Source organism: Rhodopseudomonas parapalustris, assembly GCF_053772255.1.
This window is the reverse complement of the sequence record NZ_JAMKBZ010000019.1, coordinates 1-115,343: the sequence shown is the minus strand read 5'-3', so window position 1 is coordinate 115,343 and position 115,343 is coordinate 1. Positions and strand designations below refer to the sequence as shown.

Genomic DNA, 115,343 nt, shown 5'->3' with positions numbered 1-115,343 from the left:
CGTTGTATTTCGGGCTCGGCGCCTACACCACCGCGCTGTTGTTCACCAAGCTCGGCGTGCTGCCATGGTTCGGCATGATCGGCGGCGGGGTCATCTCGGCAGCGATCGCGCTGGCGCTCGGCTATCCGACGTTCCGGTTGCGCGGGCATTACTTCGTCATCGCCACCATCGTCATCGCCGAGATCGGCTTCCTGTTGTTCCACAACTGGGACTGGGCCGGGGCGGCGCTCGGCATCGACATTCCGGTGCGCGGCGACAGTTGGGCCAAGTTCCAGTTCGCCCGCAGCAAGCTGCCTTATTACTATTTCGCGCTGGTGTTCTGTTGTCTGGCCTGGCTAATCACCTGGTGGCTGCAGGATTCGAAGTGGGGTTATTGGTGGCGTGCGGTCAAGGACAACCCCGAAGCGGCCGAAAGTCTCGGTGTGGTGGTGTTTAATTCGAAGATGGGCGCCGCGGCGGTGTCGGCGTTCCTGACCGCGATCGGCGGCGCGTTCTACGCGATGTTCGTATCCTACATCGATCCTGAAAGCGTGATGACCTTCCAGTTCTCGCTGCTGATGGCGCTGCCTGCGGTGCTCGGCGGCATCGGCACGCTATGGGGGCCGGTGCTCGGCGCAGCGATCCTGATTCCGCTCACTGAACTGACGCGCTCGTTTGTCGGCGGTTCCGGCCGTGGTGTCGACTTGATCCTGTATGGCAGCGTGATCGTGCTGATCTCGCTGGCGCGGCCGGAAGGTCTGCTCGGGCTGTTCTCGCGCAAGCCGGCCTCGAAGGGAGCGCCGCAATGACGACGCCTCTGCTCGAGACCCGCGGCGTCTGGCAACGCTTTGGTGGCCTGGTCGCGAATTCCGATGTCTCGATCTCGGTGCAGCGCGGCGAGATCGTCGGGCTGATCGGTCCGAACGGCGCCGGCAAATCGACGCTGTTCAACCTGATCGCCGGTGTCTTGCCGCCGACGCAGGGCTCGATCATCTTCGACGGCGAGGACGTCACCAAGCTGCCGGCGACTGCGCGCTGCGCCCGCGGCATCGGCCGCACCTTCCAGGTGGTGAAGAGCTTCGAATCGATGAGCGTGATCGACAATGTCATCGTCGGCGCGTTGATCCGCACCACGGTGATGCGCGAGGCCCGGCGCAAGGCGCACGAGGTGCTTGCGTTCTGCGGCCTCGACGCGCGCACCGATGTGTTGGCGAGCCAACTTATTCCATCGGAGAAGCGCCGGCTCGAAGTGGCGCGGGCGCTCGCCACCGAGCCGAAGCTCTTGCTGCTCGACGAAGTGCTGACCGGCCTGACGCCGACCGAGGCGGAGAAGGGCGTCGAGCTGGTGCGCCGGGTCCGCGATGCCGGTATCACCGTGCTGATGGTCGAACACGTCATGGAGATCGTGATGCCGCTGGTCGACCGCGCCATCGTGCTCGATCTCGGCAAGGTGCTCACCGAAGGTAAGCCGGCCGACGTGGTGCGCGACCCGAAAGTCATTACCGCTTACCTTGGGGATCGTCATGCTGTCGGTGCGTGAGGTCACCACCGCCTATAAGGGGCTGGTCGCGATATCGAACGTCTCGATCGAGGTCGAGAAGGGCGAGATCGTCTGCGTCGCCGGTGCCAACGGCGCGGGCAAGTCGACGCTGCTCAAATCGATCGCCGGTGCCGAGCGGATCCGCTCCGGACAGGTGCTGTTCGACGGCGAGCGGCTCGACGGCGTGGCGCAGCATCTGATCACGGCGCGCGGCGTCGCCTATGTGCCGGAGAACCGCCGGCTGTTTCCGCGCCTGTCGGTGCACGACAATCTGCGGCTCGGCAGCTATCTGTATCGCGGCAAGGCAGATCGCGAACAGCCGCTGGAGTTCGTGTTCAGCCTGTTCCCGCGGCTGCAGGAGCGGCTGGAGCAGCGCGCCGAAACGCTCTCCGGCGGCGAGCAGCAGATGCTGGCGATCGGCCGCGCGCTGATGACGCGGCCGCGGCTGTTGATGCTGGACGAGCCGTCGCAGGGTATCATGCCGAAGCTGGTGAGCGAGATCTTCCAGTCGGTGAAAAAGATCCGCGACGCAGGCATGACCGTGCTGATCGTGGAACAGCGCATGGCCGAATGCCTCGAGATCGCCGACCGTGCCTACATCCTGCAGACCGGCCGCGTGCAGATGCAGGGCGGGGCTGCCGAGCTGATGGACAACCCCGACGTCAGGAAAGCGTATCTGGGTTTGTAAGAGCTGGTTCTCACTGCCCGTGTGCCGTGGTACACTGTCTCCATGAGCGTCGAGGACATCGAGAAGGCAGTCGAGCAACTTCCGGCCGACCAGTTCGCGCGTTTTCGCGCGTGGTTCGTGGCTTTTGATGCTGCGCGTTTCGACGAGCGGATCGCGCGAGACGCGGCCGGAGGACGGCTGGACGACTTGGCGGCAGATGCCATTGCCGAACATCGGCGCGGCGGCTCGCGAGAGCTGTGAGGCATTTGCCAGCTCCCGATTTTGGACAGCCTATCGGGCGTTGCCTCAGCCCATCCGCGCTCTCGCCGACAAGAACTTTGCGTTGTTGAAGGCCGATGCCGGTCATCCATCGCTGCATTTCAAGAAAGTCGGCAATCTGTGGTCGGTGTGGGTTGGCCTCGGTTACCGGACGCTCGCTGTGCCGGTGGACGAGGGGCTGTTGTGGTTCTGGATTGGCAGCCACGCCGACTATGATGCAATGCTCCGATGATGGCAGAGCTGCATCAAGTTCGAATCCGCTGAAGTCAGGTGTCTCCCGAGGATGATCATCCGATGCCACGCTTCGCAGCCAACCTCAGCCTGATGTTCACCGAGCACGCCTTTCTGGATCGCTTCGATGCAGCGCGGGCGGCGGGATTTGATGCGGTCGAGTTTCTGTTTCCCTACGAGGTCGAGCCGGCCGCGATCGCCGAGCGGCTGCAGCGCAATCACCTGAGTCAGGCGCTGTTCAACCTGCCGCCGGGCGATTGGGCCGCGGGCGAAAAGGGATTTGCGGCGCTGCCGGACAAGTTCGACGAATTGCAGCGCAGCCTGCACACCGCGCTGCCTTATGCGCTCGCGAGCGGCGTGAAGCGGCTGCATCTGCTGGCGGGCAATGCCGACCGCCGCGACGGCGCGGCGGCGCTGGCGTTCCGCCGGTCGTTGGCGGTTGCCGCGCATTTCTTCGCGCCGCACGGCATCGACGTGATGATCGAGCCGTTGAATGGCCGCGATGCGCCCGGCTATTTCCTCGACGATGTCGATTACGCCTACGACGTCGTCCGTGAGCTCGCCATTCCCAACCTGAAGCTGCAATTCGACGTGTATCACTGCCAGATCCTGCACGGTGACGTCACCATGCGGCTTCGGAAGATGTTGCCGGTGATCGGCCACATTCAGATCGCCAGCGTGCCATCGCGGCAGGAGCCGGATGGCGAGGAGCTCAACTATCCGTTCATCTTTGCCGAACTCGATCGGCTCGGCTACGCCGGCTTCGTCGGCGCGGAATATCGGCCGCGCGGCAAGACCGAGGAAGGCCTCGGCTGGTTTGCGTCCTACAGCACCGGAACCTGAGGCCGTCGCAGCGACGTCATTTGCTGCACTGCAATCAATCTGTCGTGAGCGCTGCGTGGAATGCGGCCAACAACCGTGAACCTTGCAGTTTGCACCGTGTTCGCCGGCCGGGCGACGCTTGGCTAATTGCACGGCCTTCGGTAAATCATCACAAGGGCCTGTCCGCGCAGGCGGCCCTTCCGCAACAAGAAGAACGGGACGACCCGACGAATGATTGCGCTGGTCCGCATCGCACTGAGCCGGCCGTACACATTCGTGGTGTTGGCGCTGCTGCTGCTGATCGTCGGGCCGTTGGCCGCGCTGCGTACCCCGACCGACATCTTCCCTGAAATCCGGATCCCGGTGATCGGCGTCGTCTGGCAGTACACCGGCCTGCCGCCGGATCAGATGGCCGGGCGTATCACCACGCCGTTCCAGCGCGCGCTCACCACCACGGTGAACGATATCGAGCACATCGTGGCGAACTCCTATGGCGGGTTCGGCATCGTCAAGATCTTCTTCCAGCCTAACGTCGACATTCGCACCGCGAATGCGCAGGTCACCGCGATCTCGCAGACCATGATCAAGCAGATGCCGCCGGGAGCGACTCCGCCGCTGATCCTGAACTACTCGGCGTCCACCGTGCCGATCCTGCAGCTAGCGCTCTCGGGCGACGGGCTGACCGAGCAGAACCTTGCCGACCTCGCCATCAACCAGCTCCGCACGCCGCTGGTGACGGTTCCGGGGGCGGCGATTCCCTGGCCGTTCGGTGGCAAGCAGCGCCAGATCCAGATCGACCTCGACCCCAACGCGCTGCAGGCGCGCGGCCTGTCCGGCCAGGACGTCGCCAACGCGCTGGCCGCGCAGAACCTGATCACGCCGGTCGGCACCCAGAAGATCGGCGAGTTCGAATACGTCATCCAGCTCAACAACTCGCCGCTCAAGATTCAGGACCTCGGCAACCTGCCGATCAAGGCGGTGAACGGCGCGATGGTTTACATCCGCGACGTCGCCTCGGTGCGCGACGGCAATCCGCCGCAGACCAACATCGTGCACGTCGACGGCAACCGCTCGGTACTGATGATGGTGCTGAAGGCCGGTGCGGTGTCGACGCTCGACATCATCGCGGGCATCAAACAGAAGGTGCAGGACGTCAAGGACGCGATGCCGGCGGCCCTGAAGGTCGCTTTCGTCGGCGACCAGTCGGTGTTCGTGCGCGGCGCCGTCACCGGCGTCGCCGTCGAGGGCGTGATCGCCGCGCTGCTGACCAGCGTGATGATCCTGCTGTTTCTGGGCAGCTGGCGCTCGACCATCATTATCGCGGTGTCGATTCCGCTGTCGGTGCTCGGCGCCATCATCTGCCTCTCGGCGATCGGCGAGACGCTGAACATCATGACGCTCGGCGGCCTCGCGCTCGCGGTCGGAATCCTGGTCGACGACGCGACGGTGACGATCGAGAACATCAACTGGCATCTGGAGCAGGGCAAGGAGGTCGAGCCGGCGATCCTCGACGGCGCCAACCAGATCGTGACGCCGGCCTTCGTCTCGCTGCTGTGCATCTGCATCGTTTTCGTGCCGATGTTCTTCCTGCAGGGGGTGGCGCGTTATCTGTTCGTGCCGATGGCCGAAGCGGTGATGTTCGCGATGGTCTGGTCGTTCCTGCTGTCGCGCACGCTGGTGCCGACGATGGCCAAATATCTTCTGAAGCCGCACCTTCATCACGACAGCCTCTCCGGGCGGAAACCGTCGCGAAACCCGCTGGTGCGCTTCCAGCAGGGGTTCGAAGGCGTGTTCGCCCGGTTTCGCCACGGCTACGGCGACGTGCTGACGCTGGCGATGGGACATCGCCGGACGTTCGTCGCCGGCTTCCTGTGCGTGGTCGCGCTGTCGTTCGCGCTGGTGCCGTATCTCGGCCGCAACTTCTTTCCGTCGGTCGATTCCGGCCAGATCCTGATGCATGTCCGCACCCAGGTCGGCACCCGGATCGAAGAGACCGCGAACCAGCTCGCCGAGGTGCAGAAGGCGATTCGCAAGATCATTCCGCCGGACCAGATCGAGACGCTGACCGACAACATCGGCATGCCGATCTCGGGCATCAATCTCACCTACAACAACACCGGCGTGATCGGCACCCAGGACGCCGATATCCAGATCAAACTGAAAGGCGAGCACAGGCCGACCGAACAGTATGTGAAGATCCTGCGCGAGCAACTGCCGCGGCAGTTTCCAGGCATGACCTTCGCATTCCTGCCCGCCGACATCGTCAGCCAGATCCTGAACTTCGGCGCGCCGGCGCCGATCGACCTGCAGATCCGCGGCGCCAATCTGCCGGCGAATTTCGACTATGCCGGCAGGCTGCTGGCCAAGATCAAGCGCATCCCGGGCGTCGCCGATGCCCGGATCCAGCAGTCGCCCAACAACCCGACCTTCAACATCGACGTCGACCGCACCCGCGCCCAATATGTCGGCCTGACCGAGCGCGACGTCACCAACAGCCTCGTCGTCAATCTGGCCGGCTCGTCGCAGGTGGCGCCGACCTACTTTCTGAATCCCGAGAATGGCGTGTCGTATTCGATCGTGATGCAGACGCCGCAATATCACGTCGATTCACTGAGCAAGCTCGAGACCATTCCGATTTCGGCCGCAGGCGGCGCCGGCGCGAGCGCGCCGATCCTCGGCGGCCTCGCACAGATCAAGCGCTCCGCCGGCAACGCGGTGGTCTCGCAATACGACATCCAGCCGATCGTGCAGATCTTCGCGACCACACAGGGGCGCGATCTCGGCGCGGTGTCGGCGGATATACGCAAGCTGATCGACGAGACCAGGGCCGAGGTGCCGAAAGGCTCCTCGGTGGTGCTGCTCGGCCAGGTCGAAACCATGAACAGCGCTTTCGCAGGCCTGCTGTTCGGACTGCTCGGCGCGATCGTGCTGATCTATCTGCTGATCGTGGTCAACTTCCAGTCCTGGGCCGATCCGTTCGTGATCATCACCGCGCTGCCGGCCGCGCTTGCCGGCATCGTCTGGATGCTGTTCGCGACCGGCACCACACTGTCGGTGCCGGCGCTCACCGGCGCGATCATGTGCATGGGCGTCGCGACCGCCAACAGCGTGCTGGTGATTTCGTTCGCGCGTGAACGCTACGCGGTGCTCGGCGATCCGGTGCAGGCGGCGCTCGAATCCGGCTTCGTCAGGTTCCGTCCGGTGCTGATGACCGCGCTGGCGATGATCATTGGCATGGCGCCGATGGCGCTCGGCCTCGGCGAGGGCGGCGAGCAGAACGCGCCGCTCGGCCGCGCCGTAATCGGCGGCCTGATCTTCGCGACCTTCGCGACGCTGATGTTCGTGCCGGTGGTGTTCAGCATGGTTCACAACAAACAGTCGGCGTCCGATGACGCGACTGCTCCGGAGATGTCGCATGTCCACTGATCAACCGCCGCGCAGGTCCCGTCGCGGTCTCGGCATCGCCGGCGTGGTGATTGCCTGCGGCGCGGTCGCGATCGTGGTCACCGGCATCAGCGCTCGCGAGAAGAGCAGCGCGGAGCTGCGGGCCTGGACCGACGAGCAGGCGATCTCCAGCGTCGCCGTGACGCGGCCGGACGGCAAAGTGCCGACCACGACGCTCGACCTGCCGGGCCGGCTGGAGGCGTATTCGCGGGCGCCGATCTATGCCCGCGTGTCCGGCTATGTGAAGAGCTGGAGCGCCGACATCGGTGCCAAGGTGAAGGCCGGCGAGGTGATCGCCGAGATCGAGGCGCCGGATCTCGACCAGCAGTTGCTGCAGGCGCGCGCCGATCTTGCCAGCCAGCAGGCGAGCGCGAAGCTGTCGGAGGCGACGCTGAACCGCCGCAAGACGCTGGTAGCGTCGAACTTCGTCTCGGCGCAGGAAATCGACGAGCGCACCGCCGACCTCGCTGCCAAGAAAGCCGCGGTGAATTCCGGCCAGGCCAATGTCGAACGGCTCGAAGCGCTCGCCGGCTACAAGAAGATCTCCGCGCCATTCGACGGCGTGGTCACCGAGCGCAACACCGACGTCGGTGCGCTGATCAACGCCGGCTCGAGCTCTGGCCCAGCGATGTTCGTGGTGTCTGACATCGCCAAGCTCCGCGTCTACGTCAACGTGCCGCAGAACTACGCGCCGCTGGTGCGGATCGGCGGCAAGGCGGTGATCGCGCTGCCGGAATATCCGGGGCGCACTTTCCGGGCGACGGTGGAAGCCTCGTCGCAAGCGGTCGACGTCGCTTCCGGGACGATGCGGATTCAGCTCGGGCTCGACAATTCCAAGGGCGAACTGATGCCCGGCGGCTTCGCCAATGTGAAGCTGGCGCTGGTCCGCGATTCTGCGCCGCTGCACATCCCGGCCAGTGCGCTGATCTTCAACCGCAGTGGCCTACGGGTCGCGACCGTCGGGCCCGATGATCGGGTCCAGCTCAAGCCCGTCACCATCGCCCGCGATCTCGGCCGCGAGATCGAGCTCTCGGCCGGTCTCACCGCTGCGGACCGCATCATCATCGCGCCGCCGGACGGCATCGCCGACGGCGAGAAAGTCCGCGTCGTTGCCGACGACGCCGCCAAGGCCGGCAAGCCGACCGCGTCGGAGAACCAGGACGTCAAGGGGTAGGGCGCGCCGGCGACTGCTTTCGCGGGACCGCCCACTCACGACCTCGGCAGTCATTGCGAGGAGCCGAAGGCGACGAAGCAATCCAGGGGCTTCGTACACCGACGCCTGGATTGCTTCGCTTCGCTCGCAATGACGATGGGAGATGCTCGCTCCCTAGACGAAGCGCTTCCTAGGAGTTGGCCGCGCGCCACTCCAGCACGCCATCCGCCGCCGTGGTGATCGGTCCGCGCGTGCCGACCGGGCTGCGATCCATGTTGGTCAGGAACGCCAGCGTCGCCTGATCCTGCGCCGGCACGCGCGCCAGCGCGCGGGCGCCGTCAGCGGTGCGCAGCATCACCACGCCGTGCTGCACCTCGCCGCGCCCGTCGTAGATCACGGTGAAACTCTCGATCCTCCCGTCGCCCGACGCCTTGTCGACGAATGGCGGCACCTGGCCATACGCGGCATCGGCTCTGGCCTGCACACTGACGTTCTCGTCGAGGTGGCCCTGCGGCGGCGTGCGCGAGACGACGAGGGCGTGATGCTTGGTGACGAAGCCGCCCTGGCCGTAGAGGAGGCCGAGCTTAGCGCCGTCGCGGAGGCGGCGGACCATCGCGCAGGCGGCGTGGGTCATGTAGGTGTTGAGCGGCGCGCCGAAGAAGGTGAGGCCGCCGGTGACGGTGGGCTCGACGTCGTCACCGAGCCCCAGCGTCCGCCGCGCCATCTTCGGCACCACAGGGAAGCAGGAATACAGTTCGATCGCGTCGAAGCTGCGGCCGTCGCCGCCGACCATTGTTTTGATAGTCTCCAGCACCGCGTTCTGCGCGTGGCTTTGCGCGAACTGATCGCGCGCCAGGTAATCGCGCGGCTCCTCGGCGGAAGCGCCGCCGTGGATGTAGATCAGTCTGTCCTCGGGGATACCCGCTGCGCGCGCCTTCGCCAGCGAAGTGAGCAGCACCGCGGAGCCGAAATTGACGCTCGGATTGGCGACCATCAGCTTGGTGTAGGGCCAGGCGATCAGCCGGTTATCGGATGAAGGCGTGGTAATCTCGTTCGGAGCAAAGGCGCGTTTGATCCAGGCGTTCGGATTGCGCGCAGCCTCCGCCGCGTAACGCGACCACAGCACGCCGGATTCGTCGAGCGCTTGGCGCGGCGTCTGACCCCAATGCGCGGCGGTCGCCGCCTCGTAAAGCGGATACACCGAGATTGGACGCGCAACGCCGAGCGTCGAGGCTATCGGCTGCTGGAATGCCGCGCCGCGCTTGGGCTCGGGCGCGTCGTGAGCGAACGGCGTCCATGGCAGGTCGATCTTGGCGCGCGCCGCTTTGGTCGCGGTCGATTGCGCCTCGGCGCCGCAGACCACGGCGACCTGCGCGTCGCCGCGGGCGATGCGCAGCGCGGCTTCGTGGATGAAGCGGATCGGGCTCTCGCCGCCGACCGGCCCATAGAAGCAGTGCCGCGGCGCGACGCCGAGCCGGCTCGCCAGTTGCTCGGCCGGCGCTTGATAGCGCCAACTCAGAAAGTTGACGACGTCGAGCGAGTCAATCTGCGGCAGCAGACTCGCGGCGCTGTCGTCGCCGGCGCGTTGCACGGCGGCTTCGAGTAGCGCCAGCGGCTCCAGCCCTTGCGCGATGTCCGTCGGGTGATCGGCAACTTCGCCGACACCGGCGATGACAGGAATGCGTTCGGGCGGGAGCGTGGTCGGCATTTGTTGCTTCTTGTTGCTTGGCAGGTTGGTCGAAAGCGTCGTCAGAACGCGGTGTAGCCACCGTCGATCACGAAGGTATCGGCGGTGTGATACGACGACGCCTTGCTCATCAGATACACCGCGATGCCGCCGAAGTCTTCCGGCTCGCCGAACCGCCGCACCGGAATGCGTGGCATCACGTTGGCGACGAACTTGTCGTTGCCCATGATGCCGGCGGTCATGTCGCTCTTGATCCAGCCCGGCAGGATCGCGTTGGCGGTGACGCCGTGGCGTGCAAGCTCGACCGCGAGCGCGCGCACCAGCGCATTGATCGCCGCCTTGGTGGCCGCGTAGTGCTCGTTGCGCGCGGTGCCGAAGATCGAGGCGAGGCTCGAGGTCGCAACCAGACGGCCGAACGGATCGCCGCCGGCGGCGCGCTCGGTCATGTGCCGCGCCGCGGCCTGGAAGGCATGGAACACACCGTCGAGATTGGTGGCGAACATCGAGCGCCACTGTTCTTCGGTGCGGTCGATGAAGGCCTGCCGGCCGCCGCCGCCGATGCCCGCATTGGCGAAGCAGCCGTCGACGCGGCCGAACGCTTTCAGCGTCGCGTCCATTGCAGCCTTGACCGACGCCGGATCGGTGACGTCGCAGATCTGCGCCTCGACCTTACCGGGCATGTTCGCCATGGTGGCCAGAGCGGCCTGGTTCTTCGTCGCGTTGCGGCCCCAGATCGAGACGTTGCAGCCCGCGGTTGCCAGCGCCTGCGCCATGCCGAGGCCGATACCACCGTTGCCCCCGGTGACGACCGCGACGCGGCCGCTGAGATCGAAAATGCTCATCCAGCGTTTCCATTTTTGTCTGTCGCGCGCTACACCCTGCATGCCGGTGCGCGCGCTGTGATCGATGCAGGACGATGGACAAGCGCGTCGCAAAAATCAAATATGCTTTCACGTCGTGAAACCCTTCCACAGCGCGGAATAACCGCGAACCGATAGCGCGAGGAAACTATGCAGTTCAAACACGTCACGCTCGATTTCGACGGCGCCGTCGCGATCCTGAAGCTCGATCATCAGGAAGTGATGAACGCGGTGTCGATCGACATGCTGGGCGGCCTCGGCGAAGCGCTCGACGCGATTGAAGAGAAGCGTGCCGAGGTGCGCTGCCTGGTGATCACTGGCGCCGGTCGCGCGTTCTGCACGGGTGCCAATCTGCAGGGCCGCAACTCCGGCAACAACATGAGCCAAGGCGGCGGCAAGGGGGCCGGCGCGGCGCTGGAGACCGCGTTCCATCCGTTCCTGCGCCGGCTCCGTCGGCTGCATTGCCCGATCGTCACCTCGGTCAACGGTCCGGCCGCGGGCGCCGGCATGAGCTTCGCGCTGATGGGCGACATGATCCTGTGCGCCAAGTCCTCGTACTTCCTGCAGGCGTTCCGCCGCATCGGCCTGGTGCCGGATTGCGGCTCGACCTGGCTGCTGCCGCGTTTGGTCGGCAAGGCGCGTTCGGTCGAATTGTCGCTGCTCGGCGAGAAGCTGCCGGCCGACAAGGCGCTGGAGTGGGGCCTCGTCAACCGCGTGTACGAAGACGCAGAACTGTGGACCGAGACCATGAAGCTCGCCCACGACCTCGCCAACGGTCCGACCATCGCGTTGTCGCTGATCCGCAAGATGTATTGGGACTCGCCGGAGAACTCGTTCGAGGAGCAACTCAACCTCGAATTCGAATGCCAGCGCGTCGCCGGCTCGACCGACGACTTCAAGGAAGGCGTCGGAGCGTTCCTCGAGAAGCGTCCCGCGCAGTTCAAGGGCAAATAACAGCGGATGGCCCAAGCCGCTTTCGTGGACGCGCTCGCGCGCAGCGTTCGACGCTGGTGCGCGGGTGCGACGGGAATTCGCGCCGCCGCACAGCTCTCGGGCGGCGCGAGTCAGGAGACATGGTCGTTCGTGATCGAGCGGCCGGACGGCGACATCGCCGCGATCCTGCGTCGCTCGCCGCCGGGCTACGGCAGCGTGTCGGGTCGCGCCGCGGGACTCGATGTCGAAGCCGAACTGATGCGGCTCGCCTACGAGGCCGGCGTGCCGTCGCCGCAGGTGCTGCACGTTCTCACCGAGGCCGACGCGCTCGGTGCCGGCTTCGTGATGCGGCGCGTCGATGGCGAAACCATCCCGCGCAAGATTCTGCGCGACGACGAGTTCGCAGACGCGCGACCGAAGCTGGCGCGACAGATCGGCACGATCCTCGCCGGCCTGCACGGCATCGACAGCGCCGCGCTGCCGCCGTTGCGCACGATCAGTTCGACCGAGGAGATCGGTCTGCTACGCGACGATTATCGCAGCATGGGCTGGCCGCGCCCGGTGTTCGAGTTGGCGCTGCGCTGGCTCAGCCAGAACGATCCGGGCGTATCGAAGGCGGTCACGCTGGTGCACGGCGATTTTCGCCACGGCAATCTGATCATCGGTCCGGACGGCGTGCGCGCCGTGCTGGATTGGGAACTGGCGCATCGCGGCGATCCGATGGAGGATCTCGGCTGGATCTGCGTGAATTCCTGGCGGTTCGGCGAGATCGACAAACCGGTCGGCGGGCTCGGCTCGCGCGAAGAGATGTTCGCCGGCTACGAAGCGGCGGGCGGCACCGTCGATCCGGACCGGGTCAAGTTCTGGGAAGTGATGGGTACGCTGCGCTGGGGCATCATGTGCTGCGGCATGATGCAGCGCTTCCGTCAGGGGCCCGACCATTCGATGGAGCGCGCGATGATCGGTCGCCGCTCGTCGGAAACCGAGATCGATCTGCTGCGCCTGCTGGCGCCGCGCAGCTAATCAATCAGCGAGGCAGCGATGCAGGACGAACCGAGACCAGACGAACTGATCAAGGCGGTGGCGGATTTTCTGCGTGATCAGATTGCGCCGCAGATCTCCGGCCATGCCGCGTTCAAGCTGCGGGTCGGCATCAACGCGCTCGATCTGGTGACGCGGCAATTGGCGCTGTCGACCGACAGCGACGCCGAAGAACTCGCCAGCCTGCAAACGCTGCTCGGCAAGGACGGCTTGCTGGTTGATCTCAATTCCGAACTCGCCGAACGGATCGCCTCCGGCGCGGTCGATCTGTCGACGCCCGGCGTCAAAGATCATCTATGGCGCACCACCCTGGCCAAGCTCGCCGTCGATCAGCCGAACTACGCGAGCTATAGGCGGGAAGTGGAACAGAAGTAAGCCTCGGCTGAGCGAAGGCAACCACGGCATCGCCGCGAGCAACAACCTATCGTTCGTCATTCCGGGGCGCGCGAAGCGCGAGCCCGGAATCTATAAGCCCTGTGTCGCCGTCTGACTGACACCATTGACCTCCGCCGTGCCATTGCCGCGAATGCTGCGGTGTATGGATTCCGGGCTCGCGAGCCATGCTCGCTCCCCGGAATGACGAATGAGTGGGTTTCCTTCGTCATTGCGAGCGGAGCGAAGCAATCCAGTCGTCTTGCACTGAATTTCTGGATTGCTTCGTCGCTGCGCTTCTCGCAATGAAGACAGAGATTGCGCGGCGAACGAACTACTTCCCCAGCCAGTTCGGCGCGCGCTTTTCCGAGAACGCCTTCGGCCCCTCGATGTAGTCTTGCGACGCCACCATCGCTTTTACCGCCGGATAGTCGCGCTGCTCGGCGATCGCTTGCGGCAATGAGACTTCGAGGCCGCGACTCAGCGTCTGCTTCGAAGCGCGGATCGACATCGGCGAGTTCTTGCAGATGGTTTCGGCCCAGCGTTCGGCGGCGGCGAGCGCTTCGCCTTGCGGCACCACTTCATTGACGAAGCCGAGCTCCAGCCCCTCCCGGGCGGGAACATGGCGGGCGGTGAGGATCATGCCCATCGCGCGCTTCAGACCGATCTGGCGGGGCAGGCGGTGCAGGCCGCCAGCGAGCGCGGCGAGGCCGACCTTCGGCTCCGGCAGCGCGAACACGGCGTTCTCGGAAGCGATGATCAGGTCACATGCGAGCGCGATCTCGAAGCCGCCGCCCATTGCCACGCCGTTGACGGCGGCGATGATCGGCTTGTCGCAATCGAACCGCGAGGTGAGGCCGCCGAAGCCGCTCTCGCCCCAGCCGCGCTTGCCGCCGCTCGCTTGCCACTTCAGATCGTTGCCGGCGCAGAAGGCCTTGTCGCCGGCGCCGGTGACGATCGCCACCCATTGCTCGGGATCGGCTGCGAAGTCGTTGAACACGCCTTCGAGTTCGTAGTGCGCGTCGGTGTGCAGCGCGTTGTACACTTCGGGCCGCGACAGCGTGACGATGGTGATCGGGCCCTTGCGGGTCACGGTGGAGAATTGCAGCGCCATCGGCGTTTCCTTTTTTCGTTGGGCAGAATTGATGCGGCTGAAGCGCGCTTGACTTGTCGCGTGCGGCGCATGTTAATCACTCGCTTAACAAGATCAACAACAACACGAAGACCGTGGGAGCACGCCTTGGATTTTTCTCTGCCGCAAGATCTGGTCGCCTATCTGGCCGAACTCGATCGCTTCATCGATACCACGATCAAGCCGCTGGAACAGGCGGACGACAACATCCGCTTCTTCGATCATCGCCGCGAATGGGCGCGCACCGATTTCGAAGGCGGCGGGCTGCCGCGTCACGAGTGGGAAGAGCTGCTGCGCAAGGCGAAGAATCTCGCCGACGACGCCGGGCATCTGCGCTTCGCGATCCCGAAGCGCTACGGCGGCCAGGACGGCACGAATTTGTGGATGGCGGTGATCCGCGAGCACTTCGCCGCCAAGGGCCTCGGCCTGCACAACGATCTGCAGAACGAGCATTCGATCGTCGGCAATTTCCCGATCGTGAAGATGCTCGATCTGTACGGCCGCGACGATCAGAAGGCGATGATCGATGGCTCGATCAAGGGCAAGTATCGCATCACGTTCGGTCTCACCGAACCCGATCATGGTTCCGACGCCACCCACATGGAGACGCGCGCCGAAGAGGCGACACGCGACGGCAAGAAGGGCTGGGTGATCAACGGCGAGAAGATGTGGACGACGGGCATGCACGTCGCCACGCATTGCGCACTGTTCGCCCGCACCTCGGGCAATGACGGCGACGCCCGCGGCATCACCTGCTTCCTGGTGCCGGCCGATGCGCCCGGCGTGAAGGTCGAGGAATATCTCTGGACCTTCAACATGCCGACCGACCATCCGCGGGTGTCGTTCAAGGACGTGTTCGTCACCGAGGAAGCGCTGTTCGGCGAAGTCGGCCGCGGCCTGTCGCTGGCGCAGTGCTTTGTGCACGAGAACCGTATCCGCCAGGCGGCGAGTTCGCTCGGCGCGGCGGTGTTCTGCATCAATGAAAGCGTGAAGTACGCGCGTGAGCGCAAGCCGTTCGGCGAGGAGCTGGCGCGCAACCAGGCGATTCAGTTTCCGCTGGTCGAGCTCGCCACCCAGGCCGAGATGCTGCGCCTGTTGATCCGCAAGACGGCGTGGGAGATGGACCAGATGACCCAGGCGCAGGTCGAGCACACGCTGTCCGACAAGGTGTCGATGTGTAACTACTGGGCCAACCGGCTGTGCGGCCAGGCGGCCGATCGTGCGATCCAGGTCCACGGCGGCATCGGCTATTCGCGCCACAAGCCGTTCGAACACATCTACCGCCATCACCGCCGCTATCGCATCACCGAAGGCAGCGAGGAAATCCAGATGCGTAAGGTCGCTGGCTTCCTGTTCGGCTATATGGGCGCCAACAAGCGGTGAACTATCAGTAGGGTGGGCAAAGGCGCGGAGCGCCGTGCCCACGCGCTCCCACGCGATGCGTTGTGCGTGGCCACGCAACGCGTGGGCACGCTTCGCTTTGCCCACCCTACGGTGCTACACGTAGAACCTCTCCGTCGTCATTCCGGGGCGCGCGAAGCGCGAGCCCGGAATCCATATCCCCTAGCTTCGCCGCGTGGGCAGGTGTTCGCCATGCGGAGCCTTAACGCGACCACTGTGGTTATGGATTCCGGGTTCGCGAGCTACGCTCGCGCCCCGGAATGACCAACGGGAGGGACGTGCGCCGCGGCTTGGTGGCGCAGCGTCGCCGTCCGGTGTAGACGCCGCTTAGTTCACCTGCCGGTCCTTCCCCTCCCAATACGGGTCGCGCAGGTGCCGGCGCAGGATCTTACCTGATGCGTTGCGGGGCAGGGCCGGGATGAAGTCGATCGATTTCGGCGTCTTGAAGCCGGCGATCCGGGTGCGGGTGAAGCCGATGATGTCCTGGGCGGTGGCTTCCTTGCCGGGCTTCATCACCACCACGGCCTTCACTGCCTCGCCCCACTGATCGTCGGGCACGCCGACCACCGCGACTTCGGCGACGTCGGGGTGATCGCAGATCGCGCTCTCGACTTCGGCCGGGTAGATGTTCTCGCCGCCGGAGATGATCATGTCCTTGATGCGGTCGTGGATGTAGACGTAGCCGTCTTCGTCCATGTAGCCGGCGTCGCCGGTGCGCAGCCAGTTGTTGGTGTCGATGGTCTTCTTGGTCGCCTCCGGCAGATTCCAGTAGCCGACCATGTTTGAGCCGGAGCGGGTGGCGATCTCGCCGACCTGCCGCGGTGGCAGCGGCTTGCCGTCGTGATCGAGGATCGCGATCTCGACGCCGGGCAGCGCCTTGCCGGCGGAGCGCATCCGCTCCAGACCCTCGACGTGATCCTCCGGCGGCAGCGCCACGATGGTGCCGGTGGTCTCGGTCATGCCGTACATCTGCACGAAGCCGCATTTGAAGACCTCGATGCATTCCTTCAGGAGTGCCGCCGGAATCGGCGAGGCGCCGTACAGCATGTATTTCAGCCGCGAGAAATCGACCTCGCGGGCGCGCGGCTGCCGCACCACGAACTGCATCGCGGCCGGCACCATGAACAGCTTGGTGATGCCGGACTGTTCGAAGAAGTCGAGCACCTTGGTCGGATCGAACTCGCGCGCGATCACGCCCTTGGCGCCGTGATAGATCCCCATCATGCCCCAGCCGGAGCCGCCGATGTGAAACACCGGCATCGCCACCAGCGAGACGTCGTCAGGCGACCATCGGTTCCATTCCGGCTTATTGTCCTGACCGGCGCGGACCAGCGACAGGAAGTTGGCGTGGCTGAGCATCGCGCCCTTCGGCTTGCCGGTGGTGCCGGAGGTGTAAAGCTGGATCGCGATGTCGGACGGCGCGATCGCGACCTGCGGATCATCGCTCGACTGCGCGTCGCGCCATCTGGTGAAGTCCTGCCACTCCGGTGCGCCGCCTTCGGTGGTGATGATGTGGCGCACGCTTCCGATCTGATCCTTGAGGCCGCGGACCTGATCGACGAATTCCGGTCCGACGAACAGGATCGCCGCCTTGCAGTCCTCGACGATGTAGGCGATCTCCGGTCCGGCGAGCCGCCAGTTCACCGGCGCCATCACCGCCTTGGCTTTGATCGCGCCGGACCACAGCTCGAAATAGATGTCGCTGTTCTTGCCGAGATAGGCGATGCGCTCGTTCGGTTGCACGCCGGAGGCCTGCAGCGCGCGGGCGACCTGATTGGTGTGGCGGTCGAAATCCGCAAAGGTGCTGATGCGGCCCTCGAACTCGTAGGCGATCTCGTTGCCGCGGGTCTTGGCTTGTGCGCGGATCACGTCGGCCAGATTGGCCGGCTCGGCTGCCTCGGACATTGTCTCTCCCTGGGATCTGTTAGTTAGTTGCTTGTTTTGCGTGAAGTCTGCCGCGCTTCGGCTGCAAACACAAGCGGGGGGCAATGTCGCGGGGATGGGGGAGTTTGCCGAGCGCAAGGGGCGCGCAATATCAGGTCGACATCGCCGGCTTGTCCGGGCGATGCTCGTATTCCAGAGCGCTCGTCGTCGGCCGAGATGCTCTGGGATAATGGATCCCCCGCATGCGCGTGGGATGACGTCGGTCGGTGGTGAGAGGCGGGAAGTGAAATCTAGATCACTTCGATCTTTCCGCTCGCACGTCGTCATCCTGAGGTGCCGTCGCGTCGGCGACGGCCTCGAAGGATGGGTTCGCTCGGACTCGCGGCCGTCATCCTTCGAGGCACGCAACAGCGTGCCCCTCAGGATGACAGCCTCGCGGCATTCTAACCGCGCTGTGCGCGGTCCTTTTCGTTCTGCGCCTTGATCGAGGCCTTGGCCTGATCCCAGTCGGCGTTGCTCCAGTCGCGGAGCTGGTAGAAGTTGCCGCCCATCGCCAGCCCCTGGGCGCCGTCCATCGCGATGGTTTCGCCGCTGATCCAGTCGCACCCGCCGGAGATCAGGAAGGTCGCGAGGTTCTGCAGCTCTTCCATGGTGCCGACGCGGCCCATCGGGTTCATCTTGATGGTGCGGGCACCGGCTTCGTCGCCCGGCTTGATCCGCTTGCTCATGCCCTCGGTCGGAATTTCGCCAGGCGCAATGGTGTTGAGGCGGATGCCGTATTTGCCCCATTCGGTGGCCAGCGACATCGTCATGGCGTGAATCGCCGACTTGCTCATCGCCGACGGCACCACATAGGGGCTGCCGTTGCGCACCCAGGTGGTGGTGATCGACACCACGTTGCCGCGATGGCCACCGGCGATCCAGCGCTTGCCGACCGCGTGGGTGACGTAGAACGTGCCGTGCATCACGATATTGGCGACGGCGTCGAAGCCGCGCGGGGAAAGATCCTCACTCCGCGAGATGAAATTTCCCGCCGCGTTGTTGATCAGGTCGGTGAGCGGTCCGCCTTCGAAGATGGTTTCGACCATGTGGTCGACCGCGGCGGCGTCGCGGATGTCGACGCCGTAAGTCATCACCTTGCCGCCGTACTGATTCATCAGTTCGGTGGCGGTCTCGTCGCACACGCCCTTGCGGCGGCCGCAGATATGGACCTCGGCGCCGAGCTGCAGGAAGCGCGCGGCCATAGCCTTGCCGAGGCCGGTGCCGCCCCCGGTGACGAGGATGCGACGGCCGGCGAGAAGCTGATCTGTGAACATGAAGAAACCGCCCGGAAAAGTTGAAGGTGGTTGTTAATTAGGCGATTGACTAAATCCCGACAACGCTTTTCTGTAGCGCCGCAACGCAAAACAACAGAGGAAGTGCCCGATGAACGATCGCGTTTCGGTGACGATCACCGACGGCGTCGCCGATGTCCGGCTGGTGCGCGCCGACAAGATGAATGCGCTCGATGCCGCGATGTTCGAGGCATTGGTGAACACCACCGAGCGGCTGGCGAACGAAAAGGGCGTGCGTGCCGTGGTGCTGTCCGGGGAGGGCAAGGCGTTCTGCGCCGGCCTCGACATGGGACGTTTCGCCGCGATGAAGGAGAGCGGCGGCAACGGAATTCCGGGAGGCGAATTTCGTGATCTCACCAAGCGCACCCATGGCCAAGCCAACGCGGCGCAGCAGGCGGTGTGGGGCTGGCGGATGCTGCCGGTGCCGGTGATTGCTGCGGTGCACGGCGTCGCGTTCGGCGGCGGCTGTCAGCTCGCGCTCGGCGCCGACATCCGGCTGATGGCGCCGGATGCCAGGATGTCGATCATGGAGATCAAATGGGGCTTGGTGCCCGACATGGCCGGCACGCCGATTTTGGCGGCGCTGCTGCGCGACGACGTGTTGCGCGAGCTGACCTACACCGGCCGCATCGTCGGCGCGCAGGAAGCGGTGAGCCTCGGCCTCGCCACCAAGGTGGTCGACGATCCGTATCAGGCCGCGCTGGAGATGGCGCGCGAGATCGCCGGCAAGAATCCGGACGCGATCCGCGCCGCCAAGCGGATGATGAACACCCTCTCGGTCGATCCCGGCCCGGCGCTGCTCGCCGAAAGCGTCGAACAGCAGAAATTGATCGGATCGCCGAACCAGACCGAAGCGGTTCGCGCGAATCTGGAGAAGCGTGCACCGAACTTCACCGACGCATAGCACTACGCGGCAAATACATGACTGATCGGGGGGACGCCGCGCGCATCGCGCGGCGTCTTCACGTATAAGCCCCCGCATCGTCTCGCCATGGCGCGCACCGCTCTGCGGCCGCTGCGGCGCAACCCCGACCTCGAGAATCGGAGAGTAACTATGTCCGAGAACCAGCTTTATCACGGCATCATTTCAGGCGACCGCCGCCACAGCTTCGACGAGGTGAACGCGCGTGTCGCTATCATCGCGGGTGGCCTGCAGGCGCTCGGGGTGAAGCCCGGGGACTGCGTCTGCGTTCTGATGCGCAACGACATCGCGTTCATGGAGGCGGTGTACGGCGTGATGACGCTGGGCGCCTATGCGGTGCCGGTGAACTGGCACTTCAAGCCGGAGGAAGTCGGCTACATCATCGACGATTCCGCGACCCGGGTGCTGATCGGCCACGCCGATCTGTTGCACAGCGTCGCCTCCGCGATTCCGGCCGGCCTCACCGTGCTCAGCGTGCCGACGCCGCCGGAAGTGATCGCCAATTACAAGATCGCGCCGGACCATCTGTCGCCGCCGAACAATGCGATCGATCTCGACGGCTGGATGGCGCAGCAGAAACCGTATGACGGCCCGGTGCAGCCGCAGCCGCAGAACATGATCTACACCTCCGGCACCACCGGCCACCCCAAGGGCGTGAAGCGGTTCGCGCCGACGCCCGAGCAGGCGGCGCATGCCGAAAAGATGCGGGCGACGATCTACGGTCTGAAGCCGCAGGTGCGGGCGCTGTGCCCGGGGCCGCTGTATCACTCGGCGCCGAACTCGTTCGGCATCCGCGCCGGCCGCCTCGGCGGCGTTCTGGTGCTGATGCCGCGGTTCCACCCCGAAGAGTTCCTGGCGCTGGTGCAGGAGCACAAGATCGACACCGTGTTCATGGTGCCGACGATGTTCATCCGGCTGATGAAACTGCCCGCGGAGGTGCGCGCCAAGTACGACGTCTCGTCGTTGCGCCACGTCATTCACGCCGCCGCCCCGTGCCCGGCCGACGTCAAGCGCGCGATGATCGAGTGGTGGGGGCCGGTGATCTACGAATTCTACGGTTCGACCGAAAGCGGCGCAGTGACCTTCGCGACCTCCGAAGACGCGCTGAGCAAGCCCGGCACCGTCGGCAAGATCGCGCAAGGCGCCGAGCTGAAGTTCATCGACGACGATGGCAACGAAGTGCCGCAGGGCGAGATCGGCGAGATTTTCTCGCGGATCGCCGGCAATCCGGACTTCACCTATCACAACAAACCGGAGAAGCGCGCCGAGATCGACCGCGACGGTTTCATCACCTCCGGCGACGTCGGCTATGTCGACGGCGACGGCTATGTGTTCATCTGCGACCGCAAGCGCGACATGGTGATCTCCGGCGGCGTCAACATCTACCCGGCCGAGATCGAGGCGGCGCTGCACGCCATTCCCGGCGTGCACGATTGCGCGGTGTTCGGCATTCCGGATGCGGAATTCGGCGAGGCGCTGATGGCGATGCTCGAGCCGCAACCCGGCGTGACGCTGGACGAGAGCTTCGTCAGGTCGCAGCTCAAGCTCGCGGTCGCCGACTACAAGGTGCCCAAGCACATCAAGATCATGCCGGAACTGCCGCGCGAGGATTCCGGCAAGATCTTCAAGCGGCGCTTGCGCGATCCGTATTGGGCCAATGCTGGTCGGGTGATTTAGGTCGCCGCTCTCTTGCGGTCGGCGCCGGTCGTATCACCGGAAGGCTGGTGATCGGCGCGATTGAGCGCGGCGCGGACCATCCGCGCCAGATCGGCGCGGCGGAACGGCTTCGACAGCAACAGCACGCCGGGATCGAGCCGGCCGTGATGCACGATCGCATTCTCGGTGTAGCCCGACGTGTACAGCACCTTGACCGGCCGTAGCCGCGCGACTTCGTCGGCGAGCTCACGGCCGTTCATTCCACCCGGCATGATGATGTCGGTGAGCAGAAGGTCGAACGGCGTGCCGCGCTTCACTTCCGCGAGTGCGGAAGCTCCGTCCGCCGCCGCGACCGTACGATAGCCGAGGCCGCGGAGCTGGGCGAGCGCGAAGTTGCGCACCAGCTCGTCGTCTTCGACCAGCAGAATGGTCTCGCTGCCGCCTTCGACCGGCGCGGCCGCGGGCAGGGCGTCGGCGCCGGATTCGGCGCGCGGCAGATACAGCCTGATCGTGGTGCCGTGGCGTTCCTCGCTGTAGATCTGGATGTGGCCGTTCGACTGTTTGACGAAGCCGTATACCATGCTCAGCCCGAGGCCGGTGCCTTGGCCGACGCTTTTGGTGGTGAAGAACGGTTCGAACGCTTTCTCCAGCACCTCGGGCGCCATGCCGTCGCCGGAGTCGCTGACCGCGATCATCACGTAGCTGCCGGGTTTCACCTCGGGGTAGTGCTCGGCGTAGTCGGCATCTAGCGTCACGTTGGCGGTTTCAAACAATAGCCTGCCGCCGTCCGGCATCGCGTCGCGGGCGTTGACGGCGAGATTGAGCAGCGCCGAGGACAGTTGCGATGGATCGATCAGCGCCGGCTCGAGCTCGGGCGACAGCCGCATATCGATCGCGATGTGCTCGCCGATGGTCGGTCGCAGGAGCTGCTTGATGTTCGACACCACGGTGTTGACGTCGATGCTGCGCGGCTGCAGCGGCTGCTTGCGGGCGAAGGCGAGCAGTTGCCGGGTCAGGTCGGCGCCGCGTTCGGCGGCCTGATCGATCATCTTGGCGATGGTGACGAGGTCGGGCCGGTCGGCCAGCTCGTCGAGCAGGATCTCGGCGGTGCCGCTGATCACCGTCAGCATGTTGTTGAAGTCGTGAGCGACGCCCCCGGTGAGCTGACCGATCGCCTCGAGCTTCTGCGCCTGATGCAGTCGCCGCTCGGTCTCCTTCAATTCGGAGACGTCGGTGAACACCAGGACCGCTCCGCTGATCGCGCCATCGGCGTCGCGGATCGGCCGCGCATTGCCGGAGACCTCGACGTACTTATCGCTACCGAGGACGTGCACCACCAGCTCGAACCGGTCGACCAGCTCGCCGGTCAGGGCCCGTCGTCCGGGACGCCGAGCGATCGGGAGCGGCGTCACGCCGTCGGTCATGAACATCTCGATCGAGCGCTCCCAGTTCGACCCGGTGATGCCGGTCGACGAGGTGCGTAGCGCCATGGCGGCAGGGTTCTCGTAGATCACGCTGGCGTTGGCATCGATCAGCAGCACGGCCTCGGCCATCGCGTTGGTGATCGACTCGAAGACTTCCTTTTCGTGGCGCAGCGCGGCGGTCTTCTCGCGCGCATCCCGCATCGTTGCGGAGAATGCCTCGACCAGGACGCCGATCTCGCCGCCGGCATTGCGCGGTAGCGGGAGCGGTGCATCGCTGCCGAGGCTCGCGACTGCGCGGGTCATGTCCGACAACGGCCGCGCGAGGCTGCGGGCGAAGGTGACGGACAGCAGGATCGCCAGCAGCACGGCGAAACTGCCGCCGACCAATGTCGAGTTCGCCCAGACCAGCATCGGTCCCTGGATCATGTCGCGTTCGGCAGTCGCTTCGATCAGCGCCAGTGGCGCGGCGCCGGCGACGGTCATCGGATGGTACGCGACGCCGAACCGCTGACCATTGCGATTGCTGATCACGGCCGGAGGCCAGCGGTCGCCGTTCAGCGCCTTGCCGAGCGCTGGAAGTTCCTCCTGCATGCGGGTGGGCCGGCCGTCCGCGGAGCGGATCAGTTGGCGTCCGTCGGGGTGAAACAGGTAGTCGCCTTGCTCGTTGACGACATAGATCCTGGCCGCGGACAGCGCCGGGTCGGTCAGCCGTTCGAACGGGCGGCGGAGGTCGATCGTCGCCGCCAACACGCCGAAGCGTCGGCCTTTAACGGTAAAGACCGGGGTGGCGACGCGGATGATCGGGCGCCGGGCATGCATTGCTGTCGCCCGGTCTTCGATTTCTTCGATCTCGACCGCCGACACCAGCATCTCGCCTTCATCGGCGTTGATCCCGAGCCTGACGACGGCGGCAGCGCTTGCCACCGGTAACTCGTCCTCCGGAACAACCCGAATCGTCCCTCCCGGCTCGCGCTCGACGCGAACGATGTCGGCGCTGGGGTCGGCGAGCCCGACCAGCCGATAGCGCGCAACGTCGGGATTCCTGGAGAGCTCTTGCGACAGATGTTCCCCGAATTGCTCGCGCAATTGGGGTAAGCTCGCCTCGCCCTCAGCGTGTTTCGAGGGATCGAGGCTGAGCTGAATCAGTTCGTCAACGCCGGCGATGCGGCGGAAGCGGAGCAGATCGGCGTTGGTTCCGCTGACGAGCTGCGACAGCTCACGCGCCTGCGCGTTGGTGTTGGCGTCGAGAGCCGCCAAGGTCCGTTCGATCGCGATCGGCGCGATGTTGCGATAGCCGAGGTAGCCGACACCGACCGCAGTCAGCACCACCGTGGATACAACCAGGATCGCAAGCCTGGTGGAAAGCGTCAGCCCCTTGCGCACGTTTCAACTCCCAGCGGTTGCAATGCTACGCTGGCTTCGCGCGTACTCGCAACGATGAGATCGGATTGGTTGGGTTTTTCCTCGGATAGTTACAATTTCGTTGGTTCCTGTGCGTGGAACCGTGAATTAGTAACAGCGATGTGGGTAACCGCGTGCCAATCAGCTCGCCGATGGTGCCGACAATTCACTAAGCAGTGCGTTCTCTGCCCGACTCTGGCTGTGTTCTGTGTGCCGCAGCAGATGAAACGCGCGACGAGGCAGATCGAATCGCAGACGGTGCAGGGTCCCGGCGGCGAGCGAGGGGGCCGCGACCAGCGCCGAGATCGCGGTGGCGCAGTCGGAGCTTTCGACCGCGGCGCGGATCGCTTCGTTGGAGGGCAGTTCGAGACGCACGTCGAGATCGGACAGCGCCAGTCCGGCGCGATGCAGCGCCGCTTCGAACATCGCGCGGGTACCGGAGCCGCGCTCGCGCAGCACCCAGCGGGTGGTGGCGAGCTTGGCTGAGGTGAGACGCTGCAGCCCACGCCACGGATGGTCGCGGCCGACCACGATCACCAGCTCGTCGCCGGCCATCGGCGTGGCGCTGAGCTGCGGCTCGTCGACGTCGCCTTCGACCAGGCCGAGGTCGGCGCGGCCGTCACGCACCGCGACGGCGACCTGCTCGGTATTGGCGATCGTCAGGTGCAGCGTGATGCCGGGATAGCGCTGCTGAAATCTCAGCAACCGCTGCGGCAGCCAGTAGTTGCCGACGGTCTGGCTTGCGGCGAGGCTGAGCGAGCCGCGCTTCAATCCGGCGATGTCGTCGAGCGCCTGGGCGGCGGCGCGGGCGCGGGCGAGCACGGCGCGGGCCTCGCCAAGGAAGTCGCGCCCCGCCTGGGTGAGCACGATGCCGCGGCCGACGCGATCGAACAGTTTGACGCCGTGACGCGCTTCCAGCGCGGCGATCGCCGCGCTGGTGGCCGATTGGGTGAGGTGCAGTCCGCTCGCGGCTCGGGTCATATGTTGCTGTTCGGCAACCGCGATGAAGATGCGGAGCTGCTCCAATGTCATCCGTGCCATCCTGTGAGTTTGATCAGCGCCAGCGAGAAGCTGGCAATGAACAGCGCGGCGGTGAGGCCGAGCAAAGCGGGACGCAGGCCGCGCGCGGCGAGCTTGCGCAAGTCCGTCTCGAGTCCCATCGCCGCCAACGCCATCGACAATAGGAAGGCGGTAATCGCCACGATCCAGCTCTTGGCCTCGTGCGGGATCGCGACGAACTGATTGACTCCGATCATCGCCACGAAGCCGAGCACGAACCACGGCATCGGCGGCGTCGCGGTGTGGTCGCCAGCGGGCTGATGCCGTGCGCGGCGGCGCGCCATCATGCCAAGCCCGATCACCAGCGGCGCCAGCATCATCACCCGCGACAGCTTGGCGATGGTGCCGAATTCGCCGGCGCTCTGGCCGCCCTGGAAGCTGGCTGCAACCACCTGCGCGATCTCGTGGATCGACGCGCCGGTCCACAGCCCGAAGCCGTGGGCGTCGAGGCCGAACACCCCCTGCAGCAGCGGGTAGCCGATCATGGCGAGAGAGCCGAACACGGTGACGCAGGCCACGCCGTAGGCGACGTCCTCGTCGTCTGCGCGCGTGACGGTGTTGGTGGCGATGATCGCGGAGGCGCCGCAGATCGAAGTACCGGCAGCGATCAGTTCGGCCAGCTTGCGGTCGACGCCGAGCACGCGGCCGAACCACACCGTGAAGCTGAAGGTGGCGAGCAGCGTTGCGGCGATGATCGCCAGCCCTTCGCCGCCGACTTCGATCAGTTGCGCGGTAGTAAGCTGCAGCCCGAGCAGGATGATGGCGAAGCGCAGCACCCGGCGGAGGCTGAACTTGACGCCGGGTACCGCCCAGGACGGCGTGCCGACCGCATTGTGGGCGACAATGCCGATCAGGATCGCCAGCAGCATCGGCGAGATGCCGGGCATACCCGGAATGGCGCGCAGGCCGACCGCGGCGGCTGCGATCGCGGCGGTCACCAGCACCCCGGGCGCGATCGCGGCGAGGTGTCGCCCGAGATGGGCGGCGCGCGGGTGACGATGGTGCGGGTTGGGCTCGGCATCTGTGATCAGGGTCATGGGATCGGCTCCTTGCTTGCCGATCCATCGCGCCCGTTGATCAATCAATCAAACAGATTATTACGATAAAATCAATCAATATAATCGATTGATTGTGCGAGAGGGCGGTATCAGCGGGTGTTTGCGCTCAGGTGTCGTTCCGACGGGGAACCGCAGAGGGGCACGGCCGTTGCCCAATCACTGCGCCTGCGACGGACCGGTTGGCAGCTCGTTGACCAAGGCGCGCGATCGGCAGCCGCGATTGCCGGTTCCGTGCTACACAGGGCAGCCGGAGGGATCGACCATGACCGACCTGCAATCCGACACGCCTCGCGCGAAATGGCATTCCGGCCTCGGCGGCTTCCTGCTGCGCGACTGGCCGTATCTGCTGATGCTGCTGCTCGCAGTGGTCGGCGTCGCTTACACCAGCTTCGTGCAGGACAGCCTGTATTGGGTGATCCTGACTCCGCTGATCGGCTTGATCTGCATCGCCGCCGGCTGGCCCGAGACTGAGACCAGCGAGCATCGGGTGCGGTTGGTGCTGACCCAGATCCTGCATTGGGGCGCCGTGCTGGTCGCGATGCAGCTCATGTCGCTGCAGGTGACGCGGCAAGTCAGCGGGCTGGCCAGCGCGCTCGGCGTGCTGACCTTGCTGGCCCTTGGCACCTTCACCGCCGGGCTCCATATGCGGACCTGGAAAGTCGCCGTGGTCGGCGTGATTCTCGGCCTCAGCGTTCCGGCGATCGCCTTCCTTCAGCAATCTTCGCTGCTGATCCTGCTGATCCTCGCCCTGATCGTCGCGATCATCATCCCGTTCTTCTGGGCCAAGCGGCGGATGGAGGCGTCATCGTCGCCATTGTTCGAGCAGCCTTTCGCTCGTAGCCCCGAGCCTGCGCCTTCACCTGCGCCGGCCCCCGCTCCCGGTGTGGTCTCGCGGCCGGTGCCACAGCCGCCGCTGTATGAAACGCCGGTGTCTGCACCGATCCCAATGCCGCCGCCGCCGGCGGTGACCCCTTCGGCTGCGGAGCCGGCGGCGACACCGCCGGACAATCTGCCGCCGGCCGATCGCGAGGATCCGCCGCACGAGTCGCCGCCGGACAATGTCCGCAACATCTCGGGCGCGCGCTAACGACCCGTAGGCGGCCGCACGCGCGGTCGCCGCCATTCTTAGCCTTGCGTGCAGTGCACAAAATACTTCAGGATGCGGTGGTGTCCTGGAGGGCTGCGATGTCGTCACCCAATCCGTCCGCCGGCGTCCAGCCGGTTTCCGAGCGCCCCGATGACTCGACCACAAGCGAGGCCGAGATCCGGTTGCGCAACGACATCCGGCTGCTCGGCCGGATCCTCGGCGATACCGTGCGCGAGCAGGAAGGCCAGAGCGTGTTCGATCTGGTCGAGAACATCCGCCAGACCTCGATCCGCTTTCATCGCGATGACGACAAGACCGCGCGCGGCGAGCTCGGCGCGATCCTCGATGGTATGTCGATCCAGGATACGATGCGGATCGTTCGTGCCTTCAGCTACTTCTCGCACCTCGCCAATATCGCCGAGGACCAGAACAACATCCGCCAGATGCGCGCCGGCTCGACCGCGGGCTCGGCACCGCGCGCCGGCCTCCTCGCCAAGACGCTGGCGCACGCGCGGCAAGAGGGGATCAGCGCCGCGGAGCTGCGCAAGTTTTTCGCCAGCGCCCTGGTCAGCCCCGTGCTGACCGCGCATCCGACCGAGGTGCGCCGCAAGAGCACGATGGACCGCGAGATGCAGATTGCATCGCTGCTCGATCAGCGCGACCGCGTTCAGCTCACTGCCGACGAATGGGCCGACAACGAAGAGCGGCTGCGCCGCGCCGTCGAGACGCTGTGGAAGACCAACCTACTGCGACGGACCAAGCTGACGGTGCTGGACGAAGTCACCAACGGCCTGTCGTTCTACGACTACACTTTCCTGCGCGAAGTGCCGCGGCTGCACAGCGCGCTGGAGGACCGGCTCGCCGATGCGGCGAAGGCGGAAGGCGTCAACAGCGAGGGCGAGCTCGCCAGCTTCCTGCGGATGGGAAGCTGGATCGGCGGTGACCGCGATGGCAATCCGTTCGTCACCGCCGAGGTGCTGCACGGCACCTTGAAGCTGCAGAGCACGCGGGTGCTGCGCTATTATCTCGAGGAGCTGCACGAGCTCGGCTCGGAATTGTCACTGGCCTCGCATCTCGCCGGCACCACCGACACCGTCAAGGCGCTGGCCGAAACGTCGCCCGACACCTCGCCGCATCGCAAATACGAGCCGTATCGCCTCGCGGTGTCCGGCATCTACGCGCGGCTCGCCGCCACTGCGCTCAAGCTCGAGGTCGAAAATCTGCGCGCGCCGGTCGGCGAAGCCGAGCCGTATGCCAGCGCGCAGGAATTCAAGGCCGATCTCGACGCCATTCACCTGTCGCTCACCACCCACAATTCCGGCGTGATCGCCCGCGGCCGGCTGCGCCAGCTCCGCCGCGCGATCGACTGCTTCGGCTTCCACCTCGCCTGCCTCGATATGCGGCAGAACTCGGCGGTGCACGAGCGCACCGTCGGCGAACTGATGGACGCGGCGCGGCCCGGCACGTCCTATGCGGTGCTCGACGAGGAGGCGCGGATCGCGCTGCTGATCAGCGAGCTGCGCAGCACCCGGCCGCTGACCTCGATGTTCGTCAAATACAGCGACGAGACCGTCGGCGAACTCGCGGTGTTCCGGGAAGCTGCGAAGGCGCATGCGACGTACGGCGCGGCGGCGATCCCGCAATGCATCATCTCGATGACCAAGGGCGTCTCGGACCTCTTGGAAGTCGCGGTGCTGCTCAAGGAGGTCGGGCTGATCGATCCGTCCGGGCGCAGCGCCATCAATGTGGTGCCGCTGTTCGAGACCATCGAGGACCTGCAGGCCTGTGCCAAGATCATGGACCGGCTGCTGGCGATCCCGGAATATCGTCGGTTGGTCGACAGCCGCGGCTCGGTGCAGGAGGTGATGCTCGGCTATTCCGACAGCAACAAGGACGGCGGCTTCGTCACCTCGGGCTGGGAGCTGTACAAGGCCGAGATCGGGCTGATCGAGATCTTCGAGCGCCACGGCGTCCGCTTGCGGTTGTTCCACGGCCGCGGCGGCTCGGTCGGCCGCGGGGGTGGCCCGAGCTACGACGCCATCGTGGCGCAGCCGGGCGGCGCGGTGAATGGACAGATCCGCATCACCGAGCAGGGCGAGATCATCACCAGCAAATATTCCAACGTCGAAGTCGGCCGCAATAACCTCGAGATCCTCGCCGCCGCGACGCTGGAAGCGAGCCTGCTGCAGCCCAAGCGGGTGGCGCCGCACCGCGATTATCTTGAAGCGATGGAGCAGCTCTCGGCCTTGGCCTTCAAGGCGTACCGCGGGCTGGTGTACGAGACCGACGGCTTCGTCGATTATTTCTGGGCCTCCACTGTGATCAACGAGATCTCGACGCTGAACATTGGCAGCCGCCCGGCTTCACGCAAGAAGACCCGCGCGATCGAAGACCTGCGCGCCATCCCCTGGGTGTTCTCATGGGCGCAGTGCCGGCTGATGCTGCCGGGCTGGTACGGCTTCGGCAGCGCGGTGTCGGCCTGGGTCACCGAGCACCCGGAGAAGGGCGTCGCGTTCCTGCAGGCGATGTATCAGGACTGGCCGTTCTTCCGCACGCTGTTGTCGAACATGGACATGGTGCTGTCGAAGAGCTCGATCGGCATCGCCTCGCGCTACGCCGAGCTGGTCGAGGACGTGGACATCCGAGACCGCATCTTCGGCCGCATCCGCGCCGAATGGCATTCGTCGATCGACCATCTGCTGGCGATCATGCAGCAGGACCATTTGCTGCAGAGCAATCCGTTGCTCGAACGCTCGATCCGCCACCGCTTCCCGTATCTCGACCCCCTGAACCACGTCCAGGTCCAACTGCTGCGCGAACACCGCACTCACGATCCCGACGAGCAAGTGCTCCGCGGCGTGCAGCTGACGATCAACGGGATTTCGGCGGGGCTGCGGAATAGTGGGTGAGGGCGGGTTGCGGCCGGGAGTGGTCGATACCTATTTCAGCCGATGGAAAGGCGCGCCTGTTAGATTGGCGTCGGCGCTGAAGGTCGGGCGAGCCGCCAGGTCTGCGCCGCCAGCGGCCGGTGGACACCGGGGACGTCCCTCATGAAATGGCTCTATCTTTTGATCGCGGTCGTCGCCGAGGTCGTCGGCACGTCGGCGCTGAAGGCGTCGCAGGGGTTTACGGTGCTGCTGCCATCGGTGCTGGTCGTCCTCGGGTATGGCGCAGCATTCTACTTCTTATCGCTGACGTTGAGCAGCATACCCGTCGGTATCGCCTATGCGCTGTGGTCCGGGATCGGGATCGTGCTGATCTCGGCGGTCGGCTGGCTGTGGTTCGGGCAGGCTTTGGACGTGGCGGCGATGATCGGCATCGCTTTCATCATCGCCGGCGTCGGGATCATCAATTTCTTCTCGAACGTGTCGGCACACTAGGACAGTCGGTGTCGGCTTCAGATCGCTGAGACGAGCGCGGATAATTTTGGCATTGCGTCGGTATCTCGGCATCGCCTCACGTCGAATGGTTCGCACGCTCGCGCATCCCGATACCGCCGCCGCTGTATCCAGCTACTATTCGGTAGAAAAGTAGTTAGTCGCGTGCCGAAAATCGGAGCGCTGTTGCTTAGTTAGTAGGCAGACAGCGGGGCGGGTCAAACTTTTGTCAGGATGGTGGCCGGCGTGGCGATGGCGCTAACTGCGCGGCGACCGTGCCCGTCCATTTGCAGGCGATCGTGGCCGCGGTTCGACCATGCGAACTCGAGCGTTCGCTGCGCCATGTCGGCTCGGCTTCGTTGGCTGTAGGCCTTGGCACGCGGCGCGAGCGCAGCGGAGAAGGGGCTTCCGATGCTGTATCTCGTCACTCATTATTGGATCTGGCTGGCGGCGGCATTCGTCGTCGGCGCAGTCACGCCGCTGCTGGCGAACAAATTTGGCTGGGCGGCCGACCTCGAGAATTACTGGGTGAGCCGGGTCGGCGTGGTACTCGCGGTGGCGCTGGTGCTGGTCGCCGCGCAGCTTGCCTCGGGCAAGGCCGAGTTGTTGTTGGAAGTCGGAATTGGGCTCGTGATCGCGTATGTCGTCGGCGGGCTGGCCGGCGGTATCGCACATGGGTTGTTGCCGGTGCGGTTTGAGGGCTGGTGGGTCGGCCTGTTCGCCACCGGCCTGATCCTGGCGGTGTTCGGCATCACCACGATGCCGAAGCTGGAGCCGGATTTACGCGAGCGCGTCGCCGAGGTGGTGAAGGATGCCGGCGCCAATCCGTTGAATTTCGACGTCGCCGGGCGCGACGTGCTGCTGCCGGCCGATGTCGGCAGCGACAAGCTCCGCGCCGCGCTGAGTGAGCAGATCGCCAAAGTGCCGGGCGTGCGCCGCGTTGCCGACGTCGACGAACTGAGCGGCGCGGCGCTGGCGGCCAAGACGGTGGCGAAGCTGCAGGCAGATGCCGAAGCCAAGGCCAAGGCGGAGGCCGAGGCGACCGCGAAGGCCGCGGCCGCGAAGGAAGCCGAGGCGAAAGCTCTCGCCGCGATGGACGCCGCGCAGAGGCGCGCCGCTAAGGCCAAGGCGGACGCCGAGGCGAAGGAAGCCGCAGCCAAGGCCGCCGCGGAAGCTGCGGCCAAGGAAGCGGCCGCGAAGGAGGCTCTGGCTAAGGAAGTTGCGGCTAAGGAAGCTGAAGCGAAGGAAGCCGCTGCGAAGCAGCAGGCTGCGGCAGAGGAGGCTGCAAAGAAAGCCGCGGCCGACGATGCCGCCAAGCAAACCGCCGCCAAGCCCGCAGCCGCGCCGGCCGAGATCAAGACGGCGAGTGCCACCGGCGAGCTGCCGGTTACCACGGTGCAGGATTGTCAGGGGCGGGTGTCGTCGCTGGTCGCTGCCGAGACGATCAATTTCGAGCGTGGCAGCGCGGTGATCGACAAGGCGTCGCAGCCGCTATTGGAGAAGCTGTCGGCCGCTATCAAGCAGTGCCCGGCGGTGACCATCGAGGTCGCCGGCCACACCGACGCCGCCGGCAAGAAATCCGCCAATCTGGCGCTGTCGAAGCGCCGCGCCGAAGCCGTGGTGGACAGTCTGAGCAAGGCCGGAATCGGATCGGCGAAGCTGGTGGCGGCTGGCTACGGCTCGGCGAAACCGGTCGCCGTCAACACCACCGCCGAAGGCCGTGCGCGCAATCGGCGGATTGAATTCGTGGTGAAGTAACTTCCCCTCCCAGATGCTTCACCCGACGGAAAAGCCCGCTGCGAGGCGGGCTTTTCTGTGCTTGGAAGGTGCTGAGCCGCAGTCGAGTCATTCCGGGGCGCGAGCGCAGCTCGCGAACCCAATCCCGAGTTGGCGGCGACGGCCGGGGGCTCCACAGCTCCGGATTCCGGGTTCGCGCCTGGCGGCGCGCCCCGGAATGACGTGCTGATGTTTTAACCGACGCTTGTCGCGGAGCTGACCGAACTTACACCGGATCCCAGTTGAAGATGTCGGCGGAGCGGTCGAGCTTGTAGAACGAGCCCTTCAGCGCCGGCATGCCATGCTCGGCGAGGCTTTCGCAGGTCCAGCCGCCGTCGCGGTGCACCGAGCGGATCGGGCGCGACTGGCCCATCAGGAAGATCTCGTTCATGCGGACGGCGAAGATCTGGCCGCTGACGTCCTTGGCGGCGTCGCCGAGCAGGTAAACCGACAGCGGCGCGATCTTCTCCGGGCCCATCTGCTGCATCCGCGCGACGCGGGCCTTCTCGGCTTCGGTCTCGGTCGGGATGGTGCCGATCAGGCGGCTCCAGGCGAACGGCGACACGCAGTTGGAGCGGACGTTGAAGCGGCTCATGTCGAGCGCGATCGACTTCGACAGGCCGACGATGCCGAGCTTGGCGGCGGCGTAGTTGGCCTGGCCGAAATTGCCGATCAGCCCCGAGGTCGAGGTGAAGTGCACGAACGAGCCGCTCTCCTGCTCACGGAACAGCCGGGCGGCGGCGTGGCTGACGTAGAACGTGCCCATCAGGTGCACCTTGATGACCTGCTCGAACGCATCGATGCTCATGCGGTGGAAGATCGCATCGCGCAAGATGCCGGCGTTGTTCACCACGCCGTCGAGCTTGCCGTAGGTGTCGACCGCCTGCTTGACGATCTTGCTGGCGGGGATCGCCTCGGCGACGCTTTCGAAGTTCGCGACCGCGGTGCCGCCTTCCTTCTTGATCTCCTCGACGACCTGCTCGGCCGGGGCGGCGTCGGTGCCCGAGCCGTCGGAGGCGACGCCCGGATCGTTGACGACCACCTTGGCGCCTTCGCGCGCCGCGAGCAGTGCGATCTCGCGGCCGATGCCGCGCCCCGCGCCGGTGACGATGATGACTTTGCCGTCCAGTGCCTTGGCCATGTGATGTCCTTTTTGTTTGTTGTTCGTTGCTATCCGACGGTCATTCCGGGGCGCGCGCAGCGCGAACCCGGAATCCCGAGGTGTTCTGCTGAGCGAGATTCCGGGTTCGCTCACGTCGTGAGCGCCCCGGAATGACGCCTCGCTATTTTCGCTGCGTCATGCGCGGGCTTGACCCGCCTGCGGGGCCGAAGCCCCTTCGGCGCGGCGTAGGCCCGCGCATCCATCTTCTTCGAGGGATGGATCGCCGGGTCGAGCCCGGCGATGACGTGGTGTGTTGCGGCTTGTGCCGAACTACTTCTCGTTGGTGAAGATGATCGTGCCGGAGGCCGCGAACATGCCGCCGACGCCGTGGCAGACCGAGATCTTCGCGCCTTCGACTTGCGCCGGCGCGATGCCGCGCATTTGCCGAACGCTCTCCTGCAGCGCGTACATGCCGTACATGCCCGAGTGCATGTAGGATAGGCCGCCGCCATTGGTGTTGAGCGGCAGCTTGCCGCCGGGGCGGGTGTTGCCGTCGGCGATGAACTTGCCGGTTTCCTCATACGGCATGAAGCCGAGGTCGCCGAGGCCGAACAGCGGCAAATGTGCGAACGCGTCGTAGATCATCAGATGATCGACGTCCTTGTGGCTGATGCCGGCCTCGCGGAACGCGGTCGGGCCCGCCACCTTGAAGGCGCGCGAGGAGTTGAAGGTCTCCATCTGGCTGACCATCGGCGTTTCGACGCTCTCGCCGGTGCCGAGCACGTAGACCGGCTTGTGCGGGAAGTCCTTGGCGCGATCGGCCGAGGTCATGATCAGCGCGCCGCCGCCGTCGGTGACGAGGCAGCACTGCAGCAGCCGGAACGGATAGGCGATCATCCGCGAGTTGAGGACGTCCTCGACTGTGATCGGATCCTTCATCATCGCGCGCGGATTCTTTGCCGCCCATTCGCGCTGCGCCACCGCGACCGAGGCGATCTGCTCGTGGGTGATGCCGTGGGTCTTCATGAAGCGCAGCACCGGAATCGGGAACTGGCTCGGCGGCCCGTAGATCCCGTAGGGCGCCTCGAACTGGCCCTGCAGGCTGTCGGCGGGGATCGAGCGCGGCAGCTTGCCGATCATCGACTTGCCGCTCTCGGCGTGAGTGATCAGCACGGTCTTGCACAGCCCGGCCTCGATCGCCGCGGCGGCGTGGCGGACGTGCAGCATGAACGAGCAGCCGCCGACAGAAGTGCCGTCGACCCAGGTCGGCGTGATGCCGAGATAGTGGGCGATCTGCTGCGGCGTTTCGACCGCGGTGGCGATGCCGTCGATGTCCGACAGCTTCAGCCCGGCGTCGGCGATCGCGTTGAGCGCGGCGTCGGCGTGGAGCTGGATCTGCGACATATCGGGAATGACGCCGAGCTTGGTGGTTTCGGCGGCGCCGACGATAGCAACCTGATTGCGACGCATGGTGCTTACCCCTTCGCCGGACGGAATTGCGGAAGGGTGAGATTGTCGTCGATCTTCTGGAAGGTGACTTCCAGCTTCATGTCGAGCTCGAGCGCCTCCGGGGTCTGCGGACACTCCAGGATGTTGCTCATCATCCGCGGGCCCTCTTCGAGCTCCACGACCGCGATGGCGTAGGGCTCGGTGAAGCCGGCCGCCAGCGGGCGGTGATTGATCACGTAGGAATACAGGGTGCCATTGCCGGAGGCCTTGAACACGCTGACCTCGCGCGAGCCGCATTTCGGGCAGAACGGGCGGGGCGGGAAGTACGCGTGAGCACAGGAATCGCAGCGCTGAAGCCGCAGTTCGCCTTGCTTGGCGCCGTCCCAGTAGTGCTGGGTTTCCGGAGTGATCTTGGGACGTGCGCGTGCGGGTTCAGCCATGTCTTAGTTTTCTCCCTGAGCTGGCTCGTGGGCCCATCGGTTGTGGCGTCTTGATGCGATATCGCTCCGCCAGCGTCAACACGCGCAGGGCGCGGAGCCGTGTGCAGGATTTGTATTCCGCAAAGCGGACAATCGGCGAGGGCGAGCGATGCGCTGTGCGCGGAACGAGAGCCGCCGTCGTCGCGGATGGCAAACCGTCACTTTCCGCGCTACTGAATAAGCCGATGATCCTCATGTACGATCGAGGCGCGCCGCACAGCGTGGCCGATCGGCTCCCAGCGGAATGAACACTATGACCCGACATCCCACACTCGCCGTCCTCGCGGCTGATCTCGAAGCCGGCCGCACCACCGCCCGCAAGCTGGTGGAAGACTGTCTGGCGCGGATCGACGATTCGGCCGGCGAGGGGGCGCGGGCTTTCATCCATGTCGATCGCGACGCGGCGCTGCAGGCGGCGGATGCGATGGACAGGCTGCGCGCCGCCAACGCGGCGCCGTCGCCGTTCGCCGGCATTCCGGTTTCGATCAAGGATCTGTTCGACATCAAGGGGCAGGTGACCCGCGCCGGATCGCGCGCGCTCGATGATAATCCGCCGGCCGACAGCGATGCGCCCGCAGTGGCGCGGCTACGGCGCGCCGGCTTCGTGGTGATCGGCCGCAGCAACATGACCGAGTTCGCCTATTCGGGCATCGGCATCAATCCGCATTACGGCACGCCGAAAGCAGCCTATCGCCGCGACGTCGGCCATGTGCCGGGCGGCTCGTCGTCCGGCGCCGCGGTCTCGGTCGCGGACGGCATGGCGCATGCCGGGCTCGGCACCGACACCGGCGGCTCGTGCCGGATTCCGGCGGCATTCAACGGCATCGTCGGCTACAAGCCGTCGCAGGCCCGCGTGCCGCGCGACGGCGCGGTGCCGCTGTCGTTCTCGCTCGACTCGATCGGCCCGCTGGCGCGCAGCGTCGCCTGCTGCGCTACGCTGGACGCGATCCTGGCCGACCAGCCGGCGGTGCCGTTGAGCCCGCGGCCGCTGAAGGGGATGCGGATCGCGGTCCCCTCCACGGTGGCGCTCGATGAACTCGACGCCGCTGTGAAGGCCGCGTTCGACCGCGCGCTGACGACGCTGTCCGGTCACGGCGTGATCGTCGAGCAGATCGAGGTGCCGGAATTCAACGACGTCGCGCCGTTGAGTGCGAAAGGTGGCCTGACCGCCGCCGAGAGCTACGCCTGGCACCGCTATCTGGTCGTCGCGCAGGGCGACGTCTACGACCCGCGGGTACGCGAGCGCATCCTGCGGGGCGAGACCCAGAGCGCCGCCGACTACATCGATATCGTGACCGCACGCAAATCGCTGATCGAACGGGCCACGGCGCGGCTGGCGCCCTACGACGCGGTGGCGATGCCGACCACCGCGATCACCGCGCCGGCCATCTCCGAACTCGCCGACGACAAGGCGTTCACCAAGGCCAATCTGCTGGCCTTGCGCAACTGCACGTTGATCAACATGATCGACGGCTGTGCGATCTCGCTGCCGTGCCATCGGGACGGCGAGGCGCCGGTCGGGTTGATGCTGGCGGGTGTCAACGGCACCGATCGCGACATCTTCGAGGTCGCCGCCGGCGTCGAAGCAGTGATCCAGAGTTGATCGCGCGGTCGCGCGCGATTGCTACTTGCCCGTCATTCCGGGGCACGCGCGTGAGCGCGTGAACCCGGAATCTCGAGGTTAAAGCGACAGGTCGCAGAACAGCTCGGAGTTCCGGGTTCGCGCTATGCGCGCCCCGGAAGGACAGTGCCAGATGGCCAGGAGCCGCGACCTTACTCCTTCGCCTTCACCACGCTGAACGTGCCGTTGGCGCGGGCGCAGCGGGTGCCGTCGGCGGTGACGAAGCACTGCGCGACGCACAGCGTAGCGCCGACCTTGATCACCTCCGGCTCGATCTGCAGCCATTGTCCGATCCTCGCTGGACCGATGAAGTCGATCGCCAGCGACGCCGTCAGCAGCCGTCCGCTGCCGCCGAGCTTGAGGCCGCAGCTATAGCCCATTGCATTGTCGGCGAGTGCGGTGATCAACCCGCCATGGGCGAGGCCGCGCGAATTGGTATGGCAATCGCGAAGCCGCAGCCCGAGCATCACCGCCTCCGTCGTGGTCCTCGCATACAGCGGCTCCCACGGCGCAGTGAGGGGGCTCGATCGGGTGTGGCGGACGAAGCCCGCGGGGACGTCGTCGGAGTTCGTCGTGTCGATTGGATCTTTGTCGGTCGTCATCCTGCTCGTCGCTCGCTTCGCTGCATCGGCTACCGTTAGACCGCAGCGCCGCTTCGCCGGCAACGCCGACAAAGTTTGAAGCGAGGTTTGAGGGGGTGTTTGAAACGAGGCGACGTGACTCCATGCGCCGTCATTCCGGAGAAACCTCAGTACGGCAGCCCGACGTAGTTCTCCGCCAGTGAGGCGATCGCGGCTTTGGAATTGACCAGGTAGTCGAGTTCGGCGGTCTGGATCCGCTGCGAGAAGCCGTCATGATCGGGGAAGCGGTGGAGCTGCGAGGTCATCCACCACGAGAACCGCTCGGCCTTCCATACCCGGCGCAGTGCATTCGCCGAATAAGCGTCGATGCCGGCCTCGGATTTCTCAGCGTAGTACTCGCGCAAACTCCGCGACAGATAATACACGTCGCTGGCGGCGAGGTTCAGGCCCTTGGCGCCGGTCGGTGGCACGATGTGGGCGGCGTCGCCGGCCAGGAACAGGCGGCCGAACCGCATCGGCTCGGCGACGAACGAGCGCAGCGGCGCGATGCTCTTTTCGATCGACGGGCCGGTGACCAGCTTCGCGGCGGTCTCCGGATCGAGCCTGCTTCGGAGTTCGTCCCAGAACCGGTCGTCCCTCCATTCGGCGACGTCGTCGGTAAGCGGGCATTGCACGTAGTAGCGGCTGCGGTGCGCCGAGCGCATCGAGCACAGCGCGAAGCCTCGGTCGTGGTTGACGTAGATCAGCTCCGGCGACACCGGCGGGGTGTCGGAGAGCAGCCCGAGCCAGCCGAACGGATACACCCGCTCGAACGACTGAATCGCGTGGGCCGGTACGCTCTGCCGGCTGATGCCGTGGAAGCCGTCGCAGCCGGCGATGAAATCGCACACGATCTCTCGCGTCGTGCCGTCCTTGACGAACCGCACCTTGGGATGGGCGCCTTCGAAATCGTGCAGGCTGACGTCGGCGGCATCGTAGATCGTGGTGAGGCCGGCGCTCTTGCGCGCCTCCATCAGGTCGCGCGTGACCTCGGTCTGCCCGTACACGGTGACGCTCTTGCCGCCGGTCGCGCCCTTCAGGTCGATGTGATGCCGTTTGCCGGCGAAGGCGATCTCGAAGCCGTCGTGCACCAGCGCTTCCTGGTGCAGCCGCGCAGAAACGCCGGCCTCGTCGAGCAGGTCGACCATGCCCTGTTCCAGCACGCCGGCGCGAATCCGCGACAGCACGTAGTCCGGATCCTTGCGTTCCACGATGACGGCATCGATGCCGTATTTGTGCAGCAGCTGGCCGAGCAGCAGTCCGGACGGACCCGCGCCGATGATGGCCACTTGTGTCCGCATGGTCGTTCCCCCGATGATGTCGTCGCTTCGTTACGGGACCGTCACGGAGCCGTCTAGCTGCCGTCCGACATCTAGCAGCTATTACGCGGCGGTCACTTGCAATGATGGTTATAACCTATAACAATGCGGCCCAAAGGCCGATTGAAGCCGACCATAGGGAGTGAAGCTCGATGAGGAAAACTCTGCTCGCGCTGCTGCTTGCCGCCAGCGTGACGCCCGCGCTCGCGCAGGACAAGACGGTCAATTGGAAAGTCTCGCTGTGGGTGCCGCCGGCGCATCCGCTGGTGCCGGCCACCAAGGCATGGGCCGAGGACATCCATAAGGCTTCCGGCGGCACCATCCGCATGACCGTGTTCCCTTCCGAGCAGCTCGGCAAGGCGTTCGACCATTACGATATGGCGCGCGACGGCATCGCCGACGTCACCTACGTCAATCCCGGCTATCAGCCCGGCCGCTTCCCGATCGTCGCCGCGGGGCAGCTTCCGTTCGTGTTCAAGGACGGCAAGAAGGGCACGCTAGCGCTGAACGAGTGGTACCACAAATACGCGCCGACCGAGATGAAGGACACCAAGCTGTGCTTCGCCTTCATCCACGATCCGGGCGCGCTGCACGGCAAGAAGAAGGTGATGCTGCCGTCCGATATGAGCGGCCTGAAGGTGCGTCCGGCGCAATCGACCATCGGCGAAATGGTGAAGCTGTTCGGTGGCACCAATGTCCAGGCCTCGGCGCCCGAATCGCGCGATGCGCTGGAGCGCGGCGTTGCCGACGAGATCACCTTCCCCTGGGGCTCGGTGTTCCTGTTCGGCATCGACAAGGTGGTCAAGTATCATATGGATGTGCCGCTCTACACCACGGTGTTCACCTACAACATCGGGCTGAAGGCCTATAATGCGCTGTCGGATGCGCAGAAGAAGATCATCGACGATCACTGCACGCCGGAATGGGCCTCCAGAGTCACCGATCCATGGACCGATTTCGAGGCCAATGGACGCGTCAAAATGAAGGCGCTGAAGGATCACGAGGTCTATCCGCTGACGCCCGAGCAGCTTGCCGAATGGAAGAAGGCGACCAAACCGCTGCGCGATAGCTGGGCCGCCCAGGTCAAGAAGGCCGGCGGCGATCCAGAGGCGATCGAAGCCGACCTGCAGACCGCGCTGAAGAAGTACGACGCCGGGCTGTGAGCTGGCACGGGCTTCACCTCTCCCCGCGTGCGGGGAGAGGTCGACCGGCGGCGTAGTGCGCCGCTGGTCGGGTGAGGGGGCGTTTCCCCGCACTCGCCGCTATCCATCGTTGCAATTCCGTCACCCCCTCATCCCAACCCTCTCCCCGCAAGCGGGGAGAGGGAGCAGCAAAGCCCTCGTGATGGCCCCCTCCGACGACAAGCAGCCCGACCGGCTGCCCGGCGCGCTAACGACGCGGCGCTTCGCCAAGAACGGCATGGACCGGTTCATCGACGCGATCGAATGGATCGCGGCGTTCTTCGTCGGCATCGTCGCGCTGAACACCTTCCTGGCGGTGTTCATGCGCAAATTCTTCTCGGTGACGATCCCGGACTACTACAATTTCGGCCAGTTCATGCTCGGCGTGCTGATCTTCTGGGGCATCGCCGCCACCAGCTATCGCGGCTCGCACATCACCGTCGATCTGGTGTGGGCGGCGGCGTCGCCGCGCTGGCAGCGGATTATCGACATTTTCGCCACTTTGGTTCTGCTGTTCGTGGTCACGGTGCAGACCTACACGCTGTTCGACAAGGTGGTGACGACGCGTGCCGACCACATCGTCACCATGGACCTGCAGATCCCGATCTGGCCGTTCTATCTGGTGTCGTGGATCGGCGACGTCTCTGCCGTGCTCCTGATCGCGATTCGAACCTTCCGGCTGATCTTCCATCCGGAGCAGATGCGCGAAGTGCGCATGAAGCCGGTGGAGTAGGCCGCGATGCTGACCAACGAGACCGTGGCCGCCATCGGCTTCGTCAGCCTGTTCGTCCTGATGTTGCTGCGCGTGCCGGTCGGCATGGCGATGGGCCTCGTCGGCATCACCGGCTTCGGCTATCTCACCGGCTTCGAGCCGGCGCTGAAGCTGGTCGGCCAGACCACGATGCGGACCGTCACCGACTATTCGTTCGGCGTGATCCCGATGTTCCTGTTGATGGGCGCGTTCGTGTCGGCGTCGGGCATCAGCCGCGAGCTGTTCCGCGCCGGCAACACCATCGTCGGCCATTGGAAGGGCGGGCTCGGCATCGCCACCATCGCCGCCTGCGGCGGTTTCGCGGCGATCTCCGGTTCCTCAGTCGCCACGGCAGCAACGTTCTCGGCAGTGGCCTATCCGGAGATGCGGCGGTTCGGCTATCCGCAGTCGTTCTCGACCGGCGTGATCGCGGTCGGCGGCACGCTCGGCGCGATGCTGCCGCCGTCGACCGTGCTGGCGGTGTACGGCATCATCACTCAGCAGGACATCGGCAAGCTGTTCATCGCCGGCATCCTGCTGGGCCTGCTCGCGATCGTGATGCACATGATCACGATCTGGATCATCGGCGTGGTGCGGCCAGGCTTTCTACCGGCCGGGCCGAAGAGTTCGTGGGGCGACCGCCTTGCCGCCTTCCGCGACGTGTGGTCGCCGCTGCTATTGTTCCTGTTCGTGATTGGCGGGCTGTATGGCGGGTTCTTCATCCCGACCGAGGCCGGCGCGGTGGGCGCGGTCGGCGCGTTTCTGATCGGCATCCTGCGCGGCAAGCTCAATCGCGAGGGCATTCTGCAATCGCTGCTGCAGGCGACCCGCACGGCGGCGGCGGTGTTCACCGTGCTGATCGGTGCGCTGTGCTTCGGCTACTTCCTCACCATCACCCAGACGCCGCAATACGTCACTGAATTCCTCACCGGGCTCGGTATCGGGCCCTACGGCGTGCTGGCGCTGATCCTGCTGATGTATCTGGTGCTCGGCTGCCTGATGGACGCGATGGCGATGGTGATCCTCACCGTGCCGATCGTGTTTCCGGTGGTCACCGCGCTCGGTTTCGATCCGATCTGGTTCGGCATCATCATTGTGATGACGGTCGAGCTTGGCCTGATCCATCCGCCCGTCGGCATGAACGTGTTTGTGATCAAGAGCGTGATCAAGGATGTCAGCATGTCCACGGTGTTCGCCGGCGTGCTGCCGTTCGTCGTCACGGATTTAATCCGGCTGGTGATCCTGATCGTCTTCCCGATCATCGCGCTGTGGCTGCCGATGCGGATGATCGGTTAGGGACGGGGATACGTTCACAATCAACCTCCCGTCATTGCGAGGAACGAAGCGACGAAGCAATCCAGAAGCGCAGTGCGTGAAGCCCTGGATTGCTTTGCTGCGCTCGCAATGACGGAATAGGTGGGAGCCGATCAATGACGCCGACCCTCGAAACCAAATACGTCTTCACCATCACCGCGCGGATCGGCGAGGTGACCTCGGCCGGCGAGATCGGCACCGGCGTACGCCGGATCATTCCGATCCTCGGCGGCGAGGTGAAGGGGGAGGGGATCGCCGGCAAGGTGCTGCCGTTCGGTGCCGACTTCCAGATCATCCGGCCGAACGAACTGATCGAGCTGGAAGCCAAATACGCCTTCGAGACCGACGACGGCGCAGTGGTCTATGTCGAGAACGTCGGCCTCCGGTTCGGGCCGATCGACCTCCTGCAGAAGCTGAAGCGCGGCGAGCCAGTCGATCCCAAGCTGATTTATTTCCGCACCCGGCCGCGGTTCGAGACCGGCCACCCGAATTATCAGTGGCTGATGCAGCATCTGTTCATTGGCTCCGCCGCCCGCCACGCCGACCGCGTGGTGATCGACGTGCATCAGGTGCTGTGAGGCCTCCTTCCTAACCTCTCCCCGCAGAAGGGCGGGGAGAGGGAGCGCGCCTCGCAGGCGGCACTCGCGCCACACTCGGCAATCCCAGCTTTTATGAGCCCGGGCCCGCTCTCGTTCCGCAATGCCGATTGACGCCGGCCCCAAGTGATCGTTATAATCTATAACTATTCTGCACAGGACGTAATAAGTGCTCACAGGAAACGCTCAGGCCGCGACGCTCGCGGACTCATCGACGCTTGTCGTCGACACCGTCGGCCCTGTGCTGACGATCGGTCTCAATCGCCCGAAGAAACGCAACGCCCTCAATGACGGGCTGATGGCGGCGTTGAAGGACTGCCTCTCCGACATTCCGGACGATATCCGCGCGGTGGTGATCCATGGCGTCGGCGATCACTTCTCGGCCGGCCTCGATCTTTCCGAGCTGCGTGAGCGCGACGCCACCGAGGGGCTGGTGCATTCACAGACCTGGCACCGGGTGTTCGACAAGATCCAGTATTGCCGGGTGCCGGTGATCGCGGCGCTGAAGGGCGCGGTGATCGGTGGCGGGCTCGAGCTTGCCTGCGCGGCGCACATACGCGTCGCCGAGGCCTCGGCCTACTACGCGCTGCCGGAAGGCAGCCGCGGCATCTTCGTCGGCGGCGGCGGCTCGGTGCGGCTGCCGCGTCTGATCGGGGTGGCACGGATGGCCGACATGATGCTCACGGGCCGCGTGTACTCCGCCGCCGAAGGCGTTGTGCACGGCTTTTCGCAATACCTGATCGACAGCGGTTCGGCCTACGACAAGGCGCTGGAGCTCGGCAATCGGGTGGCGCAGAATGCGCCGCTGACCAATTTCGCGGTGCTGCAGGCGCTGCCGATGATCGCCGAGGCCAATCCGCAAACCGGCCTGTTGATGGAATCGCTGATGGCGACCGTGGCGCAGAGCGACCAGGAAGCCAAGAACCGAATTCGCGCCTTCCTCGATCACAAGACAGCCAAGGTTCGGCCGACCTGAAACGGAGCCGTGATGGACGCCATGACCGATCCCATTGCATTCGCCGCTGCCGCCGGGCGCGAGTCAGCTCATCCGCTGCGCGACATTTCGTTCGGCGAGATCGGCATCGCCACGGAGCGCAAGCCCGATGGTACGATCTATGTGCGCTCGACCACCACGCTCACCGACTATCCGGTGCGGATTACGGACCGGCTGCATCACTTTGCGGAAGCGGCGCCGGACCGGGTATTCATGGCCGAGCGCAACGGCGAGGGCGGCTGGCGCAAGATCAGCTACGCCGAGATGCTGCGCGCGGCGCAGACCATCGCCTCGGCCCTGATCACGCGCGGGCTGTCAGTCGAACGGCCGGTGATGATCCTGTCCGGCAATTCGATCGACCATGCGATCGTGATGTTCGGCGCGCTGTATGCCGGCGTCGCGATGTGTCCGGTGTCGCCGCCGTATTCTCTGGTCTCCAAGGACTACGGTAAGCTGCGCCACATCGTCGGGCTGCTGACGCCCGGCCTGATCTTCGCCGATGACATCACGGCATTCGCGCCCGCGATCCTCGCCACCGTGCCGGCCGATGTCGAACTCGCCGCGACGCGCGGCGAAGTGGCGGGCCGCAAGGTGACGTCGCTCGCTGCGCTGCTGGCGACGCCGGAGCATCCCGAGCTTGCCGCCAGGCACGAGGCGATCGGCCACGACACCATCGCCAAGTTCCTGCTGACGTCGGGCTCCACCGGCAATCCGAAGGCGGTGATCAATACCCAGCGGATGATCTGCGCCAATCAGGTGATGATCCGCGAGGCGATGGCATTTCTGAAGGAAGAGCCGCCGGTGATCGTCGACTGGCTGCCGTGGAATCACACCTTCGGTGGCAATCACAATATCGGGCTGACGCTGTTCAACGGCGGCTCGATGTATATCGACGACGGCAAGCCGACGCCGGCCGGGATCGCCGCCACGATTCGTAATCTGCGCGAGGTCGCGCCGACGGTGTATTTCAACGTTCCCAAAGGCTACGAGTCGCTGCTGCCGGTGCTGCGTGAAGACCAGCAGCTCCGCAAATTGTTCTTCAGCCGGCTGCACGCGATGTTCTTCTCCGGCGCCAGCCTCGCCGCGCATGTCTGGAGCGGGCTCGACGAGGTCGCGGTTCAGGAGACCGGCGCGCGCGTGCCGATGCTCACTGGCCTTGGCGCCACCGAGACCGCACCGTTCTTCATGTCGGTGACGCCGCAGACGTCTCGGTCGGGCCATGTCGGCCTGCCGGTGCCCGGCAACGCGGCCAAGCTGGTGCCGAACAACGGCAAGCTTGAAGTCCGCGCGAAGGGACCGAACATCACCCCCGGCTATTGGCGCGCGCCCGAGCTGACCGAGAAGGCGTTCGACGAGGAGGGCTTCTACAAGCTCAACGACGCGCTCAAGCCCGTCGATCCCAACGATCTCACCAGGGGGTTCGATTTCGACGGCCGGATCTCCGAGGACTTCAAGCTGGCGTCCGGCACCTGGGTCAGCGTCGGCCCGCTGCGTGCCAAGTTCATCGCGGCCTGCGCGCCGCTGGTGCGCGATGTGGTGATCGCAGGGCTCGACCGCCACTACGTCACCGCGCTGGCGATCCTCGATCCGGACGGCTGCAAGCTGATCAACGCCACGCTGCCGCTGGAGGATCTCGCCGGCATGGCGGGCGACCATCTGATCCGCGAAGCGTTCCGCGAGCGTTTCGCTACGTTGCTGACCCAGGCGACCGGCTCGTCGAACCGCGTCACCCGCGCGGTGCTGCTCGGCGAGCCGCTGTCGATCGACAAGGGCGAGATCACCGACAAGGGCTCGGTCAACCAGCGCGCCGTGCTGGAATATCGCGCCGGCCTGATCGCCGACCTTTACGCCGACCCGACGCCCGCGCATGTGATCGCGCTGGAGTAAAGGCATCAAGATGGCCACGACAGCCGCAACCGGCACGGCGCAACCTCTCCCCGCGTGCGGGGAGAGGTCATCCCGGTGCCGCGCAGCGGTGCCGGGGCGGGTGAGGGGGCGATTCAAACGATGACAGCGAAGTAGCAGCCCCATGTTCACCAATCGCCGCGACGTGCAGATCCAGTGGGGTGATTGCGACCCGGCGGATATTGTGTACTACCCGCGCTATTTTGCGATGTTCGACGACTCGACCTCGGCGCTGTTTGTCGCCGCCGGCTGTTCGAAGCGCGACCTGATCAAGGTCTATGGCTTGGTCGGGATTCCGATGGTCGACACCCGTGCCAAGTTCTACATCCCGTCGACCTATGGCGATGTGATCAGCATCGAAAGCCGGATCGCGCGGTTCGGGCGCTCCAGCTTCGAAGTGGTGCACAAGGTGTTCAAGGGTGATTCGATGGCGCTCGAAGGATTCGAGACGCGGGTGCTGGTCGGCCGTCATCCCGACGATCCGAGCCGGCTGAAGTCGGTCGCGGTGCCGGAGGAGGTGAAGGCGAAGTTCATGCGGGGCTGACTCGCCGCCGGTGATGCCGTAAACAGGACGACAAGATCGCGCCGAACACGGCCGATACCATAACAGTGGGAGGAGGAGAACGTGACCAAGTTCAAGATGTCCGCTGCGGCGGTCGCCGTGGCCCTTGCGTTGCCGGGGCTTTCCGGCGCTGCGCGCGCCGAAACCAACGAAATTACCATCGGTATCACCGTCACCACCACCGGCCCCGCCGCGGCGCTCGGTATTCCCGAGCGGAACGCGCTGGAATTCGTGCCAAAGGAGATCGGCGGTCATCCGCTCAAATTGATCGTGCTCGACGACGGCGGCGACCCGACGGCGGCCACCACTAACGCGCGTCGTTTCGTCACGGAGTCCAAGGCGGACGTGATCATGGGGTCGTCAGTGACGCCGCCGACGGTCGCGGTGTCCAACGTCGCCAACGAAGCCCAGGTGCCACACATCGCACTGGCGCCGCTGCCGATCACGCCGGAGCGCGCCAAGTGGTCGGTGGCGATGCCGCAGCCGATCCCGATCATGGGCAAGGTGCTGTACGAGCACATGAAGAAGCACGGCATCAAGACCGTCGGCTACATCGGTTATTCCGACTCCTATGGCGACCTGTGGTTCAACGACCTGAAGAAGCAGGGCGAGGCGATGGGGCTGAAGATCGTCGCCGAAGAGCGGTTCGCGCGTCCCGACACGTCGGTTGCGGGCCAGGTGCTGAAGCTGGTCGCCGCCAATCCGGATGCGATCCTGGTCGGTGCGTCCGGCACCGCCGCGGCGCTGCCGCAGACGTCCTTGCGTGATCGTGGCTACAAGGGGCTGATCTATCAGACCCATGGTGCGGCCTCGATGGATTTCATTCGGATCGCCGGCAAGGCGGCCGAGGGCGTGATCATGGCGTCGGGTCCGGTGATGGATCCGGAGGATCAGCCCGACAGCGCGCTGACCAAGAAGCCTGGTCTGGAACTGGTGCAGGCTTACGAGGCCAAATACGGCCCGAACAGCCGCAGCCAGTTCGCCGCGCATTCGTTCGACGCCTTCAAGGTGCTCGAGCGGGTAGTGCCGGTGGCGCTGAAGACCGCCAAGCCGGGCACGCAGGAATTCCGCGATGCGATCCGCAAGGCGCTGATCACCGAGAAGGACATCGCGGCCAGCCAGGGTGTGTACAGCTTCACCGAGACCGATCGCTACGGCCTGGATGACCGCTCGCGGATTCTGCTGACGGTCAAGGACGGCAAGTACGTGATGGTGAAATAGCCCTCGCGCCGGCGGCGTATCCGCCTGCGCCTGGCGAAGCCGGCCTCCGCGCGAGGCCGGTTTCTTTTTTGTGGGATGCGGCGGTTCCGCAGTTTTAGCCGCGCGTTAAGGCTGATAACTCGAATTGCGTCGAGTTAACGTGCTCGGCGCGGACGGTCTGGTAAAACCACCAGGATTGCAACCAAACGGCGTGGATTTTGCCACGCAGCCGGGCGGCCGGCGGTCGGAGCGATTGTGCCTCCGGTGCGGCGCGCGCCCCAACGACGTTGACAGATGCCGAACCAGATCGTCACGCGGCGCGACGCCATCCGCTATACGGCGGGCAGAGTAGCGGTCACGGCCGGCATTACGGCGGTCGTCACCATGATCTTTCTGATTTCCGACCTCGGCACCGATTGGAGCGCGACGGTCGAAGTCGGCGCGGTGGTGAAAGCCTCAATGATGGTCGCGCTCGGCGTGTCGACGACCCTGTCCGGCGCGCTGGCGTATCGGTCCGCGCAATTGATGCGGCAACTGACATCGACCCGTGCCGAGCTGATGCGGATGTCGCGCACCGATCCTTTGACTGGACTGCTCAACCGGCGTGGCTTCGACGAAGCCGCCGCGACGATGCTGGCGCAGGCGGCGTCGGCGGGCCAGCGGGTGGTGGCGCTGATGTGCGACCTCGACCGCTTCAAGGCGATCAACGATCATTACGGCCACACCGTCGGCGACCGGGTGCTGGCCGAGATCGGTGGAATCCTGCGAGAGTTCGCAGCGCCGCGCGGCATGCTGATGGCGCGCCACGGTGGCGAGGAGTTCGCCGGTCTGATGGTCGGCGTCAGCGACGCGCAGGCCAACGACTTTGCAATGACGCTGCGCCGGAGGTGCGCCATCGACGTGCCGTGCGACCACGGGCTTGTGGCGGTGACGATGAGCTTCGGTCTGGCCAGCTATGACGGCGGCGGGCTGTCGGCGCTGATGCGGCGCGCGGATCTCGCGCTGTACCGCGCCAAGGATCTCGGTCGCAATTGTGTAGTGCATCTCGACAACAGCGACGCATCTCCCGCGGCGCTGCCCGCATCGTCAGGCGGGATGGGAGAAGCCGAGATAGCTCGCGACCACCGCCTCGTTGCGGGCGACCTCTGAGGCCGGCCCGTCGAGCACGAACTCGCCGAGCTCCATCACATAGGCGCGGTCGGCGATTCCGAGTGCCGCCTTGGCGTTCTGTTCCACCAGCAGCACCGAGACGCCGGCCTCGCGCAGCTCGCCGACGATGCGGAAGATGTCGGCGACGATGATCGGGGCGAGGCCGAGGCTCGGTTCGTCGAGCATCAACAGCTTCGGCGCACCCATCAGCGCGCGGCCCATCGCCAGCATCTGCTGCTCGCCGCCGGAGAGTGTGCCGGCGAGCTGCTTGCGCCGCTCCTTGAGCCGCGGAAACAGACCGTAGACGCGCTCCTGCGATTGCGCCGCGATGTTCTTGGCGATCCGGAACGCGCCGAGTTCGAGATTGTCCTCCACCGTCATGGTGGCGAACAGTTCGCGATGCTCAGGCACTAGCGACAGCCCGGCGGCGACGCGATCCTCGATGTCGAGCCGGGCGACGTCGATGCCGTCGAAGGTGACGCGGCCCTTGAGCGGCAGCACGCCCATCGCGGCGCTGAGCAACGTGGTCTTGCCGGCGCCGTTGGCTCCGACCACGGTGACGATCTCGCGCTCGCGCACCTCGAGCGACACGTTCCGCACCGCCTCGACCTTGCCGTAGGACACCGAGACGCCGGACACCGAAAGCAGCGCGGTCATGCCAGCGCTCCGAGATAGGCTTTGATCACGTCCGGATTGGTCTTGATCGCGTCGGGCGTGCCTTCAGCGATCCTTGTGCCGAAGTCCAGCACGACGATGCGGTCGGCAAGATCCATCACGAAGCCCATGTCGTGTTCGACCAGTAGCACCGACATGCCGCTGTCCTTGAGCTGACGCAGCAGCGCGGCGAGGCGCTGCTTCTCCATGTGGCGCAGCCCGGCTGCCGGCTCGTCCAGCAGCAGAAGCTCCGGATCGGCGCACAGCGCGCGGGCGATCTCGACAATGCGCTGCTGGCCGAGCGAGAGGCTGCCTGCGAGTTGATCGATCTCGGCGCCGAGTCCGACACGTTCGATCTGGCGGGCGGCTTCCGCGAGCAGCTTGGCCTCGTCGCCGCGGTCGAACCGCAGCATGCTGGCGACCGCGCCGGAGCGACCGCGCAGGTGCGCGCCGATCGCGACGTTCTCCAGCACGGTCATGTCTGGCACCAGCTTGACGTGCTGGAAGGTGCGGGCGATGCCGAGCTTCACCACTTCCTGCGGCGGGGTGTTGTCGACCGGCTTGCCGTGTACTTCGATCCGGCCGCCGGTGGTGGTGAGGATGCCGGTGATCAGGTTGAAAGTGGTCGACTTGCCGGCGCCGTTGGGGCCGATCAGCGCCACGATCTCCGCGGCGTTGACGTCGAACGACACGTCGTTGACCGCAACCACGCCGCCGAACTGCTTTCGCGCGCGCTCGACCTTCAGCAGCGGCGCGGTCGAGGAGCCGCCGACCCGTTCACGCGCGGGTAGGCCGCCGGCCTTGCCGGTGACGGCGCGCCGGAATTTGACCGGTACCAGATTGGCGAGCCACGGCCACACACCGCCGGGTGCAAGCTGCAGCAGCACCACCAGGAGAATGCCGAACACGATGATCTCGAGCTGCCCCTGACCGCCGAACAGCAGCGGCAGATAGCCCTGCAGCACTTCCTTCAGGATGATGACGATCGCGGCGCCGAGCACGCCGCCCCAGACATAGCCTGCACCGCCGACCACGGCGATGAACAGATATTCGATGCCGGCCTGCGGCCCGAACGGCGTCGGATTCACGTTGCGCTGGAAGTGCGCGTACAGCCAGCCTGACAGGCCGGCGAGCACCGCGGCGTAGATGAAGACGAGCAGTTTGGCCCGCGCGGTCTGCACGCCGAAGGCTTCGGCAGCGACATGGCCGCGGCGCAGCGCGCGGATTGCGCGGCCGGTGCGGCTGTCGAGCAGGTTCATGGTCAGCACCGCGCTGATCAGAACCATCGCCCAGATCACGAAATAGATCGTGTCCGGATCGAACATCTCGACCGAGCCCACCGACAGCGGCGGGATCTGCGAGATGCCGTCGTTGCGGCCGAGGAAATCCAGCTTGCTGAACAGATAGTACAGCGCGATGCCCCAGGCGATGGTGCCGAGCGGCAGATAGTGACCTGAGAGGCGCACCGTCATCAGCCCGAGCAGCACCGCGGCTATGCCGGCGACGACGAGCGAGGCCGGCAGCGCCAGCCACGGCGACACGCCGTAGACGGTGCTGAGATAGGCTGTGGTGTAGGCGCCGAAGCCGCAGAACGCGGCTTGGCCGAACGAGGTCAGCCCGCCGACGCCGGTGAGCAGCACCAGGCCCATCGCCACCAGCGCGGCCAGGCCGATATTGTCCAGCAGCACGATCCAGAACGGCGGGAGGCCCGGGATCAGCGGCAGCGCCGTCATCACGGCGGCGAACAGGAGAATCGGCAACCAACGCGGCATCACGCTCAGTCCTTCTCTTCTTCGACCGCGGGGGCGGCGAGCGAACGCAGCACCAGCACCGGCAGGATCAGCGTGAAGACGATGACCTCCTTGTAGTTTGAGGCGTAGAACGAGGAGAACGACTCGACGATGCCGACCACGATCGCGGCGACGGCGGTGAGCGGATAGCTGACCAGTCCGCCGATGATCGCCGCAACGAAGCCCTTGAGGCCGATCAGGAAGCCGGTGTCGTAATAGAGCGTGGTGATCGGCACGATCAGGATGCCGGAGATCGCGCCGATCACCGAGGCGAGCAGAAACGCGATCTGGCCGGAGAGCGAAGTGCGGATGCCGACCAGCCGGGCGCCGAGCCGGTTGACCGCGGTGGCGCGCAGTGCCTTGCCGTAGCGGGTGAAGCCGAAGAACAGCCACAGCGCCGCCATCAGCGCCAGGGTGATGCCGTACACGGCCAGACTCTGCCCGGTGAACAGCAGCGGCCCGGCGCTCAGAGTTACGTCCGACAGCGGCGGGCCGCGCAGACCCTCGGCGCCGAAGAACACGAGGCCGAAGCCCTGCAGCGCCAGGTGGCAGCCGACCGACGCGATCAGCAGCACCAGCACGGATGTGTGGGCCAGCGGCTGGAATGCAATGCGATACAGAAACAATCCGATCGCGGCGACGATCAGCAGCGACAGCGCGATGTTGACCGCAACGCCGGGCTTGTGTGCCGGCAGCCACGTTGCCAGCGCCAGCACCACGGCCGGAAATGCGATGTAGATCAGCGCTGCCCGAACCACTTTGGCGAGGCGCAGCGATTTGCGGGCGCTGAACAGCTCGAAGCCGAACGCGACCAGTCCCATCGCCAGTGCAAGCTGCGCGGTGCCAGGCACGCCGCCGGCCGACAGCGTCGCGTAGGTGAGGGCGCCGAAGGTGATGAATTCGCCCTGCGGGATCAGAATGACGCGCGTCACCGCGAACACCAGCACCAGCGCCAGGCCGAGCAGTGCGTAGATCGCGCCGTTGGTGACGCCGTCCTGCAACAGGAACAGCAGAATCGTGGTGTTCACGCGAACGTCCCCTCCCACGGAGACGTCGCTGCGCCCCCCGTCCGCCGGCAGTTGTATTCTGCTCGGGCTATTTGATATGGTGCATAACAATTATCGATTATAAGCTCAAGGCCCGCGACGCGTTCGCAGACCGTTTGCCCCCTCAGGATCACGAGCCCGGCGATGACCGCATCGAAAACCGCCGCCGCCGTCAAGCCGGCACGCGCCGCGCGTAAGGAGCCGCCGGCCGAGTCCGCCGCCGAGGCCTCCGAGCTGATGATGGGCGAACTGTCGGAGCTGCTCGGCTACGCGCTGAAGCGCGCCCAGCTTCGCGTGTTCGAGGATTTTCTGCAATCGGTCGCGCCTGTCCAGCTCACCCCGGCGCAGTTCTCGGTGCTGCTGCTGCTCGACGCCAATCCGGGCCGCAACCAGACCGAGATCGCCACCACGCTCGGCATCCTGCGGCCGAACTTCGTGGCGATGCTGGACGCGCTGGAGAGCCGCGGACTGTGCCAGCGCACCCGCTCGCCGAGCGACCGCCGCTCGCACATCCTGGTGCTGACCGACAAGGGCCGCGCAACGCTGGCGCGCGCCAAGAAGCTGGTGGCCACCCGGCACGAGGCCAGGCTCACCGAACTGCTCGGCCGCGACAACAGCGCTGCGCTGCTGGCGATGCTCGCCAAGATCGCGCGAGAGTTCTGAGAGCGCACAGGGCGCGCGAACCGGCCTGCGCCCGGTCGAAAACGCCCTACGGCAAGACTTCCCGGCGTTCGGCGAGACGGGCGTCGAGGGCGGCGCGCTTGTCGTCCAGCAGGCCGTGATCGGCGGCTTCGATCACCTCGAACAGGTCCTGTGACTCGGTGATCCGAGGCACGGTGACGTAGTTGGCGCCAGCCCGATACATCGCTTCGACGTCGGCCAGCAGATCGGCGGTGGCGACGATCTGTGCGGTCGGATTGAGGGCGCGGACGTGGCGCACCAGGCGCTCGTTGGTGGCGCCCTTCAGCAGGGAGTCCGGCACGCTGAGGATGATGATCTCGGCCTTGGCGACGCCGGCATGCAGCAACGTGTCGACGTTGCTGATGTCGCCGTAAATGACGTGCATGCCGCGCGTGGTGAGGGTGCTGTAGACCAGCGGGTTGAAGTCGATCACGCTGATCTGCTTGAGCAGCTCCGGCGCATGGCGTTCGATCTCGCTGACCAGGGCGCTGGCGGTGCGGAAAAAGCCGAGGATGACGATGCGATGCACCGCGCCGTGGCCCGCCTCCGCGGCTGCGTCGGCACCGCTCTGCTGCTGGCCGAGATCGCGCAAGCCGAGCTTGCTCAGCGCGCCGATCGCGCGGCGGGTGATCGGATCGCTGCGCATGATCACGAAGGTCGACAGCACCGCGAGCAGCACGAAGGCGAACGAGGCGGCGCTGGCGGTCTGGGTGCCGATATGGCCGGCGGCGACGCCGGTCTGGATCACCACCAGCGAGAACTCGCTGATCTGCGCCAGGTTCAGCGCCGGCAGCAGGCTGGCGCGCAGGCCCTGTTTCATCAGATACAGCGGCAGGAAGGTGGTCAGCAGCCGGCTCGCCAGCGTGAACACTGCGATCGCCAGGGCGAGCCCGATCACCGAGCCGTTCGGGATCGGGATGGTCATGCCGAGCGCGACGAAGAACAGCGTGATGAAGAAGTCCCGCAGAGTCGTCACCTTGGCGGTGACGTCGAGCGCGTAGGGGAAGGTCGACAGCGACACGCCGGCGACCAGCGCGCCCATCTCGCGCGACAGATGCAGATGCTCGGCGATGCCGCCGATCAGAAAGCACCACGCCAGCGCGCCGAGTAGCACCAGTTCAGGCGTGCGGGCGATGCGGTGGAACAGCCAGGGCAGCACGTAGCGCGACAAGAGCGCCGCAGTCGCGACCAGCACGGCGACGCGGCCGACCGAGATCAGAAGCACCGAGATCTGCAGATCGGCGAGACTCGGCTGCACCGCGAGGAACAGGATCGCGAAGATGTCCTGCAACACCAGGATGCCGAGCGTGATCCGGCCCGGCAGGGTGTCGAGCTCGCGCTTCTCGTACAGCACCTTGACGATGATCACGGTGGAAGACAGCGCGCAGGCTACCGTCAGATACAGCGCGTCGAAATGGCCGCCGCCGAATGCGAGCCCGATGCCGATGAAGAACGCGATGCCGAGCGCGACGCCGCCGACGATCTGGCCGCCGGCCGCCACCAGGATCACCGGGCCGGCGCGGATGATCTTCTTCAGGTCGATCTCCAGCCCGATCATGAATAGCATGAAGATCAGGCCGAGCTCGGAGATGACCGAAATCGAGTTCTGCGATTTCACCCAGCCAAGGCCGAATGGACCGATCACGAAGCCGGCGATAAGGTAGGCGAGGATCAGCGGTTGACGGAAAAAATGCGCCGCCAGACCGAGCAGCCAGGCGAACAGGATGCTCAGCGTGATATCGCCAATCAGTTCGTGCATGCACCTGCCGCCGTGGAACGCCCTGGCGCGAACAATAAAGGGACAACCATGCTGAGACAACGCATCGGGAGCCCGGCTCGCGGAACGGGACGCCGCCGCTTTGGCATTCCCGCGATTCTCCGGGTGACATGCCTGATTCTGTCGGTCAGCGCACCGTGTTTGGCGCAATCATCGGGCCCGCGCGGCATCGCCCAGACGTTCGCTGCGTCGCTGACCGCGTTGCCGGCCGCGCCGCTCTCGGTCGGGGGCTCAATCTATGTGCCAGCCTATTCCAGCGTGTCGATCAACCAGGGCGCAACGCGGGCGAATTTTTCGGTGACACTGAGCATCCATAACGCTTCCGAGACCAAGCCGCTGGTGATCAAGCGGATCGGCTATTACGACGGCGCCGGCAAGATGGTGGAGAGCTATCTCGAAGGGGCGGTGGCGCTGAAGCCGTTCGCCACCATCGAGGCGTTCGTCCCCACGCTCGACACCCGCGGCGGGACCGGCGCCAATTTCGTGATCGATTGGGCTGCGGCGGGCGAGATCGCCGAGCCGGTGACCGAGGCGCTGATGATCGGCACCTTCGCCAACGGCCATTATGCCTTCATCTCGCAAGGCCGCCCGATCCGCACCACAGCCGGCCGCTGAGCTGGATGCCCTCTCGGGCGACAATGCGTGCTCTTCCACCGGTAGCTCTGCACCCCAGATGCTTCTCTTTATACCGCCTGCGCGCTAGGTTGCCGGTGATTACGGCAACCAGGGCTGGGCGGCATGGACAAGTCAGAAACCGACGATTTGCGTGCCCGCGGATGGTGGACCGGCCTCGCCATCGCACTGCTGCTGCTCGGCCTGCCGCTGGCGGTGTGGCTTGACCTCACCAGCCTCGCCGACGCGGCGCTGCGCCGGCAAGCGTCCGATCTGAATTCCGTGATCAAGAGCGTGCGGCACTATTACGCCGCCAACGTGGTCGGGCGGATTCTGGCTCATCCCGGCCAGGTGCAGGTGATCCACGACTACGAGAAGGTGCCCGGCGCAATCCCGATCCCGGCGACGCTGTCGCTCGAACTCGGCAAGGTGATCGGCGAGCAGCAGAGCAACATCACCTATCGTTTCGTCTCGGATTATCCGTTCGCCAATCGCGCTCCGCACCGGCTCGACGCCTTCGAGCGCGACGCCCTCGCGGCGCTGCGCAAGGACTCGAGCGAGAACATCGTGTCGGCATCCGCGAGCCTGTTCAGCGACAGCGTCCGGCTGGTGTCGCCGGTGACGATGGCGCCGGCCTGTGTCGCCTGCCACAACACCCACCCCGAAAGCCCGAAGCGCGACTGGAAGGTCGGCGACGTCCGCGGCATCCAGGAGGTGATGATCACCCAGCCGATCGCCGCCAATCTGTTCTCGTTCAAGTTCCTGCTGGCGTATTTCGTGCTCGCCGCGGTGTGCGGGGTATCGTTCCTAGGGATGCAGCGCCGGCAGTCATTGAAGATCGTGGCGATGAATCGCGAGCTCGAAACCAACAACGACTTCCTGGCATCGTTGTCGATGAAGATCTCGCGCTACATCCCGCCGCAGATCTACAAGAGTATTTTCTCCGGCCAGAAGGACGTCGTCATCCACACCGAGCGCAAGAAGCTGACGATCTTCTTCTCCGATATCCAGAACTTCACCGCCACTACCGAGCGGCTGCAGCCCGAATTGATCACGCAGCTTCTCAACGAGTATTTCACCGAGATGTCGGAGATCGCGCATCGCTACGGCGGCACGATCGACAAATTCATCGGCGACGCGATGCTGATCTTCTTCGGCGATCCTGAAACCAAGGGCGACCGCGCCGACGCCCAGGCCTGCGTGCGGATGGCGTGGGCGATGCAGCGCCGGCTGTCGGAGCTCAACGCGAAATGGCGCGCGGCCGGGATCGAGCAGCCGTTCCGGTCGCGGATCGGGATCAATTCCGGCTACTGCAATGTCGGCAATTTCGGCAGCGCCGACCGGATGGACTACACCATCATCGGCGCCGAGGCGAACCTCGCCGCAAGGCTGCAATCGATCGCCGAGCCGGGCGGCATCGTCATCAGCTACGAGACCTACGCGCTGGTCAGCGACATCATCGCTGCGCACGCGCTGCCCTCGATCACCATGAAGGGCATCAGCCGCGAGGTGGTGCCGTATGTGGTCGATCACCTCCGCGACGGCAGCGAGGCCTCGGCGGTGGTGATGGAGAAGATACCGGGCTTCGATTTCCGCCTCGACACCGCGGCTGTCGCGGCCACCGACAGCGATCGCGTCCGCGCGGTGCTGCTGCACGCGCTGTCGTCGCTCGATCGGCGGCAGCCGAAGGCGGCGGAGTAGCAGGCACAATCAACCACGTCATTCGCCGGGCTCGACCCGGCGTCCATCTCCCTGAGGCGATGGATGCGCGGGCCTTCGCCCCGCCGGAGTGGCAATGGCCCCGCAGGCGGGGCAAGCCCGCGCATGACGGCGATTGTTAGCGGGCGGCCTCTCGTGCGTCATTGCGAGGAGCGAAGCGACGAAGCCAGGAGCTCAAGGTACGGAACTCCTGGATGCTTCGCTTCGCTCGCAATGACGGAGAGGGGATGAACTAAACTAAGATCACCCGGATATCGTTGACGTTGGTCAGCGTCGGGCCGGTGACCAGTAGGTCGCCGGTCTGGGCGAAAAAGCCGGTGGCATCGTTGTCGGCCAGATAGGCGGAGGGATCGAGCTGCTGCTGCTCGGCGATCTTGGCGAAAGTTGCTGCGTCGATCAGCGCGCCGGCGGGATCGTCGGCGTTGCCGGCGCCGCCGTCGGCGCCGTCGGTGTCGGCGGCGAGCGCGGCGATGTCGGGCAAACCGGACAGATGCTGCGCCAGCGCGAGTGCGTATTCCTGGTTGGGCCCGCCGCGGCCCTGGCCTCGTACCGTGACGGTGAGTTCGCCGCCGGACAGGATCGCCAGCTTGCGGCCCGACGCGCGGGCCTCGCGCGCGAGCTGTGCATGCGCAGCGGCGACGTCGCGGGCTTCGCCTTCGAGATCGGCGCCGAGATCGGCGATCTCGAAGCCGGCGGCGCGCGCAACTTCGATCGCGGCATCGAGCGACTGCCGCGGCCGGGCGATGATCTCGAACCCCGCGCGCGCGAACGCGGCGTCGTCCTTCTTGCAGCTTTCGTTGCGCTCATCGTTCAGCGCGGCGGCGATCGCCGGATCGAGCTGCAGATCGTAGCGCGCCACCAGCTCGCGGGCGTCCGCGAGCGTGCTCGGGTCGGGAACGGTCGGGCCCGACGCAATCGCAGACGGCTCGTCGCGCGGCACGTCCGAGATCGCCAGCGTCAGGATCTGTCCGGCGTTTTGGCCGGTGCGGGCGAGGCGGCCGCCTTTGATCCGCGACAGGTGTTTTCTGACCGTGTTGACCTCACCGATCGGGGCGCCGGAGCGCAGCAGCGCGCGGGTGGTCTGCTGCTTCTGCGCGAGCGTGATGCCTCCGGCGGGCAGGATCCAATTGGCCGAGCCGCCGCCCGACAGCAGGACGAGAAGCAGGTCGTCCGGCGTCGCGGTGGCGGCGAGGGCGAGGCTCGCTTCAGCGCCGCGCAGGCCTTCGGCGTCGGGCATCGGATGGCCGGCTTCGATCACCTCGATCCTGCGGGTCGGCACGCGGTGGCCGTGGCGCGTGGTGGCGATGCCGACCAGTCGCGACGATTCCAGTCCCAATGTGTCGAGGTAGTGCCGCTCGGCGGCGGCGGCCATCGCGGCGGCGCTCTTTCCCGCGGCGAGGCAGATGATCCGGCCGCGCGGGGGTGGCGGCAGATGCGCGGGGAGTACGCGATCCGGATGTGCGGCGGCGACGGCCGCATCGAAGATGGAACGGAGCAGCGGTCGATGATCGGTCATGACCGAACTTGTCGCAGGCCGTCGCCGCGGCGGCAAGACGTTCCAACTGCAACAGCCGTCATTCCGGGACGCTCGCGTCAGCGAGCGAACCCGGAATTCTCTGGTGGTCAAGAACCTCGGGATTCCGGGTTCGCCGCTCCGCGGCGCCCCGGAATGACGAAGGTGAGGGAGCGACTAGCCGCCGTTCGGCGAATTCACTTCGCCTTCGATCACGTCGCCGAACAGCTTCCAGTGCTCGCCTTCGAACTTCATGAGCTGCAGTTGCTCGATCGGCGCGAAGTCGGTCGCCGAGGTGTTGAGCTTGATGCCCGGCAGCAGGCCGCCGAGCTGGACGTCCTTCAGGCTGGCGGCCTGCTTCATCACGTTGGCGCGGGTGAGGTCGTCACCGCACTGCTTAATCAGCACCGCCACCGTCTCGGCGATGTTGTAGCCGGTCATGAACGAGGAATCGGCGCGATTGGCGTCCGGCGCATACTTCGCCAGGAACTCGTAATACGCCTTCATGCCGGGATCGTTCTCCCACTGCTTGTCGGTCGCGTCCTTGGCGTAGGAGGCAGAGATGACGCCCTGGGCGTTCTCGAATCCGGCCGGCTTCATGACGCTGCCGGTCGAGGCCGACACGTTCGGCACGATCATCATCGGCTTCCACGCCAGCTCGGCGACCTTCTTGATGGTCTGCGCGGCGAATTTCGGCGTCGCGAAGATCACCAGCACGTCCGGGTTGGAGGCCTTGATCTTGACGATGTGGGAGTCGACGGTCGGCTCGGTCAGCTCGTAGCTGTCCTCGATCACGACCTGCGACGCCTTGGCGCCGAGACCATCCTTGAGACCCTTCAGATAGTCCTTGCCGAAGTCGTCGCCTTGATACAGCACGGCGATCTTGGCGTCCGGCTTCTCCTTCAGGATGTACTTGGCGTAGATCCGGCCTTCGCTCTGGTAGTTCGGCAGCCAACCCATCGTCCACGGGAAGTGCTTCGGATCGTTCCACTTGGTGGCGCCCGACGCCAGGAACAGGTGCGGCACCTTCTTGGCGTTGAGATACTTCTGGATCGCGGTGTTCGACGGCGTGCCGAGCGGCGAAAACATGAACAGCACTTCGTCGCTCTCGACCAGCTTGCGGGTCTGCTCGACGGCCTTCGGCGGCGAATAGGCGTCGTCGTAGGAGATGTAGACGATCTTGCGGCCGTTGATGCCGCCCTTGTCGTTGATCATCTTGAAATAGGCTTCCTGCGCCCGGCCGACGCTGCCATAAGCCGACGCCGGACCCGAATAGGGCACGATGTTGCCGATCTTGACTTCGGTGTCGCTGGCGCCGGGGCTGTATTTCTTCTGCGCCAACGCTTGTCCGCCGGTGGCGGACAGCAGCGCGACGGCCGCGACGGCGGCGATGGAACGGGAGAGGGCAGACATCGGATTCCTCGCGTGTTGTTGTTGGTCTTGCGGCGTACGTTGCAGTGCAGCGTTGGCAGTGCAGCGAGGGTTAGCCGGTTCGGCACGGTTGCTCAACCCGTGCGAGTTGCGACGGTTACCGAATTTCGAGTCCATTCCGTCTAGTGGAAATAAATACCTGCCCGACGGAGGTGCTCAGCCGAAAACATTGCGGCGTCATCGGCGCGCCACACTGAAGCTAGGCCGCGTGCGCCTTCTTCAGATGCGCAGCAACGATCTTCAGGTCGGCGACGAAGCGGGCGTATTCGCGCTCTTTGGCTTCGGCGTCCGGCAGGCGCAGCAGATAGGACGGATGCACGGTGACCAGCACCTGTGGGCCGTCGTTGCGGTCGATCAGATGGCCGCGGGTCTTGTTGACCGGGGTAATTTTGCCGAGCACGCTTTGCGCTGCGGTGGCGCCCATCGCCACCACGAGGAGCGGCTGCAGCGCGGCGAGCTCGCGCTCGACCCATTGCCGGCATGCCTTGATCTCCAGCGTCGACGGTTTCTGATGCAGGCGGATCTTGCCGCGCGGGACGAATTTGAAGTGCTTCACTGCGTTCGTCACGTAAGTCCTGCTGCGATCGACACCGGCCTCCGCCAGCGCACGGTCGAGCATCTGTCCGGCCGGGCCGACGAACGGTTTGCCGGCGAGGTCTTCCGTGTCGCCGGGCTGCTCGCCGACCAGCATCACAATGGCGTGCGGCGGGCCTTCGCCGAACACGATCTGGGTCGCGTCCTTCCACAGCTCGCAGGCACGGCAACCCTGCGCCTCCTCGCGCAGATGCGCCAGCGTGTCGGCGTTCGGCACGGCTTTCGTCATCGGCTGCTCCTGTCGCTGCGGCTTCTTCGGCGCGGTCGCCGCGGCTGCAACCATCGCCTGCGCTTTGCGCTCGGCGTGGTCGATCAGCGGCTTGATCAGCGCCGCTTCGGGCAGATTGCGCCAATACTTCTTCGGCATCTCGGCCTGCATCGCCTTGCTCTTCAGCCGCGCCGGGTTGAAGATGCTGGCGTAGTAAGTGAGCCAGGTTTGTTCGAGGCGATCGTCCGATGGCGCCATCGCCTTGCTGACGCCGGGCGTGATCGCGACTCTGTGGCCGTCCCAATGCGCGCAGACGTCGGGGGTCAGGATCGACCATTCCATGTCGGCGAAACGCCGCGCGAAGAATGGCGCGGCGAGCTCGACGATATGATGCTCCGGCTCGAACCAGGCGACATAGCGAGACTTCGGCTCGCGGCCGATCTCGCGGAAGCGGACGAAGGCATGCATCTTGTGCTCGTCGCGCCGCACCGCCTTGGCCATTGCCTGCAGCCGCGCAATGTCGGGATCGGTGGCGATCTGCATCAGCTCGGGATTTGTGCGAAGCCGCCACAGCAACTGATACAGATAGGCGAAGCGCTGTGGATCGCGGTGCAGGATTGCGGTCTGCGCCAGCTCGACGAAGCTGGCAGGGACGTTGAAGGTCTGCGCGGGGCGAGGCGATTGGGCAGAATGTGTGAACGGCGCAGCCGTTTCAGCAAAGGACCCGGCATCTGGCGCCAGCCCCGCCGCATCGAACAGCTCGGGCTCGTCGCCAGTCACGCTCCATGTGATATCCGCCGGCGCCACATCCGCCAGCACCAGCTCCCGCGCCGCGGTGCGCCAGCCGTCGAAATCGGTGTCGCTGTCGAGCCGGATGCGATGCATGGTGGTGATTCGATTTCTCCCTTCTCAATTCGTTAGTTTGTCATCCTGCGGTGCCGCTTCGCTCACACCTCAGGATGACGACGGTGCTTTTAGCTAATCACCTATCCCCGTCATTGCGAGGAGCGAAGCGACGAAGCAATCCAGCTCCTTGCACTAAAGCTTCTGGATTGCTTCGCTTCGCTCGCAATGACGATGCGTCAAAACCCAAATCCAAGTTGCTGCGCCTTCGGCCGAAACCGCTCCGCCAGCCTTGTGCCGTCGAGTTGGTAAGCCGGAGGACGGTGGTCGGGGAGAACGATAAACGGCAGTGCCTTGTTCCGTGGGATGTGGAGTTTCGAAAGGTCCGCGCTGCGGATCGCGCTGTGGCGCCTGGTATCGATGATGCGATCGACCGCCTTGCGGCCGAAACCCGGAATGCGCAGTAATTCTTCGCGGCTGGCGCGGTTGACGTCGAGCGGAAAGCGCTCGCGGTGGCGCAGCGCCCAGGCCAGCTTCGGGTCCATCTCCAGCGACAGCATTCCGGCAACCGGATCGATGATCTCGCCGGCCTCAAAGCCGTAGAACCGCATCAGCCAGTCGGCTTGGTACAGCCGATGTTCGCGCACCAACGGCGGCGCCTGTAGCGGCAGTGCCCGGCTGGAATCCGGGATCGGGCTGAACGCCGAGTAATAGACCCGCTTCAGATTGTACGAACCGTAGAGATTGGCGGAGGTGTTCAGGATAGTTTGGTCGGTGGCGCTGTCGGCGCCGACGATCATCTGCGTGCTTTGGCCGGCCGGCGCGAAACGCGGCGGCTTGGCGCGGGTGAGGGTCTTCCGCACCTCGGCCTTTGCCTCGGTCGCTTCATCCAGCTTCAGCCGCAGCCGCCCCATGGTTCGACGGATGGCGCGGACGTTCTTCTCCGGCGCCAATTGTGCGAGGCTGGTCTCCTCCGGCACCTCGATATTGATGCTGAGCCGGTCGGCATAGCGGCCGGCTTTGGCGATCAGCGCATCGTCGGCTTCCGGAATCGTCTTCAGATGAATGTAGCCACGGAAGTGATGCTCCTCCCGGAGGCGCCGCGCGACTTCGACGATCTGCTCCATGGTGTAGTCGGCGCTGCGGATGATGCCCGAAGACAGAAACAGCCCCTCGATGTAGTTGCGGCGATAGAAGTCGAGCGTGAGCCGCACGACTTCATCGACGGTGAAGCGGGCACGGGGCACGTTCGACGAGGCACGGTTGACGCAATACAGGCAGTCATAGGCGCAAGCATTGGTCAGCAGCACCTTGAGCAGCGAGATGCAGCGGCCGTCCGGCGAGTAAGAATGACAGATGCCCATGCCGGGCGCGGTCGAGCCCAGCCCCTTGCCGCCCTGGCTGTCGCGTTTCTCCGTCCCGCTCGAGGCGCAGGAGGCGTCGTATTTCGCCGCGTCCGCCAGGATGGCCAGCTTGCGCTGCACGTCCATGCTTGGAATCTCCTTGATTCATCTCGCGAAAAAAAATGCCGCAAGACCTCGGTGCGATCCCGATTGACTCCGCACCAAGGCAGGGATTTATTAGAACATATCATGAACAAATGGGCCGGCAACGGGTTCATCGAATCCGGAAAAACGGCAACGGAAAAAGGAACGGCGCATGGACAGCGCCCGCCACAGCATGCTTGCGCGCCTGCAGGGCGAAATCGACCGGCTCGAAAGCGGGACGGCGGAGACGCTGCGCCGCGTGCCGCTCGGCCATGCGGACGCCGACGCGACGCTGCACGGCGGGCTGGTGCAGGGCGCGCTGCACGAGGTGTTCTGCGACGGCCGTCACGCCGCAGCGGCGACTGGCTTCATCGCCGGTGTGGCGCGGCTGCTCGCCGAGGCGCGCTACCTGTTGTGGATCCGCCAGGATTTTTCCGCGCGTGAAAACGGCGAACTGGCGATGGCGGGGCTGGCCGAACTCGGGCTCGATCCGCGTCGCCTGGTGATGGTGCAGGCGCATGATGCCGACAGCGCACTGCGCGCTGCGGCCGATGCGCTGGCCTGCAATGGCCTCGGCGCGGTGATCACCGAGCTGTGGGGCGAGACCCGCGCGTTCGATGCCGTCGCGTCGCGGAAACTGACACTGGCGGCGCAGCAGTCCGGCGTCACGGCCTTGATGCTGCGGATCGCCGCCGCGCCGCAGGCCTCCACCGCGGAGACACGCTGGGTGGTGCGCGCGGCGCATTCGCCGCCGAGCGAGGATTGGGGCGCTCCGGTGTTCGAGACTTCGCTGCTTCGTAACCGTCACGGCCCAACCGGCCGTTGGATCATGGAATGGAATTGTGATGCGTGCCGCTTCCGTGAACCGCAGACGCATTCTCGGCCTGTGGCTGCCGAGGTTGTCGACCGATCGGTTCGAGCGCCAATCTCAAGCGAGCGGCGGCTCGCTGGCTGAAGCGCCGCGCCTGCTACGCGTCGTCGCTGCCAAGCGCGACAACGCGCTGGTGGTCGTGGCATGTGATGCGCGCGCCAGCCGGGGCGGGGTGATCCCCGGAATGCCGCTCGCCACCGCGCGGGCGATGCATCCTGCGCTCGACGTCGTCGATCACGATCCCTTCGCCGATGCGGCGCTGTTGAATGCGATCGCCGACTGGTGCGACCGCTTCACGCCGCTGGTGGCGTTCGACGGCGCCGACGGGCTGCTGCTCGACATCACCGGCTGCGCGCATCTGTTCGGCGACGAAGCCAAGTTGCTGAACACGCTGACCGCTGCGTTGACGCGGCAAGGCTTTGCGGTCAGCGCGGCGATCGCCGGCACCGCGGTGGCGGCGCGGGCGCTGACCCGCGGCGGCTCGGGCCTGATCGTCGCGCCGGGCGACGAGCCGCGCGCGGTGGCGCCGCTGCCGGTGGCGGCGCTCGGCGTCGATGATGGAATCGTGCGCGGGCTGCGCCGCGCCGGGCTCAAGACCGTCGGCGAGGTGCTGGCGCGGCAGCCGTCCGAACTCGCGGCTCGGTTCGGTGAAGGCTTCGTCGCGGTGCTGCGTCAGGCGACCGGCGAGGACGATGCGCCGATCTCACCGCGGCGGCCCGCGCCGGACTACGTCGTCGACAAGAATTTTCCCGAACCGGTCGCGACTCTCGATGTCATTCTGCCGACGCTGCTGACGCTGGCGAAACTGCTGATCGCTGCGATGGAGAAGAGCGGCAAAGGAGCGCGGCAGCTCACCGCCAGCTTCTTCCGCAGCGACGGGGCAGTGCGCTCGATCTGCGTCGAGACCGGCCAGCCGGTGACGCGGGTCGAGGTGGTGCAGCGGCTGTTCGCCGAAAAGCTCGATGCGCTGAACGATCCGCTCGATCCCGGCTTCGGTTTCGATCTTATCCGGCTCGCCGCCAGCGTCAGCGTGGCGGTCACCGAAGCGCAGCGCGGTTTCGACACCACGGCGCATCAGGCCGAGGACGTCGCCTTGCTGGCCGATATGCTGTCGGCGCGGCTCGGCGCGCGTCGGGTGGTACGCTATCTGCCGCAGGACACCCATATCCCGGAGCGCGCCGCGCTTGCCGTGCCGGTGCAGCATTGTCCGCCGGATGGCAGCGATGCACCGTGGCCGGCGCGCGCCGACGAGCCGCCGCTGCGCCCCTTGCGGCTGTTGCAGCCGCCGGAGCCGATCGAAGTGCTGGCCGGCGTGCCGGATGGCCCGCCGGCGCAGTTCACTTGGCGCCGCGTCCTCCATCGCGTCGCCCGCGCCGAAGGACCGGAGCGGATCGCGATGGAATGGTGGCGCGCCACCGAGCCCGGCTTGACCCGCGATTACTTCCGGATCGAGGACGAAGCCGGCGCGCGGTTCTGGCTGTATCGCGACGGCCTGTACGGCAGCGAGGTGATGCCGGAAGTAGGCGGCAGCGGCCAGCCGCACTGGTACATGCACGGGCTGTTCGCGTGAGGGATGGCGAGTGTGTGCACAGCCTCTCCCCGTCATTGCGAGGAGGCGAAGCCGACGAAGCAATCCAGGCGCCCAGTGTACGGCGCTTCTGGATTGCTTCGCTTCGCTCGCAATGACGGATTTGTCGCTTCAATTTTAAGACGAGACGCCCATGAGCGTGCAGCGCTACGCCGAGATCGGCGTCACCACCAATTTCTCGTTCCTCGAAGGCGGCTCGCATCCGCAGGATTATGTCCATGAAGCGAGCCGGCTCGGGCTCGACGCGATCGGCGTTGCGGATCGTAATACGCTGGCCGGCGTGGTCCGCGCCTATAGCGAACTCGCCAACGACGAGCTGATCCACAAGCCGAAGCTGCTGATCGGGACGCGGCTGTGCTTCGCCGATGGTACGCCCGACGTGCTGGCTTATCCGACCGATCGCGCCGCCTATGGCCGCCTCTGCCGCTTGCTCAGCGCCGGCAAGCGGCGCGCGGCGAAGGGCGAGTGCGATCTGACGTTTGCGGATCTGGAAGCTTTTGTGCACGAGGCTTCGGCCTCGATGAATCAACGTTCGGCCTCCATTCACCAGGTCCCCACGCCGTCATGGCCGGGCTCGTCCCGGCCATCCACACCTTTGCTACGATTGAGTCAGCAAGAGGTGGATGCCCGGCACAAGGCCGGGCATGACGGTAGAAAGGTTACGGGGCGTCATTCGAAGATATTGCTGGTCGTCATGCCGGCCTATCGCTTCCAGACCAAAGCGATTGCCACCGCGCTGGACCGTGTCACTGCACTCAATCCTGGCTCCGTCTGGCTCGGTCTTTCGCCGTATTATCGCGGCGACGACAAGCGTCGGCTGGGCCGGCTGCGGCGGATCGCGGCGGCAGCGCGGGTGCCGTGCATCGCCACCAACGACGTGTTGTATCATCACGCCGCGCGGCGCGCGCTGCAGGACGTGCTGACTTGCGTCCGCGAAAAGACTACCATCGACAAGGCCGGGCGCCGGCTCGAAGGCAATGCCGAGCGGCATCTGAAGCCGGCCGCCGAGATGGCGCGGCTGTTCCGCGCCGATCCGGACGCGATCGCCGAAACGCTACGGTTCGCGGACCGTATCAGCTTCACGCTCGACGAACTCAAATATCACTATCCCGACGAGCCGGTGCCGCCGGGCAAAACCGCGCAAGCGCATCTGCAGGATCTCACCGAGCAGGGCATCAAGCAGTATTTTCCAAACGGCATCAGCGGCAGACTGCGCGCCACCATCGCCAAGGAGTTGGCGATCATCGAACGGCGCGGCTACGCGCATTATTTCCTCACCGTGCACGACATCGTCCGCTACGCGCGGTCGCAAAATATTCTGTGCCAGGGCCGTGGCTCGGCGGCAAATTCGGCCGTGTGCTACGTGCTCGGCATCACCTGCGTCGATCCGACCGAGATCGACCTTTTGTTCGAGCGCTTCGTCTCCGAGGAACGCGACGAGCCGCCGGACATCGATGTCGATTTCGAGCATTCCCGCCGCGAAGAGGTGATGCAGTACATCTATCGGCGCTATGGCCGGCATCGCGCCGCGATCGTCGCCACCGTGATCCATTATCGGCCGCGCTCGGCGATCCGCGACGTCGGCAAGGCGCTGGGCTTGTCCGAAGACGTCACGGCGGCGCTCGCCGACACGGTGTGGGGAAGTTGGGGCAAGGGCGTGAGCGAGATGCAGGTGCGTCAGGCCGGGCTCGATCCGCACAACCCGATGATCGGCCGCGCGGTCGAACTCGCCACCGAGCTGATCGGCTTTCCACGGCATCTGTCGCAGCATGTCGGCGGCTATGTGCTGACGCAGGATCGGCTCGACAGCTATGTGCCGATCGGCAACGCCGCGATGGCGGATCGCACCTTCATCGAGTGGGACAAGGACGACATCGACGCCGTCAAGATGATGAAGGTCGACGTGCTGGCGCTCGGCATGCTGACCTGCATCCGCAAGGGCTTCGACCTGATCGCGCAGCACAAGGGCGTGCGGTTCCAGCTTTCCGACATCAAGTCGGAGGATGACAACGCCGTCTACAAAATGCTCCAGCGCGGCGAGTCGATCGGGGTGTTTCAGGTCGAGAGCCGAGCGCAGATGAACATGCTGCCGCGGCTGAAGCCGAAATGTTTCTACGATCTCGTCATCGAAGTCGCGATCGTGCGGCCGGGCCCGATCCAGGGTGACATGGTGCACCCTTACTTAAGGCGGCGGAACGGGCAGGAGCCGGTGGTGTATCCGTCACCGGCGGGGGAAGCCGGCGACAAGAACGAACTGCGGCAGATTCTCGGCAAGACGCTCGGCGTGCCGTTATTCCAGGAGCAGGCGATGCGGATCGCGATCGAGGCGGCGCATTTCACGCCCGACGAGGCCAATCAGCTTCGCCGCGCGATGGCGACGTTCCGCAATGTCGGCACGATCGGCAAGTTCGAAGCCAAGATGATCGGCAATCTGGTGAAGCGTGGCTACGACGCCACCTTCGCCAAGAACTGCTTCGAGCAGATCAAGGGCTTCGGCTCCTACGGCTTTCCGGAAAGCCACGCCGCCAGCTTCGCCAAGCTGGTCTATGTCTCGGCCTGGATGAAGTGCGAGCACCCCGACGCGTTCTGCTGCGCGCTACTGAACTCGCAGCCGATGGGGTTCTACGCGCCGGCGCAGATCGTCGGCGATGCGCGAAGTAATAGCGTCGAGGTGCGGCCGGTCGATGTGTCGTTCAGCGAAGGCCAGTGCACGCTCGAGGAGCGATGCGGCAGGCATCACGCGGTGCGGCTCGGATTCCGGATGATCGACGGGTTTCGCTGGGCCGATCCGGACGAGGAGCGGGTGCGCCTGGAAGCTGGTGAAGCGCCGAGCGACGATTGGGCGGCGCGCATCGTCGCGGCGCGGGCGAGGGGGGCGTTCACGTCGCTCGAACAGTTCGCCCGCATCACCGCGCTGCCGAAACGGGCGCTGATCCTGCTGGCTGATGCCGATGCCTTCCGCTCGCTCGGGCTCGATCGCCGCGCCGCGCTGTGGGCGGTGCGGCGATTGCCTGACGACGTGCCGCTGCCGCTGTTCGAAGCCGCCAGCGCGCGCGAGCAGCAGGACGAGCGCGCCGCGCCGCTGCCGGCGATGCCGATGGCCGAGCACGTCGTCGCCGATTATCAGACGGTGCGGCTGTCGCTGAAGGGCCATCCGCTGGAATTCCTGCGCGCGCTGTTCGCGGCCGAGCGGGTGGTGACCTGTCGCGAGGTGTCGGACACGCGTCGCAACGGTCGGCGCGTGAGCTGCGCCGGCGTGGTACTGGTGCGGCAGCGGCCGGGCAGCGCCAATGGTGTGATCTTCATGACTATCGAGGACGAGACCGGCATCGCCAACATCGTGGTGTGGCCGGCGGTGATGGAGAAATATCGCAAGGAAGTGATGGGTGCGCGGCTGATCCTGGTCGAGGGCAAGGTCCAGGCGAGCCCGGAAGGCGTAGTGCATCTCGTCGCCGAGCGGCTGATCGATCGCAGCGTCGAGATGGGCCGCCTCGCCGAAGGTCTGGTCCGCCCGGCGCTACCGGACGGCGCGGACCTCTACGAGCAACTAACCTCCGAGAAGCGTGGCTATGAAGCCCTCAACGGCGACCGCCGCGACACGCCCGACGCCCCCGCCCAACGCCATCGCCACCCCCGCGACGTCCGCATCCTGCCGCCGTCAAGGGATTTTCATTGATTGTAGCAGGATGACGCTATGCAAATGGGCTCATCCAAAGGCGATGGATATGCGGGTCGAGCCCGCGTATGACGGCGGTGTGGCTTGGACGTCTCTGCCATCAGGCGAATAACAACACTTCGAGGAACTACACGCCATGCAAACTCCCCGCGACCTGCTTGCTGATCTCTGGACCTCCGTCGGCGCCGACCCCGCCGCGCTGGAGCGCGTGACGCTGATTGGCGACGAGCCGCAGTTGCCGTCGTCGTTTCGCGTCGACGCTGCGGCGCAGGTGGCGATCGCGGCGAGCGGGTTGGCGGCGGCCGAGATCTGGGCGATGCGGAGCGGGCAGGTGCAGGGCGTCAGCGTCGACATGCGCCACGCCGCGATCGAGTGCCGCTCCGAACGCTATTTGCGCAGGAACGACGAGCCGCCGCCGCCCGCTTGGGATCCGCTCGCCGGCGTGTATCAGGTGAAGGGCGGCCGCTATGTCCGGCTGCACACCAACTTTCCGCATCATCGTGATGCGGTCTGCAGGGGGCTGGCCTGCGAGCCGGTTCGCGACGCGGTGCAGGCCGCGCTGCTGCAGTGGGAGGGCGAAGCGTTCGAGAGCGCTGCTTATGCGGCCGGCGGCGTGGTGGCGCTGATGCGCTCGCGCGAGGAATGGCAGACGCTGCCGCAGGCCGCGGTGCTCGATGCGTTGCCGCTGGTGGAGATCAGCAAGATTGGCGACGCGGCGCCGAAGCCGTGGCCCGCGGGCAATCGGCCGCTCGCAGGCCTGCGCGTGCTCGACCTGTCGCGGGTGATCGCCGGCCCCGTGGCCGGCCGCACCCTGGCGGCGCATGGTGCCGACGTGATGCTGGTATCAAGTCCGAAGCTGCCGTCGATTCCGTGGCTGGTGATCGACACCGGCCGCGGCAAGCTGTCGAGCTTCGCCGATCTCACCACGCAAGACGGCCACGCTGCCTTCCGCGCGCTGCTCGCCGAGGCCGATATCTTCAGCCAGGGCTATCGCCCGCATGCGCTCGCGTCGCTCGGCTTCTCGCCGGAGCAGGCTGCCGCGATCAATCCGGGTATCGTTTACGTCTCGCTATCCGCCTACGGACGCTCCGGCCCCTGGGCGGAGCGGCGCGGTTTCGACTCCTTGGTGCAATGCGCCACCGGCTTCAACCATGCCGAGGGGCAGGCAGCCGGCATCACCGGGCCGAAGGAATTGCCGATGCAGATTCTCGACCACGCCACCGGCTATCTGATGGCGTTCGGTGCGATGATCGCGAAGGCTCGCCAGGCGCGCGAGGGCGGTAGTTGGCACGTCCAGGTGTCGCTTGCGCGAACCGGCAAATGGCTGTGGGAGATGGGGCGGCTGCCGCACGGTCTGGCCACGCCCGATATCAGCCCGGAGGCGGCGGCGCCGTATCTCGATGTCACCGGCTCCGGCTTCGGCACGTTGCGTGCGGTGCGCCATGCGGCGGAGCTGAGCGCGACGCCGGCCGCGTGGACGCGCCCGGCCGTGCCGCTGGGGACCGATCCGGCAGTCTGGCCGGCGCGTGGCTGAGCGATCCGCACCGCGGTTCCTGCGGTTAATGTGCCGTTCAGGATGGGACTCTTAAAGGCTCCGCACAGGGGCGCGCGCCTCGGCGGACGGCTGACGCGCAGGTGTCATCGATCGGTGCTAAGCGCAGTTTTGCCGTTTTCACTTTGCGCTGGCCACGATTCGGGCACTATCAGCCGTCAGGGAGGCAACGCGGCGATCAAGCCGGGGTCAGGGTAGGCATGCGCGAACAATTTCTTCGAACTCTGAATCGTCGCAGCACATGGCTGATCGCAGCCGTTTGCGTCGCTGCGGGCGCCGCCATCGGCGGCTACGAGCTGTATCAGGCCAAACAGGCCGACCGCGGCCACACCGAGATTTCCAGCCAGTCGCGGCGTAGCGCCGATCGCTACACCCCGACGCCGGCCGAATGGGCCAGCCTCACGATCGAGCCGGTGAGCGACCGCAGCTTCCGCGCCGAGCACGTCACCGAAGGCAAGATCGCGATCGACGAGGACCGCGCCACGCCGGTGTTCTCGCCCTATGCGGGCCGGGTGACCAAGCTGCTCGCGCGCCCCGGCGACCACGTCGCCAAGGGCCAGCCGCTGTTCACCATCGAGGCGCCGGACACGGTGCAAGCACAGAACGATTTCATCACCGCCTCGACCGCGCTGAACAAGGCCAAGTCGCAGCTCGAACTGGCGCAGCTCCAGGACAAGCGCGCCCGCGATCTGTTCGAGGGCAAGGCGGTGCCGCTAAAGGATTATCAGCAGGCGCAGGCGACGCTGATCACCGCACAGAACGATTTCCAGTCGGCTACCACAGCCCTCGAAGCCGCGCGCAACCGGCTGCGGATTCTCGGCCTCAGCGAGGCCGCGATCTCGGCGTTCCAGGACAAGGGCAACATCAACCCGGAGACCACCATCGCGGCGCCGATCGCCGGCACTGTGGTGCAGCGCAAGGTCGGTCCGGGCCAATACGTCAACGCCGGCGCCAGCGACCCGGTCTACATGATCGGCGATCTGTCGACGGTGTGGCTCACTGCTTTCGTGCGCGAGAGCGAAGCTGCCGACGTCGAAGAAGGCCAGGACGTCAGCTTCAAGGTGCTGGCGCTGCCCGGCCGCACGCTGACCGGCCGGATCGACTACGTTGCCGCCGCGATCGATCCGACCAGCCGCCGGCTGACGGTGCGCGCCACCATCGATAATCCCGGCGGTCTGCTGAAGCCGGAAATGTTCGCCAATGTCACGATCTTCTCGCCGTCAGATCATCCGGCCGTCGGCGTGCCGCGCCAGGCGCTGATCTATGAAGGCGATCAGGTGCGGGTGTGGGTCGCCCACGACGACCGCTCGATCGAGCTGCGCACCGTGAAACCCGGCCTGTCGGCCGGTAACCTCGTCGAGGTGATCGGCAATCTGCGGCCGGGCGAAAAAGTCGTCACCAAGGGCAGCCTGTTCATCGATCGCGCCGCGACCGGGTAAGCCGCGCTCCGACGTCCTGCGCCGCGCGGCTCTTCCGCCGGCGTGCCTGCCTTCTGCCCGTCGTCGCACCGTTCGTTGGAACCGCCCGCGCCGATGATCGACACACCCGCCGGACCCGCATTTCGCAGCCTCGGCCTCCCTTGAAAGGTCCGGTCCATGGGCCGCCTCGTCGAATTCGCGGTCAACCGCCGTTTCCTGATGCTCGCCCTGTTCGTGCTGGTACTCGCCGGCGGCGTGGCGGCGTTCGAACATCTCAATATCGAAGCCTATCCCGATCCGACCCCGCCGATGGTCGACATCGTCACCCAGAGCCCAGGGCTCTCGGCCGAAGAAATCGAGCGCTACATCACCATCCCGATCGAAACCCAGGTCTCCGGCATCAAGAACCTGAAGACGATCCGGACGATCTCGCTGTACGGCCTGTCCGACGTCAAACTGCAGTTCTCGTTCGACTACACCTACGAGCAGGCGCTGCAGCAGGTGCTCAACCGGCTGTCGCAACTGCCGCCGCTGCCAGGCAACGCCCAGCCTGGCATTTCGCCGCTCAGCCCGATCGGTGAGATCTTCCGCTATCGGCTGGTCGGTCCGCCCGGTTACAGCGTGCTCGATCTGAAGACGCTGCAGGACTGGGTGCTGCAGCGCCGCTTCCGCGCCGTGCCCGGCGTGATCGACGTCACCGGCTGGGGCGGCAAGACCAAGACCTATGAGGTCCAGGTCGATTTCAACAAGCTGATCGCCTACGGCCTGACGCTGCCGCAGGTGCTGCAGGCGGTCTCCAATTCCAACATCAACGTCGGCGGCAACACCGTCGACATCGGCGCGCAGTCCGCAGTGGTGCGCGGCGTCGGCTTGATCCGCTCGATCGACGATCTGTCCAACACCATGATTTCCTCAAATGGCGGCAATCCGGTGCTGGTCAAGGACGTCGCCAAGGTCAGCGTCGGCGAGAAGCCGCGGCTCGGCATCGCCGGCATCAACAACGACGACGACATCGTCCAGGGCATCGTGCTGATGCGGCGCGGCGAGCAGAGCTCGCCGACGATCGCGCGGGTAGAGCAGGCGGTCGCCAAGATCAACGCCTCCGGCGTGCTGCCGCCCGGCGTGCGGATCGAGCGGATCTACGACCGCAAGGATTTGATCGACACCACCACCCACACCGTGCTGCACAACATGGTGGTCGGCATCCTGCTGATCGTGCTGCTGCAATGGGTCTTCCTCGGCGATCTGCGCAGCGCTCTGATCGTCGGCGCGACGATTCCGTTCGCGCTGTTCTTCGCGGTGATCATCCTGGTGCTGCGCGGCGAGTCCGCCAACCTGCTGTCGGTCGGCGCGATCGATTTCGGTCTGATTGTCGACGCCACCGTGATCATGGTCGAGGCGATCTTCAGACGGCTGTCGCACTCCACGGTTCTGTCGCCCGAGGAGAGCAAAGAGATCTCCGCCGACACCATCATGGGGATGAAGAAGCACGCGATCCGCTCGGCCGCCGCCGACGTGTCGCGTTCGATTTTCTTCGCCGCAGCGATCATTATCGCGGCGTTCCTGCCGCTGTTCACGTTGTCCGGCGTCGAGGGCAACATCTTCGGCCCGATGGCGCGGACCTACGCCTATGCGCTGGCCGGCGGCCTGCTGGCGACCTTCACGGTGACCCCGGCGCTGAGCGCCATCATCCTGCCGCATCACGTCAAGGAGACCGAGACCTGGCTGATGCGGATGCTGCACAAGCTGTACATGCCGTGGCTCGGCTGGGCGGTGAAGAACCGGCCGCTGGTGATGGCCGGCGCGGTCGGGCTGGTGCTGACCACGGTGATCGCCACCCGCTTCCTCGGGCTCGAATTCCTGCCCAAGCTGGAGGAGGGCAATCTCTGGATCCGCGCGACACTGCCGCCGACGATCTCGCTCACCGAGGGCAACGGCTACGTCAACCAGATGCGCAAGCTGATCGCCAGCTTCCCGGAAGTCGAGTCGGTGGTGTCGCAGCACGGCCGCCCCGACGACGGCACCGACGCGGCTGGCTTCTTCAATGCCGAGTTCTTTGCGCCGCTGAAGCCCGCCTCGCAGTGGCCGGGCAGTCATGACAAGGATGAACTCACCGCGCGGATGTTGAAGCAACTGCAGGCGAAATTCCCCGGCGTCGAGTTCAACTTCTCGCAATATCTGCAGGACAACGTCTCCGAAGCGGTGTCCGGCGTGAAGGGTGAGAACTCGATCAAGCTGTACGGCAACGATCTCAAGGCGCTCACCGAGACGGCCAACCAGATCAAGGCGGTGCTGGCGACGGTGGATGGCGTGAAGGATCTGGCGGTGTTCACCTCGCTCGGCCAGCCGACGATTCAGATCGACGTCAATCGGGCGCGCGCGGCGCGCTACGGGCTGACGCCCGGCGACATCAACGCCACCATCCGGGTGGCGATCGGTGGCGACAGCGCCGGCGATCTGTACGAGCCCGGCAGCGACCGGCACTTCCCGATCATCGTCCGTCTGGCGCCCGAATATCGGAAGAGTGCCGAAGCGATCCACAATTTGCGGATCGGTGTGCAGGGCCCGAACGGCATAACCCAGATCCCGCTCAGCGAGCTCGCCGACATCCAATTGGTGTCCGGCGCCGCCTACATCTATCGCGAGGATCAGGAACGTTATCTGCCGATCAAGTTCTCGGTGCGCGGGCGCGATCTCGGCAGCGCGATCCGCGAGGCGCAGGAAAAAGTCGCCGCGCAGGTGCAGTTGCCGCCGGGCTCGCGCATGGAATGGGTCGGCGAATTCGGCAATCTGCAGGACGCGATCAAGCGGCTGTCGATCGTGGTTCCGATCAGCCTCGCGTTGATCGGCGTGCTGCTGTTCTTCAATTTCGGTTCGCTGATCGACACGCTGCTGGCGATGAGCGTGATCCCGATGGCGATCTTCGGCGGCGTGATGGGGTTGTTGATCAGCGGCATCCCATTCAGCGTCTCGGCGGCGATTGGCTTCATCGCGCTGTTCGGCATTGCGGTGATGGATGGCATCATCATCCTGTCGCAGTACAATCAGCTCATCGACCAGGGCCTTGATCGGGTCCGGGCGGTGATCCGCACCGGGGAGCTGCAACTCCGACCGGTGTTGATGACCTGCGTAATCGCCGGTGTCGGCCTGTTGCCGGCGGCGATGTCGAGTGGCATCGGCTCGCAGGTGCAGAAGCCGCTCGCGACCGTGGTCGTCACCGGCATGATGATGGCGCCGGGGGTGATTCTGATCACGCTGCCGGTGCTGATCTCGTATTTCTCCCGGCGCCGCGCCAACTAATCGCCTTGCTGCGACTCGGCCTGGTAGTTGCGCGAGGTCGGGCGAGTTTATGGCGAGATCGTGTTGAAAACAGGCGCTAACTTGGTTTGTTACTTTGTGACGGTGCGGTGACGTCGGGTCGCGTCGATACATCGCAGCCGCAGCTTGACCTGAGTCAAGGAGGTCGGGCGAAGTCGTGGCACCATTCAACCATGGCTAGGCTCCTGGTTTACCGATGTCCTCAGAACGGTCTGATGACTCAGACCTGGATCGCCGACGAAGTGGTCGGCGGGGAGCGGTCGACCTACGAGCAGGTGTTCTGTCTGGCGTGCTCGCAACAGCACTTCATCAGCCTCGCGACGGGGCGCGCGCTCGGCGACAGCGCTGCGGTGCGAACTGCGACCGGCAGCCCGGCGATTCCGCCGCGCGACCACCGCGCGCCGGTGCTGGCGCTGCCATCGGAAAGCTGAGGTTTCGGCGCACCGGAGCTGGGCGCACCGGACCGGCTATCCGAATCTCAGCGCATTCCGCGGCGATCAGTTCAAGGCGTGTTGAAGCGCTGTGCGGTGTCGGCCGTTCGGCGCGGCGCCGGACGTTCGGCCTTTCCAATCAGGCAGTGTCACAGAGCGTTTGTCGGCCACTCGTCGCGGCCGGGACGAGAATCGATCTTCACTGTCCCGACGGGGTGCGCAGGCCGTGCCAGGCGTCGCGGACCTGATGGTAGTGCACTTCCGGCAGATAGTCCGGCGTGTTCAGGCCGAGGGACTGGACGTCGAGCCGGCCGATCGCGCTGAGCAGGGTGTAGGAGGCGACGACGCGGTCGCGCTGTGCGCCGATTAGCCGAGCTCGTGCCTGGATCACGTCCTGCTGCGAGTTGAGCACGTCGACGGTGGTGCGTTGGCCGCCCTGGGCTTCGCGGCCGACGCCCTGCAGCGCGATTTCGGCGGCACGGACTTCGGATTCTGCGGCGCTGACGGCGATCTTGGCACCCTCGTTCGACACCCAGGCGCCGATTGCCGCGGTGCGAGACTGGTTGCGTACCAGATCGAGCACCGACCGGCTCTGCGCGGCGAGTTCCTTGGATTGCCGGGTCTGCGAGGCCGCAGTGCCGCCGTCGTAGATCGGCGCGTTGATCTGGCCGATCACTGAGGCCTGATCAGTGCCGTAGGTGCCGAGCGTCGAATCCGCCTGGCGGCTGCGGCTGGCGCTGCCCTGCAGAGTCACGGTCGGCAGCAGCGACCCTTCGGCGACCTTGATCGTGGTGGTGGCGGCGTCGACGTCGTAGCTCGCCGCCAGGACCGCGGGATTGCCCTTCGTAGCCAGAGCAATCGCGTCCTCACGGCTCCGTGGCAGCAGCCGGTCGACCGGGGACGCCGGGCTGAGCTTGCCCGGTGCACTGCCGATCACTGCCGCATAGGTCGCCTGACTGATGGCGAGATTGACCTCCGCGGCGTTGAGATCGGCGCGGCCACGGCTGAGCCGCGCCTCGGCCTGAGCGGTATCGGTCGGGGTGACGTCACCGGCGTTCAGGCGCTTCTTGGTGATGTCGAGGGTCTGGCTGAGAAAGTCGATATTGGCCTTCTGCGCCGCGACCAGCGCCTGATTGGCGAGCACGTTGGTGTAAGCCGTCACTGCATCGAGCAGCACGCCCTGGCCGACATTGCGCAGCGCTTCGCGGCCCGATTTCACCTGCAGTTCGGCGAGGCGCACGCTGTTGGCGGTGCGGAAGCCGTTGAACAGAGTCTGCGTGACGGTCACGCCGATCGTCCACGGCTTCAGCGTATCGCTTTGAAAAGTGTTGCTGGGGAGCAGGTTGCGAACCTGCTGCAGACCCGCACCGAGCGACGCCATAAGCTGTGGCCGGTAGCCCGCGAGAGCTTGCGGGACGTTTTCATCGGTGGCGCGCTGGCGGGCGCGCTCGGCGATCAGTTGCGGATTGGACTGGTACGCCTTGACCAGTGCGTCGGACAGTCCTTCGGCCGATACCGGTCCGGCCGCCGCGACGCCGATCGCGGCGGTAACCCCCAGGGTCCACGCCGAACGATGTGCGCGCTGAGCGCTGCCAACGAGTCTCGTCCACCAAGCCATGCGGTCCCGCGTCCTCCTGGGCATCCGCCCCTCGATGCCTGCGCGTTTGTAGAACGCAGTGCAGCGCGAGGCAATCAGTGGGCGGGATAGGCGGCGGTTGCCTGCCGAGGTGTTGTGATGAGGCAACGCTGCGACGATCGGGCGCGTGGTCTCACGCGCCTTTGAGATCGTGTTTGCCGTAATCCGTCAGCGTGTTGTCAGCGGTTCTGATTGTTCGGCTTGCGCTTCTCGATGAACGCCGCCATGCCCTCGGCGCGGTCTTCCAGTGCGAAGGTTGAGCGGAACAGGTCGCGCTCGATCGCGAGGCCTTCGGTCAGCGGGGTTTCCAGCGCACGGTTCACCGCGCTCTTGGCCATCGCCGCGGTGGGGCGCGACATCGTTGCGATCTTCTCGGCCGCTGCGACCGCTTCTTCCATCAGCTTGTCGGCAGGCACGATACGGCTGACGAGGCCGGAGCGCTCGGCTTCCTGGGCGTCCATCATCCGTCCGGTCAAGCACAGATCCATCGCCTTGTACTTGCCGACCGCGCGGGTCAGACGCTGCGTGCCGCCAATACCCGGAATCGTGCCGAGGGTGATCTCGGGCTGGCCGAACTTCGCGGTGTCGGCGGCGATAATGATGTCGCACATCATCGCCAGCTCGCAGCCGCCGCCGAGCGCGTAGCCGGCGACCGCTGCGACGGTCGGCTTGCGGCAGCGCGCCAGACGGTCACCGCCGATCGAGGTGAAATCCTCGTTGAACATGTCGATGAAGCCCTTCGGCTGCATCTCCTTGATGTCGGCACCGGCGGCGAACGCCTTCTCGCTGCCGGTGATCAGGATGCATCCGATCGCGTCGTCGGCCTCGAGATCTTCGACTGCGGCGCCGATCTCCCGGAACACGCCGAACGACAGCGCATTCAGCATCTTCGGGCGGTTGAGCTTGATGATGCCGACCGCGTTCTGACGCTCGACAATGATGAATTCGAATGTGCTCATGATGCATGTCCCCGGGAAGGCCGACCGCGGCCGCGGGCAATCTGCCCGCTGCCGTTCGCGGCTTCAAGGGGTGGGCGTTCGCCCCGTCAGGCCATGAACATCCGCGCTGCGGAGGCGAGGGTGAGAAGGCCGCCGGCGGCAATAAAGATCTTGCCGATCAAGGATGCCTTGTCCCAGGCGTCGTCGTGGTTGGTGGCTTGCGCTTGCGGTTGGGATTGCGCCACCGCGACGGCTTCGCTGGCCGCGGGCTGCTGCGGCTGAACCTGGGCCTGCATTTGCGGCGCGTCGGTCGCGGCGCGGTCGAGGTCGTTGACCTGATCGGCGGCGATCACCTCGGGTGGGCTCGGCGCGGCGGAGGGAGCCTCGGCCTGCTTGGCCGCTTCGGCCGCTGCGCCGGTCTGGGAGCCGGCGACCTCCGCTGGGCTGGCTTCGGCGTTGGCGTTGGCGATCGAGGCCGGCAGCGCGCCGCTGGCGTCGGCGAGCGGCTTGGGTTCGGTCTGCAGGGTGTTGGCGGCGCGGTCTTCGTCGATCGGTGATTTGATGACGGGCTTGGCCGCAGAGTGCTTGGCCTTGGCCGGCTTTGCGCGGTGCTTGACGATCTTCTTTTTCGGCGCCGGTTTGGCGGCGCTGCCGCTGTCGCTGGCGGCCGTCTGCGGCGCCGCCAGGCTCGGAGTTGCTGGCGCGACGCACCACAACCCAATCGTCAATCCTGCTGCAATGACCAGAGCCGAGCGCCCGCTGGCTTTGATGTCCATGACATTCTCCCCATTTGCCAGCCCGGCGGCCACAAAGCGCGACGGGGTGGCGTCAGCGCGGCCAAACCATGAGGAATCGTTGCTGATCCGAGGCAACATCTTGGCAGCTATGGGGAGGATGGTTGGCGCTCGCCGAACAATGCTATGAGTTCGCCCGGCTGCGCTGTGCCTTCCGCTCCGGTCACGATAGCGTGACCGTCTGGAAAGCGTAACGAACGGCTGTCGGAGCCGAACTGTCTTGCGGGAGCGTGCGTGCGCGGACGTGACGACGAATGGACCGAGCTGATGCTGTCGGCCAATGCCGGCGACAGCATCGCTTATCGGCGCCTGCTGGAAAGTGTCACGCCGGTGCTGCGCGCAGGAGCGCGTCGTGGGCTCGCGCGAGCCGGACAGCCCGTCGATCAGGCCGAGGACATCGTGCAGGAGATTCTGCTCGCCGTGCACCTGAAGCGGCACACCTGGGACACCAGCGCGCCGTTTGCACCCTGGTTGCTGGCGATCGCGCGTAACAAGCTGATCGACACGCTGCGTCGCCGCGGTCGTCGGGTGTTCGTCGACATCGATGATTTCGCCGAGACCCTGCCGAGCGAACCGCCGCGTGAGACGCTGCCGGCGAGCGAGGTGACGAAGCATCTCGATGCGTTGCCGGCGAGGCAGCGCGAGGTGCTGCAATCGATCGCGGTGGACAGCGCCTCGATCAAGGACACCGCGGCGAAGCTGTCGATGAGCGAGGGCGCTGTGCGGGTGGCGCTGCATCGCGGCCTTTCGGCACTCGCCGCTAAACTGAGAACGGTGTGACCATGGAAACCGATCGCCTGATCCAAGCCCTCGCTGCCGACGGCGCCGGCCGCGACCGGCCGGTGGGGCAGGTGCTGGCGGCCTCGCTGCTGGTGGCGTTGCCGGTATCGGCGGCGCTGCTGCTGTCGACGCTCGGGCTGCGCCCTGATCTATCCAAGGCGATGCACAATCCGTTCTTCGATCTGAAATTCGTGGTGACGCTGGCGCTGTCGCTGTCGGCGATCATCGTCGCACTGCATCTGTCGCGCCCCGAGGCGACCGCCAGAGGCTGGCGGCTGTTGCTGCTGGCGCCGCTGGCGATTCTCGGCCTGGCGATCGGTGCCGAGGCGATGCTGCCGCATCGCACCTCGGCGATGACGCGGCTGCTCGGGCACAATTCGATGCTCTGCCTCGGCACGATTCCGGTGCTGTCGTTGCCGATCCTCGGTGCGGCGCTGCTCGGGCTGCGGCGCGGCGCACCGTCGCGTCCGGCGCTGGTCGGAGCGGTTGCCGGGATGCTGTCGGCCGGTCTAGCCGGCACGCTGTACGCAGCGCATTGCGTCGACGATTCTCCGCTGTTCGTGGCTACCTGGTACACGCTGGCGACCGCGATCGTTGCCGCCATCGGCGCGCTGCTCGGGCCGCGAGTATTGCGCTATTGAGGCAGCGTCCGGCGCAGCTCCGGGATGTAACTGATTGCGAATGAATTTGACTCGCCTTGTGCCTGTGGTAGCAAAACACCCAGGGGTGCTGGATGAGCGGATTTTCACGACGGCGGGCGAGGGCGTTGGTGGCGGCGTGGATCGCCGCCTACGCGCTCGTGCTCAATGTCGTTCTCGCCAGTGCGCTGCTCGCCAGCCAATCGCCCGTGCAACTTCTCACCGGCCACGAGTTCTGCTTCGCCGTCACCGACGCCGATAGCGGTCCCGACGATGCCGGCCAGCCGGCCAAAGCCATTCCGATCCGTTGCCCGCTGTGCCTCGGCCAGCATGTCAGCGCGACTCCGCCACCGCTGCCTCCGGCGCTGGCGATCCGGATCGCGTTCAGCATTCGTTACGAGACGCCCCGCGCGGCGTTGTTCGTCGCGCTCGAGCCTTCGCTCGATTACCAGCCGCGTGGCCCGCCGGCTCTGATCTGACGATCGCGCGCCGTTGCGCGCGTCTACCTCATCGTCCGATCTGTTGCCGGAGTTCTCTGATGTCATCCGCATGTCCGCGGTCGCGCAGCCGTGTGCTCGCGCAAGCCACCGCGCTCGTCTCCACTTGTCTCGTCGTCGTCCCCGCCACGGCGGAAAGCCGGTCCGATAGCAACCTGCCGCCGGTCACCGTACAGGCGCCGGATCAGGCCGCGCGCCCCGCGCCGGCTCGTCAGAAGCCGCGCGCAGCTTCGCGGTCGACCCGCGCGGTGCGTAGCACCGTGCCTGCCATGCAGCCGTCGTCCGCGCCGGCCGGCAACGAGGTCGCCCGCGGACCGGCACTGACCGTGCTCACGGTGCAGCAGGCGCTCGCCGATATCCAGCAGACGCCGGGCGGTGTCGCGCTGGTGCCGGCCAACGCCTATCGTAACTCGACCGTGGCCAATACCATCAAGGACATTCTCGACTACGTGCCCGGCGTGTTCGCGCAGCCGAAATGGGGCGACGACACGCGGCTGTCGATCCGCGGCTCCAGCCTGTCGCGCAATTTCCATCTGCGCGGCGTGCAGCTTTATATGGACGGGATTCCGATCAACACCGCGGACGGTTACGGAGACTTTCAGGAGATCGACCCGACCGCCTACAACTACGTCGCGGTCTACAAGGGCGCCAACGCGCTGCAGTACGGTGCCAATTCGCTCGGCGGCGCGATCAATTTCGTCACCAAGACGGGGCGCGATCCGTTCCCCAACGGCGTCGCGGTGGATGCCGGCGCGTTCGGATTCCGCCGGCTGCAGGCCAATGCCGGCGGTGTCAACGGCGCGTGGGACGGCTACGTCACCGCCTCGACCCAGGCCGCCGAGGGTTTCCGCAATCACAGCGACGGCGAGGCCCATCGCCTCAGCGCCAATATAGGCTACCAGATCACCCCGGATATCGAGACCCGGTTCTATCTCAACGCCAATCATGTCCGGCAGCGGATTCCCGGCACGGTCACCAAGGACGTTGCACTGAACGCGCCGCAGACCGCGGCGGCGAACAACGTCGCGCTCGATCAGCAGCGCAACATCGACACCGTGCGGCTCGCCAACAAGACCACGATCCGGTTCGACAACACGGTGGTCGATTTCGGCGCGTTCGGCGTCGACCGCCACCTGATGCATCCGATCTTCCAGTGGCTGGATTATCGCTATCAGGACTATGGCGGTTTCGCCAAAGTCACGGACGACCGCATCATCGGCGGCTATCGCAACCGCCTGGTCGCTGGGGTCAACCTGCTGAACGGTCGTCTCGATAACAAGCAGTATGTCAACGTCGCCGGGCAGAAGGGCGCGCTGGCGTCGTCGTCGCTCGACAAGTCGACCAACACCAGCGTCTACATCGAGGACTCGTTCTACGTCCTGCCCAACGTCGCGCTAGTCGCTGGCACGCAATTTCTGCACGCCACCCGCGATCGTCAGGATCGTTTCCTGTCGGACGGCGATCAGTCCGGTTCGACCACGTTCAACCTGTGGAGCCCGAAGGGTGGGTTGCTCTGGCAGATCGATCCGAGTTGGCAGGCGTTCGCCAACGTCTCGCGCAGCGCCGAGGTGCCTAGCTTCGGCGAGAGCGCGTCAGGGCCGGGGATTCCGTTCATCCCGTTCACCAGCATCCGGCCGCAGCGCGCAACGACCTACGAGATCGGCACCCGCGGCCGGCGGCCCGACGTGACCTGGGATCTCAGCCTGTACCGGGCCGAGATCAAGGACGAATTGCTGTGCCTGTACAGCGCGTTCGGCAATTGCAACGTCACCAACGCCGATCGCACCCTGCACCAGGGCGTCGAAGCCGGTCTCGGTGTGACGCTGTTCAAGAATTTGTTCGAGCGGGCCGGCGCGCCGGACCGGCTGTGGCTCAACATGGCCTACACGCTGAACGACTTCCGCTTCGACGGCGACGCCCGGTTCGGCAACAATCTGCTGCCTGGCGCACCGCGGCACTATCTGCGCGCCGAGCTGCTCTACAAGAACCCGAACGGGTTCTACGCGGGCCCGAACGTCGAATGGGTGCCGCAGGCTTACTACGTCGACAGCGCCAATACGCTACAGACCGAGCCTTATGCGCTGCTCGGCCTCAAGGCCGGCATCGACAATGGCGGGCCGTATTCGATCTACATCGAAGGCCGCAATCTGTTGAACAAAACGTACATCGCCTCCGCCAGCATCATCGACAGGGCGAATGCCAACTCACCGCTGTTCGAACCGGGCACCGGCCGCGCCGTCTATGCGGGCTTCAAGGCGCGATGGTGATGCGACGGCAGCGCCGGCTGCTGCTCAGGCAGCCGACGGTGCCGCTGCGGCGGCCTGCTGCATGCGGTGGAAGCGCAGTACCTGCTGGGCGGTCGAAGGGCGCAGCCGCTCGTAGGTTTCGCGGCATTCCTCGAGATCGGGGGATCGGGTTCCGTTGATCTCGTCTCGCATGTAGATGATCTCGCGCACCGTGTCCCAGGTCAGGTTGCAGATCTTGGCGAGGATCAATACGCCCTCGTCGCGCGACTCCACCATCATGGCTTCGGCGGTTTCGACCGTGATGTTGGCGAGGCAGGCGATCGCCTGATTGGTTTCGTCGAATTTGCGCTGGATGGCGAAGTTGTGCACTTCGGCGGCGTCGATACGGCCTTCTTCGAACAGCGAACGGACCAGGCCGTGGGCGATGCTGGTCTGCCGGCTGATGCCGCTGGTGGCGGAGCGCGCCAGCCGGCTCGCCTCCCGCACGGCCGTCTCGACGTCGGCCGAGGCTTGCGGATTGGCGGCGTCGAGCTTGCTGCGGACCGTCGCCGAAGCGATCGCGATCATCTTCAGATATTGCGCACGGGGAATGGCGCGCTGGCCGAGCGCTTCGGCGAGGTCGTCGTCCTGCTCGGCGCGCTTCGCCAGCGTACAGTAGACGTTGTCGGAAAACTCGGCGCCCGGATTCTTCACCGTGCTCTGCACCACGGCTGGATCGCCGAGTTCGACCAGCACGTCGGTCACGGCGCCGCTGAGGGTGCGACGGGTCGAGATCGCCATCATGTGCTGCTGGCTCTTGGCGCGTACATTGGCGATCAGCGTCGCGTCGTCGAGCTGCTCGGAGCGTGACAGCACCGGAGCGGCGATTTCGATCCGGTCTTCGAAGGCGAGCTGCCGGATGATCCGCGGCGGCGCCTGCACCGGGGCGAGCCGCTGCGCCAGCAGCACCTTGGCGTTGGTCTCAATGTTCTGCACCAGGCAGGTGAAAACGTCGTCGAATACTTCGATCTGCTCTGCATTGTAATCGACGGCACCGAGGAACAGGTCGGTGACACGGCGCAACGTCTCGACCCGGCGCGCCACGGTGCCGTGGGCCAGCATGGCTTGCAATTCGTCGAGGAGACGGAGGGCGGGCCGCTTCGATCTCGAAAACATTACTCTTTCCTAGAGTCCGGGCTGACGCCTGCTTCTTCAGGCGCAGTCAATTCGTGGTCAGTTCAAGTCGATCCTAAGTCTTTCAGGCATAGGCAATCTTGTTTCGTCCGCCATGCTTGGCCTCGTAAAGCGCCTGGTCGGCACGCGACAGCACGGACTCGGCGGTTTCCTGCAAGGTCATCGTGGTCACGCCGGCGGACAGCGTCACCGTCATGCTCGGCGAGAACGCGCTCCAATCCAGCTCAGCGACGATCATGCGCAGCCGCTCGAGGATCAGCCGCGCTTCGCGCTCGTCGGTGTTGGGCAGCAGCAGGAGGAATTCTTCGCCGCCATAGCGGCCGAACCGGTCGAAGCTGCGGATGTTGGCGAAGATCGTTATTGCGAAGGTGCGCAGCACTTCGTCGCCGATCGGATGGCCGAAGGTGTCGTTGATCCGTTTGAACCAGTCGAGATCGATCAGCGCCAGCGACAACGGCTCGCAGTGCCGCGCCGCGCGTTCGATCTCGTTGTCGAGATGCCGCATGATACAGCGGCGATTGTAGGATCCGGTCAACTCGTCGAGCTCGGCCAGTTCTTCGATCCGCTGATACGCCTCACGGAGCTGGATACCGCGCTTGTACAGCGAATCCCGCATCGCCTTCGAGAACGCACCGATGAGCATGCAGCGTCCCACCGTCAGCACCAGCGCTAGCAGGGTGGCGAACCGCTCCAACGGCGACTGGTCCGGCAGGTTGATCGGCATGTCGGTGAGCAGGAACAACACCGTCAAGGCGGACAGCAGAGCGCCCCAGCAGATCAGCGCCTGCCGCCGGTCCGCGCGCAGCGCGGCGAAGCCGAACACGACGAACAGCTCGAACAGCAAGACCGCGCCGATCTGCGGCGCCCAAGCAGCGAACCCAACGATCAACACCAGATGGGCGATCGCGGTCGGAACCGTCAGATAGTGATCGGGGAAGCGGTCGTTGAAACCGGATTCGGACAGGGCGAACAGGATGCTGCCCAGGACGCCGCCGCAGACGGCGAAGGCCACGGCTACGATCGGTTGAATAGTACCGGCTTGGACGTAGATCACCAGGATCGCGGCGTCGATCATGAAGCTGACGGCGATCAGGTCCAGCATCCGTCGGCGCTGCCGCACGCGCCGGCCGCGGACGGCAAAGACTCGGGTGTCCTCTGCGCTGGTTGGAGCACCGGGCAAGGTGCCCGGAATCGCAGCAGTTGGTCCCATCGTCCGCCCGATCGAGTGTTTGTCTCGGGGAACCTACGGGGAAAAGCCTTTCGTTTTGGTATCTGCCCGGTGGGCCGCAACTGCCGCGCGTACACGCTAGACGTTTGATTCTGCCGAATTTCTCCCCGGCCCCCGGTCCGACGTAGGGGCGGTTGGTATGGAAAATGTGGATATGTCGCGCAGATCGCGTCGTGGCTTGCTAACCTCGCGCCGTCTGGAGCCGCCGACTCGGTTCCGGCGAAGCGCTGACGATCGTCTTGATCCGGGCGAGCGGGTTGTTCCGTTTCGCAACCTATCTGGACCCTCCGACAATCCCGGGGATGTAAAATTTGCTTTTGTTTATCGAACCTTCCGCCGGGCCGCGCCGACCTAAGCCAAGAGATGGCCAGTGAGTACCAAGCAGGCTGCCACGGACGAGGCCCTGATCGCCAGGATCGCCCAGGGGGACCGGGTGGCGATGCAGGTTCTGTACGGCCGGCATCACGTCAAAGTCTTCCGTTTCGGACTGAGGTTGGTTCGGAACGAACAGATCGCCGAAGATCTTATCAGCGAGGTGTTTCTCGACGTCTGGCGTCAGGCCGGCAAGTTCGAGGGGCGGTCTGCCGTTTCAACTTGGCTATTGGCGATCACGCGGTTCAAGGCGCTGTCAGCGCTGCGACGCCGTAAGGACGCCGAACTGGACGACGAGGCCGCCGCTGCAATCGAGGATCCTGCCGACGACCCCGAGATCGCAGTGCAGAAGAAGGATACGGGCGAGGCGTTACGGAAGTGTCTGACGTCGCTGTCGCCCGAACATCGAGAGATCGTCGATCTGGTGTACTACCATGAGAAGTCCGTCCAAGAAGTCGCCGAGATCGTCGGAATTCCGGAGAACACCGTGAAAACCCGGCTGTTCTACGCGCGCAAGAAACTCGCCGACCTGCTGCTGGCGGCCGGTGTCCAGCGAGGCTGGCCATGATGGCGATGAGCAAGACGATGCCCGAGCACAGCGAGCCGGGCGATATCGAAGCGTTGCTGCCGTGGTACGCCGCCGGGACGCTGGATGCGCGCGACACCCGCAGCGTCGCCGAGGCGCTCGACCGCGATCCGGAGCTGGCGCGGCAATATGCCGTGATCCTCGAGGAATATGCTGCGACCATCGAGCTGAACGAAAGCCTGGGGGCGCCGTCGTCGCGGACGATGCACAAGCTGTTCGCGGCGATCGATGCAGAGCCGGCCCGCCAGCCCGCTGGTGGCCCCGGCCTAGGGGCGCGGTTCGCCGGTTTCTTTGCTGGTTTGTCGCCGAAAGCGCTGGCCTGGTCGGCGTCGGCGGCCGGCGTCGCGCTGTTGCTACAGGCCGGCCTGATCGGTGCGATGCTGGCTTGGCATCACCCCGGCACCGTGCAGACCGCCGCGTATCAGCCGCAGAACGATGCCACGCCGGCACCGCCGCCGGCCGCTGCGACACCAGAGCGCACCGCCGAAGCCGCGAGGCCGGCTGCGCCGATGGTGATGGCGGAACGATCGGGCGGCCCGGTGGTGCGCAGCCTGACGCCGCAGACCGCTCCGCGCGCGCTGGTCAAGTTCTCGCCCGACGCCCGTGCCGCCGAAATCTCAGCGCTGCTCGACCGCTACGATGCGGTCGTCGTTGACAGTTCGAGGGGCGGGGTATTCCGGCTGCAGTTCGGCAATCACGCGCTGTCGAAGCAGGCTCAGGACGATCTGATCGCCCGTCTGCAGAAGGAGCCGATCGTCAACGTGGTGCTGTCCGCTCCTTAAACAGCGTAATCGAGCGAACGGGGCATCGCCTCGTTCGAACGCAACACGCCAAAAACAAGGCTGAGGCCGCCCGATCAACGATATCCGCGTCGAAGCCGTCCACGGACAGCCTCGGCGCGATTGGTGTTTTCCGCGTCCAAGCGGGGGCACTCTTCACCATGACGCGAGCCGCAAAAAATTCCGCAACTGGATTGAACGTCCGGCGTTGTCGGCTGACCAATCGTTGTGGGAGCGGAGACCACCTCCCCAACGAGGCCGTATTCGGCGCGAGCGCCCATCCACCCCTGCGCTGATATGGCTTTTGACCCGCCCGGTTGTCCCCCCGGGCGGGTCTTTCGTTTTAAGGGCAGGCTCGGCCCCGAGCTGGGCGCGCGCCGCCGAATTCAAGTCATTCCATCCGCTCTGGGCGAGGCCGCGCAGTTTCAAATTACCGTTGCGCTGGACATGGTAAATTTTTGTTAACAACATTGTCCTTAAGCTGCTCGTCGATTCGTAAGTTGTGTCGCGTTCCTTTCCCTCTCCTGGCGGACTGCCCATGGAACAGACCGACGCCGAGCGCGGCCGTGCACTCGTCGAGCGCTGGTGTGTGCTCGCCGAACAGCGGCTCGACTACCTGACCGAACTGTTCGAAAGCGGCCGGTGGCGCCGATTCTTCGGCGAACGCGAATTTCTCGAGAACGTCCAGGAAGCCAAAGCAGCGGTCGAGACGTGGCGCGATCTGTTGCGCCGCGAAGCGACGCTCGACAACCAGCCGGTCGATCTGTCCTGGCTCGGCCACAACAAGCACGTCGCCCCCCGCGTCGCCTTCTACTTCGACGGCGAACCGGTCAACGGCTCGGCGTCACCGCCAAGCCCTCCGCTGGCTCGGACCGTGCGAGTCGCTGAGCCGGCAAAGCCGGTCGAATCGGGGACGCGTCCGCGCGTGATCGCCGAGCCCGCGCCGGCGATCGTGCCCGAGGACGTGCCGGTGTGGCTGCATGCGCTCGATCCGGAGCGCCTCGAGCAGCGCTACTCGTTGTTGCGCAAGGCGAGCTAACGCACGCAAGAGTCGGTTGGCTTTGGTTCGGCCATCCACAGGATGGGTCGATGCGACCTTCGTCTAGGAGGCGGGGTGGCCATGGCACGCCCGGCGCAATCTCCGCGATCCCGCACTCCGTTCTAACTTCAACTGCTGTTTCGGTTTTGTGACGGCGGTTGAGGTCGATCAATCCGTGCGCGCGATGCACGATGCCGCGATCGGCGCAAACTGGCGCCAATGAGCGCTGAATTGTACCGCCGAGATTTAACGGATCGGAACGAATTCCGGCGCACCTGTTGCGTGCGGTCCGGTTCCGGAACCGTTCACAAGATGACATCTCAGTGGGGGGACTCGCGGCGACGTGCGCGGCATTGCCGTGCTGCGGATTTCCCTCTTATGCGCCGCCTCTCATGCGCCGCGTGCAGCCACGCTTTCGAGCGTACTCATCGGGAAAGAGATCATGTCGCGTATCCCTTCGTCGCCCGTCCCGCCCACAGTTGCGGGTCCATTTTCGTTCTTCACCAACCGCAAGATCGGCGTCAAAATCGCAATCGGCTTCGCGGCCGTCCAGGTGCTGATGGCGGTGATGGCTGTGCTGAACTATTCCAGCTTCGGCAAAGTCGGCGTCGCCTTCACGGATTTCGATCAGCGCGTCGGCGTAGTCGGCGCTGTGCGTGACGTCGAGCAGGACTTTAACGCCTTCCGCCGGGTCGTGCGCGAATACAGCCTCACCGGCGAGGACCATCTGATCGCCGAAGCCAGCAAGCGCAGCACCGAACTGCAGGATCACATCAAGCAGGCTCTGCAGCAGATTCAAGCCGAGAACCGGCGCGCGGCGATGGTCGATCTGAGTAGCAAAGTCGATTCCTACGTGGCCCAGCTTGAAGGTCTCACGAAGGTGCGCCAGGACCAGAATAGGTTGTCGCTGACGGTGCTGGGACCTGTCGGGCAGCGTATCGTCGGTCAGCTCGAGCAACTGCAGGCCGCCACCATGCGCGGCGATGGCAACAGCGAGCACGCGCTGTTGGTCGGACAGTCTCTGAAGCAGTTCCTGCTGCTGCGGCTCGCCGCCAGCAAAGTGCTGGGAGTTCGGTTCGACAAGGCCGACCAGGCCAACGCAGAGAAGGCGATGGGCGATTTTCGCACCACTCTGGCGACGATGAAGACCGTGCTGTCAGGCGACTCCGAGCACAAGCAGCTCGCGGCGATCGAGGTCGACCTCGCGATCTATGCGGATGGCCTCGTGCAGTCGGTACGCGACGTCTACGAGATCGACACGACGATCGCGGCCATGATCAAGGTCGCAGAGTCGCTCTCGGGCGATGCGACCGCGATCAAGCAGTCCGGCATTGTCGATCAGAAACAGATCGGTCGCCAAACCGCGGCGCTGATCGGCCAGACCCAGAACCAGATCGTGTTCATCACCCTTGGGGCGATGGCGATCGGTCTGGTGCTCGCCTGGCTGATCGGACGCGCCGTGTCGAAGCCGATCGTGGGGATGTCCGGCGTGATGAAGGAGCTCGCTGGCGGCAATACCAATGTCGAGATCGTCGGAGCCGGACGGCTCGATGAGATCGGACTGATGGCATGCACGGTCGAAGTGTTCCGCAATAACGCGCTCGAATGCGATCGCCTGAAGACGGAGCAGGAGGAAGCCGAACGTCGCGTCGCCGCCGAGCACAAGGCAGAGATGCAGCGCCTCGCCGATCACTTCGAAGGCGCGGTCGGAGAGATCATCGACACCGTGACTTCGGCCTCGACCGAACTCGAAGCCTCGGCCGGCACGCTGACCACGACTGCCGAACACGCGCAGCAGCTCGCCGGCTCGGTCGCGGCGGCCTCCGAGCAAGCCACCGCCAATGTGCAGTCTGTGGCGTCGGCGACCGAGGAGATGGCCTCGTCGATCAACGAGATCAGCCGTCAGGTGCAGGAGGCGGCGCGCATCGCCAACGAGGCGGTGGAGCAGGCCCGCAAGACCAACGACCGGATCGGTACGCTGGCCCAGGCAGCGAACCGGATCGGCGACGTCGTCGAGCTGATCAACACCATCGCCGGCCAGACCAATCTGCTCGCTCTCAACGCCACGATCGAAGCGGCGCGGGCCGGCGACGCCGGTCGCGGCTTCGCGGTGGTCGCCGCGGAGGTCAAGGCGCTCGCCGAACAGACCGGCAAGGCGACCGGCGAAATCAGCTCGCAGATCGGCAGCATGCAGTCGGCGACGCAGGAGTCGGTCGGCGCCATCCGTGAGATCGGCGGCACCATCGAACGGATGTCGGAGATCGCCTCGACCATCGCGTCAGCGGTGGAAGAGCAGGGCGCGGCCACGCAGGAGATCTCGCGCAACGTGCAGCAGGCGGCTCGCGGCACCCACGAGGTTTCGTCCAACATCGCCGACGTGCAGCGTGGTGCGACCGAGACCGGTTCGGCCTCGTCGCAGGTGCTGTCCGCCGCGCAGTCGCTGTCGCGCGACAGCACCCGCCTGAAGGACGAGGTCGACCGCTTCATGGAGACGGTGCGGGCGGCATGACAGATCATTTGATTTGAGCCGGATTCCACCATCCGACGCATGCGCCCGGACTCGGTCCCGGGCGCGTGCGCTTGTGCCGACTGTGTTCCAAAAGTGACATCTATTCCAAATGTCATGAACTGTCGGTTCGCGTCACCTCCCCGTATTGTTGCACCTCCGGCGCTGTGATTACTTAGTCGCGCACAGGTTGGGGACGAGTGTGCCGAGGGCGTCGCGGAGCGGAGTGAAGGAGAAGGCGTCGGTCGCGCATGCGCGTCGTCCGAGCCGTTCGCTCGGCACACGTTGGCTTGCGGCCGCACTTCGGCTCTCGACCAGTTGGCTGGTCACCCTGGCGCTGCTGCTGCAGATCGCTCTGTCAGCGGCGCCGCCGGCCGGCGCCGGATCGCTCGACGTTCTCGCTAGCGCCGGCATCTGTCATTCGATCGACACCTCAGCGCCGGCCGACTCACAGGATCGGGTGGTGGTGCACTTCAAGTGCATCGCCTGCGTTCTGGGGTGCAGCCTGCCGCCGCCGTCACTGGTCGTCACCGCGGCGCCGTGCCTGTCCTGGGCCTGGCTCACTCAGCGTTGGCCGCTCGCCCGAGCCGCGCCGCGCAGCGCCCCTGTCTCCTCCCATTCCGCCCGCGGACCTCCGGACCTCGCTTAACCGCACCGGTCGCTGATCGCGCGTCTTTCGCGCGGCGGCGATGCCTTGCCGTTTCGCTGCTGCCACCGTCGCGTCCGCTTCGTCGCGCCGCACGGGGACAGATGTCCTGCGCCAGTGACGTGCTGCGCGCGCTCGATCATCCGTGAGTTTCGTTATGTCATCCGTCTTGTCCGCCGGCTTGCGCCGGTCGCCATTGCTGTCCACCTCGCTGCTGTCGCTGCCACTCGCGGCTGTTGCTTTCTCGGCCGTCTCGCTCTCGTCGGCGCCGGCTTCGGCCCAAACCGCGAGCACTCTGTCGACCGTCGTGGTCGAGCCCGCCAAGCCGCGCGCCAAACCGCGTGTTCGTGCCACCACGCCGTCACCGCAGCGCGGGCCGGCGATCCGCGATGCTGCGGTGTCCCCGCCGCCCGCCGCTCCATCGTCTGAGCCGGTGTCCGCCTCGGCCACGACGCTGCCGGGCTCGGCTGCGGTGACGCGCAGCCTCGGCACCAGCGACAGCGCCGCGCTGATCACCGACATTCCGGGCGGTGCAGTTTGGGGCGCCGGCGGCGTTTCCAGCCTCCCGGCGCTGAACGGCGTCGGTGCCGATCGTGTGCAAGTGGCGATCAACTCGATGCTCATCAGCCCGGCGTGCCCGAACGAGATGAATCCGCCGCTGTCCTTCGTCAATCCGCAGATGATCGCCAGCATGCGCGCCTATCTCGGCGTCGCGCCGGTCAGCGTCGGCGGCGACTACATCGGCGGCAAAATCGACGTCACCACCGCGCCGCCGCAGTTTGCGACCGGGCCGAGCCTGCTGACCACCGCGACGGTCTCCGGCTTCTATCGCAGCAACGGCAACGCCTACGGAGTCGATGCGCGTGCGACGATCGCCAATCAGGACACCAGCGTCACGTACACTGGCGGCTGGGCTCGTTCCGGCAACTACAAGGCCGGCAACGGCATGACCGTGAAGTCGACGCTGTGGGAAGTGCAGAACCACGCCGTCAGCATCTCGCGGCAGAGCGCCGGCAACCTGTTCACGCTGCAGGTTGGCGGGCAGTTCATCCCGTATCAGGGCTACGCCAACCAGTACATGGACATGGTTTCCAACCGGTCGATGTTCGTGAATGGACGTTATGACGGCGTGTTCGATTGGGGCAAGCTGGAGACATCGGCGTTCTATCACCGCATCCGGCACACCATGGGCTTCATCGCGCCCGATAAGGTTGCGGACATGCCGATGGACACCCGCGGCACCGACCTCGGTTACAATATCAAGGCCTCGGTGATCGCCTCCGACCACGATCTGATCCGCATCGGCAACGAGACCCATGCGTATCGGCTCGACGACTGGTGGGATCCGGTGCCGGGCTCCGGCATGATGATGTCACCCAACACCTTCATCAATATCAACGACGGCCGTCGTACCCGGCTCGGCACCTTCGTCGAGTGGGAGCGGCACTGGAATCGGGAATGGACGACGCTGTTCGGCCTGCGTAACGACGTGGTGTGGATGGGCACCGGAAACGTCCAGGGCTACAGCGCGATGTACGCAGCCGATGCGGCCCGCTTCAACGGGCGTGACCGCGACCGCACCGACGTCAATTTCGACGGCTCGGCGCTGATCCGCTACGAACCCAACGCGATCAGCCAATTCGAACTCGGCTTCGCCCGCAAGACCCGCTCGCCGAACCTCTACGAGCGCTACACCTGGTCGAACACCGCGATGGCAATGAACATGATCGGCTGGTTCGGCGACGGTAACGGCTATGTCGGGAACGTCGATCTTGCTCCTGAGAAGGCTCACACGGTCAGCTTCACCGCAGCTTGGCACGATCCGGCGCAGAAGTTGTGGGAGGTCAGGGTCACGCCGTATTACAGCTACGTGCAGGACTACATCGACGTGAACCGCTGCTTTATCTCGGGCACCTCGACCTGCAATGCGGCGAACTTGACCAAGACCAACGCCTTCGTGTTCCTGCAATTCGCCAACCACGACGCCGAACTCTACGGCGTCAATCTGGATGGCCGGCTGACGGCATGGGACAATGCAGCCTATGGCCGCGGCGTGCTGCGCGGGCAGTTCGCTTACGTACACGGCCAGCGCACCGACGGGATCAATTTGTATCGCGTGATGCCGGTCAACGCGAAGCTCGGGCTCGACCACGAGTTCGGCGGCTGGGTCAACGGCATCGAGCTGCAATTGGTCGGCGCCAAGACGCAGGTGAGCGAAGTGCGCAACGAGACCACGACCTCTGCCTACGCGCTGCTCAACCTGCGCACCGGCTATCGGTGGGAGAACGTGCGGCTCGACGTCGGCGTCGATAATGTGTTCGACAAGTTCTACACCCTGCCGCTCGGCGGAGCCGACCTCGTCGACTACCGCGCGGCCTCGATGATGGGTGGATCGTCGCCGATTTGGGGGTACGGCGTGCCCGGCATGGGCCGCTCGTTCAACACGCGTCTGACCGTGTCGTTCTGATCGCCCTCGGGGCCGCTTCCATTTGGGAGCGGCCTCGATTTGCGAGCCGGCGCATCGAGGGGCGGTTGCGGTCGACCCGCTCAACCGCCTTGCTCATTCGAACGAGACGCCGATCCGTTGTTCCTTTCGCCAGATCACGCGGCTGCGCCGCTTGATCTGATCGGTTGGGACATAGAGTGTGAAGCACTCGGGGATGGATAGTGGCGAGACGACATCCAGCGCCGCGCCGGCTTCCGAGATGTTCCTTACTTTGCAATCGATGGTGCCGCCGCCGAACTCGATCGTTGCAGCTTTCAGCACGCGCCGGCGCGGCGTTTTTCTCTGCTCATCCATTCTGCTGTTTGAGCACGGATATTTTATGTTTCTGTGAACGCGCAGTCTTTGGGATGAGGCAAGGCGATCCGCGCTTTACGGCCGGACAGGGCGACATCGCGCTCAGACTTCATACGACACGTTGCTGCCGAGCGTTGCTCGTGTGGACGGCGTTGCGCCCACCCGCGCGCATGCGGCACCTCCAGAGGCTGCGGCTTTAAGGCGAGCGAGTTCGCTCGGAAGTACGGTTGCGCTGCATCGCAGAGTTTGCCATTTTTGCGGTTGCATGAAACCTTGGCTGCAATCGCGTCCCTCGGCGTCGATCAGCGTCGAAGCTTTGGGAAACCGAATCGTCCGGCTGCGGCCGGGGGAGCGGCTGACTGTCGTCGGGATCGGTATCAACGAGATACGACGAAGCCTAACCACCATTCAGGCCGAGCGCTCAGCATTGGTCCTGCCTGAGGCAGGCAGCACGGACGCGATCCTAAGTCATCTTGTCGATGATCTTGCGGATCTTGCCCTGGCGTGTTGGCCGCGCTGGTATGGGATGGATTGCTCCAGGACGGACGGGACCGAGATCGCGACTGCCGATCGCCCGACGATCGCGGCGGCCTGGTTTCGCGCAGCTTCCAGGCGAGCGGCGCACGGGCATCGCCCGCGTCTTCGCCGGGCCGCGAGATCGATCGAATTCAAGCAATTGATGCAGGCGATCGATCCGCCCGACCTTTTATTGTTGGCAGCAATCGATCCACTCGACGCCGTCCGCGCTGCGCCGGTGATCCAGGTCTTGGAGTGGTGTGCAAGCCATGGGGCGTCGGTAGTCGCTATATTTCCCAGCAAACCGCTTGCGCTCGCCCCGTTCGACCGCCTTCTGTATGGAGCCCTCGAGGTTGTGTCGGCGGTCGAGCCGTTGCAAACCCGCTTCATCGCCCCAAGCGGTCGCGCGCACCACTTGAGTCTGATCGAGCAGCGCGTTGAGGCAGCGCTGCTCCGAGACGGTGAACTCGCCTCGCTGTTCATGTGTAACCAAAGTGTTGCAATCGACGGCTATGGCACCCCCCGCGTCGATTTGCTGTGGCGGGACGGGCGCGTCGTCGTCGAACTTGACGGTCCCGAGCACCAGAGTGATCCGAACTTCGCCAACGATCGACACCGCGACTACGAACTCTTGGTTGCCGGCTATCTGGTTCTTCGCATCACCAACCAACAGGTCGCGACCGATCTGCAAGCCGCCATTGAAAAGATCCGCGCCGTCGTTCGATATCGAAAATCAACCCTCAACAGTCGGTACAGCGTATGACTCCGAAACAGACGTTGATCGTGTGGTGCCTGCTGGGCCGCAACGGCCAGGCGTTACAGGCTGAAATCCGTCCCGAAGTCGACAAGAAGGACCGGGAGGCGCTGGTCGCTAACGGATTGATATCGAGCGCCAAGGTCGGCCGCGCGCTCGGACTGAAGCTGGAAGACAAAGGGTGGAATTGGGCAGGTGAACACCTCGGTGACGAGTTACCGAAGAACTATCGTGTGCTGCAACAATGGCTGGGGATACTGAAGCAGTATTTCGAGAGCAGCGGCGTCACGCTCGCGGAGTTCATCGGTCCTGCGCCCGAGTGGCCACCCGCAAAGGAGGCTAAGCGCAAGAAGAAGTCTCCCGCGTTGAGAAAGCCCAAGAGCGAGAAGACCGAAGCCCGCGACCGGCCCGGTGCGCCGTCGCACGAGCAATTGCGAGAACGAATCGAGCAAGCGTATCTGATAATTACGAATGGACGGAGAGGTGTGTCCGTGCCCCTGGGGCACCTCCGTGAGCAATTAGCCGATCTCGATCGTGCCACAGTAGATGCCGCACTGATGAGAATTCACAAGACCGAGACGAACGCCGGATTCGGCCGAAACGACGACCCTAAGAGCATTTCACCCGACGAGGCCGAAGCCGCGTTCAGCTCCGGCGGCGACCCGTATCACTTCATTTGGTTTCAGTCATGAATGTAGATCTGCAGGCGCTTCGTGTCGTCGATTTCAACTGGGTTCGCTCGTTGGACAGCATCTGGTTCGACGAAAGCGCGGCTGGGGATGCCGGGCCGAACGCCGATATCATCGACCACGTTTCCCAGGAGTTTCTCCGCGAAACGCTTGGACCGAGATCGCGCGCGCCGGGAATCCCGCTGACGGGACATGCCGGGATCGGAAAAACTCATTTTGTCAGCCAGCTACGCCGTCGGGTTTGGGAGGATGGCGGGTGGTTCGTGCTGCTCGAAGTGTTGGGCCTGACCGATTTTTGGCGAAATGCCGCATTGAGCTACGTCACGTCGTTACTGCAGCCGATGTCCGACGGACGCCGTCAACTCGAAGCGGTGCTGGCTGGCGTCGCTCGGCGCTTCAAGGTCGAGAAGGAGGTGGAGACCGCCTTCAACATCCCGAACATCGAGGCGCGCAAGATCGTGGACGTGCTGGTGAAAGGCCTGATGAGGCACGACGTACAGAACACTTTGCGGCACCAGGACGTGTTTCGCGCGATGTGCCTGCTGCGATCCAACGACATCAACAGCGCTGGCCTCGCCCACGCCTGGCTGCAAGGCTACGATGCCGACGAACAGGCGCGCGCGGCTCTCGGCTTTCTGAAGCCGCCGCCCCAGCCCGTCGATCTCGTGAGAGGCATGTCCTGGATCATGAGTCTGGCCGGGCCGACCATGGTGGCGATCGACCAGATCGACGGAGTCGTCAACCCGAGCATCGTTACCGCTCATCTTGATGACGACGCCCCAAACCAGGGCTTGGGAGAAGCTCTGGCGGCTGGATTGCTCGAGCTCTACGACGTCGGACATCGCAGCATGACGGTCGTGACCTGTCTGATCAATTCCTGGCAGGTACTTCAGACAAGGGGCTTGATCCCCTTCAGTCAGCGATTTCGCGAACCGTTGAATCTGCGCGAGATCAAAGATCCCGCGGACGTTCGCAGCCTGATCGTCAGCCGGCTCGCGCCGGCCTACACGTCCCTCAACTTCACACCGCCCTATGAGAGCTGGCCGTTCAGCGAGACAGCAATCACAGGTGCGGCGGGCGTGATTGCGACTCCGCGGACCATCTTGATGCGCTGCGATGCGTACCGTCGTCGCTGCATTGAAGCCGGCAAGGTGACCGAGTGCGACCGCTTGGCCGACGACGTGACCACTCCCAACCCGGCTCCGGCGCTCGACGGGTTTGCTCAGGAGCTCCGGCAACTGTCGGCGGCCGCGGAGATCGACGATCTGATCGTCGCGGACGATGACGGCAAGCTGGCCGGTCTGCTGCGTGAAGTATTCGACCTTTACGCGCGCGAATTCGAGCCCAACGAGGTCGTAGATTTGGAAAGCCGCGGGGATCCGGCACAACGTGTGCCGCCGCTGCACGGGCGATTGACATTCACGTACCACGACCAAAACGACCGCGAGCGACACTTCTGCTTCCGTGCGCTCGAACACACGCACGCAATCTCGTTTCAGGCGCGGCTCCGCGCTGCTCTGACCGCCTCCGGCATCAATGCCAAGATTGCCGATCGTCATCTCGTTCTGGTGCGGCGTAGTCCGATTCCGGGTGGGGCCAAGACCAAGCAGCTCTTCGAGTTGTTCGAAAAGTCTGGGGGCATCGTTGTCGATCCGGGGGATGCTGATCTCAGGGTCTTCGTGGCGTTACGCCAGATGAGCCGGGATGCCGCGGCCGATGGTCGAACCGCTGAATTCGACACCTGGTTACGGACCGAGAAGCCTATGCTCGCCACGCAATTCTTCCGAGCGGCTGGGCTCAGTCCGCCTCCGGCGATGCCGACGACGACCGGTGGCGCGAATGCGCCCGATGCCGGGCCGTCTACGCCGGAGCTGCGATCACCGACACCGATGTCGCCGCAATCTGTCGCCGCGGAAGCACCCGCTTCGACGACGCCTTCGCCATCGACTGCTCACGCCACTGAGGTGGTGCCTCAAACAAGGCCGGACTCAATCCCGGTCGGTCGTCGTATTGGTGTGAGCGAAGGACCGGTGAGTGTCCCGCTCAAGCTGTTGCCGCGTCACACCGCGATCATTGCCGGCTCGGGGTCGGGCAAGACCGTGCTGCTGCGCCGGATCGTGGAGGAGGCGGCCCTTGCGGGGATTCCTGCTATCGTCGTCGATCCGAACAACGATCTGTCGCGGCTCGGCGATTTGTGGCCGGTGCGTCCAGAGACGTTCAATGCGGAGGACGACGAGAAGGCCCATCGTTATGCGAGCAACGTCGAGGTCGTCGTGTGGACGCCGGGGGTGCACGGCGGAAATCCGCTGTTCCTGTCGGTGATGCCTGACTTCGCGAGCCTCGGTGCCGACAAGGATGAGCGCCAGCAGGCGATCGACATGGCGGCCGAAACGCTGGGGCCGCTGGCCGGGGCAAAGAACGCTTTGCAGAGAGGCGTTTTGACAGAGGCACTACGGCACTTTGCCAGCGGGGGCGGAGGTGATCTGGACCGCTTCATCGAGTTGCTCACCGACCTGCCTGAGGATTTGAGTCCGATTGGTAATGCCACGAAACTCGCATCCGGAATGGCCGATCAGCTTCACGCCGCCGTCGCGACCAATCCGCTACTTCGTGCCGATGGACCGGTCCTCGATCCGAAGGTGCTGTTCTTTGGGAGTGATGCAGCGCGCGTCAGGCTGTCGGTGATCAATCTGTCGGGGTTGGCGACCGAGGCCGCCCGCGGGGACTTCGTCAACCGGCTGCAGATGGCGCTGTTCGGCTGGATCAAGCGGAATCCTTCCAAGACCGGACTGCTCTATGTGGTCGATGAGGCGCAAACGTTCTTGCCGTCGCAAAGACCCGCGCTCAGTCTCGGCAGCGGCATCAAGCTGGTTGCTCAGGCGCGCAAATATGGACTCGGGATGGTCGTGGCGACCCAGGTGCCGCGTGGCATCCACAACCAGATCGTGTCGAATTGCACTACGCAGTTCATCGGCAAGCAGAGCGCGCCGGCGACCATTGCGGCAGCCCAGGATATCATTGCCGCCAGCGGTGGGCGCGCGGACGACATCGGCAAACTCAAGGCAGGTGAGTTCTACTTCGCCACGGAAGGATCCGGCAAACCCGCCAAGGTGCGCACGCCGATCTGCCTCAGCTATCACCCGCCCAATCCGCCGACACCCAGCGAGGTCGTTTCCCTCGCGAGACGGTCGGTCGTGACGGCATAGCTTACCGGACTTGATTGATCCCGAGCGCAACTTGCGCAAATTTCGTGGCGTTGGGGAGCGTCAGATCCGGAGTTACGGGCTTCGCGTGATCGAGACCGACCACTGCGCCGCGCGGGGCTTCGGCGATGACGTTGCCGGTGATCGTGGCGGTGCCGGCACCGTCCATCACCGAGACGCCGATGCCGATGAAGGTCTTGCGCACGACGTTGCCGGTGATCGCGACGTCGCGCAGATATCTGCCCCAGCCGGCGACGATGCCGAACGAGGGGGCATTCTCGATCACGTTGCCTGTTACAGCGGTATCGGCTTCGACATAGATGCCGATGCCGGCGTCGTCGTCAGGTGCGGTGCCGATCGGTCGCTTCGGTTTCAAATTGCGGATGACGTTGCCCTGCACGGTGCTGAGCCGGCCGCCCTCGTTGAAGTTGCAGACGGAGACGCCAAGCGCGGCGCCGTCCACGGTGTTGTTGGCGATCACCGCGCCTTCGAACGCGAACTCCGAATACAGCGCCACCTCGCGCACGTCGGACACGCTGTTGCCGGTGATCTGGATGTTCGAGGCCGAATTGCCGCGCACCGCGGAGTAATCGCAATCCTTGATGCGGTTGCCGCTGATCACCACGTTGCCGGCGCGAAACGCGTTGATGGCGTTGCCGTACTGGCCCGAGCCGCCGGGGCCGGCCTTGATGTTCTCGATCCGGTTGCCGGTGACGAGCGTGCCGTCGTCGCCGAGCGTGGTACGCAGAATCTCGATGCCGTTGTCGTTGGTATCGATGATGGTGTTGTGGTCGACGCGTAGGCCCTTGGCGTCGAACGAGACCACGCCAGTGACCGCGATCTTGGTCAGCGTGTTGTTGCTGATTGCGCCGGACGTTGCTTCGAGCCAGATGCCGGAGCCGCCGCTGGCGGTGATCGCGCAATCCTGGATTCGCAAATCCCGCGCGGCGATGCAGTGCACCAGTCCGCGCCGGCTCGGCAGCGCAATGCCGGCGCCGTCGAGCACGAGGCCGGACAGCGTCGCGTTCTCCGCGCCCTGGCTGTCGAACAGCGACGGTCCGCCGGTAAAGAGCAGCCTAGTCGCGCCGCGAACCCCCGAGAGCTGGGCGCCTGACGGCAACCGCAAGGTCCCGGTGCGATAGGTGCCCGACGGCAGCGCCAGCGGCACGCGGCGGCCGGCAGCATCATCGATCGCGCGCTGGAGCGCTGTGGTCTGGTCATCCGAGCTATCGGGGCGGACGCCGGACAGCGCCGCCTCGCGGCCGCGGCGCGAGGCGGGGGCGGCGGCGAGCGGCGAGGCGGCCAGCGCGAGCGCGCCGGCGGTCGCCACAGTGCCGAGGAAGTCGCGTCGGTGCAAAGCCATGGCGCGCGTGCTCTGTTAGGCGGAGATCCTGATCCCAACAGCTAACGCAAAATCGGGCCCGCCGCGGTGCGGCGGAGAGGAGAGCGGCGGGATGTTTGATCGTAGGGTTAACCCGACGCGCCCTCCGGCTCGGGCTGTACGTTTGGGACGGGCTGGTCGTCGCGTGCCGCCTGTGCCTCGCGCTCGTTGCGCTCCGGGTCTTCGCCCGGTTCCGGCGCACAGGCGCGGATCTCGTAGCCTTTATCGAGCACGCGGCGCGGCACGTCATCCTCGGCCCCGGTGATCGCTTCGATCACCAAGCCGCTGTCGCTCGCGTGCTGCCAGACATCCGCTTGGCTCGGATAGCTCTTGCTGACCTTGGCATCGTCGCAAAACAGCGCATAAGGCATGGTTTCCTCCCCGGGGGGAGATAACGCCCGGCAGCACAGCGGGTTTCTTCGCGGTCGAGCAGTGTCAGGTGGTCCGAACGCGTCGGGCCTGGCGGGTCAGCCGCACCAGCTCGAACAGCATCGCTTCGCCGGCATCGACCAGATGCTCGGCGGTGATAAGGCTTCCCGGCCACGCCGTGCCGTCGCGGCCGATCAGCGGCACGTGGACGAAGGCGGCGAGGTGCGGGCCGCCCGGCGCCTGCGTCGCTTCGATCGCCCGCCAGCACAAATAGTTGCAGAGATAGCGCCCGGCGTCGCGCGACAGGCGCGCGTCGATCCCAGTGGACTGCGCCGCCCGCGCCAGCCGCGCGCCATGTGGGCCAAAGCTGCGCGCGTCGTCACCCGGCGTGATCTGGCCGTGGCGCAGCGTCACCTGCTCGGCGTCGGGCCACAATGTGGTGATGGCATTGCGGGCGCGGGTCTCGATTCGGACGTGACGGGTCGAGGCGGCGAGCCCGAACATCAGCAGCGCGTCGGGACGATGCTGCGCCAGCAACGCAGGCAGGTCGCGGTCGACCGCGCGGTAGCTGACGTTGGAGACATGTCCGAGACGAGCCACATCGTCGAACGCCGGCCGGCGCAATTTGACGAGGCGATCGACCAAGGCGGGAGTAGGATTGAAGGGCGCACCGGGAAACGGCCCGAAGCCGGTGATCAGGATGCGCAGGCCGCTCATCCGATCAGCTCCGCGACCCGATCGGCGCCGAGCGTCGGCGTGATCGAGCCTTCGGCGACGGCAGCCTCGGTGGATTTCACCTTGGCGCGGATCGAAGGATCGCTGCGCAGCTTCGCCTTCCAGCGATCTTCCAGCAGTGTCCACATCCATTTGACCTGCTGCTCGCGCCGCCGCGCGTCGAACTCGCCGGACGGCGTCGTCGCGGTGCGATGATCGAGCACCGACTGCCACAGCTCCGCGATGCCGTTGCCGGTCGCTGCCGAGTAGGTGATCACCGGCGGCTGCCAGTGCATCGAGCGCGGGGTAAGGATGTGCAGCGCCGCGCGGTACTCGCCGGCAGCGAGATTGGCGCGGGCGATGTTGTCGCCGTCGGCCTTGTTGATGGCGATCATGTCGGCGAGCTCGACCAGGCCCTTCTTGATGCCCTGCAGCTCGTCACCGGCGCCCGGCAGCATCAAGGCCAGGAAGAAATCGGTCATGTCGCAGACAGCGGTCTCGGATTGGCCGATGCCGACGGTCTCGACCAGCACGACGTCGAAGCCGGCAGCCTCGCACAGCAGCATCGCCTCGCGGGTCTTGGCGGCGACGCCGCCGAGCGTGCCGGAGGACGGCGAGGGGCGGATGAAGGCATCCGGTTCGGCCGACAGCCGTGCCATCCGGGTCTTGTCGCCGAGGATCGAGCCGCCGGTGCGCGCCGAGGACGGATCGACCGCTAGCACCGCGACCTTGTGCCCCTGCGCGATCAGATAGATCCCGAGCGCGTCGATCGTGGTCGACTTGCCTACGCCGGGCGAGCCGGTGATTCCGACCCGGATGGCGCGGCCGGTATCGGGCAAAAGCTCCTGCACCAGCGCGCGTGCGGAGGCCTGGTGGTCGGCGCGGCGGCTCTCGATCAGGGTGATGGCGCGCGCCAGCGCGGCGCGATGTCCGCTGCGGACCTCGCTGGCGAGATTGGCAATGTCGCCGGTGCGTCGGGCTAGAGTCATGGCGCCCGTTTACAACGATTGGGCGCCAGCGGCGAGGGGAGTCCGGCGGGGGGAACGGCTGCGCGCGGATCTCCCTGTTGATGACGCCTCAGGCGACAGGTTTGCCGGCGGCGCTGGCTTCGGCGACCTCGTCGAGCCGGCCGGTCTTCACATCGTAGATGAAACCGTAGATCGGGATGTGCTTCGGCACCAGCGGATGGCTGCGGATCCGCGCGACGTCTTCGGTGACGCTCTTGGCGTTGTCCTGGAACGTGTGCCAGTGCACGAAATGACCGGCGACCGAGCCACCGCCGTGCTTCGGATTGCTCCAATGGTGGCCGTCGAAGCTCGCGGTCTCCAGATTGTCTTCGAGCAGGTCGGCGATCACTTCACCCGTGAACAACTGCATCCCGCAATCGCTATGATGAATCACGAACCATTCCTGGGTGCCGAGCAGCTTGTGGGAGATCACCAGCGACCGGATCGCGTCGTCAGAGGCGCGGCCACCGGCGTTGCGGATGACGTGCGCGTCGCCTTCGGCGAGGCCGGCATATTTGGCAGGATCGAGCCGGGCATCCATGCAGGTCAAAATCGCGAAGTGCCGTGCTGGTGGCAGCGCCAGATTGGCCTTGTCGCCAAAGTCCTTCGCGTAGTCCTTATTGGCCGATAATACGGCGTCGTAATTGCCGGCTGGCTTGGTCATGTCGTCCACTCCGCAACATTGCTGACAGCTTTCCATTCGCTGCGCCGGGCTGGCACAGCGAATGGAAATCGTCAGCGAATGAAGCAGACTTTGCGCAGAAGCGGCGTTCGTTGTTCGGCGCCGGGAGGGGCAAATATGCTGGCAATCGCGTGCGATGCAGACTGCGCATTCTAAACGTCCAGTGTCGTCCCCTCGAGCTTACTCGGCCTTGCGATCCTGCTTCGGCCGGTCGCCGCCGAAGATCGCGCTGCCTTCCGCCGACAGATACGGCTTCAGCGGGGTCCACGGCACGAACGCTTCGTAGCTGCCCTCGGCATAGGCGCCGACGGCGTAGGGAGCGTAGTGAAACGTCAGGCCGGAACTCTTGCCGGTTTCGGTCGAGGACGCCAACGTCACCGGGCCGATCTTCAGCAGTTTCGGTTCGATGCTCTTGACGTAGTCCTCGCCGTCGTCCTCGGTGCCGCGCGCCTTTTTCTCCGCTCTCAGGGCTGCGATCACGCCCTTGACCATCGCCCGCATCGCCGGACTGCCGTCGGACAGGTCGGTGAAAAATGGACGGATGCTGATGCGCTTGCCGAGCTGCTTGTCCCATAGAATAGTATCGATGTCGGTGTTGGGGTGGGCGCCGCCGGTGTAGCTGTAGTCGGTGCGCAGAATCGAGACGTAGCGGTCCGCGACCAGCGAGTCCTGCTGATAGCTTCGCTCGTAGGTCCACGGGCCGTTGCGGAATAGCTCCGGATCGCTCTTGTATTCCGGCTCGGCCTCGGTGCGCCGTTCGGCGATCCACTTCTTGCCCTCGGCAAGGCAGTTCTCGGCGAGCTTGGCATCGGCCTTGATCGCCGCATCGAGCGTCACCGTGCCGTCGATCGCTTTGGTCTTCACGGCGACGTCAGGCTTCGGTTTCGGCGGCTCGGCGAGGGCAGGGGAGAGGGCGCAGACGCTGGCTAGAACCAGCAAGATGCGGAACAGGTTCGAATAGCTCAACCGTCGGACTCCTTGCGTGCGCGAGAGAGGAACTGCCGAAGTGGCTCGAGATCACGTTGGATCATTTCCCACAATAGTCGGGCGTCTGTCGCGTGATAGGCATGCGGAAGCCAGTTGCCGAGGTCGGCCAATCGGCGCCAATTGATTGAGGGCTCACTCGCCTTCAATTCATTGGGGATGTGTCTCGAAGCTTCGCTAATTCGCTCCAGAAACCTCTCGACAGCCGCCAGTACCAACCGATCAGACTCGAAGTCGGCGAATTCCTTATCGCTCAGGACATCGCGAATATTCCGGAGCTCTGTCTCGATATGACCCAGCCGATCGGAAATCGTTGGAGGCACGTTAAAACACCTCGACGAGGTCTTGTGCGATCCGTTCCGCAAAAGCCGGCTGGATCGACCGGCGCATGGTCGCCTGAGCCCGGAGGCCGGTCGCGTCGGCGACGACATGCTCGACGCCGATGAGGTCGAGCAGCGAGAAGCGAGCTTCCGGTGCGACCTCTACCAGAAGGTCGATATCGCTGTCTGGTCCGGCATCACCGCGGGCGCGCGAGCCGAACACAAATAGCTTCTCGACTCCCCCCGCGCGCAAGGCATCCGTCTGCTCCCGCAGCCGGGCGAGGATGGTATCCAGCGGCATGTCGATGACGGCGGTCATGCCGTCATCCTACCACATCGCGGCAGCTCCCGCAGCTACTCCGCCGCCTGGCTGGAATGGCCGAGGCGGGCGTTCAGCTTGTGGATCAGCTCCTCGGCGGCGTCGGCGATCACCGTGCCGGGCGGGAAGATCGCTTCGGCGCCGGACTTATAGAGCGCGTCGTAGTCCTGCGGCGGGACCACGCCGCCGATGATGATCATGATGTCCTCGCGGCCCTGCTTCTTCAGCGCGGCCTTGAGTTCCGGCACCGCGGTCAGATGGGCGGCGGCCAGAGACGACACGCCGAGAATGTGGACGTCGTTCTCCACCGCCTGCCGTGCCGCCTCATCAGCGGTGGCGAACAGCGGTCCGATGTCGACGTCGAAGCCGATGTCGGCGAACGCCGAGGCGATCACCTTCTGGCCGCGGTCGTGACCGTCCTGGCCGATCTTGGCGACGAGGATGCGCGGGCGACGGCCCTCGGCGTCCTCGAACGCGTCGATCAGCGCCTGCACCTTCTCCATCCGGTCCGCCATCGATGCGACCTCCCGCTTGTAGACGCCGGTGATCGACTTGATCTCGGCGCGATGCCGGCCATACACCGTCTCCAGCGCGTCGGAGATTTCGCCGACGGTGGCCTTCTTGCGCGCCGCGTCGATCGCCAGCGCCAGCAAATTGCCGTTGCCTTCCGAGGCCGAGCGGGTCAGCGCCGCCAGCGCGGCGTCGACGTCGGCCTGCACGCGCTCCTTCTTCAGCCGGGCGAGCTTGTCGATTTGCAGGCGGCGCACGGTCGAGTTGTCGACCTTGAGCACGTCGATCGGGGTCTCGTCGGTCGGCTTGTACTTGTTGACGCCGATCACCGACTGCCGACCGGTGTCGATCCGCGCCTGAGTCTTGGCGGCGGCTTCCTCGATGCGCAGCTTCGGCACGCCGGCCTCGATCGCCTTGGCCATGCCGCCGAGCGCTTCGACTTCCTGGATGTGGGCCCAGGCCTTCACCGCGATGTCGTGAGTCAGCCGCTCGACGTAGTACGAACCGCCCCACGGATCGATGATCCTTGTGGTGCCGCTCTCCTGCTGCAGGAACAGCTGGGTGTTGCGCGCGATTCTGGCGGAGAAGTCGGTCGGCAGCGCGAGCGCTTCGTCGAGCGCGTTGGTGTGCAGCGACTGGGTGTGGCCCTGAGTCGCCGCCATCGCCTCGATGGTGGTACGCATCACGTTGTTGAACACGTCCTGCGCGGTCAGCGACCAGCCGGAAGTCTGGCAGTGCGTGCGCAGGCTCAGCGACTTCTGCTGCTTCGGGTCGAACTGCGTCAGCAGCTTGGCCCACAGCAGGCGCGCGGCGCGCATCTTGGCGACTTCCATGAAGAAGTTCATGCCGATCGCCCAGAAGAACGACAGCCGCGGCGCGAACTTGTCGACGTCGAGGCCCGCTGCGATGCCGGCGCGCACGTATTCGACGCCGTCGGCGAGCGTATAGGCGAGCTCGAGGTCCTGCGTCGCGCCGGCTTCCTGCATGTGATAGCCGGAGATCGAGATCGAGTTGAACTTCGGCATCTTCTGCGAGGTGTACGCGAAGATGTCGGAGATGATCCGCATCGAGGGCACCGGCGGATAGATGTAGGTGTTGCGCACCATGAACTCTTTCAGAATGTCGTTCTGAATGGTGCCCGACAGCTTCTCCGGGGAGACGCCCTGTTCCTCGGCGGCGGCGACGTACAGCGCCAGGATCGGCAGCACCGCGCCGTTCATGGTCATCGACACGCTCATCTGGTCGAGCGGGATACCGGCGAACAGCGTGCGCATGTCGTAGATCGAGTCGATCGCCACGCCGGCCATGCCGACGTCGCCGGCGACGCGCGGATGGTCGCTGTCGTAGCCGCGGTGGGTGGCAAGGTCGAACGCCACCGACAGGCCCTTCTGACCGGCGGCGAGGTTGCGGCGATAGAACGCGTTGGAGTCTTCAGCGGTCGAGAAGCCGGCATATTGCCGGATCGTCCACGGCTGGTTGACGTACATGGTCGGGTAGGGGCCGCGCAGGAACGGCGCGACGCCCGGCCAGGTGTCGAGGAAATCGATGCCGGCGACATCCGCCTCGGAGTAGCCCGGCTTGACCAGAATGCCTTCGGGCGTCAGCCACGGCTGGGCCTCGCCCGCGGGGGCAGGGGCGGCGGTGGGCTGGAACGCGATCTCGGCGAAGTTCGGAATCTTGCTCATTTTTATCTGATCTCACTACAGCCCATCGTAGCACGGCTGTCGTTTCTCGTCATTTCGTCGGGTTAATCGTGGTCCGGCTGCTGATAGCTGAACACCTGTGCCAGCCTGTCGGGCCCATAGTTCTGCAACGTGGTCTTGCTCGGCAGGTTCGCGATCGTGCCGGTCCAGCCGAGCCGGGCTTCGGTGCCGTACTGCAGGGTCGGAACCACGCGATCCGGCCGGTCGAAGGTTCCGGTCATGATCTCGATGCTGTCGCAGGCGAGCAGCCGATAGCCCAGCGGCGTTCCGCAGTCCTTGCAGAAGTCGCGCTCGGCGACCGAGGAGGAGCGGAACGACGCGGGCTCGCCGCGGGTCCAGGTGAAGCTGTCCTTGGCAATCTCGGCCATTGACGCGAACGGACCGCCGGTCGCCTTCTGGCACATCCGGCAGTGGCACAAAGCCGTGCGCAGCGGAGGCGCCGACAGCGCGTAGCGGATCGCGCCGCACTGGCAGCCGCCGGAGAGCACTGCTTTGCCGGTCCCGGTCATGCCGCTTCGATGCTCTTCCAGGCGTCGCTCAGCGTCGCCAGCGCGTCGCCGCCGGCGAACACGAACTCCTGCACGCCGGCTTCGCGCAAAGCGGTTTCCTGCTCGCCGGGGCGGCCGGCCAGGTAGATCCGCTGGGCGCCTGCGGCGGCGAGCGCCTGGGCGGCCGGGGCCGCATAGGTCGGATAGGCTTTGTCGGATGAGCACAGGCAGGCGAACGCCGCGCCGGACGCCTTGAAGGCCTCGGTGAGCGCGGCTGCATCGGTGAAGCCTTCGCTGTCGATCGCCTCGATGCCGCCGGTCTCGAAGAAGCTCTTGGCGAAAGTGGCGCGCGCGGTGAAGTCGGCCGGCGTGCCGAGGTTGGCGAGGAACACCTTGGGCCGCGACGCCTTGGCGGCGAGCACCGCGTCGGACTTGTCGCGCAGGGTCTCGAACGGCGTCGCAACACGGATCGGCGTCAGCGCAGCAAAGCTGATCTTGGCGTCGCCAGCGGGGGGCACCGCGGTCGGCTTGGCGTCGAGCACCTTGGCCTGCGCCTCGTGCAGGTTCGGGAACTCCGAGGCGCCGGTCAGGACGTCGCGCCGCTTGGCGATCGCCTTGTCGCGGGCGGCGCGGCTCGCGGCTACTTTCGGCTGGATCAGGCCGGCCTGCAGCGCGGCGAACGCCCCGCCGGCGCGCTCGATCTCCTGGAACTGGGTCCAGGCGGCGTCGCACAGCTCCTTGGTCAGCGCCTCAATGCCGCCGGCGCCAGCGGCTGGGTCGGCAACCTTGTCGAGGTTGGACTCTTCCAGCAGGATCAGCTGTGTGTTGCGGGCCACGCGGCGCGCGAAGGCGTCGGGCAGGCCGAGCGCCAGCGTGTGCGGCAGCACCTGCACCGAGTTCGCACCGCCGAGCGCGGCGGCGAACGTCGCCATCGTGGCGCGCAGCATATTCACATAAGGATCTCGCTGGGTGAGCATCCGCCATGCGGTTTCGGCTGCGACGACCAGCGGCTTGGGCGCCAGATCGCTGGCCTGTTCGACCCGCGCCCATAAGAGGCGCAGCGCGCGGAACTTGGACAGCGTCAAGAACTGATCGGCATCCGCGGAGAGCCGCGCGTAGATCATGCCGCGGGCGGCCTCGAGCGAAACGCCGGCCGCTTCCAACGCCCGCAGATAGGCGAGACTGCAGCCGAGAACGTAAGCCAGCTCCTGCGCCTCGGAGCCGCCGGCATCGTGGATCACGCGGCCGTCGGCGACCAGGAACGGCCCCTTGAAGCCGGCGCCAGCAAGGCCGGCGGCGACGTCGCCGAGGCCCTTGGCGATCTCGCTCCACTCGGTGGCGCTCGATCCCTGCACGGCGCGCGCGCCGAGCGGATCGATGCCGAAGCGGATGTCGCAGGCGGCCGGGTCGGTGCCGCGGTTCTTGATCAGATCGACGAGATGACGAACCACGTCACAGGACTGCGGCGGGAACTGCAGTTCGATCGCGATGCCGGCGTCGAGGTGGACGCCCTCCAGCGCTTGCGCGATCGCCTCCTGGGTGGCCGGCAGACCGAAGCCGCGCGCGCCAACGCTGCCTGCGAAAGCCAGGGTCAGGCCGGTTGCGCCGTTCTCGAGGTCCTGCAGAGCTTGCTTGTTGGCCTGCTTCGGCTCCGGGTGGTCGACCCGCTGCATGATCTGCCACGGTGCTGCGGGAGCGCGGCCGGCAATCGGCGCGGCATCGCGCGCCCGCACATAGATCGGATCGATCTGGATGCCGTCGGCGCTCTTGCTGATCAGCTTCTCGAACGGCCCGCCCTTCAGCACGCCGTCGACCAGCTTGCGCCAATCGTCATAGCCGGCCGGGGCGAAATCGGCGGCGAGCCGCAGCTCTTGCTTTGCAGAAGACATCGGTGAAATCGAACTCCCAGAATACCGGAACGTGATTTGGCCGGAAAATGCCACGGGCGGGCGGCGATGCCAAACAGTTGTTTGAGGCAATAAGGACGAGATTGGGTCCTGTGCACTGCGGCGGACCGTGTTGCGGGATATTCCCAGAAGCGGCGGTTCAGTCGCGCTCCGGCAGCCGCTCGATACCGGCGGTGGACAGGCCGGCGAGGGCCTCTCTCAGCGAACGTCCTCCGATCACCTGATCCGGCACGATGTCGAGCAGCGGCACCAGCACGAAGGCACGCTCGAACAGCCGAGGATGCGGCAGCGTCAGATCGGGCCGGTCGATCATTGCGTCGTCGTAAGCGATCAGATCGAGATCGAGCGTCCTCGGCCCCCAGCGTCGCTCGTTGGCCCGATCGCGGCCGAAGCGCTTCTCGATCTTGTGCAGCACTTGCAGCAGCGACAATGGATCGAGCCGGCATTCGATCTCGATGCAGGCATTGACGAAGCGGTCCTGCTGTTCGTCGCCCCATGGCGGCGTCGCGTAGTCCGGCGAGCGTGCGATCAGTTCGGCCTGGGTCATGCCGCAGATGTTGGCGATCGCCTTGTCGAACGTGGCGCGCACGTCGCCGACATTGCCGCCGAGCGCGATCAGGGCGCGCGGCATCTCAGCTCCGCCTGCGGGTGATGATCACGCCGACGTCGTCGAAGATCGCGGGGATCGGCGCGTGCGGCTTGTGCACCGTGACCTTCACGGCGGTAATCTTGTCGAAACTCGCAAGGATCGCGTCGGCAACCGCACCGGCAGCACGCTCCAGCAGCCGGTAGTTGGCGTCCTTGAACGCCGCGGTGGTACAAGCCACAACGTTGGAATACGACACCGTGTCGGACAGCCGATCGGTGCGCGAGGATTCGGTCAGATCGGCGGTAAGTTCGAGATCGATCACGAAGCGCTGGCCGACCTCGGTCTCGTGATCCATCACGCCGTGGCGGGCGTGCAGCACGAGTCCGGTAATAAAGATGGTGTCGTTCATCGGCTGTCCCTGATGGCGTGGGCGACTTTCAATGCCTGGGATGTTGCGGCGACGTCGTGCGCGCGGATGATCCTGGCGCCGTTTTCGACGGCGATCAGATGCGCGGCGAGCGAACCGCCAAGCCGCTGCTTGGGATCGCTCGGCACCACCGTACTGATGAAACGCTTGCGCGATGCGCCGACCAGCAGAGGCCTGCCGAACGCTGCGAACTCGCGCAGCCGCGCCAGTGTGATCATGCTCTGCTGCGGCGTCTTGCCGAAGCCGACGCCGGGGTCGAGCACCACCAGCTCCTCGGCAATGCCGGCCTTGGTGGCGATCGTCAGCGAGCGTTCGAAGAACGCATTGATGTCGGCCACGATATCGATCGCCGGATCGGCGTCGTCGCGGTTGTGCATCGCGATCACCGGGGCGCGGCGCGCAGCAATCACGCCCGCCATCTCCGGATCGCGCTGCAGTCCCCAGACGTCGTTGGCGATCGCGGCGCCATGGTAGAGCGCCCAGGCCACCACCTCGGCCTTCATGCTGTCGATCGACACCGGCGCGCCGAGCGCCGCGACCGCCGCCAGCACCGGCGCCAGCCGCCGCCGCTCCTCGTCGGCCGAGACCGGCGTCGACCCGTAGGGGCGGGTGCTCTCGGCGCCGATGTCGATGATGTCGGCGCCGTCCGCGATCATCCGCGCCGCATGCGCCCGCGCCCGCTCCGGGCCGAGAAAGTCGCCGCCGTCGGAGAAGGAATCGGGGGTGACGTTGAGAATGCCCATCACCACAGGCACCGGGCGCGCGAGCAGCGCCCGCAACGCGGCGGCGCCGGTCGCGGTGGGAGGCGCGGGAGTCTGCTGCGCTGCGCTCATGCCAGCGCTTTGCGCGGGAAGCGGCGGGGAGTCAAGCGGGGAACAACTGGTCGAACGGTGGGTTCATCGGCACCGCCAACTTGTTCAAATCTGCAAGCGTGCAAGGAAGCTATCCGAGCACCCAGTCCTCTTCGTCGATCAACTGCATCAGGTTGATACAATCGATCTTCATGGCGCTGCAGACACCGGGAATCTTGCCGAGGCTGCCGATGCCCGTTTCTTCGGTTATGACTGTGTAGCCTAGGACCTTGGCCAGGGCGATCACGAACGGGTCGGCCTGGAATTTCTCTTTCCCTGCGGAGACCAGGCCGGTGTACGTGTTGACGATATGGTCGACCTGCGACTGCACGGCTTCGTCAGGCATGACGAACATGGCTTCGCGCGGCTTCAGCCAGCCGTGCAATTCTTCGGACCGCTTGCTGCATTCGCGCAGGACCAGCGTCGAGGAAACCAGGCGACCGCTGGTAATGAGCTGGTCGAGCTGCTCCCACAGCTTCGGAAAGCGGTTGGGCTTGTAGCGCTCGTACCAGGCCGCAATCAGCGCGCTCGTATCGATGCAATAGATTTTTGCAGCCATGTCGGCTCAGCCTGCAATGCCAAAGGCCGCCTTTTCCATCACAGGAACGGTGGTAACCTTCATGTTCAAAAGACCCGCGACATCGCGCAGCGTGAAATATCGATCGTGATAGCCTTGGAAAATGAGCTGTGTGAAGGTGCGGCCGAGCTGGCTCAGCACCACATGGTGGTACTTCGGGCCGCCTTCGGCGGCTTCCTTCTGCTCGTCGAGTTGGGCGTAGATCTTTTGGAATTCGGCCCGTTTATTGTCGTAGAACGCCTGCGTTGTGCGGCCGAGCGTCAGCAGGCGGCGCAGCACGGCTTCTTGGCTGACGCCGAAGCGCAGCGCCAGCGCCTCCAGTTCATCGTCGCGCCAGCTGTTCTGACTGCCCTTTTGCGCGACCAGCGGTTCCCCGAGCAACCAGTCGCGCGGCATCAGCGCCGCCGCGGCCACGGCGTTGCAGAATTTCTCGACCTCGGGGTGAGGGGCGTCGTTGCGGTCCCCACCCATATTGCTGACGCCGCTCTGGCGCAGCGCCAAATGGCAGAACTCGTGCAGCAGCGTGAAGACGCGGCCGTTGCCGCGGTCCTTCCCGTTGATGAGGATCACCGGCATCGTCCGCTCGGCGAGCGCGGTGCCGCGCATCTCGCGGATTTTGAGCCGGGGGACGACGAAGACCAGAATGTCCTTCGCCTCGATCGCGATCCGCCAGCCGTCGAACGCCTTGCGGCGAAACTTCTGCTGCCCGGTCTCGGTGATGCCCAGATAGTCGCGGATTGTTTCGCCGAGCTTTTCGATATCGGAGTCGAGCGTGGCCTCGAGATCGAAATTCCGGACCTTCTCGCCGAGCTGATCGCGAACCGTCAATGCGATCTCGCGCCGTTCCCTGGCAAGCCGGATGGCGTAGATCAGTTGCGGAGAAAAGCCGTCGTTGATGCCCGGAAGACGCCGGAAATCCTGAATCGGTTGCCAACCCTTCGGCGGCGCCTTGAGGTAAAACAGGCTGACCGGCCGTTTGTAGAGGTCGGCGAGGTCCAGCAGCTTGGGGAACGTCAGTGTCTCGTCGCCGGCTTCGAGCGCGAGTAGGCGATCTTCATCGATGTGGAGACGGCGCGCGGCCTCGTCCGGGCTGAGCCCGGCCTGCTCCCGCGCCCATGCCAGCATGGCCGGGTTGATCAGCGCCTTCACGCTCTTCGCCATCTTCCGTCTCACCGGAGGAATTTCATTGCGGTGCGCTCAAGATAGACCACCCGCTTGTCGGGTCAATGGAGCGGGAAACCGGGGCAGGGAAGAAGTTGCGGCTCCGCATTCGGTCTGTCGCCGGCGCCGCCAGTCGCGGCGGAGGCCACCGAACTCTGCTGCGTTGCGCGCATTCCAAGCGCTTTGCGCGGGAAGCGGCGGGGGGCAAGACGGGGTGGGGGCCGACGACATATTGGTCTGCCGCTCCGATTAAAAGGGCGTGCATTGAAGCGATCAAAGTTCAGGGAATTGCGGATCGTTGCGGTTCTGCGAGAGCAGAAAGGGGCGTGGCGATGGCCCATGTTTGCCGCGCGCATGGTGTCAGCAGCGTAGTGTTTAGCGTAGTGTTTTATGTCCACGCCGGAAAGGTGGTTCGATGCTCTCAGTTCGATGCTACCAAATTCCGCGCTGTACGAACTGGTGTCGCCGCTAGAATTTTCACTCGTCGCGATATATAATCAGCTCTGGAAACGAGATAAAGTCCGCCAGCGCGCCTCCACCGATCTCGATCCGTCAAAGGCTTCAGCTTGATGGTAGGAGAAGTGCAGAAATTATTTCCTAGCTGCTATCAGTGATAACTGAGAAATTTCCTCTGACTGATTTATTTCCGACTAATGAGGTGGAGATCCATGTATTCAGACGAGGCGACGCCTCGAAAACGGGGTGCGATTTATTTCATTGTCATTGGCATTCTTGCCCCGGTGCTTGGTATCCTCGCAGACGTAAGCACAATTTGCGATTCCCCCAATCGCTCAATGTATGGTGTCAGGGTTTGCGAGCTTATACAGTCGAAGCCGCCCAGCCAGCCGAATTCAAGCGGAACGCCTCAGAGTCCAATCCCGCATCCCTTGCCGCCCGCCGATCCAATAATAGATCGCGATTTAATTGTCAGATGGCATAGGAACGAGAAGAGGAAAGAGATACCTGTTTCTGTCTCGAATGTCGGTGATCGAGCCGTGGACCATGGAGTAACTGAGTTAGTTGTTAAGAATCTGAAGAGCGATGGTGTCAATGTTGTTGACGACCGGGTAGGTGCCGCAATCGTTGTGTCGCTCGATGTCGGTGCAATCAGCGATGAATTGACGGGTGCGACGAGCGGTAAATTCTCCATTCACATGAGGCGGCTTTCTGTGCGGTTTAGTGTGAGTTGGAAGGGCGGGAGCACTATACTGGAAGATACGGTCCGTTCAGGAGCGGCCCAGAATGTGCTCCGAAACGGCGCAGCGGATGAGGCTGTGCGGGATGCGACATCGAAAGTCTTCGAAGTGCTGAGAGCTCTGTGGAACTGAGGAAAGAACTAGTCAGGATGGACTGGCGTGTTTGAGAAGTTGAATTGAACCCCTCTTGGTGGCCCGACGTCATATGCGTCACCGCTCTTTGCGTACACGGCAACCAGAGGTAAGATAAAAGAGATCGCGTTGACCTGCCACTGAACTTTCATCCAGCTACAGTTAGAGTCTCGGCGGTTTTTACGCCGGTCGGCGTATGTCGAGCAACGGGCGATCGGCGAAGCTGGTCCGGGGTG

Annotated in this window: 95 protein-coding genes (1 of these 95 running past the window's edge); 52 read left to right on the top strand and 43 right to left on the bottom strand. The window is 65.3% G+C overall.

The features are described from left to right. The 8 genes from M9H71_RS17085 to M9H71_RS17050 all read left to right on the top strand — a co-directional run. Positions 1-788 carry the 3' portion of a branched-chain amino acid ABC transporter permease gene (locus M9H71_RS17085; protein ID WP_455406152.1) on the top strand. It extends 199 nt beyond the left edge of the window, so the window shows 788 of its 987 coding nt (coding positions 200-987); its start codon lies beyond the left edge, outside the window; the stop codon is at positions 786-788. Next, positions 785-1,519, top strand: coding sequence for an ABC transporter ATP-binding protein (locus tag M9H71_RS17080; protein ID WP_455406151.1), 735 nt, complete (start codon positions 785-787; stop codon positions 1,517-1,519). The genes M9H71_RS17085 and M9H71_RS17080 overlap by 4 nt, the downstream gene beginning before the upstream one ends. After that, positions 1,503-2,207, top strand: coding sequence for an ABC transporter ATP-binding protein (locus M9H71_RS17075; protein WP_455406150.1), 705 nt, complete (start codon positions 1,503-1,505; stop codon positions 2,205-2,207). Before M9H71_RS17080 ends, M9H71_RS17075 begins: the two co-directional genes overlap by 17 nt. A gap of 42 nt (positions 2,208-2,249) precedes the next feature. Beyond that, on the top strand, positions 2,250-2,447 hold the full coding sequence (locus M9H71_RS17070) for a hypothetical protein (protein ID WP_455406149.1): 198 nt from the start codon (positions 2,250-2,252) through the stop codon (positions 2,445-2,447). Next, on the top strand, positions 2,410-2,697 hold the full coding sequence (locus M9H71_RS17065) for a hypothetical protein (protein ID WP_455406148.1): 288 nt from the start codon (positions 2,410-2,412) through the stop codon (positions 2,695-2,697). Before M9H71_RS17070 ends, M9H71_RS17065 begins: the two co-directional genes overlap by 38 nt. Positions 2,698-2,759: 62 nt before the next feature. After that, positions 2,760-3,539: a 2-oxo-tetronate isomerase gene (otnI, locus tag M9H71_RS17060; RefSeq protein ID WP_455406147.1), complete on the top strand. Its 780-nt coding sequence runs from the start codon at positions 2,760-2,762 to the stop codon at positions 3,537-3,539. Positions 3,540-3,749: 210 nt separating this feature from the next. Beyond that, complete coding sequence (locus M9H71_RS17055; protein ID WP_455406146.1) at positions 3,750-6,944, top strand: efflux RND transporter permease subunit; 3,195 nt, start codon at positions 3,750-3,752, stop codon at positions 6,942-6,944. Next, a complete protein-coding gene (locus M9H71_RS17050) occupies positions 6,934-8,136 on the top strand; it encodes an efflux RND transporter periplasmic adaptor subunit (protein ID WP_455406145.1) in 1,203 nt (400 codons plus the stop codon). The genes M9H71_RS17055 and M9H71_RS17050 overlap by 11 nt, the downstream gene beginning before the upstream one ends. Positions 8,137-8,305: 169 nt before the next feature. Here the strand turns inward: M9H71_RS17050 and M9H71_RS17045 are convergent, their stop codons facing one another. Both M9H71_RS17045 and M9H71_RS17040 read right to left on the bottom strand, forming a co-directional pair. After that, positions 8,306-9,823, bottom strand: coding sequence for an acetyl-CoA acetyltransferase (locus M9H71_RS17045; RefSeq protein ID WP_455406144.1), 1,518 nt, complete (start codon positions 9,821-9,823; stop codon positions 8,306-8,308). Between the two features lie 41 nt (positions 9,824-9,864). After that, positions 9,865-10,644, bottom strand: coding sequence for an SDR family NAD(P)-dependent oxidoreductase (locus tag M9H71_RS17040; protein WP_164606081.1), 780 nt, complete (start codon positions 10,642-10,644; stop codon positions 9,865-9,867). A 168-nt stretch (positions 10,645-10,812) separates the two neighbouring features. Here M9H71_RS17040 and M9H71_RS17035 point away from each other — a divergent pair, with 168 nt between their 5' ends. From M9H71_RS17035 to M9H71_RS17025, 3 genes are read left to right on the top strand one after another with little or no spacing between them, the layout of a single operon-like run. After that, entirely contained in the window at positions 10,813-11,616 is an 804-nt protein-coding gene (locus M9H71_RS17035; protein WP_164606082.1) for an enoyl-CoA hydratase/isomerase, read from the top strand. Between the two features lie 6 nt (positions 11,617-11,622). Further along, complete coding sequence (locus M9H71_RS17030) at positions 11,623-12,618, top strand: phosphotransferase family protein (protein WP_455406143.1); 996 nt, start codon at positions 11,623-11,625, stop codon at positions 12,616-12,618. A gap of 18 nt (positions 12,619-12,636) precedes the next feature. Then, positions 12,637-13,011, top strand: a complete 375-nt coding sequence (locus M9H71_RS17025; protein WP_455406142.1) for a DUF6285 domain-containing protein — start codon at positions 12,637-12,639, stop codon at positions 13,009-13,011. 331 nt (positions 13,012-13,342) lie between these two features. Here M9H71_RS17025 and M9H71_RS17020 read toward each other — a convergent pair whose 3' ends face one another. Beyond that, on the bottom strand, positions 13,343-14,122 hold the full coding sequence (locus tag M9H71_RS17020) for an enoyl-CoA hydratase-related protein (RefSeq protein ID WP_455406141.1): 780 nt from the start codon (positions 14,120-14,122) through the stop codon (positions 13,343-13,345). A 126-nt stretch (positions 14,123-14,248) separates the two neighbouring features. Between M9H71_RS17020 and M9H71_RS17015 the strand changes: the two genes are divergently transcribed. Then, positions 14,249-15,523, top strand: a complete 1,275-nt coding sequence (locus tag M9H71_RS17015; RefSeq protein WP_455406140.1) for an acyl-CoA dehydrogenase family protein — start codon at positions 14,249-14,251, stop codon at positions 15,521-15,523. A 345-nt stretch (positions 15,524-15,868) separates the two neighbouring features. Here the strand turns inward: M9H71_RS17015 and M9H71_RS17010 are convergent, their stop codons facing one another. Further along, entirely contained in the window at positions 15,869-17,446 is a 1,578-nt protein-coding gene (locus M9H71_RS17010) for a fatty acid--CoA ligase (protein ID WP_455406139.1), read from the bottom strand. Between the two features lie 422 nt (positions 17,447-17,868). Next, positions 17,869-18,741 carry an SDR family oxidoreductase gene (locus tag M9H71_RS17005; RefSeq protein WP_455406138.1) on the bottom strand — a complete coding sequence of 291 codons (873 nt, stop codon included), beginning with the start codon at positions 18,739-18,741 and terminating at the stop codon, positions 17,869-17,871. Positions 18,742-18,850: 109 nt separating this feature from the next. On the opposite strand from M9H71_RS17005, the gene M9H71_RS17000 reads away from it, so the two are divergent. Beyond that, positions 18,851-19,663, top strand: a complete 813-nt coding sequence (locus M9H71_RS17000) for a crotonase/enoyl-CoA hydratase family protein (protein ID WP_455406137.1) — start codon at positions 18,851-18,853, stop codon at positions 19,661-19,663. Positions 19,664-19,813: 150 nt separating this feature from the next. Then, on the top strand, positions 19,814-21,358 hold the full coding sequence (locus M9H71_RS16995) for an acyl-CoA synthetase (protein WP_455406136.1): 1,545 nt from the start codon (positions 19,814-19,816) through the stop codon (positions 21,356-21,358). On the opposite strand, the gene M9H71_RS16990 is transcribed toward M9H71_RS16995, so the two are convergent. The 3 genes from M9H71_RS16990 to M9H71_RS16980 form a co-directional block, all read right to left on the bottom strand. Next, the gene (locus tag M9H71_RS16990) at positions 21,355-24,144 is read right to left on the bottom strand and encodes an ATP-binding protein (protein ID WP_455406135.1); all 2,790 of its coding nucleotides are present in this window, start codon (positions 24,142-24,144) and stop codon (positions 21,355-21,357) included. The two genes, M9H71_RS16995 and M9H71_RS16990, sit on opposite strands and share 4 nt — an antisense overlap. Positions 24,145-24,303: 159 nt before the next feature. After that, a complete protein-coding gene (locus M9H71_RS16985) occupies positions 24,304-25,194 on the bottom strand; it encodes a LysR family transcriptional regulator (protein ID WP_455406134.1) in 891 nt (296 codons plus the stop codon). Next, positions 25,191-26,258 carry a YeiH family protein gene (locus tag M9H71_RS16980; RefSeq protein WP_455406133.1) on the bottom strand — a complete coding sequence of 356 codons (1,068 nt, stop codon included), beginning with the start codon at positions 26,256-26,258 and terminating at the stop codon, positions 25,191-25,193. Before M9H71_RS16980 ends, M9H71_RS16985 begins: the two co-directional genes overlap by 4 nt. Positions 26,259-26,541: 283 nt before the next feature. On the opposite strand from M9H71_RS16980, the gene M9H71_RS16975 reads away from it, so the two are divergent. The 4 genes from M9H71_RS16975 (at position 26,542) to M9H71_RS16960 (ending at position 32,501) form a co-directional block, all read left to right on the top strand. Then, the gene (locus M9H71_RS16975) at positions 26,542-27,366 is read left to right on the top strand and encodes a hypothetical protein (RefSeq protein ID WP_455406132.1); all 825 of its coding nucleotides are present in this window, start codon (positions 26,542-26,544) and stop codon (positions 27,364-27,366) included. Positions 27,367-27,464: 98 nt separating this feature from the next. Then, positions 27,465-30,275, top strand: a complete 2,811-nt coding sequence (gene ppc, locus M9H71_RS16970) for a phosphoenolpyruvate carboxylase (RefSeq protein WP_455406131.1) — start codon at positions 27,465-27,467, stop codon at positions 30,273-30,275. Positions 30,276-30,416: 141 nt separating this feature from the next. After that, on the top strand, positions 30,417-30,746 hold the full coding sequence (locus M9H71_RS16965) for a DMT family transporter (RefSeq protein WP_455406130.1): 330 nt from the start codon (positions 30,417-30,419) through the stop codon (positions 30,744-30,746). Positions 30,747-31,154: 408 nt separating this feature from the next. Next, positions 31,155-32,501: an OmpA family protein gene (locus M9H71_RS16960; protein ID WP_455406129.1), complete on the top strand. Its 1,347-nt coding sequence runs from the start codon at positions 31,155-31,157 to the stop codon at positions 32,499-32,501. A 244-nt stretch (positions 32,502-32,745) separates the two neighbouring features. Here the strand turns inward: M9H71_RS16960 and M9H71_RS16955 are convergent, their stop codons facing one another. From M9H71_RS16955 to M9H71_RS16945, 3 genes are all read right to left on the bottom strand, one after another. Continuing rightward, a complete protein-coding gene (locus tag M9H71_RS16955) occupies positions 32,746-33,660 on the bottom strand; it encodes an SDR family NAD(P)-dependent oxidoreductase (protein ID WP_164604605.1) in 915 nt (304 codons plus the stop codon). 291 nt (positions 33,661-33,951) lie between these two features. Continuing rightward, positions 33,952-35,091 carry a thiolase C-terminal domain-containing protein gene (locus M9H71_RS16950; protein ID WP_455406128.1) on the bottom strand — a complete coding sequence of 380 codons (1,140 nt, stop codon included), beginning with the start codon at positions 35,089-35,091 and terminating at the stop codon, positions 33,952-33,954. 5 nt (positions 35,092-35,096) lie between these two features. After that, positions 35,097-35,510, bottom strand: a complete 414-nt coding sequence (locus M9H71_RS16945) for a Zn-ribbon domain-containing OB-fold protein (protein WP_013503432.1) — start codon at positions 35,508-35,510, stop codon at positions 35,097-35,099. Positions 35,511-35,802: 292 nt separating this feature from the next. On the opposite strand from M9H71_RS16945, the gene M9H71_RS16940 reads away from it, so the two are divergent. Next, on the top strand, positions 35,803-37,152 hold the full coding sequence (locus tag M9H71_RS16940; RefSeq protein ID WP_455406127.1) for an amidase: 1,350 nt from the start codon (positions 35,803-35,805) through the stop codon (positions 37,150-37,152). A gap of 170 nt (positions 37,153-37,322) precedes the next feature. Here M9H71_RS16940 and M9H71_RS16935 read toward each other — a convergent pair whose 3' ends face one another. Together M9H71_RS16935 and pobA are read right to left on the bottom strand one after the other, a co-directional pair. Next, positions 37,323-37,772, bottom strand: coding sequence for a PaaI family thioesterase (locus M9H71_RS16935; RefSeq protein ID WP_455406126.1), 450 nt, complete (start codon positions 37,770-37,772; stop codon positions 37,323-37,325). A 146-nt stretch (positions 37,773-37,918) separates the two neighbouring features. Continuing rightward, positions 37,919-39,091: a 4-hydroxybenzoate 3-monooxygenase gene (gene pobA, locus M9H71_RS16930; protein ID WP_455406125.1), complete on the bottom strand. Its 1,173-nt coding sequence runs from the start codon at positions 39,089-39,091 to the stop codon at positions 37,919-37,921. Positions 39,092-39,261: 170 nt separating this feature from the next. Here pobA and M9H71_RS16925 point away from each other — a divergent pair, with 170 nt between their 5' ends. The 9 genes from M9H71_RS16925 (at position 39,262) to M9H71_RS16885 (ending at position 48,761) form a co-directional block, all read left to right on the top strand. Further along, positions 39,262-40,272 (top strand): TRAP transporter substrate-binding protein, encoded by a 1,011-nt coding sequence (locus M9H71_RS16925; protein WP_455406124.1) that lies wholly within the window; start codon positions 39,262-39,264, stop codon positions 40,270-40,272. Positions 40,273-40,528: 256 nt separating this feature from the next. After that, the gene (locus tag M9H71_RS16920; RefSeq protein WP_455406154.1) at positions 40,529-41,023 is read left to right on the top strand and encodes a TRAP transporter small permease; all 495 of its coding nucleotides are present in this window, start codon (positions 40,529-40,531) and stop codon (positions 41,021-41,023) included. Positions 41,024-41,029: 6 nt separating this feature from the next. Beyond that, the gene (locus M9H71_RS16915; RefSeq protein WP_455406123.1) at positions 41,030-42,337 is read left to right on the top strand and encodes a TRAP transporter large permease; all 1,308 of its coding nucleotides are present in this window, start codon (positions 41,030-41,032) and stop codon (positions 42,335-42,337) included. Positions 42,338-42,471: 134 nt separating this feature from the next. After that, positions 42,472-42,933 (top strand): DUF3237 domain-containing protein, encoded by a 462-nt coding sequence (locus tag M9H71_RS16910; protein WP_455406122.1) that lies wholly within the window; start codon positions 42,472-42,474, stop codon positions 42,931-42,933. Positions 42,934-43,120: 187 nt separating this feature from the next. Next, a complete protein-coding gene (locus M9H71_RS16905; protein WP_455406121.1) occupies positions 43,121-43,927 on the top strand; it encodes a crotonase/enoyl-CoA hydratase family protein in 807 nt (268 codons plus the stop codon). Between the two features lie 12 nt (positions 43,928-43,939). Then, positions 43,940-45,832: a feruloyl-CoA synthase gene (locus M9H71_RS16900; protein ID WP_455406120.1), complete on the top strand. Its 1,893-nt coding sequence runs from the start codon at positions 43,940-43,942 to the stop codon at positions 45,830-45,832. 142 nt (positions 45,833-45,974) lie between these two features. Continuing rightward, entirely contained in the window at positions 45,975-46,394 is a 420-nt protein-coding gene (locus tag M9H71_RS16895; protein WP_455406119.1) for an acyl-CoA thioesterase, read from the top strand. A 96-nt stretch (positions 46,395-46,490) separates the two neighbouring features. Continuing rightward, positions 46,491-47,633 (top strand): ABC transporter substrate-binding protein, encoded by a 1,143-nt coding sequence (locus tag M9H71_RS16890; RefSeq protein ID WP_455406153.1) that lies wholly within the window; start codon positions 46,491-46,493, stop codon positions 47,631-47,633. A gap of 273 nt (positions 47,634-47,906) precedes the next feature. Further along, complete coding sequence (locus M9H71_RS16885) at positions 47,907-48,761, top strand: GGDEF domain-containing protein (protein ID WP_455406118.1); 855 nt, start codon at positions 47,907-47,909, stop codon at positions 48,759-48,761. Here the strand turns inward: M9H71_RS16885 and M9H71_RS16880 are convergent. Genes M9H71_RS16880 through M9H71_RS16870 form a run of 3 tightly spaced genes read right to left on the bottom strand, consistent with a single transcriptional unit; the run spans position 48,699 to position 52,233 of the window. Continuing rightward, the gene (locus M9H71_RS16880; RefSeq protein ID WP_455406117.1) at positions 48,699-49,418 is read right to left on the bottom strand and encodes an ABC transporter ATP-binding protein; all 720 of its coding nucleotides are present in this window, start codon (positions 49,416-49,418) and stop codon (positions 48,699-48,701) included. The two genes, M9H71_RS16885 and M9H71_RS16880, sit on opposite strands and share 63 nt — an antisense overlap. Continuing rightward, positions 49,415-51,187 carry a branched-chain amino acid ABC transporter ATP-binding protein/permease gene (locus M9H71_RS16875; protein ID WP_455406116.1) on the bottom strand — a complete coding sequence of 591 codons (1,773 nt, stop codon included), beginning with the start codon at positions 51,185-51,187 and terminating at the stop codon, positions 49,415-49,417. Before M9H71_RS16875 ends, M9H71_RS16880 begins: the two co-directional genes overlap by 4 nt. Before the next feature lie 5 nt (positions 51,188-51,192). Then, positions 51,193-52,233: a branched-chain amino acid ABC transporter permease gene (locus tag M9H71_RS16870; protein WP_455406115.1), complete on the bottom strand. Its 1,041-nt coding sequence runs from the start codon at positions 52,231-52,233 to the stop codon at positions 51,193-51,195. A 162-nt stretch (positions 52,234-52,395) separates the two neighbouring features. Between M9H71_RS16870 and M9H71_RS16865 the strand changes: the two genes are divergently transcribed. After that, positions 52,396-52,914 (top strand): MarR family winged helix-turn-helix transcriptional regulator, encoded by a 519-nt coding sequence (locus M9H71_RS16865; RefSeq protein WP_455406114.1) that lies wholly within the window; start codon positions 52,396-52,398, stop codon positions 52,912-52,914. A gap of 46 nt (positions 52,915-52,960) precedes the next feature. Here the strand turns inward: M9H71_RS16865 and M9H71_RS16860 are convergent, their stop codons facing one another. After that, a complete protein-coding gene (locus tag M9H71_RS16860) occupies positions 52,961-54,691 on the bottom strand; it encodes a cation:proton antiporter (RefSeq protein WP_455406113.1) in 1,731 nt (576 codons plus the stop codon). Positions 54,692-54,739: 48 nt separating this feature from the next. Here M9H71_RS16860 and M9H71_RS16855 point away from each other — a divergent pair, with 48 nt between their 5' ends. Further along, on the top strand, positions 54,740-55,324 hold the full coding sequence (locus tag M9H71_RS16855; RefSeq protein ID WP_455406112.1) for a DUF3124 domain-containing protein: 585 nt from the start codon (positions 54,740-54,742) through the stop codon (positions 55,322-55,324). Positions 55,325-55,447: 123 nt separating this feature from the next. Beyond that, positions 55,448-57,022 carry an adenylate/guanylate cyclase domain-containing protein gene (locus M9H71_RS16850; protein ID WP_455406111.1) on the top strand — a complete coding sequence of 525 codons (1,575 nt, stop codon included), beginning with the start codon at positions 55,448-55,450 and terminating at the stop codon, positions 57,020-57,022. 250 nt (positions 57,023-57,272) lie between these two features. On the opposite strand, the gene M9H71_RS16845 is transcribed toward M9H71_RS16850, so the two are convergent. The 4 genes from M9H71_RS16845 to M9H71_RS16830 all read right to left on the bottom strand — a co-directional run bounded on the left by M9H71_RS16845 (position 57,273) and on the right by M9H71_RS16830 (position 63,119). Continuing rightward, positions 57,273-58,556, bottom strand: coding sequence for a glycerate kinase type-2 family protein (locus M9H71_RS16845; protein ID WP_455406110.1), 1,284 nt, complete (start codon positions 58,554-58,556; stop codon positions 57,273-57,275). A 174-nt stretch (positions 58,557-58,730) separates the two neighbouring features. Then, positions 58,731-59,966 (bottom strand): ABC transporter substrate-binding protein, encoded by a 1,236-nt coding sequence (locus M9H71_RS16840; protein ID WP_455406109.1) that lies wholly within the window; start codon positions 59,964-59,966, stop codon positions 58,731-58,733. A gap of 217 nt (positions 59,967-60,183) precedes the next feature. Continuing rightward, the gene (locus M9H71_RS16835) at positions 60,184-61,671 is read right to left on the bottom strand and encodes a UdgX family uracil-DNA binding protein (protein ID WP_455406108.1); all 1,488 of its coding nucleotides are present in this window, start codon (positions 61,669-61,671) and stop codon (positions 60,184-60,186) included. Between the two features lie 197 nt (positions 61,672-61,868). Next, positions 61,869-63,119, bottom strand: coding sequence for a putative DNA modification/repair radical SAM protein (locus M9H71_RS16830; protein WP_455406107.1), 1,251 nt, complete (start codon positions 63,117-63,119; stop codon positions 61,869-61,871). 169 nt (positions 63,120-63,288) lie between these two features. Here M9H71_RS16830 and M9H71_RS16825 point away from each other — a divergent pair, with 169 nt between their 5' ends. The 7 genes from M9H71_RS16825 to M9H71_RS16795 all read left to right on the top strand — a co-directional run bounded on the left by M9H71_RS16825 (position 63,289) and on the right by M9H71_RS16795 (position 75,970). After that, positions 63,289-64,071: an ImuA family protein gene (locus M9H71_RS16825; protein ID WP_455406106.1), complete on the top strand. Its 783-nt coding sequence runs from the start codon at positions 63,289-63,291 to the stop codon at positions 64,069-64,071. Then, positions 63,962-65,557: a Y-family DNA polymerase gene (locus M9H71_RS16820; protein ID WP_455406105.1), complete on the top strand. Its 1,596-nt coding sequence runs from the start codon at positions 63,962-63,964 to the stop codon at positions 65,555-65,557. Before M9H71_RS16825 ends, M9H71_RS16820 begins: the two co-directional genes overlap by 110 nt. Before the next feature lie 151 nt (positions 65,558-65,708). Beyond that, on the top strand, positions 65,709-69,251 hold the full coding sequence (locus M9H71_RS16815; RefSeq protein ID WP_455406104.1) for an error-prone DNA polymerase: 3,543 nt from the start codon (positions 65,709-65,711) through the stop codon (positions 69,249-69,251). A 136-nt stretch (positions 69,252-69,387) separates the two neighbouring features. Further along, positions 69,388-70,785 (top strand): CoA transferase, encoded by a 1,398-nt coding sequence (locus tag M9H71_RS16810; protein WP_455406103.1) that lies wholly within the window; start codon positions 69,388-69,390, stop codon positions 70,783-70,785. Between the two features lie 218 nt (positions 70,786-71,003). Then, a complete protein-coding gene (locus tag M9H71_RS16805) occupies positions 71,004-72,242 on the top strand; it encodes an efflux RND transporter periplasmic adaptor subunit (RefSeq protein ID WP_455406102.1) in 1,239 nt (412 codons plus the stop codon). Positions 72,243-72,398: 156 nt separating this feature from the next. Continuing rightward, entirely contained in the window at positions 72,399-75,521 is a 3,123-nt protein-coding gene (locus M9H71_RS16800) for an efflux RND transporter permease subunit (protein ID WP_455406101.1), read from the top strand. Between the two features lie 233 nt (positions 75,522-75,754). After that, positions 75,755-75,970, top strand: coding sequence for a hypothetical protein (locus M9H71_RS16795; protein ID WP_455406100.1), 216 nt, complete (start codon positions 75,755-75,757; stop codon positions 75,968-75,970). Positions 75,971-76,169: 199 nt separating this feature from the next. On the opposite strand, the gene M9H71_RS16790 is transcribed toward M9H71_RS16795, so the two are convergent. From M9H71_RS16790 to M9H71_RS16780, 3 genes are all read right to left on the bottom strand, one after another. Further along, positions 76,170-77,588 (bottom strand): TolC family outer membrane protein, encoded by a 1,419-nt coding sequence (locus M9H71_RS16790; RefSeq protein WP_455406099.1) that lies wholly within the window; start codon positions 77,586-77,588, stop codon positions 76,170-76,172. Between the two features lie 197 nt (positions 77,589-77,785). Beyond that, complete coding sequence (locus M9H71_RS16785) at positions 77,786-78,565, bottom strand: enoyl-CoA hydratase (protein ID WP_455406098.1); 780 nt, start codon at positions 78,563-78,565, stop codon at positions 77,786-77,788. An 86-nt stretch (positions 78,566-78,651) separates the two neighbouring features. Continuing rightward, on the bottom strand, positions 78,652-79,320 hold the full coding sequence (locus tag M9H71_RS16780; protein ID WP_455406097.1) for a hypothetical protein: 669 nt from the start codon (positions 79,318-79,320) through the stop codon (positions 78,652-78,654). Positions 79,321-79,572: 252 nt separating this feature from the next. On the opposite strand from M9H71_RS16780, the gene M9H71_RS16775 reads away from it, so the two are divergent. The 4 genes from M9H71_RS16775 to M9H71_RS16760 all read left to right on the top strand — a co-directional run bounded on the left by M9H71_RS16775 (position 79,573) and on the right by M9H71_RS16760 (position 83,520). Then, entirely contained in the window at positions 79,573-80,118 is a 546-nt protein-coding gene (locus M9H71_RS16775; protein ID WP_455406096.1) for a sigma-70 family RNA polymerase sigma factor, read from the top strand. A 2-nt stretch (positions 80,119-80,120) separates the two neighbouring features. Further along, positions 80,121-80,759, top strand: a complete 639-nt coding sequence (locus M9H71_RS16770; RefSeq protein ID WP_455406095.1) for an NrsF family protein — start codon at positions 80,121-80,123, stop codon at positions 80,757-80,759. Positions 80,760-80,851: 92 nt separating this feature from the next. Then, entirely contained in the window at positions 80,852-81,235 is a 384-nt protein-coding gene (locus M9H71_RS16765; RefSeq protein ID WP_455406094.1) for a DUF2946 family protein, read from the top strand. Positions 81,236-81,294: 59 nt separating this feature from the next. Further along, positions 81,295-83,520, top strand: coding sequence for a TonB-dependent receptor domain-containing protein (locus tag M9H71_RS16760; protein ID WP_455406093.1), 2,226 nt, complete (start codon positions 81,295-81,297; stop codon positions 83,518-83,520). A gap of 24 nt (positions 83,521-83,544) precedes the next feature. Here the strand turns inward: M9H71_RS16760 and M9H71_RS16755 are convergent, their stop codons facing one another. Together M9H71_RS16755 and M9H71_RS16750 are read right to left on the bottom strand one after the other, a co-directional pair. Further along, positions 83,545-84,654 (bottom strand): DUF2336 domain-containing protein, encoded by a 1,110-nt coding sequence (locus M9H71_RS16755; protein ID WP_455406092.1) that lies wholly within the window; start codon positions 84,652-84,654, stop codon positions 83,545-83,547. A gap of 82 nt (positions 84,655-84,736) precedes the next feature. Beyond that, positions 84,737-85,882: a GGDEF domain-containing protein gene (locus M9H71_RS16750; protein WP_455406091.1), complete on the bottom strand. Its 1,146-nt coding sequence runs from the start codon at positions 85,880-85,882 to the stop codon at positions 84,737-84,739. A 388-nt stretch (positions 85,883-86,270) separates the two neighbouring features. On the opposite strand from M9H71_RS16750, the gene M9H71_RS16745 reads away from it, so the two are divergent. The 6 genes from M9H71_RS16745 to M9H71_RS16720 all read left to right on the top strand — a co-directional run bounded on the left by M9H71_RS16745 (position 86,271) and on the right by M9H71_RS16720 (position 94,295). Beyond that, positions 86,271-86,840, top strand: coding sequence for a sigma-70 family RNA polymerase sigma factor (locus M9H71_RS16745; protein WP_455406090.1), 570 nt, complete (start codon positions 86,271-86,273; stop codon positions 86,838-86,840). Continuing rightward, positions 86,837-87,640 (top strand): hypothetical protein, encoded by an 804-nt coding sequence (locus tag M9H71_RS16740; protein WP_455406089.1) that lies wholly within the window; start codon positions 86,837-86,839, stop codon positions 87,638-87,640. Before M9H71_RS16745 ends, M9H71_RS16740 begins: the two co-directional genes overlap by 4 nt. Before the next feature lie 535 nt (positions 87,641-88,175). Next, positions 88,176-88,676, top strand: coding sequence for a TIGR03809 family protein (locus tag M9H71_RS16735; RefSeq protein WP_455406088.1), 501 nt, complete (start codon positions 88,176-88,178; stop codon positions 88,674-88,676). 442 nt (positions 88,677-89,118) lie between these two features. Continuing rightward, positions 89,119-91,185 (top strand): methyl-accepting chemotaxis protein, encoded by a 2,067-nt coding sequence (locus M9H71_RS16730; protein ID WP_455406087.1) that lies wholly within the window; start codon positions 89,119-89,121, stop codon positions 91,183-91,185. 223 nt (positions 91,186-91,408) lie between these two features. After that, positions 91,409-91,831: a hypothetical protein gene (locus M9H71_RS16725; RefSeq protein WP_455406086.1), complete on the top strand. Its 423-nt coding sequence runs from the start codon at positions 91,409-91,411 to the stop codon at positions 91,829-91,831. A 154-nt stretch (positions 91,832-91,985) separates the two neighbouring features. After that, positions 91,986-94,295, top strand: a complete 2,310-nt coding sequence (locus M9H71_RS16720) for a TonB-dependent receptor (RefSeq protein ID WP_455406085.1) — start codon at positions 91,986-91,988, stop codon at positions 94,293-94,295. 93 nt (positions 94,296-94,388) lie between these two features. Here the strand turns inward: M9H71_RS16720 and M9H71_RS16715 are convergent, their stop codons facing one another. Continuing rightward, positions 94,389-94,628, bottom strand: a complete 240-nt coding sequence (locus M9H71_RS16715; RefSeq protein ID WP_164602879.1) for a PilZ domain-containing protein — start codon at positions 94,626-94,628, stop codon at positions 94,389-94,391. A 265-nt stretch (positions 94,629-94,893) separates the two neighbouring features. On the opposite strand from M9H71_RS16715, the gene M9H71_RS16710 reads away from it, so the two are divergent. From M9H71_RS16710 to M9H71_RS16700, 3 genes are read left to right on the top strand one after another with little or no spacing between them, the layout of a single operon-like run. Next, the gene (locus M9H71_RS16710) at positions 94,894-95,907 is read left to right on the top strand and encodes an endonuclease domain-containing protein (protein ID WP_455406084.1); all 1,014 of its coding nucleotides are present in this window, start codon (positions 94,894-94,896) and stop codon (positions 95,905-95,907) included. After that, complete coding sequence (locus M9H71_RS16705; protein WP_415218559.1) at positions 95,904-96,590, top strand: hypothetical protein; 687 nt, start codon at positions 95,904-95,906, stop codon at positions 96,588-96,590. Before M9H71_RS16710 ends, M9H71_RS16705 begins: the two co-directional genes overlap by 4 nt. Continuing rightward, positions 96,587-99,793, top strand: coding sequence for a helicase HerA domain-containing protein (locus tag M9H71_RS16700; protein WP_455406083.1), 3,207 nt, complete (start codon positions 96,587-96,589; stop codon positions 99,791-99,793). The genes M9H71_RS16705 and M9H71_RS16700 overlap by 4 nt, the downstream gene beginning before the upstream one ends. A 1-nt stretch (position 99,794) precedes the next feature. Here M9H71_RS16700 and M9H71_RS16695 read toward each other — a convergent pair whose 3' ends face one another. The 16 genes from M9H71_RS16695 to M9H71_RS16620 all read right to left on the bottom strand — a co-directional run bounded on the left by M9H71_RS16695 (position 99,795) and on the right by M9H71_RS16620 (position 113,779). Beyond that, positions 99,795-101,153 (bottom strand): TIGR03808 family TAT-translocated repetitive protein, encoded by a 1,359-nt coding sequence (locus M9H71_RS16695; RefSeq protein ID WP_455406082.1) that lies wholly within the window; start codon positions 101,151-101,153, stop codon positions 99,795-99,797. Positions 101,154-101,260: 107 nt separating this feature from the next. Further along, positions 101,261-101,542, bottom strand: coding sequence for a hypothetical protein (locus M9H71_RS16690; RefSeq protein WP_455406081.1), 282 nt, complete (start codon positions 101,540-101,542; stop codon positions 101,261-101,263). A gap of 64 nt (positions 101,543-101,606) precedes the next feature. Next, positions 101,607-102,257 carry a pyroglutamyl-peptidase I family protein gene (locus M9H71_RS16685; RefSeq protein WP_455406080.1) on the bottom strand — a complete coding sequence of 217 codons (651 nt, stop codon included), beginning with the start codon at positions 102,255-102,257 and terminating at the stop codon, positions 101,607-101,609. After that, positions 102,254-103,243 (bottom strand): methylmalonyl Co-A mutase-associated GTPase MeaB, encoded by a 990-nt coding sequence (gene meaB, locus M9H71_RS16680; RefSeq protein ID WP_455406079.1) that lies wholly within the window; start codon positions 103,241-103,243, stop codon positions 102,254-102,256. The genes M9H71_RS16685 and meaB overlap by 4 nt, the downstream gene beginning before the upstream one ends. 88 nt (positions 103,244-103,331) lie before the next feature. Continuing rightward, positions 103,332-103,925, bottom strand: a complete 594-nt coding sequence (locus M9H71_RS16675) for a beta-class carbonic anhydrase (protein WP_455406078.1) — start codon at positions 103,923-103,925, stop codon at positions 103,332-103,334. A 198-nt stretch (positions 103,926-104,123) separates the two neighbouring features. Continuing rightward, positions 104,124-104,909: a PdaC/SigV domain-containing protein gene (locus M9H71_RS16670; RefSeq protein ID WP_455406077.1), complete on the bottom strand. Its 786-nt coding sequence runs from the start codon at positions 104,907-104,909 to the stop codon at positions 104,124-104,126. Further along, complete coding sequence (locus tag M9H71_RS16665) at positions 104,906-105,358, bottom strand: HepT-like ribonuclease domain-containing protein (protein WP_455406076.1); 453 nt, start codon at positions 105,356-105,358, stop codon at positions 104,906-104,908. Before M9H71_RS16665 ends, M9H71_RS16670 begins: the two co-directional genes overlap by 4 nt. Then, entirely contained in the window at positions 105,252-105,566 is a 315-nt protein-coding gene (locus M9H71_RS16660; protein ID WP_455406075.1) for a nucleotidyltransferase family protein, read from the bottom strand. The genes M9H71_RS16665 and M9H71_RS16660 overlap by 107 nt, the downstream gene beginning before the upstream one ends. Positions 105,567-105,601: 35 nt before the next feature. Beyond that, positions 105,602-107,761 (bottom strand): methylmalonyl-CoA mutase, encoded by a 2,160-nt coding sequence (gene scpA, locus M9H71_RS16655; protein WP_455406074.1) that lies wholly within the window; start codon positions 107,759-107,761, stop codon positions 105,602-105,604. Positions 107,762-107,823: 62 nt separating this feature from the next. Next, positions 107,824-108,288 carry a GFA family protein gene (locus tag M9H71_RS16650; RefSeq protein WP_455406073.1) on the bottom strand — a complete coding sequence of 155 codons (465 nt, stop codon included), beginning with the start codon at positions 108,286-108,288 and terminating at the stop codon, positions 107,824-107,826. Continuing rightward, entirely contained in the window at positions 108,285-110,156 is a 1,872-nt protein-coding gene (locus M9H71_RS16645; protein WP_455406072.1) for a methylmalonyl-CoA mutase family protein, read from the bottom strand. The genes M9H71_RS16650 and M9H71_RS16645 overlap by 4 nt, the downstream gene beginning before the upstream one ends. Before the next feature lie 157 nt (positions 110,157-110,313). After that, the gene (folK, locus tag M9H71_RS16640; protein WP_455406071.1) at positions 110,314-110,805 is read right to left on the bottom strand and encodes a 2-amino-4-hydroxy-6-hydroxymethyldihydropteridine diphosphokinase; all 492 of its coding nucleotides are present in this window, start codon (positions 110,803-110,805) and stop codon (positions 110,314-110,316) included. A gap of 1 nt (position 110,806) precedes the next feature. Beyond that, positions 110,807-111,172 carry a dihydroneopterin aldolase gene (gene folB / locus M9H71_RS16635; RefSeq protein WP_455406070.1) on the bottom strand — a complete coding sequence of 122 codons (366 nt, stop codon included), beginning with the start codon at positions 111,170-111,172 and terminating at the stop codon, positions 110,807-110,809. Further along, positions 111,169-112,023, bottom strand: coding sequence for a dihydropteroate synthase (gene folP / locus M9H71_RS16630; RefSeq protein ID WP_455406069.1), 855 nt, complete (start codon positions 112,021-112,023; stop codon positions 111,169-111,171). The genes folB and folP overlap by 4 nt, the downstream gene beginning before the upstream one ends. A 109-nt stretch (positions 112,024-112,132) precedes the next feature. Beyond that, complete coding sequence (locus M9H71_RS16625; RefSeq protein ID WP_455406068.1) at positions 112,133-112,600, bottom strand: DUF4411 family protein; 468 nt, start codon at positions 112,598-112,600, stop codon at positions 112,133-112,135. A gap of 6 nt (positions 112,601-112,606) precedes the next feature. After that, a complete protein-coding gene (locus M9H71_RS16620; RefSeq protein WP_455406067.1) occupies positions 112,607-113,779 on the bottom strand; it encodes an XRE family transcriptional regulator in 1,173 nt (390 codons plus the stop codon). 668 nt (positions 113,780-114,447) lie between these two features. On the opposite strand from M9H71_RS16620, the gene M9H71_RS16615 reads away from it, so the two are divergent. Then, on the top strand, positions 114,448-115,107 hold the full coding sequence (locus tag M9H71_RS16615) for a hypothetical protein (RefSeq protein ID WP_455406066.1): 660 nt from the start codon (positions 114,448-114,450) through the stop codon (positions 115,105-115,107). Positions 115,108-115,343: the final 236 nt, after the last annotated feature.

Bases quoted from the DNA above. Each gene is read 5' to 3' on its own strand.
- M9H71_RS16805 (WP_455406102.1), top strand. From the start codon at position 71,004: ATGCGCGAACAATTTCTTCGAACTCTGAATCGTCGCAGCACATGGCTG.
- M9H71_RS16710 (WP_455406084.1), top strand. From the start codon at position 94,894: ATGAAACCTTGGCTGCAATCGCGTCCCTCGGCGTCGATCAGCGTCGAA.
- M9H71_RS16850 (WP_455406111.1), top strand. From the start codon at position 55,448: ATGGACAAGTCAGAAACCGACGATTTGCGTGCCCGCGGATGGTGGACC.
- M9H71_RS16925 (WP_455406124.1), top strand. From the start codon at position 39,262: ATGAGGAAAACTCTGCTCGCGCTGCTGCTTGCCGCCAGCGTGACGCCC.
- M9H71_RS16665 (WP_455406076.1), bottom strand. From the start codon at position 105,358: ATGTCGTCGCCGACGCGACCGGCCTCCGGGCTCAGGCGACCATGCGCC.
- M9H71_RS16790 (WP_455406099.1), bottom strand. From the start codon at position 77,588: ATGGCTTGGTGGACGAGACTCGTTGGCAGCGCTCAGCGCGCACATCGT.
- M9H71_RS16690 (WP_455406081.1), bottom strand. From the start codon at position 101,542: ATGCCTTATGCGCTGTTTTGCGACGATGCCAAGGTCAGCAAGAGCTAT.
- M9H71_RS16840 (WP_455406109.1), bottom strand. From the start codon at position 59,966: ATGTCTGCCCTCTCCCGTTCCATCGCCGCCGTCGCGGCCGTCGCGCTG.
- M9H71_RS17010 (WP_455406139.1), bottom strand. From the start codon at position 17,446: ATGTCCGAGGCAGCCGAGCCGGCCAATCTGGCCGACGTGATCCGCGCA.
- M9H71_RS16660 (WP_455406075.1), bottom strand. From the start codon at position 105,566: ATGACCGCCGTCATCGACATGCCGCTGGATACCATCCTCGCCCGGCTG.
- M9H71_RS16770 (WP_455406095.1), top strand. From the start codon at position 80,121: ATGGAAACCGATCGCCTGATCCAAGCCCTCGCTGCCGACGGCGCCGGC.
- M9H71_RS16825 (WP_455406106.1), top strand. From the start codon at position 63,289: ATGGACAGCGCCCGCCACAGCATGCTTGCGCGCCTGCAGGGCGAAATC.
- scpA (WP_455406074.1), bottom strand. From the start codon at position 107,761: ATGAGCAAGATTCCGAACTTCGCCGAGATCGCGTTCCAGCCCACCGCC.
- M9H71_RS16810 (WP_455406103.1), top strand. From the start codon at position 69,388: ATGCAAACTCCCCGCGACCTGCTTGCTGATCTCTGGACCTCCGTCGGC.
- otnI (WP_455406147.1), top strand. From the start codon at position 2,760: ATGCCACGCTTCGCAGCCAACCTCAGCCTGATGTTCACCGAGCACGCC.
- M9H71_RS17070 (WP_455406149.1), top strand. From the start codon at position 2,250: ATGAGCGTCGAGGACATCGAGAAGGCAGTCGAGCAACTTCCGGCCGAC.
- M9H71_RS16855 (WP_455406112.1), top strand. From the start codon at position 54,740: ATGCTGAGACAACGCATCGGGAGCCCGGCTCGCGGAACGGGACGCCGC.
- M9H71_RS16785 (WP_455406098.1), bottom strand. From the start codon at position 78,565: ATGAGCACATTCGAATTCATCATTGTCGAGCGTCAGAACGCGGTCGGC.
- M9H71_RS16940 (WP_455406127.1), top strand. From the start codon at position 35,803: ATGACCCGACATCCCACACTCGCCGTCCTCGCGGCTGATCTCGAAGCC.
- M9H71_RS16705 (WP_415218559.1), top strand. From the start codon at position 95,904: ATGACTCCGAAACAGACGTTGATCGTGTGGTGCCTGCTGGGCCGCAAC.
- M9H71_RS17045 (WP_455406144.1), bottom strand. From the start codon at position 9,823: ATGCCGACCACGCTCCCGCCCGAACGCATTCCTGTCATCGCCGGTGTC.
- M9H71_RS16980 (WP_455406133.1), bottom strand. From the start codon at position 26,258: ATGACCCTGATCACAGATGCCGAGCCCAACCCGCACCATCGTCACCCG.
- M9H71_RS16795 (WP_455406100.1), top strand. From the start codon at position 75,755: ATGACTCAGACCTGGATCGCCGACGAAGTGGTCGGCGGGGAGCGGTCG.
- M9H71_RS16755 (WP_455406092.1), bottom strand. From the start codon at position 84,654: ATGTTTTCGAGATCGAAGCGGCCCGCCCTCCGTCTCCTCGACGAATTG.
- M9H71_RS16945 (WP_013503432.1), bottom strand. From the start codon at position 35,510: ATGGCTGAACCCGCACGCGCACGTCCCAAGATCACTCCGGAAACCCAG.
- folP (WP_455406069.1), bottom strand. From the start codon at position 112,023: ATGAGCGCAGCGCAGCAGACTCCCGCGCCTCCCACCGCGACCGGCGCC.
- M9H71_RS17035 (WP_164606082.1), top strand. From the start codon at position 10,813: ATGCAGTTCAAACACGTCACGCTCGATTTCGACGGCGCCGTCGCGATC.
- M9H71_RS16620 (WP_455406067.1), bottom strand. From the start codon at position 113,779: ATGGCGAAGAGCGTGAAGGCGCTGATCAACCCGGCCATGCTGGCATGG.
- M9H71_RS16740 (WP_455406089.1), top strand. From the start codon at position 86,837: ATGATGGCGATGAGCAAGACGATGCCCGAGCACAGCGAGCCGGGCGAT.
- M9H71_RS17005 (WP_455406138.1), bottom strand. From the start codon at position 18,741: ATGTTCACAGATCAGCTTCTCGCCGGCCGTCGCATCCTCGTCACCGGG.
- M9H71_RS16965 (WP_455406130.1), top strand. From the start codon at position 30,417: ATGAAATGGCTCTATCTTTTGATCGCGGTCGTCGCCGAGGTCGTCGGC.
- M9H71_RS16915 (WP_455406123.1), top strand. From the start codon at position 41,030: ATGCTGACCAACGAGACCGTGGCCGCCATCGGCTTCGTCAGCCTGTTC.
- M9H71_RS16750 (WP_455406091.1), bottom strand. From the start codon at position 85,882: ATGGGACCAACTGCTGCGATTCCGGGCACCTTGCCCGGTGCTCCAACC.
- M9H71_RS16975 (WP_455406132.1), top strand. From the start codon at position 26,542: ATGACCGACCTGCAATCCGACACGCCTCGCGCGAAATGGCATTCCGGC.
- M9H71_RS17080 (WP_455406151.1), top strand. From the start codon at position 785: ATGACGACGCCTCTGCTCGAGACCCGCGGCGTCTGGCAACGCTTTGGT.
- pobA (WP_455406125.1), bottom strand. From the start codon at position 39,091: ATGCGGACACAAGTGGCCATCATCGGCGCGGGTCCGTCCGGACTGCTG.
- M9H71_RS16885 (WP_455406118.1), top strand. From the start codon at position 47,907: ATGCCGAACCAGATCGTCACGCGGCGCGACGCCATCCGCTATACGGCG.
- M9H71_RS16845 (WP_455406110.1), bottom strand. From the start codon at position 58,556: ATGACCGATCATCGACCGCTGCTCCGTTCCATCTTCGATGCGGCCGTC.
- M9H71_RS16700 (WP_455406083.1), top strand. From the start codon at position 96,587: ATGAATGTAGATCTGCAGGCGCTTCGTGTCGTCGATTTCAACTGGGTT.
- M9H71_RS16625 (WP_455406068.1), bottom strand. From the start codon at position 112,600: ATGGCTGCAAAAATCTATTGCATCGATACGAGCGCGCTGATTGCGGCC.
- M9H71_RS16935 (WP_455406126.1), bottom strand. From the start codon at position 37,772: ATGACGACCGACAAAGATCCAATCGACACGACGAACTCCGACGACGTC.
- meaB (WP_455406079.1), bottom strand. From the start codon at position 103,243: ATGACTCTAGCCCGACGCACCGGCGACATTGCCAATCTCGCCAGCGAG.
- M9H71_RS16675 (WP_455406078.1), bottom strand. From the start codon at position 103,925: ATGACCAAGCCAGCCGGCAATTACGACGCCGTATTATCGGCCAATAAG.
- M9H71_RS16730 (WP_455406087.1), top strand. From the start codon at position 89,119: ATGTCGCGTATCCCTTCGTCGCCCGTCCCGCCCACAGTTGCGGGTCCA.
- M9H71_RS16880 (WP_455406117.1), bottom strand. From the start codon at position 49,418: ATGACCGCGCTGCTTTCGGTGTCCGGCGTCTCGGTGTCCTACGGCAAG.
- M9H71_RS16650 (WP_455406073.1), bottom strand. From the start codon at position 108,288: ATGACCGGGACCGGCAAAGCAGTGCTCTCCGGCGGCTGCCAGTGCGGC.
- M9H71_RS16815 (WP_455406104.1), top strand. From the start codon at position 65,709: ATGAGCGTGCAGCGCTACGCCGAGATCGGCGTCACCACCAATTTCTCG.
- M9H71_RS16760 (WP_455406093.1), top strand. From the start codon at position 81,295: ATGTCATCCGCATGTCCGCGGTCGCGCAGCCGTGTGCTCGCGCAAGCC.
- M9H71_RS16890 (WP_455406153.1), top strand. From the start codon at position 46,491: ATGTCCGCTGCGGCGGTCGCCGTGGCCCTTGCGTTGCCGGGGCTTTCC.
- M9H71_RS17075 (WP_455406150.1), top strand. From the start codon at position 1,503: ATGCTGTCGGTGCGTGAGGTCACCACCGCCTATAAGGGGCTGGTCGCG.
- M9H71_RS17030 (WP_455406143.1), top strand. From the start codon at position 11,623: ATGGCCCAAGCCGCTTTCGTGGACGCGCTCGCGCGCAGCGTTCGACGC.
- M9H71_RS16835 (WP_455406108.1), bottom strand. From the start codon at position 61,671: ATGCATCGCATCCGGCTCGACAGCGACACCGATTTCGACGGCTGGCGC.
- M9H71_RS16715 (WP_164602879.1), bottom strand. From the start codon at position 94,628: ATGGATGAGCAGAGAAAAACGCCGCGCCGGCGCGTGCTGAAAGCTGCA.
- M9H71_RS17050 (WP_455406145.1), top strand. From the start codon at position 6,934: ATGTCCACTGATCAACCGCCGCGCAGGTCCCGTCGCGGTCTCGGCATC.
- M9H71_RS16895 (WP_455406119.1), top strand. From the start codon at position 45,975: ATGTTCACCAATCGCCGCGACGTGCAGATCCAGTGGGGTGATTGCGAC.
- M9H71_RS16955 (WP_164604605.1), bottom strand. From the start codon at position 33,660: ATGGCCAAGGCACTGGACGGCAAAGTCATCATCGTCACCGGCGCGGGG.
- M9H71_RS16960 (WP_455406129.1), top strand. From the start codon at position 31,155: ATGCTGTATCTCGTCACTCATTATTGGATCTGGCTGGCGGCGGCATTC.
- M9H71_RS16875 (WP_455406116.1), bottom strand. From the start codon at position 51,187: ATGCCGCGTTGGTTGCCGATTCTCCTGTTCGCCGCCGTGATGACGGCG.
- M9H71_RS17000 (WP_455406137.1), top strand. From the start codon at position 18,851: ATGAACGATCGCGTTTCGGTGACGATCACCGACGGCGTCGCCGATGTC.
- ppc (WP_455406131.1), top strand. From the start codon at position 27,465: ATGTCGTCACCCAATCCGTCCGCCGGCGTCCAGCCGGTTTCCGAGCGC.
- M9H71_RS16995 (WP_455406136.1), top strand. From the start codon at position 19,814: ATGTCCGAGAACCAGCTTTATCACGGCATCATTTCAGGCGACCGCCGC.
- M9H71_RS16735 (WP_455406088.1), top strand. From the start codon at position 88,176: ATGGAACAGACCGACGCCGAGCGCGGCCGTGCACTCGTCGAGCGCTGG.
- M9H71_RS16780 (WP_455406097.1), bottom strand. From the start codon at position 79,320: ATGGACATCAAAGCCAGCGGGCGCTCGGCTCTGGTCATTGCAGCAGGA.
- M9H71_RS16985 (WP_455406134.1), bottom strand. From the start codon at position 25,194: ATGACATTGGAGCAGCTCCGCATCTTCATCGCGGTTGCCGAACAGCAA.
- M9H71_RS16720 (WP_455406085.1), top strand. From the start codon at position 91,986: ATGTCATCCGTCTTGTCCGCCGGCTTGCGCCGGTCGCCATTGCTGTCC.
- M9H71_RS16695 (WP_455406082.1), bottom strand. From the start codon at position 101,153: ATGGCTTTGCACCGACGCGACTTCCTCGGCACTGTGGCGACCGCCGGC.
- M9H71_RS16615 (WP_455406066.1), top strand. From the start codon at position 114,448: ATGTATTCAGACGAGGCGACGCCTCGAAAACGGGGTGCGATTTATTTC.
- M9H71_RS16865 (WP_455406114.1), top strand. From the start codon at position 52,396: ATGACCGCATCGAAAACCGCCGCCGCCGTCAAGCCGGCACGCGCCGCG.
- M9H71_RS17020 (WP_455406141.1), bottom strand. From the start codon at position 14,122: ATGGCGCTGCAATTCTCCACCGTGACCCGCAAGGGCCCGATCACCATC.
- M9H71_RS16860 (WP_455406113.1), bottom strand. From the start codon at position 54,691: ATGCACGAACTGATTGGCGATATCACGCTGAGCATCCTGTTCGCCTGG.
- M9H71_RS16900 (WP_455406120.1), top strand. From the start codon at position 43,940: ATGGACGCCATGACCGATCCCATTGCATTCGCCGCTGCCGCCGGGCGC.
- M9H71_RS16830 (WP_455406107.1), bottom strand. From the start codon at position 63,119: ATGGACGTGCAGCGCAAGCTGGCCATCCTGGCGGACGCGGCGAAATAC.
- M9H71_RS16765 (WP_455406094.1), top strand. From the start codon at position 80,852: ATGAGCGGATTTTCACGACGGCGGGCGAGGGCGTTGGTGGCGGCGTGG.
- M9H71_RS16645 (WP_455406072.1), bottom strand. From the start codon at position 110,156: ATGTCTTCTGCAAAGCAAGAGCTGCGGCTCGCCGCCGATTTCGCCCCG.
- M9H71_RS16820 (WP_455406105.1), top strand. From the start codon at position 63,962: ATGCGTGCCGCTTCCGTGAACCGCAGACGCATTCTCGGCCTGTGGCTG.
- M9H71_RS16910 (WP_455406122.1), top strand. From the start codon at position 42,472: ATGACGCCGACCCTCGAAACCAAATACGTCTTCACCATCACCGCGCGG.
- M9H71_RS16950 (WP_455406128.1), bottom strand. From the start codon at position 35,091: ATGCGTCGCAATCAGGTTGCTATCGTCGGCGCCGCCGAAACCACCAAG.
- folK (WP_455406071.1), bottom strand. From the start codon at position 110,805: ATGCCGCGCGCCCTGATCGCGCTCGGCGGCAATGTCGGCGACGTGCGC.
- M9H71_RS16920 (WP_455406154.1), top strand. From the start codon at position 40,529: ATGGACCGGTTCATCGACGCGATCGAATGGATCGCGGCGTTCTTCGTC.
- M9H71_RS17055 (WP_455406146.1), top strand. From the start codon at position 3,750: ATGATTGCGCTGGTCCGCATCGCACTGAGCCGGCCGTACACATTCGTG.
- M9H71_RS17040 (WP_164606081.1), bottom strand. From the start codon at position 10,644: ATGAGCATTTTCGATCTCAGCGGCCGCGTCGCGGTCGTCACCGGGGGC.
- M9H71_RS16685 (WP_455406080.1), bottom strand. From the start codon at position 102,257: ATGAGCGGCCTGCGCATCCTGATCACCGGCTTCGGGCCGTTTCCCGGT.
- M9H71_RS17025 (WP_455406142.1), top strand. From the start codon at position 12,637: ATGCAGGACGAACCGAGACCAGACGAACTGATCAAGGCGGTGGCGGAT.
- M9H71_RS16800 (WP_455406101.1), top strand. From the start codon at position 72,399: ATGGGCCGCCTCGTCGAATTCGCGGTCAACCGCCGTTTCCTGATGCTC.
- folB (WP_455406070.1), bottom strand. From the start codon at position 111,172: ATGAACGACACCATCTTTATTACCGGACTCGTGCTGCACGCCCGCCAC.